Raw genomic sequence first — 114,387 nt, forward strand, 5'->3', positions numbered from 1 at the left:
CCGCGGGCCCGGCACCATCCGCCACGCGTGGAACGCTTTGTGCGCGGCATCGATGGTCTTGGCCGCGTCGGCCGGCGAGATCGTCTTCAGCGCCGCGATCTGCTCACCCGTCACCGGACTGCGCACGATCAGGTCGCCGCCGACAAGCGCGTCCTTGGCCACACCCAGTTTCGCCAGAAGCTCGATCGTTTCCTTCGCAATGGTCATTTTTTGTCCCTTTCAGATCCCGTCGCCATCATATGGCGCCGGATTAAGCCTTGCGCCATGTCGCCTGCGTGCCGAAAAGGCACCTCAGGCACTGTCATGGCGTGGCATTACTCGTTTCAGGGGAAAATCACCACCCCGGCATGGTCCAAGCCGAGCGCAGACCCGTTGAACCAGACCGCAAGCCAATCATTTGGCCGAGCGGGCTGATCCCCGTACCGCACCGTCTTTCATCAGCCGGTCGATATGCAGGCGGATATGGGCCGCTTCCGCGGCCGTGTTGGCGAGCGCGATGGCGCGGTCGAAGGCGACACGCGCCTCTTCGCCCCGGTCAAGCTGCATCAAAAGGCCACCCTTGAGGCCGAAGAAGTGGAAATATCCGGAAAGCCTCTGTTCGAGCGGCTCGATCATGGCGAGCGCCTCCGCCGGTCCGCGCACCTTTGAGACCGCGACCGCGCGGTTGAGCGTGATCACCGGCGACGGCTGCATCTGTTCGAGCAGGCCATAGAGCAGGTCGATCTCCACCCAGTCGGTGTCCTCGGCCTTGTCGGCTCGCGCATGCAGCGCGGCAATCGCGGCTTGCACCTGGTAGGGGCCGGGTTGGCGATGGCGCAGCGCCTTGTCGACCAGCGCCAGCCCCTCGTCGATCATCTTGCGGCTCCACAGGCTGCGATCCTGATCCTCGAGCAGCACGATCTCACCGTCTTCATCGAAACGGGCCGGCGCACGGGCATGCTGCAGCAGCAACAGCGCCGTCAGTCCCATGATCTCCGGCTCGGTCTGGAACAGCCTGAGCAAAAGCCGCGCCAGCCGGATCGCCTCCTCGCACAGCGGCGCGCGGGCCGGCGCCTCACCGCTGTTGGTCGAGTAGCCCTCGTTGAAGATCAGGTAGACCATGGCGGCGACAGCGGCGAGCCGTTCCGAGCGCTCGACAGCGCCCGGCGTCTCGAACGGCACGCCGGCGTCGGCAATGCGCGCCTTGGCGCGGGTGATGCGCTGTTCCATGGCGCTTTCGCCGACCAGGAAGGCGCGCGCGATCTGCTTGACGGTGATGCCCGAGACGATGCGCAGCGCCACCGCGATCTGCTGCGTCGGCGACAGATCGGGATGACAGCAAATGAACAGCAGCCGCAAGATGTCATCGCGGTAATGCGCGCCGTCCAGCCGCTCGGCCATATCGCTCTCGGCATCTTCCAGGTCGGAGATCTGGTCTTCCTCCGGCATCGGCGCCTGCTTGGCGCGCTTGCGCACGGCATCGATGCCGCTGTTGCGGCCGACAAAGATCAGCCAGGCCGCCGGATCACGCGGCGGCCCGTTCTGCGGCCAGTTCTTCAGGGCTCTGAGACACGCATCCTGGAAAGCTTCCTCCGCCGTATCGAGATCGCGGAAATAACGCAGCAGCGCGCCCATCGCCTGCGGACGGGCGGTGTTGATTGTCGAGCTTATCCAGGCGAGTTCGGTCATGCGGGAATCTTGTTGGCTTGAAACATCTGAACCGGCCGGATCTCGTAGGAGCCGCCGCTCGGGTTGACGTTGGACAGTTCGCGAGCGAACTCGACAGCCTCGTCGAGATCGGCGCATTCGAGCGTGTAGAAGCCGAGGAATTGCTCCTTGGTCTCTGCGAAAGGCCCGTCGATGACGACAGCTTCACCCTTGACCTTTCTCAGCGTCGTTGCCGCCGTGGTCGGCAACAGCCGCGCCACCGGGCCAAGTCGTCCGGCCTGGACGTACTTTTCCTGAACGTTGAGAAGCTTGCCTATGACTTCATCGTCCTGCGCCTTGCTCCACGAGCTGACGACGTCTTCGGAGGCATAGCAGAGGATTGCGTAGAGCATGGTTGGTCCTTTTCTCTGTCAAAGGACGAAACACTAGGACCGATCCCGACACGACGTCGATAAAAAAATCTGGGTGCCGCGCATTTGGTAACCGCCCTTGCCGCCGGTCGGCTTTCGCGCACCTTCAGCCATCTCAGCACGAGAGCTTCCTCGCCATCGAGGCCCTCTATCGAGCGCTTATGCTTGTTGGCTTGCGCCATTTCATCGAGCAATCGCCCCTTCGACCAGGCCTCGAACACCTGCGGATGGATATAGCATTTGCGGCAGACGGCGCGCGTGTTGCCCAGCCGCTCGGCGACCTTGTCGATGACGCTGTTCATCACCCGTTTTTGCTGCGCCTGGCTTTCCGGCAATTCCGCCTGCGCAAACAGTGACGCGGCGTGGATGGTGCCACCCCAGGTGCGGAAGTGCTTGGAGCTGAACGCATCGCCAACGGCCTCCCTGATATAACAGTTGACGTCTTCTGAACGGACCGGCCGCCTGTTGCCGTCTTCGTCGAGATACTGGAACAGTTTTTGGCCCGGCAGGTCCTGCGCGCCGCGCACGATCCTGGCGATGCGGCGATCCACCAGCTTCAGCTTCCACTCCTTGCCGGACTTTCCCTTGAAGGCGAAGCGCAGGCTTGATCCGACGATGTCGACGTGGCGGTCGCGCAATGTGGTCAGCCCGAAACTCTTGTTGTCGCGGGCGTAGGAGGCGTTGCCGACGCGGATCATCGTGTTGTCGAGCAGCCAGACGACGGCGGCGACGACACGCTCGAGCGGCAGGCCGCGACGGCGCAGATCGCTGTCGATCCGGCGCCGCAGGGCCGGCAGGCTTTCGGCAAAGGCGACAAGGCTCGAGTATTTAGCGCCGTCGCGTTCTTCGGCCCAATGCGGATGGTAGCGGTACTGCTTGCGTCCGCGCAGGTCCCTGCCGGTCGCCTGGATATGGCCGTCGGCGTCTGGCGAAATCCACACATCCGTCCAGGCCGGTGGAATGACGATCGCCTCGATGCGCGCCCGCGTGACGTCGGAAACTGGCCGTCCGTCCGGTCCTTTGTAGGAAAACCCCTTGCCTGTCTTAAGCCGCCTTATACCGGGCTCGGCATCGCTGACATAGGTAAGCGATGCATGATCGGCCGAGGATTGCGCCCCGTTCTTCGGCACAGCATCTTCGTCAGCCGGCCGGCCGTGCGACAATCCGGATTTTTGCAGCATGTCTGCTCCACGCAAATATCAGTAGATAAGCTGCGGGCCGATTGCTGGTTCCAAAGGTCGTGCGAAAAGCCGGCGACAGCACTGGCGCCGAGGCTGCTTTCAGGCCTTTTCGAGCACGACCGGAATGACGTCGACAGCCTGTTCGCCGACCTGTCCGCCGGTGGTCCTGAGCACGCCGACGATCGGCGCCACGTCCGAATAGTCGCGACCGTAGCCGACGGTGATGTGGTCGTTGCTGGCCCGCATGCCGTTGGTCGGATCGAATTCCTGCCAGCCGGCGTCGCGCCCGCACCAGACCTTGACCCAGGCATGCATGGCATCGGCGCCTTCCAGCCGAGGCTTGCCCTTCGGCGGGATGGTGCGCAGGAAGCCGCTGACATAGCCGGCCGGAATACCGAGCCCGCGCAGGCCGGCGATCATGATGTGCGAAAAATCCTGGCAGACGCCGCGCTTCAGCCTGAAGGCGTCGCTGGCCCGAGTCCGCACCGTCGTCGCCTCGCCGTCATAGGTGAAATCGCGATGGATGCGATTGCACAGGTCCATCGCCGTGCCGGCGGCGGAGCCGCCGACGCTGCCTTGCGCATAGAGGGTGATCGCACCATCGATGCCGGCATGGGTGCTGCCCGTCAGGAAATGATGCGGTGCATCAGACGCCAGCGACCGCACCGCGGCGAGCTCCTGCCTGAGCCGGCCGATATCGGGCGACACGTCGAGCCCGGGCTCGGGCCGCGACACCGATACGCGTGCGCTCATCCGGATGTCGAGCGCGTCATGCGCGTCGCGAAAGGCGATCGAGGTGACGTTGTTGCCGAAGAAGTCCAAAAAATCCGAACGCTCGTTGGGCGCCGGCGCAAAGGACAATGACGCGGCGATGACGCGCTGCACCCCGGAAATCGTCGATGGCAGCACGCGGATCTGGTGGCGGCCGCCGCCGGCCGCCGCGGCATAGTCGTAATGGAGATGGAGCCGGATGTCGTAAAGCATGCGCTACTTTTCTTGTCTTGGCGCAGGTTCTTGTCGCAAAACCGTGTGACGCTTTTGCGGAACCTGCTCAGCCGAAATAGGCTTTGGCGAGGCTGTTGTAGAGGCCGCCGATTTCATAGGCGAGATCGTCCAGCGCCTTTGCCGTCATGTCGGAAGGCTCCTTGATGGCGATCTGGGTGTTGAGCTGCAGGATCTCCTTGGCCGCCGGCGACATGTGCCCCTCGCCGCCGAGCGACGGCAACAGGCCGATCTCTGCCTTGAGCCTTTCGAGCTGGAACAGGATGGAGCGCGGATTGAGCGGGTCGAGCGCTAGGAGATCGACCACCGTGCGCCGGCCGGCCTGCACCGGATATTGCCGGCGGTGGGTCATCACGCTGTCGCCGATCTCCAGCATCATGTCGAGCGCGCCGTCCGGCGCCTTGGCGCCGGTCAACCGGGACAGTGTGCGGGCGATCTGGATGCCGCGCTCCAGCCGCCGGCCGATCTCGAGGAAACGCCAGCCGGCGAAGCGGTACATGTTCTCGTGCAGCAGGCCGGAGAAGCCGGCGAGCTTGCGCAGGATCACCGTCATGGCCCGTGTCGCGTCGTCGCCGGGCGCCACCGTCGTGGCGAACTGATGGATGGTCTTCGACAGATCCTTAAGCGCCAGCCAGCCATCGGGTGAGAACCGGTCTCGGATCTGCCCGGCGCTGTAGACGGCGCTATCCAGCGTGCCGATCAGTCCCGACGGGATCGCCGTCTCGACGTCGATGCCGAAAGGCTCGAGATAATCCCTGATGTCGGCGAGCAGCGGCATGTCGGGGTCGGAGGTCTCGGCGAGCCGCACATGATAGGCGCGCAGGATGCGCACCGTGTCTTCCGATCGTTCGATGTAGCGGCCGAGCCAGGTCAGGTTTTCCGCTGCCCGGCTGGGCAGGCTGCCCGGTCTGGTGCGGATGAAGCTGTCACCCTCTTGCGGCAGCAGCGTCTCGCGCTCCACCGGTCTGTCGCTGACCACCCAGACGTCCGCCGCCTGGCCGCCACGCTGCATGGCAATCGCCGTCGGATCGAGCGACAGGCCGACGCGGGCAAAACCGCCCGGCATCACCGTCCAGCCCTCGGGCGTGCGCGCCAGATAGACGCGCAGGCTCGCCGGCCGTGGCTCCAGCCAGCCGCCGACAAAGACCGGTGTCGTCGAAAGTGTCACCGCTTCTTGGCCGACGAAGGCGCCGCCTTCGCCTTCGATGCGAGCCACCAACTCCGCCCGCTCCCCGGCGGACAGCGCCGAGCCGAGCTTCGTCTGGTTGTCATCCTCGAAGGCAAGCCGTGTCGACAGCGCCGGACCGATCACCAGGCGGTCGATATTGGCCAGCACATGCGCGCGTTCCGTCGCCTGCCCGCACCACCACGTCGCGACACTCGGCAGCAGCAATTCCTCGCCCCGCAGGGCGCGCGATATCTTGGGCAGGAAGGCGAGCAGCGCGCGTGTTTCCATCAGGCCGGAGCCAAGCGCGTTGACGGTCGCTACCGCGCCATGGCGAATCGCCTCGACCAGGCCCGGCGTGCCGATCTGCGAATCCGGGCGCAGTTCGAGCGGATCGGCGAAGGCAGCGTCGAGCCGCCGCCACAGCACGCTGATTGGCATCAGGCCGGAGACCGTGCGCACCATCAGCCTGCCGCCGGAGACGGTCAGGTCCTCGCCTTCGAGCAGCATGATGCCGAGATAGCGGGCGATATAGGCGTGTTCGTAGTAGGTTTCGTTGAGCGGCCCCGGCGTCAGGATGGCAACACGGCCGTCGGTCTCCTTGGCCATACCGATCAGCGCATCGCGAAAACGGCGGAAGAACCCGGCAAGGCGGTGCACATGCATCTCGCCGTAGATATCGGACAGCGCGCGTGTGGTGGCGACGCGGTTCTCCAGCGCAAAGCCGGCGCCGGATGGCGCCTGGGTGCGGTCGCCCAGCACCCACCATTGGCCATCGGGCCCGCGGCCGAGCTCGAACGCGCAGAAATGCAGGAAATGGCCGCCAGCCGGCCTGGTGCCGACCACTGGCCGCAAATATTCAGGGCTGGCGGCGATCAGCCCCGCCGGCAGGATGCCCTTTTCGACCAGCCGGTTCGGCCCGTAGATGTCCGCAATCGTCTCTTCGAACAGTTCGGCGCGCTGCACCAGGCCGGCGCTGATCGCGGCCCACTCGCTGTCCTCGATAAGCAGGGGAATATGCGCCAGCGGCCATTCGCGCTCATTGGCGCCGGCCTTGTCATAGACGCGGTAATAGACGCCGGCGTCGCGCAGATACTGGTCGGCGCGCGCGAAGCGCTGGCCAAGCTTTTCAGCCCCAAGTTCGTCGAGCGCCTCGATGAAGTGCTTCCAGACCGGACGGGGAGTGCCTGACGCATCGACCATCTCGTCGACGACGCCGTCGATCGGCTGGTAGTGCTCCAGCAGGCTGTGGATCTGCGGCTTGCCGCGTACCCTTTTGTGATTCCCCTTTGCCATCGTTGATCAGAATCTTGCCGGCCGCCGAAGGTCAAGGGTCATCGGGAAATCTTCCGCCGGTTGTTCCTCACGCAGCACATAGAAGGACGGCGTATGGCCGCGCGGTTCGAAGCGGGCGAGCCGCCGTGCCTCCGCCTCGTTGCCGTTGACCGGGAAGGTATCGTAGTTGCGCCCGCCAGGATGCGCGACATGGTAGACACAGCCGCCGACCGCCCGGCCCGACCAGCGGTCATAGATGTCGAACACCAGCGGCGTGTTGACCGGCAGCGCCGGATGCAGGCCCGAAGCCGGCTGCCACGCCTTGAAGCGGACGCCCGCCACCGCCACCTCGCGGTTGTCGGTGACCTTCATCGGCACGATGCGGCCGTTGCAGACCACAGCATGACGCTCGGGGTTCAGCCCCTCGGTCTTGACCTGCAGCCGTTCGACAGAGGAATCGACGAAGCGCACGGTGCCGCCGATAGCCCCTTGCTCGCCCATCACATGCCAAGGCTCGAGCGCCTGTCGCAGCTCCAGCTTGATGCCGGCATGCTGGACCTCGCCGCAAAACGGGAAGCGGAATTCGAGCTGGGCATCGAACCATTCCGGACGGAACTCGAAGCCGCTGAGCTTGAGATCGTCGAGCACGTCGAGAAAATCCGCCCAGACATGGTGCGGCAGCATGAAACGATCATGCAGCGAGGTGCCCCAGCGCACGAAGCGGCCATCGAGCGGGTTCTTCCACGCGCGGGCAATGATCGCCCTGACAAGCAACTGCTGCGCCAGCGACATGCGTGCATTGGGCGGCATCTCGAAGCCACGGAACTCGACCAGGCCGAGCCGGCCGGTTGGTCCATCTGGCGAAAACAGCTTGTCGATGCAGATTTCCGAGCGGTGCGTATTACCCGTGACATCGGTCAACAGGTTGCGGAACAACCGGTCGACCAGCCACGGCAAAGGTGCCGCGCCCTGGTCGGGATGCGGCACCTGCGCCATCGCGATCTCGAGTTCGTAGAGCGAGTCGTGACGCGCCTCGTCGAAGCGCGGCGCCTGGCTGGTCGGGCCGATGAACAGGCCGGAGAACAGGTAGGACAGCGACGGATGCCGCTGCCATTGCAGCACCAGGCTCTTCAACAAATCGGGTCGACGCAGGAACGGGCTGTCGTTGGGCGTCGCACCGCCGACGACGACATGATTGCCGCCGCCGGTGCCGGTGTGGCGTCCGTCGATCATGAACTTGTCGGCGCCAAGCCGGGTCTGCCGCGCCTCCTCATAGATCGCCGTCGTCGTCGCCACGCAATCCTGCCAGTTGGCGGCAGGATGGATGTTGACCTCGATGACGCCGGGATCGGGTGCGACGCGGATGACGTTGAGGCGCGGATCGTGCGGCGGGCCATAACCTTCGATATGCACCGGCAGACCGATGGTCCGCGCTGCATTCTCGGCAGCCGCCACCAGTTCAAGATAGTCTTCGAGCGCCTCGACCGGCGGCATGAACACGCAGAGCCGCCCGTCGCGCGGCTCGACCGAGAGTGCGGTGCGCACCGCGCCGCCGATCTCGGTGATTTCCTGTTCGACCCGGTCCTGTTGGCCGCTTGCCGCGGTGAACGACACCGCCTGCTGGCGGCGCGCCATTTCATCGGCGCCTTCAAGCTCGGCCGGAGCCGCTATGGGCAGGATCGCCTCGCGCGCCGGCAACGGCCCGCGCGGCAGCGACGGATCGACCGGCACGATATAGGGGAACTGCGCCGGCGGCACATAGGGAAGCGTGCCGAGCGGCAAGCGATAGCCGACCGGGGAATCGCCCGGCACCAGGAACAGCCGGCCGCGCCGCGTCTTCCACTTTTCCGAACGCCAGCGCGGTCCCGACGCCTGGCTGTTCCAGCGCTGCACCGGCAGTACATAGCCGGACGGCTTGGTCAGCCCGCGTTCGAAGACTTTCGCCATGCGGCTGCGCTCTTCCGGATCCTCGAGCTTGGAGTTGGAGGGATCGACATTGTCCGGCAGCTTGCCTTCCTTGAGCAGCCACTCGGCCGGATCCTCATAGGCTTCGCTTACCATGGATCTTTCGATGCCGAGTTCCCCGGCAATCGCCGTCAGCAGGCTTTCGGCCTGTTTCGGCCCGACATCGGCCGCGCTCTTTTCGCGCGCGATCAGCGACGGGTCGCTCCACACCGGTTCACCATCGGCGCGCCAGTACAGTGAGAAGGTCCAGCGCGGCAGGCTCTCGCCCGGATACCATTTGCCCTGGCCGTAGTGGAGAAAGCCGCCCGGCGCGAAGCGCTCGCGCAACCGCCGGATCAGCGCATCGGCCTTCTCACGCTTGGTCGGCCCGACGGCAGCGGTGTTCCACTCCGCGGATTCGAAATCGTCGATCGAGACGAAGGTCGGCTCGCCGCCCATCGTCAGCCGCACGTCCCCTTCCGCAAGTGCTGCATCGACCTTGTCGCCGAGTGCGTCGAGCGCCTGCCAGCTTTCATCCGAGAACGGCTTGGTGATGCGCGGATGTTCGGCGATGCGGTCGACCCGCATCTCGAAGCCGAAATCGACATTGGCAAAGCTCGCCATGCCGGAAATCGGCGCTGCATTGCGGAAATGCGGCGTGGCGGCGAGCGGCACATGGCTCTCGCCGGTGAGCAGGCCGGAGGTCGGATCGAAGCCGATCCAGCCGGCGCCGGGAAGATAGACCTCGCACCAGGCATGCAGATCAGTGAAGTCTATCGCTGTTCCCGGCGGTCCGTCCAATGCGACGAGATCCGGCTTGAGCTGGATCAGATAGCCGGAGACGAAGCGCGCGGCGATGCCGAGGTTGCGCAGAATCTGCACCAGCAGCCAGCTTGAATCGCGGCACGAGCCTTTTTTCGCGGCCAGCGTCTCTTCCGGCGAGAACACACCGGTCTCCATGCGCACGATATAGGCGATTTCGCGCTGCAGCCGGGCATTGAGATCAACGAGAAAATTGAGGGTATTCTTTGCGCTGCGGTCGATGGTCCCAAGCAAGGCCGAAAGCAGCGGACCGGCCGGCTCCGCCGTGCGGTAAATGGCGAGATCGTCGCGGATCTCTTCCGGATACTCGAACGGAAACGCCTCGGCCGACGGCTCGACGAAGAAATCGAACGGATTGTAGACCGTCATGTCGGCGACGAGATCGACCTCGATCTTCAGTTCCGTCACCGGCTCGGGAAAGACGAAACGGGCGAGGAAGTTGCCGTAGGGGTCCTGCTGCAGATTGACGAAGTGGTTCGCCGGTTCGACCTTCAGCGAATGGCTCAACACCTTGGTGCGGGAATGCGGCGCCGGCTGCAGCCTGATGATCTGCGGCCCGAGAACAACCGGCCGGTCATATTTGTAATGGGTCAGATGGTAGACAGCTGCCAGAATTGCCATGGGGCCCCGGAGGTCGGCGTTGCATCAGCCGAACCCTGACACATCTGGCCGCCATTCTCCAAGCGGATGTTGCGGTGCACCTAATTTAAGCGGCTACCAAACGTTCAAAAGAACGCCTGGATACCTGTCTGTGCCCGTCCCAGGATCAGCGCATGCACGTCATGCGTGCCCTCATAGGTGTTGACCGTCTCCAGGTTCTGCGCGTGGCGCATGACGTGGTAGCCGATCTGGATGCCGTTGCCGCCATGCATGTCGCGGGCCTGGCGGGCGATGTCGAGCGCCTTGCCGCAATTGTTGCGCTTGACCATCGAGATCATTTCCGGAGCCATCTTGCCTTCATCGAGCAAGCGCCCGACGCGCAGGCTAGCCTGCAATCCGAGTGCGATCTCGGTCTGCATGTCGGCGAGCTTCTTCTGGTAAAGCTGCGTGCCGGCCAGCGGCTTGCCGAACTGCTTGCGGTCGAGACCGTACTGGCGGGCGCGATGCCAGCAATCTTCCGCCGCACCCATCGAGCCCCAGGAAATGCCGAAGCGGGCTCGGTTGAGGCAGCCGAACGGACCGCCAAGGCCCTTGGCGTTCGGCAACAACGCGTCCTCGCCGACCTCGACGCCTTCCATCACCACCTCGCCGGTGATTGAAGCCCGCAGCGACAGCTTGCCGCCGATCTTCGGCGCTGAAAGCCCCTTCATGCCCTTTTCCAGCACGAAGCCGCGGATCTGGTTGTCATGCGCCGAAGATTTCGCCCAGACGACGAACACATCGGCGACCGGCGAGTTGGAAATCCACATCTTCGAGCCGGAGAGCTTGTAGCCGTTTGCGGTCTTCTCGGCGCGCGTCTTCATGCCGCCCGGGTCCGACCCGGCATCCGGCTCGGTCAGGCCGAAACAGCCGATCCATTCGCCGCTGGCGAGCTTGGGCAGGTACTTCTTACGCTGCTCTTCGGAGCCATAGGCGTAGATCGGATACATCACCAGCGACGACTGCACGCTCATCATCGAGCGATAGCCGGAATCGACGCGCTCAACTTCCCGCGCCACCAGCCCGTAGGTCACATAGTTGGCGCCAAGCCCGCCAAACTCCTCGGGAATGGTGATGCCGAGCAGGCCGGCGTCGCCCATTTCCCGAAAGATCGCCGTGTCGAACGTCTCGTTGAGATAGGCGTCCTCGATCCGCGGCGCGAGCTTGTCGGCGGCGAAGGCCGCGGCACCATCGCGCACCATGCGCTCGTCTTCCGAAAGCTGGTCCTCGATCAGGAACGGGTCTTCCCAGACGAATGCATTCTTGTCGGCGGCCATGGCTCTCTCCCAACTGATGCAGGTCGCCCAAAAGTGTGCAGCGGTTTTGGGATGACGACATGCATGAAGCAAAATCTGGCCCGGCTTATCGACCCGCGGCCCGAAAAAATCAAACGAAATTGCTTCGCCGATCAATGAGCGTTAGTAATGGATCATGAGTGTCCAGCGCCGCCTTTTGCCCAACATCAGCGCCCTTGCCGCCTTCGAGGCGGTGGCCCGCCTCGGCAGTTTCACCGCTGCCGCCCAGGAACTCGACCTGACCCAGGGCGCGGTCAGTCGGCAGATCAGACTGTTGGAGGATCAGTTCGGCCGCCGGCTGTTCGAGCGCGACAGCCGCAACGTCAGGCTGTCGACGGCAGGCGAAATCTATGCCGACGCGGTGCGGTCGGCGCTTGGCCAATTGCGTGACGCCGCCCTTGGATTGATGAGCAATCGGCATAGTGGCATCTTGAACCTCGCCATCTTGCCGACCTTCGGCACGCGCTGGCTGATGCCGATGATCCCCGATTTCGTCGAAAAAAATCCTGATATCACCATCAACTTCGTCACCCGCGTCGGCCGCTTCGATTTCGCCCGCGAGCGGTTGGATGCCGCCATCCACTACGGCCTGCCGGACTGGCCGGAGGCCGACTCGACGCTCTTGGTGCGCGAAACGGTGGCGCCGGTCGTGTCGCCCGAATTCCTCGCCGGCCGCGCCATCGCCGCACCGGCGGATATCGGTCGCTTGCCGCTGCTGCACATGGCGACGCGCCCTGGCGCCTGGACCGAATGGTTCGAGCACCAGGGCCTGAGCGCGCCGACCGGACCGGGCATGCAGTTCGAACAGTTCGGCACCGCCGCCCAGGCTTGTATGGCAGGGCTCGGCGTGGCGCTTCTGCCGCTGATCCTGATCGCCGGTGAATTGCAGCGCGGCCAGCTGGTGCCCGCGCCCGGCCAACCCATGCAAAGCCGCAGCGCCTACTACCTCGTCGTCCCGCACGACAAGCGCGGCCACCCGCCGGTCGCCAGCTTTCGCGACTGGCTGCTCAATCACCTGGCCGAATAGCTACTTCCGCTTCAGCGCATCGGCCAACGCTGCGCCGAACGCACCTTGCTGCGCGGGCCGTTCCGGCTGACGCTGCGGCGCCGGCGAACGAGGCGCCGGCCTGCCGCCTCCGCTCTCGCGCGGTCCACCTCTCGATGCACCGCCCTCTCCGCCATCCCTGCGCATGGTAAGGGCGATGCGCTTGCGCTTGATGTCGACATCGACGACGCGCACCTTGACCACATCACCCGCCTTGACCACCTCATGCGCGTCCTTGATGAAACGGTCGGCCAGTTGCGAGACATGCACCAGTCCGTCCTGATGCACGCCGATATCGACGAAGGCGCCGAAGGCGGCGACATTGGTGACGGTGCCTTCGAGCAGCATGCCGGGCTTCAAATCCTTGATGTCGTCGATGCCGTCGGCGAAGGTCGCGGTCTTGAAGCCGGGGCGTGGATCGCGGCCGGGCTTTTCCAGCTCCGCCAGGATGTCGCGCACAGTCGGCAAGCCGAAACGCTCATCGACGAAGATGTGTGGATCGAGTGCCTTCAGCGCGGCGCTGTCGCCCATCAGCGAGCGCACGTCGCGGCCGCAGGCGGCGACGATCTTCTTCGCCACGCCATAGGCTTCCGGATGCACTGACGAGGCATCGAGCGGCTCGCTGCCATTGGCGATGCGCAGGAAGCCGGCGGATTGTTCGAATGCGCGAGGTCCGAGGCGGGGCACCTTGAGCAGATCCTTGCGGCTGGCAAAGGGGCCGGTCGCATCGCGATGCGCGACGATGGCGTCGGCCAGCGATGCGCCAAGGCCCGAAACGCGGGCCAGCAGCGGCGCCGAGGCGGTGTTGAGATCGACGCCGACGGCGTTGACCGCATCCTCGACCACCGCCTCCAGCGAGCGGCCAAGCCGGTACTGGTCGACATCGTGCTGGTACTGGCCGACGCCGATCGACTTCGGCTCGATCTTGACCAGTTCGGCCAGCGGATCCTGCAGCCGTCGGGCGATAGACACCGCGCCACGCAGCGACACGTCGAGGCCGGGGAATTCCGCCGCCGCCGTCGCTGAAGCCGAATAGACCGAGGCGCCGGCCTCGCTGACGATCACCTTGAGCGGCTTCGGCCCACCATCCGCCGGCATGTCGGACAGCATGTCCGCCACAAGCTTTTCGGTCTCGCGGCTGCCGGTGCCATTGCCGATCGAGATCAGCTCGACCTTGTGCAGGCGAATGAGTTTTGCGAGCTCCGCCTGTGTGGCGCGCACATCGTTCCTGGGCGGAAACGGATAGACCGTCGTCGTCGTAAGCACCTTGCCGGTGCCGTCGACCACCGCCACCTTGACGCCGGTGCGGATGCCGGGATCGAGCCCCATCGTGGCGCGCGAGCCGGCGGGCGCGGCAAGCAGCAAATCCTTCAGGTTGCGGGCAAAGACATGGATCGCTTCCTCTTCCGCCCGCTCGCGCAGATCCCGCATCAGATCGAGCGTCAGGTGCAGCGACAGTTTTATCCGCCAGGTCCAGCCCGCCACCTCCATCAGCCAGCGGTCGCCGGGCAGGCTGCCGCCGATGGCATAGGCATTAGCGATCATCCGCTCGACCGGCTTCACCGGCGACGTGTCATCGGCATCGACCTCGATGTCGAGCGACAGCACTTCCTCGTTGCGGCCGCGCAGCATCGCCAGCGCGCGATGGCTCGGCACGGTCGCCCAGCGCTCGACATGGTCGAAATAATCGGAGAATTTCGCGCCGGCCTCCTGCTTGCCGTCGACCACCCTGGCGCGCATGAACGCGCGCTCCTTCATGTAGGTGCGCAATTTGCCGACGAGGTCGGCATTCTCGGCGAATTGTTCCGACAGGATGTCGCGCGCCCCCTCGAGCGCCGCCTTGGCGTCGGCCACCTCGTCGGTCACATAGGTCAGCGCCAGGTCGGACGGCACCAGCGAGCGGTCGGCAAGGATGGCTTCGGCCAGCGGTCCCAGCCCGCGCTCCCTGGCGATTTCGGCCTTGGTCCGGCGCTTGGGCTTGTAGGGAAGGTAGATGTCCTCCAGCTCCGCCTTGGTGGTGGCGGCGATGATCTTGCCTTCAAGCTCGTCGGTCAGCTTGCCCTGCTCGCGGATGGAACCGAGGATGGTGTCGCGGCGTGCATCGAGCTCGCGCAGATAGGCGAGACGCTCCGAAAGCAGCCGCAGCTGCGTATCGTCCAGCCCGCCCGTCACCTCCTTGCGGTAGCGTGCCACGAACGGCACCGTCGCGCCCTCGTCGAGCAGTTCGATCGCCGCCGCCGCCTGTTCGGGCCGCGCCGCGATCTCGGCCGCGATGATGGCTGCGATGCGCTTGATGTCCGATGCCATGTCGTTCCTGCTCTCGTCGAAAAGAGCGGCGACCATAGGCGCAGACGTTCCGTCCGCCAACCGCCGCGTTTTCGTCAGCCCGGCGGGTCCACAGGAAAGCGCGCGCCAATTTGGCGGCGTAGGGAGATCAGACCATCCGGCTCAGCGCCTCGAAAAAGGCGACGATCTCGATATCCAGCGGATCATCGACCGGCTCCGGCTGCGACGACATCTTGGCGATCACCACTTCGGTCCTGGGATCGACATAGAGCCACTGGCCGTGGATGCCGATGCCGCAATAGGCGCCGCCCGGCAGGCCCGTCTGGTACCATTTGTTGCGATAGCGGCCCTTGGGGAACAGCGGCAGCATCGCGCCACGCTGCCAGGCTTCCGAACTGCCGCCGCTGGCAATCGTATCGCGCACCCAGGCTTCGGGCACGACGCGGCGGCCATTGGCCGTGCCACCTTGCCGCATCATCTCGCCGACACGCGCCAGGTCGCGCGGCGTCACCGAAATGCCGCCGGCGGTGCGCGCCGTGCCTTCCATGTCGACGCCGATCGAGGCTTCACTGACGGCGCCGAGCGGCAGCCATAGTTTCTCGCGCATCAGGTCGGTGAAGCGCTGGCCCGAGGCGCGCTCGAGTAGGATGCCGAGCAGGTCGGAATTGGGCGAGCGGTAGCGGAAGGTCTGGCCATGCGGCTCGGCAAGCCGCTGCAAGGTCAGGATGAATTCGCGCAGGCTTTCCGTGCCGCCGCCCGGATTCCACAGCGTCGCCCGGCGATAGCGGGCAAAGGCGCTTTCCGGATCGAGATAGGCCTCCTCGAAGTCGAGGCTGACGCTCATATCGAGCACATGCCGAACGCTCGCGTCGGCGTAGGCTGATCCGGCGGCTTCCGGAATGTAATGCGTCACCGGCGCTTCCGGATCGAACAAGCCCTCGCCTTCCAATATGCCGGCGACAATCGCGGTCAGCGACTTGCTGATCGAAAAGATGATGTGGCGGGCGCCGAAATCCATATGCGGCGCGAACCAGTCGCCGATGACCGTGCCGCCCTTCATCACCGTCAGCGCGTCGGTGTTCGAGCGTACAAGAAAATCAGCCACCGTCTCCGGCGCGCCGGCGACCGTGACCTTGTTGCCCAGCAGGCCGCTGATATCCCGCACCGGCGCCTCGACACCACCCGGGGCGGCGGCCACGGGCGCCGTCGGCACCAGCTCGCCGAGATTCTGGAACGACCACCGGTTGAACGGGTTTTCACGCCAGTTGGCGAGCAGCACCTCATTGCGGCGAAAGCCGTATCGGGTTTCGAACGCGGTCTTGCCGGTCATGGCGTTTCCTTCCGGATTTCTTTGGGTTTCTTAGAGGCTGTTTCGAAAGTCGCTCCGGCGAGTCATATGGCGGTGGTTTCGAGAACCGGAGCGGAGCGGGTCCGGAAGCGCAGAAAACGCCGCCAGATGGCCGCCGGAGTGGGTTTCCAAGCAGCCCCTCAGTTCAGTGCCGTGGCGATCGCATGCACGGCCTTCACGGTCGCCACCGAATAGGCGACATTGCTGAAATCCGGATAGGTCGAAAGCTTCACCACGACCATACTTGTGTTCCAGTCGATGTGGATCATCTGTCCGAACACGCCCCGGCACATCAGCGCGCGCGAGCGCGGATCCTCGATCCAGAACTGGTTGCGGTAGCTGCCTTCGGGCAGGCTGGGATTGAAGTCCGGCCCGTGCCTGCCGCTGCGCGTCGCCTCGATCCAGTCGGCCGGCACCACACCGCCGCCATTGTCGAGGATCAGCTGGCCGAAGCGGCCGTAGTCGCGCAGCGTCGCGTTGAAGCCGCCGTCGGCCACCGCGTAGCCAGCACTGTCGACGGTGAAACAGGCGCTTTCATCAGCGCCGAGCTTTTGCCAGAGTTCTTCCGAGACCAGCTGCGGCAGACGCTTGCCCGTCACCCGCTCCATGATGAAGGCGAGCACATCGGTCTCGATCGAGCGATATTCGAAGGCCGCGCCATGCGGGCGGATCGTTTCCGTGAGGCCGAGAATCAGCTCGAACATGTGCGAAGGCCAGCGAAAGGCCGGATCGCTGTCCGGTGGCACCGGTTTCCAGCCGGTTGCGACATCGACCTGACCGATGTCCGAATAGCGGTCGGTATACTCCTCGGAAAAACGCACCCCGCTGGTCATGTCGAGTACATGCTGGACACTGGCTCCCGCCCAGCCGGTGACGCTCAGTTCCGGCAGGTAGTCCGTCACCGGCCTGGCCGGATCGATCAGGCCGCGCCCGACCAGTATGCCGAAAACCGAGCCGGTGACCGACTTGGCCATCGACTGCGACAGGTGCAGCGACCGCTCGCCCATGCTGTTGAAATAGCGCTCATAGGCTATCCTGCCGTCCTTGAGCACTAGGAAGCCGTCCGTGTAGGTTTCGTCAAGCAATCCGGCGAGCGTCGTCGGCTGGCCCGTGCTGTCCTCGACCGCCAGTCCGTCGAGATCGACTTCGGCGCGTTCGAAGCGATGGCGATGGCCATTGCCGCGCCAGACTTCGGCGGTCGGCAGGAACTCTCTGACATGCTGGAACGCCCAGCGATTCCATGGCGGCCGGTCCCAGTCGAGCTTGGGCAGCACCATGGCAGGCGGCGAGCCCTGCATGATCGGCGGCCGCGGATCGGAATTGCGATAGGAGTCCATGAAAGCCAAGCCTCGGTGAACATCAAAACGGACCCGGCGGCGTGTGCCGCCGGGTCCGTCGAAAGGCAGTTACTTCTGCAGTTCGGTCCAGATCTTGGTGTAGAGGTCCTGGATCTCAGGAGCGCACATCTGCTGCAACTCCGCATGCGGCTTGTCGGCCGCCGGAATGACAACTTCCGGTGCGTCCTTCATGTCGGCAGGCATGTACTTGTCCGAGCCGACGATGGCATTGGCGTAGCGGTGGAAAGCCGAGAGACCTGCCGCGTTTTCCGGATCCATGATGAAGTTCTGGAACAGCTTGGCGTTCTCGACATTTTTGGCCTCCTTCAGAACGACCACATTGTCGCTCCACAGGCCAAAGCCTTCTTTCGGATAGTTGTAGTGGATGGCCGGATTGGCCAGCCGTTGGCGCAGCGCCGACCCGTTCCAGTCGCTGGTCGCCTTGAAATCGCCGGCGCCCATCTTTTCGATGGTGTTGTACTCCATCGCGATCCAGTTCGGCTTGGCGGCGACAAGCGTGTCGCGCACCTTCTTCAGCACTTCCTTGTCAGTGGTGCACTGCTGGCCGCCGACATACTTGATCGCGGCGAAAATGACGTCGTTCATTTCGGGAACGACATTGACCTTGCCCTTCAGCTCGTCGGGTGTGTTGAAGATGATGCCCCAGCTGTCGGCCGGTCCCTTGTAGGCGTCGGTGTTGACGACCACGCCGACAGTGCCCAGGGCCCACGGCACCGAATATTTGCGGCCCGGGTCGAAATCGGGATTGGCCCATTCCGGCGCGACGTTCTTGAAGTTCTCCATCTTGCCTGGATCGGTCTCCAGAACGAGGCCTTCCTTGATCCAGATCGGCACATAGGTCTGCGACGGAACCGCGATGTCGAAACCGGTGCCGCCCTGGCGAACCTTGGCAAGCGCGGTGTCGTTCGAATCGTAGTCGGTGATGGTCACCTTGATGTTGTATTTCGCTTCGAACTTCTTGATCACGTCGGGGCTGGTGTAGTTGCCCCAATTGTAGATGTTCAGTTCGCCATCGGCGCGAGCCAGGCTCGTCGATGCGAGCAGCGCCAACCCCATGGCGGTCGCTGTTTTCTTCCAGTTCATGGTGTTAACTCCCATTTTTAGATTTAGTCGTGTTTCCTGCTGATGAAGAAGAACAACGTCACGATAGCGACCGACAAGAGCAGGAACACGGTCGATATCGCGTTTATCTCAGGTGTTATGCCGCGGCGGATCTGGCCGAGCATGTAGGTGGGCAGCGTGTCCTGGCCGCCCGATTTGACGAATTCCGTGATGACAACATCGTCGAGCGAGATGACGAAGGCCAGCATCAGGCCGGCCAGAATGCCGGGCCACAGCAGCGGCAGCGTGATGCTCCTGAAGGTTCGCCACGGCGTCGCATAAAGATCAGCGGCGGCACGCTCCAGCGTCAGGTCCATGTTCTCAAGCCGCGCCCGGATCGGCAGGTAGGCGAACGGAATGCAGAACGCCGTGTGCGCGGCAATCAGGTAACCTAGGCCGGAATAGCCGGTGAAGATCTTGACGCGCGAGAAGAAGATCAGCAGCGCCACGCCGGTGACGATCTCGGGGACCATCAGCGGCTGGTTGATCGCCGCGTATTTGAACGTCAGACCCGGATAGGGCGCCGTGCGCGTCGTGGCGAGCGCGGCCATGGTGGCGAAGATGGTCGAGAACACCGCGGCGGTGGCGCCGATCTGGAACGAGCGCAGGGTCGCATCGATGACCTGGGTGTTCTGCCACGCCGACTGGAACCATTTGAGTGAGAAACCACCCCATTCGGAGGTCGATGTCGCGGCATTGAAGGCGTAGATGACCAGCACGACGATCGGCAGATAGAGCACGATGAAGCAGGTCGCGGCGATCGCCGTGAATCCCGGCTGATGCTTGATGGAAAAGCGATTAGCCATGACGCACCCCCGACTTGCCGGCATTGCGCACATAGGCAAGCAGCGCCACCATGACGATGATCATCACCGCGATCGACAGCGCCGAGCCAAGTGGCCAGTTGCGGCCTTGTCCGAACTGCAATTCGATCAGGTTGGACAGCATCATGTTCTTGCCGCCGCCAAGCACGCTTGGCGTCACATAGGCGCCGAGTGCTGGAATGAAGACCAGGATGGAGCCGGCGATGACGCCGGGTTTGACCAGCGGGAAAATGATCTTCCGCAGCACCTTGAAGCGTGTCGCATAGAGATCATAGCCTGCCTCGACCAGGCGAAAATCAAGCTTTTCCATGCTGGCATAGATCGGCAGCACCATCAGCGGCAGGTAGACATAGGCCATGCCGATCAGGATCGCGGTATCGGTGTAGAGGATCTGGATCGGCGACGAGATGATGCCGAGCTTGAGCAGGATCGTGTTGACGATGCCTTCGTTGCGGATGATCTGCAGCACCGCGAAGGTGCGGATCAGAAGGTTGGTCCAGAACGGTATGGTGATCAGGAACAGCCATAGATCGCGGGTCTTTTCGCTGCGCGTCGCCATGAAATAGGCGGTCGGGAAGCCAAGCACCAAAGTGGCGATGGTCGTCACCACCGAAAGCTTGATCGAGCGCAGGAAGATGGTGACGTGGGCTGCGGCGACGGAAAGCGTATCGTCGAAGATATCGCGCTCCAGAAATACCGCTATCCAGGCTTCCGGCGAGAATTGCCACTTCACGTCGCCATAGGAACCCGGCGTCAGGAACGAATAGACCAGCACGATCAGCAACGGGCCGGTCGCGGCGAGAAAAATGACCAGCAGTGCTGGGGCTGACAAAAGCCAGCGATCGCGGATATCGCGCCGCTCTGCTGCCTTGGCGACTTCCTCTGCGGTCGCCATCGTCAGTCCTTCAAGACCTGGGCGGCGTCGCCGCCAATCACGATGCCGACCTTGCCGCCCTGGACGATACCGTCGCCGGTGCCGCGGCTGTTCTGGCGCCGCACGATGAAGGGCTCACCATCGGCGAGGCGCAGATGGAAATGCGTGTCGGTACCGAGATAGACGATGTTCTCGACCGTGCCCGACAGCGAAGCACTGGGGCTTGCGGCGCTCAACTGCGCATGTTCGGGGCGCACGACGATGGTAACCTTGCCCTTGGGAACCAGGCCCTCCGGCAGCGAGGCCGGGATTTCCGTGCCCGACGACAGTTTTACCGTCGCGCGACCTGCCGAGACACCAACCACCTCGGCCTTGAGGAAGTTCGACTCGCCGATGAAATCGGCGACGAAGCGTTCCGACGGCCGGTCGTAGATGTCGCGCGGCGAGCCGACCTGCAGGATCTTGCCTGACGACATCACCGCGATGCGGTCCGACATCGTCAGCGCTTCCTCCTGGTCATGGGTGACGAAAATGAAGGTGATGCCGGTCTCGTGCTGCAGCCGCTTCAGCTCGATCTGCATTTCCTTGCGCAGCTTGTAGTCGAGCGCCGACAACGGCTCATCGAGCAGCAGCACTTTCGGCTGTGGAGCGAGCGCCCTTGCCAGCGCCACACGCTGCTGCTGGCCGCCGGAGATCTGGCTGGTGCGGCGCGCGCTGAGCGCTTCCATCTTGACCAGCTTCAACATCGCGTCGACACGCGCCTTGATCTCGGCCTTCGGCTTGCCCAGCATCTCCAGGCCAAAGCCGATATTCTCGGCCACCGTCATGTGCGGAAACAGCGCATAGGACTGGAAGACGGTGTTGACCGGCCGCTTGAAGGGCGGCAGCGGCGCGATGTCCTGACCATAGAGCAGGATTTCGCCGGCGGTTGGAAAGTCGAAGCCGGCAATCAACCGCAGCAACGTCGTCTTTCCGCAGCCGGACGGGCCGAGCAGCGTAAAGAACTCATTCTCACGGATGGATACTGAGACCGTGTCGAGGGCAGCGACTTGCCCCTCTCCTGATCCGAAAATTTTGCTTACTTTGACAACTTCAATCGCATTCCGATCCGGTTTGTCCGGCACGATTACGCCTCACTGTTGACCCCGCTCTTGCTGGCGGAATTTTCCCCTGTTCGATGTGAACACAAGGCCGGTATGTTGGCAAGCCCGGCACTGAATCACAGTTCAATTCGTAATTTGGCTAGCAAGCCTCATGCCACAGTCAGGCCTGATAGGTGATCTTGCCACCACAGATCGTCGTTACCGGATGCACCTTGTGCAACGCCTCCGGCGCGGTCGCCTCGATATCGGCCGAGAGCACCACCAGATCCGCCATATAGCCAGACTTCAGCATGCCCTTGTGGTGCTCGGCGAATTCGGCATAGGCGCCTTCGACGGTGTAGCCGGCGAGGGATTCATGCAGCGAGAAACTCTGGTCCGGGTCGCCTTCTGCCCACGGTTTGCGCAACACTGCCGCCTGGATGCCCAGGATCGGATCGATCGGCGACACCGGCCAGTCCGACGCAAAGACGACACGCGCGCCGGCATCCTTCAAGGTCCGCCAGGCATAGCTCAGCGGCCAACGGGCCGGCCCGATGCGCGATACGGTCGGCTCCAGCGGAAAATCCATGGCGCCAGGCGGGTGCGGCGGTTGCATGGAGGCGATGACGCCGAGTTCGGCGAAACGCGGAACATCCGATGTGGTGGTGACCTCGATGTGCTCGATCCGGTGGCGGCTGTCGCGCTTGCCATTGGCTTTCTGCGCCGCCTCGTAACCGTCGAGCACCGCGCGCACCGCGCCGTCGCCGATCGAATGCACGGCGATCTGCAGCCCGCGTTTGTCGACGGCGACAGCCAGGTCGATGAATTGTTGCGGCGTGAACAGCGGCTCGCCGACCCAGTCCGGACGGTCGGCATAGGGCTCGACCATGACCGCTGTCCAGGAATCCAGCACGCCGTCGTAGAACACCTTGACCATGCCCGACGACAGCCACTCACTGATGTAGCGCTTGGCCATGTCGGATGCCTTGTCGAGCATGTCGAGCGTCATGAAATTCTTGTAGTGGAACGGTATCTGCACGCGGCAGGGCAGCCCTTCCTCGGCTTCGATCTCGGCCAGCAGCTCGAGCTGATAGAGATTGCCGTCCATGTTCTGGATCGAGGTGATGCCATGGCGCGCGCACCAGGCAAGCCCGCGCCGCATGATATCGCGGTCGGCGGCCCGCTCGGCCGCGGTCGGCATCGGGTCCGGCTCGCCGCCGGTGGCCAGGCCCAGCCGCACCCGGCTCTCGCCGGCAAGGTCAAGCACCGGACCGAACGCTTCGCCCTCGCGCAATTCGCCGCCGGCCAGGCCATCATCGCCCATGACGATCTCGTTGCCCGGGCCGAGCGTGCGCCCATGCAGGATGCCGGCCATTTCCAGCGCCCTGGTGTTGGCCCACATTGTGTGATGATCGGGCGCGGCCATGCAGAAGGGGCGATCGGCCAAAATGGCGTCGAGATGGTGGCGTGTCACCCGCTCGCTGCCGAGCACCGTGTAGTCGACGCCCTGCCCGACCAGCATTTTCGCATCCGGCCGGGTTGGCGCATAGTCGCGGATCGCCTTTTGCAGCGCCTCGAACCCGTGAATACCCGTGAGCTGGAGGTGGGCAAGTTCAGCCCCGCCTGAAAACAGATGCATATGGGCTTCGATGAAGCCCGGGATCACCGAACCGCCCTTGGCGTCGATGACCTTGGTGGCCGGTCCCTTGAGCTGTTCGATGGAGGCGCGGCTGCCGATGGCGATGATGGCGCCGTCCTTGACGGCAACAGCCTCTGTGGCGGGATTGTCATCGTCCATGGTCAGCACGCGACCGTTGATGACGATCAGATCAGCATTATGACCCGCACCCGTGACAGACATCGCGACTCCGCGCTTTTGACGACTGACTGAGACCGACAACCCTGTGCCCACGAGCGGCCACTCCACTGGAGCGGCGCAACGGACAAAAAACGATGCCAGCGTGCTGTCTTCGAAATTCCCCTTGTTATCCCTGAAGACAGCGTGGATAAAGAATGCGACTGTTTATTCGCGTTTGTCAACATGCGGAATTTGGAATGTATTGTGGACAGCACCCTCCCCGTGTGTTGGGACCGGGCGGGGAACGGGGACATCAAGCAGTGAAGCGCAGTCTCGACCGCAAAACCAGGATAGCGCTCGAACCGCGCAAGCAGCCGCGCCAACAACGGTCGAGCCAGGTGGTCGACAGGATTCTCGACGCGGCGCTGATCCTGACGCGGGAGCAAGGAACCAAGACGCCGACGACGCTCGCCATTGCGCAGCGCGCAGGCCTGTCGGTCGGTTCGGTCTACCAATACTTCCCCAACAAGGAAGCCATCCTTCTAGACCTCGCCCGGCGCTGGCTGTCCTCTTTTCCCGAAGTGATCGAGAAGCGCATCAAGGTCCCCCGGCCCACCAACCGCGAAGAATTCCGGCGCGAAGTGCGCAAGCTCTTTATCGACACGTCCAGTATCTATCTCGAGAACGCGACCCTGATGCCGGTGATCGAGGCCATTTCAGGCAATGCCGATCTCAGGCCTATCCAGGACGAATATGACGAGCAGATCATCGCGCTTTACGCCGCCTGGCTGCGGCATGTGAATCCTGTTCTCGAAGACAAGATCGCCAAACGGCTCGGCCTTGTGATGATGGAGGTCGGGCACGCCTGCCGGCTGGTCGGACTGAAGAGGGATCGCAGGACATACAACCTCATCGAGGACGATGTGGAAGCCATGTGGCTCGCTCTGGTGAGCCCCTATCTCAACCTTGACTGATTTCGCACTTCGAGAGGAATTTCATGAAGACTGTCTATTCGCCGCTTCATGCTGGCCATGCCGGCCAGATGGAACTGGTCACCGCCGCGATCGTGCCGGGTTTCGAAATGCCCTCGCGGGCCGAATTCATCAAGGCGCGGGTCGAAAGCGAGAAACTGGGTCCGATCGTCCTTCCGCTCGAGCACGATCTTGCCGCCGCCAAGCGTATCCACAAGGCCGACTACATCGACTTCCTGCCGACGGTCTGGCCGCAATGGGTGGAAGCCGGTTTCAAGGGCTCGGCGATGCCCTTCACATGGCCGACCCGCGGCCTGCGCGGCGACGTGCCGCCAAAGCGTATCGACGCCCTGCTCGGTTACTATTCCTTCGATGCCGGGGCTACCTTCGTCGAAGGCACATGGGCCGCGATCAAGTCTTCCTATGACGTGGCGCTGACCGCCGCCGGCCTGGTCAAGGGCGGCGAGGCATCCGCCTTCGCACTCTGCCGCCCGCCCGGCCATCATGCGGGAGCCGGATTCATGGGCGGCTATTGCTTCATCAACAACGCCGCCGTCGCCACGCAATGGTTCCTCGACCAAGGCGCCAGCCGTGTATCCATCCTCGATGTCGACTACCACCATGGCAACGGCACGCAAGAGATCTTCTATGACCGCGCCGACGTGCAGGTCCTCAATCTTCACGGCGATCCGATGGTCGAATATCCTTTTTTCCTCGGCCATGCCGATGAACGTGGTTCGGGCGCCGGCGAAGGCTTCAACATCAACTATCCGATGCCGTTCGGCACCGACTGGGACGCCTGGAATGCCTCGCTTGAAGATGCCTGCGCCAGGCTTGCCGCTTACGCGCCGGACGTCGTCGTCGTCTCGCTCGGCGTCGACACTTTCGAGAAGGACCCGATCAGCCAGTTCAAGCTGAAGACGTCGGACTATCCCAAGATCGGCCGCCGCATCGCCAGGCTCGGCCTGCCGACGCTGTTCGTCATGGAAGGCGGCTATGCCGTCGAGGAGATCGGCGTCAACGCCGTCGGCGTGCTGACCGGCTTCGAAGGCAAATAAATTCCTGTCGCCCAAAAAGTGTCAGCGGTTTGGGGCGGCGACGGGCAGAAGCAAAACGAGGACCGGACAGCGTTGCAGCCCGGTTCTCGCGATCAGGTCGCGGTGCCGGTGTTCGGCACGACCGCTGGTGCGGCTGCCTTGCGCGAACGGCCGAGAGTGTAGACCGCCGCCGCCGCGATGACGCCGGCGGCTAGGATGCCCGCCGCCAGAACCGGCCGATACCAGAACCAGGCGATGGCGATCGTCGTCGTGCCGACCAGGATCGCCAGGAAGAAGGCGATGATGCCGGTGCCCATCCGCGCCATGCTGCCAAGGAACGGAATGACGTCGAGGATTACGCCGATCGGGCTGAGGAACAGGGCAAAGCCGATCGTCAGCAGCAGCAGGCCGGCAGCGCGCAGCAGCCAGGTGATCAGCGTGTTTGCGCTGACCGCTTCGGCAAACATCTTGTCGGCCGGGACAGTGCCGGTGTCGACCATCAGCAATTCGTCGCCGGCCACCGTCTGGTAGGGTTCGAACCGGCTGCCGGCCTGGCGCGCCACGATGCTGACCACGCCGAGCGGCGCCAGTTCGTAGCCGATGCGGTAGTCGCCCAGCGCCGGCGTCGTCGTGTCGGCACCGAGATAGATCTTGCCGTCGACGATGCTGAGCGGCCTGGCGCCGGTATAGGCGGCCTTGATCGCGGCTGACTGATTGGCCAACAGCGAATAGTCCTTGTCACCCTCGATACGATCGAGCACCGGCTGATCGAGCGTGAAAGCACTGAGCTTGCCTTCCGGAATCTGAAAGGTCCGGCTGTGGATCGCCATCGGCGGATTCTGGTGGCCATCCGGCTTCTTGAAATCCGACGAGTCGATCTGGCTGTCGTCCCATGCCTTCGAATAGCTGTAGGTGGTGACCGTCTCTTCGCCGCCGCCAAGTTTCTTGGTGGTCTCGGATTTGGACTCTTCCTTCCACTGATACATCTCGACGTCGCGCGACAGACGCAGCCCTTGCGCCGCGATACCGAAGTCCGGATCGGACAAGCCGCTGTCCGCCGTCACCGGCCCGCTGACATGCACCAGCCTGCCGTCATTGGCTGCTTCGACGCTGTCGGCGCTGACAGAGACCACGGCGCCAGCCCCTTCGGCGAGCGAGCGTGCCGTCTGCACCGCGCGGCCCTCGTTCCAGAACAGGCCGATCACCATCAGCACGATCAAAAGCAGGCCGAAGATGACACCACCGACCGCGCGCTTGATCCGCCCGAACCACGAGACGGATGTAACTTCCCGAAATGAATCGCTCATCGTTTCCCCCGAAACCAACAGTGCCAAGATTTGCGCGCGGCCGGCGGCCGCGCATGTAACCGATCAATCGGCGTGGATTTGCGCGCCGCAATCCTTGGCCGAAGCACAGGAATGCACCGCCCGCGTCGTGCCGCCGTCGCCGACCCGCCATGGTGAGGCGGACAGCGGCGCTTGCTGCTTGCCGCCGAAAAGGTCAAGCGCCCGCATCGCCGTCTGCTCGCCTTCCTCGTCGCGCTTGACGATCTCGACATTCCTAAGGCCGATCGCGGCAAGCTGCGGCATCACCACATCCGAGTCGCCCGCCACCACGATCAGCGACGGATCGAGCGAAGACAGTGCCAGCGCCTGTTTCTGCACCGCGTCGAGCGTCAGCTGGGTGCGCGCCGTCATCCGGCTCTGCTGGTCCTCCAGCGTCGAACCGGAGCCGACGGCACCGATCAGCGAACCGAACAGCCCTGCCGAAGTCTCCGCCGATCCGGCCAACGCCCGGCGATAGACCGTCACCGTGCGGTCGACCTCGTCCTGCGCCACCGGTAAGGTGGTCAGGCCGGCAAAGCCTTTCAGGATCTCGGTGATCGCCGGACCGGTGTTGGCCCGCTCGACGGTGGTTGCCACGACCAGTCCGGAACCGGCTTTCATCGGGCTCAGCAGATAGCTCGACACGCCATAGGAATAGCCCTTCTCCTCGCGGATCACCGAGTTCAGCCGGCTGGAGAAATCGTCGCCGAGCAGATTGGCGACCGCGGTCGATTCCGCGCGCTCGCCCTCGTCGGTGCCTGGCGCCGGCCGCGCCACGAACAGCGCCGACTGGCTGGCGCCGGGTTCGGGCACCAGCAGCACTTTCTGGCCGCCATTGAAATGCGCCGCCGGCGATGGCTCGACCGCATAGCCGGCGGCGTTATCCGCCCACGTGCCGAACGCCTTTTCAAGGCTTGCCGCCACCGTCGCGACCGGCATCGGACCGACGCTGTAGAACGTCACTGCCTTCGGCGTGAACTCCGTGTTGAAGGCGGACCTGGCATCGTCGAGCGAGATCGAGGCCAGCGCCTTGGCCGACCAGTCGATCGCGGCCTTGTCAGGCACCTGTGGAATCAGCGCCGCCTTGGCCGCGCGGCCGGCAACGCCCGGCAGGTCCGCCTCGCGGCCATTGAGCCAGTCGACGGTCTGCGCCATCAGCACGCTCCAGTCGGCCTTGTCGAAACGCGGCTTCAGCACCGCATCGGCAAGCAGACCGACACCTTGGTCCAATTTATCCGGCGGCACTCCGAGCGTCATCGCTGTGGTCAGGTATCCGGCCTGATAGCCGACGCTGGCGCCGATATCGCTGGTCGCTTTGGCGAAGTCAGCCGAGCCGCGCTCGCCGGCGCCGCGCGCCGCCATACTTGCGGCAAGCTCGAGCAGCCCTTCCTTGCCTTCCGGCACACTGTTCCAGCCGCCGTCGGCACTGGCCGCCACATAGACCATCGGCGCTTCCGGCATGGTGTAGTGGACGAGCTTGATGCCGTTCGACAGCGTTGCCGTTTCCATGGCAGGCAACACCGCCGAAGGCGCCTCGCCGGCCTGGTGCTTCGGAATATCGATCGCTGCCCGCTCCGGCGCTGTGAATGGCTGCGGCGTGCCGGACGATCCGATCAGCGCGTCGGGGTAGCCGCCGCGCGGACCCGGTTTCAACACCAGCACGCTGGCATATTCCGGCCTCAGCAGCCGCTTCATCGTTGCTTCGACATCAGCGACGCTCGCGTTCTTGACACGCGGATCGTCGACCAGCGCGCTCTGCGCGTCGCCGAGTATGTCGGCGTTGTAGGAAACCGTGCCGGCGCGATCCTTCAGCGCTTCGCTGCCGAGCCGAGTGGCCAGCAATATCCCGTTGCGCGCGCGTTCGACATCGGCCGGATCGAGCGGCGTTTTCTGGAAATCCGCGAATGCAGCTTTCATCGCGCTTTCGAGCGCTTCGGGCGTCACGCCTGCCGCCGCACCCGCCTCGAAGGTGAAGCGGCCGCCAAGCAATCCGCCGGTCCAGCTCGCGCTGGCATAGGTGGCGACGCCCTGTTCCGAGACGAGGCGATTGCGCAGGAAGCCATACTCGCCATTGCCGAGCACTTCGGCGGCGATGCTGAGCGCACCATTGTCGGGCGATTGCACTGCCGGGCCGCTGAACCCGACCACGACGACGGGGCTCGGCACACGGTCCTCGAGCACCAGCTTGAGCCGCGCCTGCGTCGGCTCGGGCACTGCTGGCCGCGCCACATCGGCACCGCGCGGCACCCGGCCGAACGTGTTGGCAATCAGCGCCTTGGTGTCATCGACCTTGAGGTCGCCTACCAGCACCAGCACCGCATTGTTGGGCAAATAATAGGTGTTGAAGAAACCGCGCACGTCGTCCAGCGTCGCGGCATCGAGGTCGGCTACCGAGCCGATGACCATGCGGCTGTAGGGATGCGGCTTCGGGAACAGCCCTGACCAGAAGGCCTCCCAGCCGGATGCGCCGGCCTTGTCCAGCACGTTCTGGCGCATCTCGTTCTTGACCACCGAGCGCTGCAGGTCGAGCTTGGCCTGCGTTACCGAGCGGCCGAGATTGGCCATGCGGTCGGCTTCCAGCGACAGGATCATCGGCAGCGACGACGACAGCCCGTCGACATAGAACACGGTGCCGTCCTCGGTGGTCCAGGCATTGATTTCGTTGCCGAGCGCGGCATGCGCGCCGAACACGTTCGGCCAGGCCGGCGTGCCGGAAAACATCAGGTGCTCGAACAGATGCGCGAAACCCGAGCGGCCGGCGGGTTCATTCATCGAACCGACGCGGTAGCGCAGGTTCATCACCACCTTCGGCGCCCGATGGTCAGGCACCAGCACCACCTGCAGCCCGTTGTCGAGCGCATAGGTGACAACAGGCTCGGCCTGTGCGGGGGCTACCGCCCACGCACCGATCAAGATCGCAAGCATCACCGTGAACGCCAGGAAAACCCGCTTCATGATCACCCCCCATGCCGATGGCCGCGAACAAGCGCTGCCCATCTCGCCCAGTCCGACCGAAGGGACGCCCATCCCTGCCGGTCAGCGGAAACCTATCGGAATCGATCGGCCCTCGATATGCCAACTTAACAACAACGTCTGGCTTTTTCGTGTCGGCGTTTCCATGACCAAAGGGCGGCGAAAGGGCTTGGGAGCCCGCCTCTGAGTCGCATGCGAGTCCACCGGATTCGATTTTGTCAAATCGCGTTTGATGTCAGATTCAACTGCGGGTAGATTAGACCCGAATCAGCCGGTCCTAGGGGGGCGCGGCAACCACCCAAAGTCTCTTGTTCCGGAGTTTTCCGGCACCAGACGCGGACGGCTTCGCGTTCCCTGAATGGATTCGGGTCTGGTTGGCGCAGCCCTGCGCCAAGCGTGTGTCTTCGTCAAAGTAATGCGTATTCAGGTTCGGCGGCTGGCACCCAGCATCCGGACAGCAGAAACGATTCCGGCCAAAAGCAACAAGAATGAGCAGTCCCGCCGCGCTTCTTCAATCCGATACATTGGGCTCGCGCCTGACGTCGCGCGGTGATCTCACAAGCTTTTTCATGCAGCTGACCGCCGAGATCGGCGCCGACAGCTACATGCTGGTTGCCATTGTCCACGACCAGGACCGCAACGATGCGCGCATCGTTTCGTCCAACTGGATTTTCGACGCCATCGAGCTGATCGGCAAGCGGCTGATCGCCGGGCTTGCACAAGGCGCGCTCACCGTTGCGCCCGGCATCCGCCCGAGACCGCTGGTGGCATCGCAGGCGCCCGAGACGGATGGGTTGATCACCGGCGAGGAGGCCCGCCTTCTCGATGTGCTCGGTCATGCCGAGGTCTATTCGCTCAAGCTGAATGTCGGCCGCCAGCGCTTGTTCGCTTTGTTCTCGGCAGCGACCGCCGGCAGCATCGACCAGCCGGCACTGATGAGGGCGCAGCTGAAATGCTGCTATGCGCTCTCGCACATCCCGCAGCTGATTGCCGCCGCCGCCATGCAGGATCCGCTGTCGGACCGCGAGCGCGAATGCCTGTTCTGGGTCTCCGAAGGCAAGACCACCGACGAGGTCGCCGTCATCCTTGGCGTCTCCTCCAACACCGTCAACAGCTACATCACCCACGCCATCCAGAAATTCGCGGCCAGCAACCGCGCGATGGCCATCGCCACGGCGATCAGGAGCGGCATCATTTGAAACCGGCCGATATCAAGGAGGCTGCCGAAGCCCTTTTCAACGAGCAGCGCAACCCGTTCGGCGCCTTCTCGCTCGGCTCCGAGACCCATCACGCCGTCACCATTCCAGACGCCGTGCGCCGCTGCCGCTGGATCGCCGTCGACATCAACGCCTCGGCCTTCGGCCTGTTCTTCGTCAGCCCGTCGGCCGAACGGGCACGGCTCGTGCCTTGCCTCGATTCCGACTATCCCGGCATTTCGGTGGCGACCAAGTTCATTTCAGGCGCCAATGGCGAGGAGATCGTGCGCCACACCCGCAACTCGACGGAACCGCGCTGGTGGACCGACGACGGCATCGCCGCCATGGCGGAGACGTTCGGCAATCTCGCCTGGACCGAGCAGATGGCACCGCTGGCGCCTGGCACGAGCGGCATCGCCTTCCCCGTCCATGCCGAGCGTGGGCAATGCGGCCTTGTCGTCTTCCTGGGGTCCGAGATCGTCCTGCCCCAGGACGCGCTCTACGAGATCCATGCCCGCTGCTTTTCACTGTTCGCCGCCGTCGCCCTCATGCGCCCAAGCGATACCGGCCGCATGCGCGCGATTTCCAAGCGCGAGCTCGAATGCCTGAAGCTGACCGCCAATGGCAACACCAGCGAGGAGATCGCACGGCTGCTGAAGCTTTCGGTACACACCGCCAACCAGTACCTGACGCAATCCACCCAGAAGCTCAACGCGGTCAACCGCAACCAGGCGGTGGCCAAGGCATTGCGGCTGGGGCTTATCGAATAGGGCAATTCGAGGATCTTGCGGCTGATGCATGTCGCTCAAAAGTGGCCCGGTTTTGGAAAACGACATGCATAGAAGCAAAGGCTTAAAGCGCCTCGCATGAGTCCGTTTGGACGAGATGCGCTTTAAGGCTCGGAAGCGGCCGATGTTCAGCGAAAGGCCAGCGGCTCGACCCTGCGGATGCGCGCCTGTTCGATCACCGCCTCGAGCAGGGCCGTGTTGTGCTCAGGGTCTTCGCCCGGCTTCTCGAACGAGACATAGTTGACCACCACGGAAGCACCGTGCTCGCTCAGCGTCAGCTGGAAATAGACGGTGACACCCGGCGGCCTCAGCTCCAGATCGAGCACGATGCGCGGGCTGCCGCTCCAGTCGACATGCGCCTCGCCGCCATGGCCGAGCCGCAGCGTACCCGGCATGAAGAACAGCTCCACCGCCGAATCGACCAGATCCGACAGGCAGGCGAAATGCTCCAGCCGGATGAAGGCGATGTAGTCGGCGACATCGATCAGCCGGAGTTCCCCCACCACCTGCTCGATGGCGCTGGCGACGATGATCTCGCGGGAGTTTGCGTGCGGTTGCCGGTTCATGAAATCTGTCTGCGCTCAGCCTTTTTCGAGTAGACGACCCGCACCAGTTCGGCGACGGCCTGATAGAATTGCGACGGGATCACATTATCGACCGAAACTTGCTTGTACATGGAGCGGGCGAGCGCCACGTCCTCGAAGATCGGGATGTTGTGTTCCCGCGCGATCTCGCGGATTTTCAGCGCCACCAGATCCTGCCCCTTGGCCAGCACGATCGGCGCCGAATCCTCGTCGCGCACATATTTCAGCGCAATCGAGAAGTGGGTCGGGTTGGCGATGATCAGCGTCGCGCGCGGCACTGCCGTCATCATCCGTTTGCGCGCCCGGTCGCGCGCCAGCGAGCGCAGCCGCGACTTGACGATCGGGTCGCCCTCGGACTGCTTGAACTCGTCCTTGACCTCCTGCTTGCTCATGCGCAGGTCCTGCTTCCAGTGGAAGCGCGACCAGACGATGTCGACCGCCGCGATCAGCCCCATGACGAAGACGATCGCCACCAGGATGTCGACGGCGATGCCACGGATGACGAGGCCGAAGGCGACCGGGTTGGTGATCATGCCGGCGAGCAGTTTGCGGTGGTCTTCCGACAGCGTGAAGCTCAGCACGACGATGGCGAAACCGACCTTGCCGAGAGCCTTCAGGAACTCGACCCAACCCTGAATGCCGAACAGCCTGTTCCAGCCCTTGGCAATCGAGATGCGCGAGAGTTGCGGCCGGATCCGCTCGCCGACGAATTGCGGCATGTTCTGGAACACCGAGGCGCCGACACCGGCAACGCTCAACAGCACCAGCAGGCTGACGATGGCTCGGCCCACCTCCAGGAGGACGATCTTGTAGAGCGCGATGACGTCGGTCTCGGTGTCCATCGGCCAGGCTTCCGGCTTCTCCAGGAACATCGACAGAAACATGCCGAGATCGATGATGGCGTCCTTGGCGTAGAAGACGGTAAACACCAGTATGGCGACGAAGGATGCCAGCAGCGCCGTTTCCCGCGAATGGGGCAGCTTGCCCTGTTCGATGGTGTCGCGGATCTTCTTTTCCGTCGCCTCTTCGGTTTTCGAATCCTTGTCGACCGCGTCAGGCATGTCGCGGTCTTAGGCGGCGTTCTGGGTCGAGGGAAGTTCGAAGGCGCCTTCGCGCGACAGCCGGATCGTCGTCGTCACGATCGACTTGCGCGCTGCCATGATGTCGGCAAGGGCAACGCCCTCCGACCCTTGTCCGAGCTCGGCTTCGATCATGCGACGCGACCGCGCGCCGATCGCCGACAGCGCCGCCTCGGCAAGCGCGGCCGAAGTGCCGCGCAAGGCCAGCGTGACCAGTTCGGTCGACAGCCCGTCGAACAGCAGCACCCGCGCTTTCTGGGTCAGCAGCGGCAAATCGTCGAAGGCGAACAGGCGAGCCCGGACGCCGTCGAGATCGGGCGTGCCGGCGGCCTCCAGGTCCTGCATGACCTCCTCGAGCAGCGGCTTGTCCAGTTCGTTGAGAACGCTGGCGACGCGCGCCTGCCCGGCCGAAGTGTCCTTGGTCGAGGTTTCCGTCAGCACGCTGCTGCGCAGCCGGTTTTCGACGATCCTGGTGGCGGCGTCCGGAACATTGGCCATCGTCACCATGCGCTTGATGATCTCGCCGCGCGTCGGCTTGGTCAGCGTCAGGAGCACGCTCGCCGCCGCTTGCGGCGCCAGCTTCGACAGCACCATGGCGGCAGTCTGCGGATGCTCGCCGGCCAGGAAGGCGCCAAGCCGCGCCGGTTCGAGCTTTTCGAGCTCGGGCCAAATCGGCAGCGGGGCTTCCGGCGCGACCTCGAATTTCTTGTCGCCCATGATCGCGCTCATCTCTTCGGGCGAGAGCGATTCATTGAGGATGGTGTCCATCCTGTCTGCCGAATCGAGCAGTCCCGCCCCTTCGGTGAACTCGGCCTCGAACTCGGCGACGATGCGCTCGAGATCGCTTTGCGGAATGGTCCGCAGCAGCCGGGCGCCCTCGATCAGCGCCTTCAATTCTTCCTGCTTGAAGAATTTCAAGAGACGGCTGGCCGACGGTTTGCCCATCGCCACCAATATGGCGGCCGCCTTCTGCGCGCGGGTCAAGGTCACCGGCGTCGTCATGCCTCTCGCCTCCGCTGCCACCGGCAAGCCCCGCAATCCATGTCTAGGCGCCCTTCGTGCCGGCGATGATTTCGGTCAGCCTGATGCCGAAGCGCGACGGATCGCTTTCCAGCACGGTGATCTCGCCGCGTGCGATCTTGCGGCCGTTGACCACGACGTCGACAGGTTCGCCGATGCGCCGGTTGAGCGCCACCGTCGAACCTTTCTGCAGCGCCATCAGGTCGGAGACCGGCATCTCGGTGCTGCCGAGGATGATCTGGACATCAACGGGGATGTTCATGATGACGCTCGAATTGGCACCGGAAGCGGCCCGGAACGCCGCATCCGGGCGCTGCTCCTCTTCATGCAGGACCCCGCGCAATTCTTCGATGGCGCGGTCGAGCTGCTCGTCGGGCTGGTCGAGGTCGGCTTCCGCCTTGGTCTGGGCCATGAATCGTCTCCAAATGCTCAGGCGCGTCCGGCGGCAGCCGGCATCAGCCCGTCGATAAAATCTTGCCCGGCATCGTAGGGATGCCTGATTCGGACGGTGTAATTCTGACCCAGTTTGCCGAACTCGCATACGAACAGGGTCTTGCCGCGCGCGCTGAGACGCGCCTGCGACTGTGCCGTTTCCTCGAATTCGATGACCTGGCCGATTTCGAAATCGGCAAGGTCGCCGAGTGTCAGTCGTGCAAGCGGCATGGTGGCCTCTAGTGCCACCGTCGATCGCATCACTTCTTCCGAAAAGCGCGCGCGCCAGCTGGCGCTGTGATCGTCCTGGCTGACACCGGCGGCGCTATCGCGGCTGGCCAGCACGATACGCTGCGGCATCGTCACCGTGACGGTGCCGCTATCGGCCGGCGTCGAGATGCCAAAGACGATGCGGACTGCAGCGCCGTCGCGCAGCACGTGCCGTTTTGCTTCGGTGCCCGACATCGCCCGCGACACGGGCAGGCGCAGATCGAGCGAGCGCCGTCCGGATCCGTTCAGGGCCTGTGCGACCTGCTGGAACACCATGGTCGAGACATCGACCTCGATCTGCGACAGATCGCGCTCGATAGGCGATGCCGGCATCTCCGGGTCGCCGCCGAACAGTGTGCAGACCGTGATCGCGATCGCCGGCGCATCGATCACCACGGTCATGGCATCGGACGACGTGGCTGATGCGACGATGGTCATGGCAAACGTATCGCCGGCATGCGAGCGCGCCTCCGCGACGCGGCTGATCTCGACGGCCCTGAGATCGACGGTTACCGGAACGCCAAGCTCACTGGTCAGGCTCTTCTGCAGCAGCGGCGCGGCGCGCTCGGCCATGCCCCGGCCGGTGCCGATGACCTGGGCGGCCTCGCCGCTGTCGCCGACCAGGCGCTCGATGATCAGCGAACGCGCTTCCGAGGGGCTTCCCGGGCTTGTCATGACAATGCTGGGACCGATCTCTGGCGCATCGTTCAGGCAGCCTTCTTCTCGGCGGTGCCGGTGTTCATCGTGCTCTGCTCGACGGCGTCGATCGTTGGCCGCTCATAGGACGAGATGGTCTTGCGGCCAAACTCGATCGCCACCTGCGGCAGTGCGCCGTTCATGTAGGCCAGCAGCGTCTGCTTGACGATGATGTAGAGGCGGTTGTTCTTCTCGCGCACGGTCTTGATCTTGGTGGCGACCGGCCCGACCACCGCATAGGACAGGAAGATGCCGAGGAAGGTGCCGACCAGGGCCGCGCCAATCAGGCCGCCGAGGATTTCCGGCGACTGGTCGAGCGCGCCCATCGCCTTGACCACGCCAAGCACGGCGGCGACGATGCCGAGCGCGGGCAGGCCGTCGCCGACCGCCACCATCGCGTGATAAGCCTTCATCTTGTCGGACTTGATGGTCTGGATTTCCTCGTCCATCAGCGCCTCGATCTCGTGCGAGCGGGCATTGCCGATGATGATGATGCGGCAGTAATCGCAGATGAAATTCATCAAATCGTGGTTCTTGAGCACGGTCGGAAAGGCCTGGAAGATCGCCGATTCCTCCGGATTGTCGATATGCGCCTCGACCTCGCTGCGCGATTTTGAGCGCAGCTCGCGCATCAGGCTGTGCAGCACGCCGAGCGTTTCGAGGTAGTTCTGCTCCTTCGGCACCGCCTGCTTGAACGCCTCGAGGATGGCCTTGCCGGTATCCTTGACCGTCTTCATCGGATTGGCGACCAGAAACGTGCCGAACGCAGCGCCGCAGATGACCACGGCTTCCCACGGCTGGACCAGCACATGAAGATGGCCGCCCATGGCCATGAAGCCGCCAAGCACGCAGCCGAGCGTTACCACCAGTCCAATCAGAATGCCCACAACAGGTCCTTCCGCATTTCACGTCGGAAGCAAGGGATAGCCCCCGTGCCTTGTGTGAGGCTTGAATCCAAGCCGCTGGATCCGATTCAGTTTCGCGCAAGGAAGTGGAGGTATTGTGCCGGCATAGCTTCGGCCGGAGGCACGTCTTTGCTTAATACCTTTACCAGCTACCAGCTCATCACCAAGGACATCTCGAAGTCGCTCGACAGGATCGAGCAACAGCCCGTGGTCGACCGCGATACCAAATATTATCTCGCCAACATCACCAAGGTGAAATCGATCGACGATTTCGTCAACAATGACCGGTTGTTCAAATATGCCATGAAGGCCTACGGCCTCGAGGACATGGACTACGCCAAGGCCTTCATGGTCAAGGCGTTGAAGGAAGGCGTCTCCGATCCCAACAGCTTTGCCAACAAGTTGACCGACAAGCGCTACGCCGAGTTCGTCAGCGCCTTCAACTTCGCCGCCAACGGCGCCGATGCGACCATCTACAACAAGACGCAGCAGATGGTGACCAAGAACTACGCCACGCAGGCGGCAATCGCAGGCCTCGATCCGAACTCCGACTATGTGAAGGGCGAGACGACATATTATCTCGCCAACATCACCAAGGTGAAGTCGATCGACGACCTGATGTCGAACAACCGGCTCTACACCTACGCGCTCGCGTCATTCGGCCTCGACGCGGCGACGCAGGACAAGGATCTCATCAAGCGGGTTCTGCAGGGCGGCGTCCGCGACCCCGACAGCGTCGCCAACAAGATGACGGACAAGACCTACGTAGCACTCGCCTCGGCCTTCAATTTCGAAGCCAATGGCGAGAACGCCACCACCATCGTTTCGGCGCAGCAGCCGACCGTCGACAAGTACATGCGCCAAACGCTCGAAGAGGATGCCGGCAACACCAACCAGGGTGTGCGGCTGGCGCTTTATTTCGATCGCAAGGCGCCCACCATCACCAGTTGGTACGACGTGCTGGCCGACACCGCCCTTGCCAGCGTAGTGCGCACCGCGCTCGGGCTGCCCGATTCCTTCGCCACCGCCAACATCGACAAGCAGGCGCAGCTGTTCGAGCAGAAACTCGACATCTCGGATTTCTCCGACCCCGAGAAACTCGGCAAGTTCCTGACCCGCTTCACCAGCATGTACGAGATAAACAACCCGACCTCATCGGCGGTCAGTTCGGTCAGCGTGCTGTTTTCCCAGCCGATCACGGTCGGCATCTCCACCGACCTGATGATGGCCATGCAGAAATTGAGGTTCTGAGACCATCATGAGGGACAGCCTGTACGTCGCCCTTTCCTCGCAGATCGCGCTCGAGCGCCGCCTCGACACGATCGCCGACAACGTCGCCAACGCCTCGACGATCGGCTTTCGCGCCACCGGCGTGAAATTCGAGGATGTCGTCTCCGGCACCGGGCCGAAGTCGGTATCCTTCGCGTCTTCGGGCAAGACCTATCTTTCCGGCGCGCACGGCGCCTTGACCGAGACCGGAAATCCGTTCGATTTCGCCGTCCAGGGCGATGCCTGGTTCGCCATCGATACGCCGGTCGGCACGGTCATGACCCGCGACGGGCGCTTTTCGATGAACGAAAATGGCGAGCTGATGTCGATCGAGGGCCACCCGGTGCTCGACGCAGGCGGTGCGCCGATCCAGCTCGACCCCCGCAACGGTCCGCCCAAGGCCGGGGCCGACGGTTCGCTGCGCCAGAACGATCAGCTAGTCGGCTCCATCGGCCTCTACAATTTCGATCCCGGCGAGAATTTCGTCCGCTACGGCAATTCCGGCATCATTCCGGCGCGCACGCCGGAGCCGGTCACCGATCGCTCCGATACCGGCATCGCCCAGGGTTTTCTCGAAGAATCCAACGTCAATCCGGTGCTGGAGATCACCCGGCTTATCCAGGTGCAGCGCGCTTTCGAAAACACCGCGGCCCTGATGCGGCAGACCGACTCCTCCACCGACGAGGCGATCAAGACGCTCGGCTCGAAATAGTCCATGTCGCTCGACCAGCCATCCCTGCGCGCACCCGAAAGACAGCTACAGCCGGCTCCGGAAGACCGGCTTGCCGCGCTGGAACGGGTATGGCGACGATTCGCCGGCACCGAAGCGCTGCTCAAGCGCGGCGGCCGCGTCGTCGAAGTCACGTCCACGCACTACAAGGTGCGCGGCCTTTCCGACTTCGCCAGGCTGGGCGACATCGTCGAACAGCGCGGCCATGCCGGCGCGCGCCGTGGCGAGATCGTCAAGATCACCCGTGACGAGGTCGTCGTGGCACCCTTCGAGCGCAGCGCCGATGCCGGCATCGGGGATGCCGTGTTCCGCCGCGGTCCGCTCGCGGTGGCGCCGCACGCCTCATGGCGCGGCCGCACCATCGACGCGCTCACCAGGGCGATCGATGCCGGCCCCTCCCTCGTCAGGGGTGACGACACGCCGAGCGGCACACGGACCACGCCCGGCGCCATGGCGCGGCAGCGTGTCGGCACCGCCTTCATAACCGGCGTCAAGGTCATCGACATCTTCACGCCGCTTTGTTTCGGCCAGCGCCTCGGTGTCTTTGCCGGCTCCGGCGTCGGCAAATCGACGCTGCTCGCCATGCTTGCCGGCGCCGACGCCTTCGACACCGTGGTCGTGGCGCTGATCGGCGAACGCGGCCGTGAAGTCCGTGAATTCCTCGAGGACACGATCGGCGACAGCATGGCCAAGACCGTCGCCGTCGTCGCCACCAGCGACGAGAGCGCCATGATGCGCCGGCGTGCACCGGACACCGCCATGCGCGTCGCCGAGCATTTTCGCGACCAGGGCCACCGCGTGCTTCTGGTGCTGGATTCAATCACCCGCTTCGCCCATGCCTTGCGCGAGGTGGCGACGGGAACCGGCGAGCCGCCGGTCGCCCGCGGCTATCCCGCTTCGGTGTTCACCGAACTGCCCAAGCTGCTCGAGCGCGCCGGACCGGGCGCCGAAGGCCCCGGGGTTGAAGGCAGGGGATCGATCACCGCCATCATTTCCGTGCTGGTCGACGGCGACGACCACAACGACCCGGTCGCCGACTCCGTGCGCGGCATCCTTGACGGCCATGTCGTGCTCGACCGTGCGATCGCCGAACAGGGCCGCTATCCGCCGGTCAATCCGCTGTCGTCCATATCGCGTCTTGCCGGCAAGGCCTGGAGCGCCGAGCAGCGCGCGCTGGTGACGAGGCTGAAGTCGATGATCGCCCGCTTCGAGGACACGCGCGACATCCGTTTGCTGGGCGCCTATCAGGGCGGCGTCGACGCCGAGCTCGATATTGCCGTGCGCCAGGTGCCGCTGATCTACGAGGCGCTGACCCAATCGCCCAAGGATCGTCCGTCCGCCGAACCGTTCTCCGATCTCGCCCGTCACCTCAAGGGTAAGCTGAATGCCGATGCAGGAGACTGAACGCCAGTACACCGAGCGTATCCTGCGCGAGATGATCGCGGAGGCCAACGCTGCGGAACAAGCCAGGGCTGACGAAGCCAGATTTGCCAAGGCAAAGGCTGCCCGCGCCATAGCTGCGAAAGCCGAGGCTGTTCTAGCCCGGGCCGCCAAGCCAATCCTGCCCAGGGCTGCCAAGCCAATCCTGCCGAGGGCTGCCAAAGCCGAGCCTGTTCGGTCCAAGGCTGCTGAGCTCGCCCTGCCCAGGGATCCCCAGGCGGAGGCTGGCGAGATGACCCAAGCCAGCCGCGAGTCGCTGATCGACGGCCTGTTCCCCCGCACCGAATGGCCACAGCCGCCAAAGGCACAGTTTCCCAGGCTAAAAAAACAGTCCGACCGCCGCAGCGATTTCGTCGTTGCCGCGCTCGGCCTCACACTAGGGCTGATCTGCGCCCTGTTTCCCTGGTACATCTTCTTCAACCAGGAACAGTTTGGCGTCCAGGCGATCAAGTTCGGCGGCACCGGCACCAATTCGGGACGGGCGGGCGGCGGCGTGGTCGCCGAACGCAGCGCGCCGCTGACGGTAAAGGACGTTCCGGCGGCCAATCTCGATCTGTTTGCCACGGGAACGGTGCAGGATGACGCCAATCCCGCGCCCGCGCCCGACGAGCAACCCTTCCCGGCCGACGCCGCGAAATTCCGCATGGTTCATGTCGCCAACGGCCGCGCCATGATCGAGGACGATGCCGGACTATGGATCGTCCAGCGGGGCTCGATATTGCCCGACTCCAGCCAAGTGTCTTCCATCGAGCAGCGCAACGGCAAATGGGTTATAGTCACCAGCACCGACCAGGTGATCGAACTCTCCAGGTAACGCCCCCGTCTCGGGCGTCCGGCCATCCGCAAGGTCCGCGCAAGACTGGCGGCCTAGTCTTCGGGAACCCGCCCGGAGATTCCCATGGAGCCCGTTTCCCTTTTCGATCTCGCCGCCAAGCAAGCGCAATGGCTTGCCGTGCGCCAGTCCGCTATTGCCGGCAACATCGCCAACGCCAACACGCCGGGCTACACGGCAAACGATGTCGAGCCGTTCGAAAAAGTGCTCGACCGCACCGCGGTGTCGCTGCAGGCCACGCAGGCCGGCCATCTCGGCAACGCCGCGACCAATGCCGGCTTCACCGTCAAGCCGCAGGAAGATGACGGCGTTGTCATGCCGTCCAAGAACTCGGTCGTGCTGGAAGATCAGCTGATGAAGGCCGGCGAAGTGCGCCGCTCCTTCGAGCTCAACACGGCGATCGTCAAGGCGTTCCATTCGATGATGATGATGGCGGTGAAGAGCTGACCATGGACGCGCTGATCTCAGCTCTCAAAGTCGCAGCATCCGGCCTCGGCGCCCAATCGGAGCGCTTGCGTGTGGTTTCGGAAAACCTGGCCAACGCCCAGTCCACCGGCACAACGCCAGGGTCCGATCCCTATCGCCGCAAGACCATCAGCTTCGTCTCCGAGCTCGACCGGACCTCCGGCAGCTCGACGGTCGAAGTGAACTCGATCGATCGCGATCCAAGCGACTTTCCCGTCGAGTTCCAACCCGGCAACGAGGCCGCCGACGACAAGGGCTATGTCAAGATGCCCAACGTCAACGTGCTGATCGAAATGGCCGACATGACCGAGGCCAACCGTTCCTACGAAGCCAATCTCCAGGTCGTCAAGCAGGCGCGCGACCTGATTTCCATGACCATAGACCTGATGAGGAACCAGTAATGATCAGCGGCATCGGAGCCCTTCAGTTCAAATCCTCGGTCGGCGGCGACGACACGGTGACAAGCCTGCTCCAGGGCGGCGCGACACCCTCGGCCGGCGGCAATATCGGCACCTCCTTCGCCGAGGCGCTGAGCCAGGCGGCCTCCAAGACCGTCAGCACGATGGAGAATGCCGAGCAGGTATCGGTGCAGGCGCTCAAGGGCGACGCCGACACCCGTCAGGTGGTCGACGCCGTGATGAGCGCGCAGCAGGCGCTTCAGACCGCCGTCGCCATCCGCGACAAGGTGGTTTCCGCCTATCTCGAAGTCAGTCGAATGGGCATCTGAGGAACTCCGCCATGAAAGCACTCGCCATCGCCGCCACTGGCATGAATGCCCAGCAGACAAACCTGGAAGTCATCGCCAACAACATCGCCAACATCAACACCACCGGCTACAAGCGCGCACGCGCCGAATTCTCCGACCTGCTGTACCAGGTCGACCGCACGCAGGGCGTGCCCAACCGCTCCAATACCTCGCTGGTGCCGGAGGGCGTCTCGATCGGCCTCGGCGTCAAGACGACGGCCGTGCGCAACGTCCACACCCAGGGCGAACTGACCAGCACCGGCAACAGTTTCGACCTGGCGCTGACCGGCAGGGGCTGGTTCCAGATCGAAGGCGCCGACGGCGGCACGCTCTACAGCCGCGCCGGCGCCCTCAACACCAACGCCACCGGACAGCTGGTGACGGTGGACGGTGCCAGTGTCATTCCGGCAATCACCGTTCCCACCGACGCCGTTGAGGTTATCGTCAACAAGACCGGACAGGTCTTCGCCCGCATCGATGGCCAGGCTGACCTGCAGAACCTCGGCCAGATCCAGATCGCCAATTTCGCCAACGAGGCGGGTCTCGCCCCGCTCGGCGACAATCTGTTCCAGGAAACCACGGCTTCCGGGCCGGCGAATGTCGGCGTGCCGGGCGATCCCGGCTTTGCCACCATCCAGCAGGGCTATCTCGAGGCCTCCAACGTCGACCCGGTCAAGGAAATCACCGAGCTGATCTCGGCGCAGCGCGCCTATGAAATGAACTCCAAGGTCATCCAGGCCGCCGACGACATGGCCTCGGTCGTTTCCAAGAACATCAGGTAGGGATGATGGCCATGCCGATCTCCTGCTCCGCATTCCGCCGCACCGCGCTTGTCCTTGCGCTGGTGGCCGGCTGCATGCCGGCTTTCGCCCAGGAATCGGCAGATAAATCGGCCACTCAGATCGCCAGCAACCAACCTGCCGGCGAGGTTGTGTTGATCCCCAACCGGGTTATCTATCCCGGCGAGACCATCGAGCTTGGCGCGCTCAAGCGCGTGACCCTGATCGGCGGCAAGCACAAGCCGGACGCGGTCGCCACCCGGGCCGAGGAACTCGACGGCAAGGTCGCCAAGCGCACGCTTCTTCCGGGCCGCTACATCCCCTCCGCCGCCGTCCGTGAGGCCTGGCTGGTCGAACAGGGTGCGTCCGTGCAGGTCTTCTTCATCGCCGGCGGATTGACGATCTCGGCCACCGCGGTGACGTTGCAGCCGGGTTCCGCCGGCGACCTTGTCAAGGTCCGCAACGTCGACAGCGGCAAGATCCTGTCCGGCACGGTGATGGCGGATGGGACCATCCAGGTCAGCGCTTCATGACGCGCGGACTTGCTCTGATCCTGGCAGCCGTGCTCGGCCTGCAGCCGGCGCTGGCCGACGGCCTGACGCCCAAGGCCAAGCGCGAGCTCGCCGCCAAGAATGGCGGCGTCTACGACGATCCCGAATACAATCCGGCCACCACCAGCCGCATGTTCCGGGTTTCGTCGGGGCCGAGTTCGCTGCCGCCGGGCCAGGTCGCCTCGCGCATCAAGGACATCGCCCAGCTGCAGAGTTCGCGCGACAACCAACTGGTCGGCTACGGCCTGGTCATCGGGCTTGCCGGGTCGGGCGACAGCCTGCGCAACTCTCCGTTCACCGAACAATCGATCCGCGCCATGCTCGAAAATCTCGGCATCGCCACCGAGGGCGGCAGCGCACGCGCCAAGAATGTCGCCGCCGTCATCGTCACCGCCAACATGCCGCCCTACGTGCAGTCGGGCGCCCGCATCGACATCGACGTCTCCTCGATGGGCGACGCCACCTCGCTCGCCGGCGGCACGCTGATCATGACGCCTTTGAAGGCGGCTGACGGCGAGATCTATGCCGTCGGCCAGGGCTCGGTCATCGTTTCCGGCTTCACCGCCAAGGGACAGGCGGAGCAGCTGACGCAAGGCGTGCCGACTTCCGGCCGTGTGCCGAACGGCGCCATCGTCGAGCGCGCGGTCCAGGCCGAGTTCGACGATCAGGCGACGCTGACCCTGCAATTGCGCAACCCCGATTTCTCGACCGCCATTCGCATCGCCGACGCCATCAACGACTACACCAGCCAGCGCTTCGGCGCGCGGGTTGCGGCCGAGCGCGATTCCCGCACCGTGCAGATCAGGAGGCCGAAGGGTGTTTCGGCGGCCCGCTTCTATGCCGAGATCGAAAACCTGGTGGTCGAATCCGACACGCCGGCCCGCGTCGTCATCGACGAGCGCACCGGCACCATCGTCATCGGCAACGACGTCAAGATCTCGCGGGTCGCCATCAGCCACGGTACGCTCACCGTGCGCATCACCGAAGCGCCGCGCATCGTCCAGCCCGAGCCTTTCTCCAGGGGCGAGACGGCCGTTGAGCCGTTCACCGCCATCGACGCCAGCCGGCCCGATGCCCGCGTCGCCGTACTTGACGGACCCGATCTCGAAACGCTCGTTTCCGGCCTCAACCGTCTCGGCGTCAAGCCGGACGGAATCATTGCCATTCTGCAGGGCATCAAGTCGGCCGGCGCCCTGCAGGCCGACCTGGTTCTGCAATAGGCGATGCCGATGACGCGCTCCCTCTCACGCCACGAAAGACGCCGCGCCGCCGCAATCCTTTTCGCGGCCAGTGTTGTCGCCATGTCCTTTGCCGCCAGCACGGCGCGCGGCGAGGAAACGGTTCGCCAGGTCTTGCCGGGCGCGCCGGCGGCCGAGCCACCGCAGCAATTGACATGGGAAAAGGCGCCGGATCAAAGCGAGATCGAGCGCTTCTGCTCCAACATCGCCGACGCTGCACGCGACCGCCGCTATGCCTTGCAGGCGGAAGAGATGAAGCAGCTGCAGGCCGGCATCGACCAGCGCATGAAGGCGCTGGAGGAGAAGCGGGCCGAATACGAGACCTGGCTGAAGCGGCGCGAGGTTTTCCTGGCCAGGGCCGAAGACGGCGTCGTCCAGATCTATGCCGGCATGAAGCCTGACGCCGCCGCCGAGCGGCTGGCCATCGTCAACGCCGACCTGGCGGCGGCCATACTGATGAAGCTCGATTCACGCAAGGCGAGCGTCATCCTCAACGAAATGGACCAGAAGGCGGCGGCAACGCTCACCGGCATCATGGCCAGCGCAGCCCGAAGGGTAGATCCGTCATGATCCGCAAGATGCTCGTCGTGTGCGCGGTCGCCGGGCTGTCCGGTTGCGGAACCAACCTGAAGGAGGTCGGCAAGGAGCCGGCTTTGTCCCCGGTCGGCTCCGGCATCGATGGCGGCAACACCTCGTCCCTCTATCGCTATCCGCAAACGCCGCCGGCGCCGGTCAGGAAATTCTCGTTGTGGGATGACCGCCAGAGCCGGCTGTTCACCGACCCGCGGGCGCTGTCGCAGGGCGACATCCTGACCGTCAAGATCAAGATCAACGACAGGGCCAACTTCAAGAACCAGAACGACAGGAGCCGCACCGCCAACCGCAAGCTCGGCTACGACCTCAGCGCGCAATGGGACAAGTGGAGCACCGCCGGCAAGGGCGCCGGCGCTCTCAGCTCCACCACGGACACGACGGCCGACGGTGAGATCAAGCGCTCGGAAACGCTTGAACTCAATGTCGCGGCCATCGTCACCGATGTCCTGCCGAACGGCAATTTGATGATCACGGGGTCCCAGGAAGTGCGCGTCAACGCCGAGCTCAGGGTGCTGACCCTCGCCGGTATCGTGCGGCCGGCCGATATCGGCGCCGAGAACACCATTCCCTACGAACGCATCGCCGAAGCGCGCATCTCCTACGGCGGGCGCGGCCGCATCACCGAGGTCCAGCAACCTGCCTACGGCCAGCAGATTCTCGACCAGGTTCTTCCGTTCTAGGATTGGGGAACGCGGCACCGTGGCAAACGTCGAACAGATCCAGCCGCGCAAGGGTCCCTCCCTTGCCATCCAGGCCATCATGCTGCTGGTTGTGACCGCCGCCGCCATCGGCATGGGCTGGATGTCCGGCGGCTATCTCAAGGGCGTCGGGGCACCGGCCTCGGTGCCGGTCGCGCCCGAGAACGAAGGCAAGACCGCACAGCCCGCCGCGGCCGGTGAGCCGGGCGTGGGGCCGACGCTTGTCGTGCTCGCGCCGATCACCACCAACATCGCCTCGCCTGCCGATACCTGGATCAGAATGGAAGCGTCCGTCGTCTATGACGGGCCGCAGCCCCAGTCCATGTCGGATGACATCCACCAGGACCTTCTGGCCCTGGTGCGCACCTTGAAGATGCATCAGATCGAGGGCGCCAGCGGCTACCAGCACCTGAAGGCCGATATCGAGGAACGCGCCTCGATCCGCAGCCAGGGTCACGCCAAGCAGATTCTTATCAGGACATTGCTGCTCGAATGAGAAAGTTCCTTCTCGCCACGGCGATGATCGCCGCCGCCACCTCCATCGCGGCGGCCCAGCAACTCGATCTCGGCGGCATCGGCAAGGCCGATGGCACCACCGTCGGCTACATCATCCAGATGTTCGGCCTGCTGACGGTGCTGTCGGTGGCGCCGGGCTTGCTGATCATGGTGACGAGCTTCACCCGTTTCGTCATCGCCTTCTCGATCCTGCGCGCCGGCATCGGCCTGCAGTCGACGCCCGCCAACCTCATTCTCATTTCACTGTCGCTGTTCATGACCTTCTATGTCATGGCGCCGACCTTCGATCAGGCCTGGAACACCGGCGTCAAGCCGCTGATGGACAACCAGATCACCCAGACCGTAGCCTTCGACAAGATTTCGGATCCATTCCGCACCTTCATGCTGCGCAATGTGCGCGACAAGGATTTCGACCTCTTCGCCGATCTCGCCCGCGAGCGCGGCCAGACCGTTTCGCGCGACACCGTCGACCTGCGCATCCTGGTGCCCGCCTTCATGATCTCGGAAATCCGGCGCGGCTTCGAGATCGGCTTCCTGATCGTGCTGCCATTCCTGGTCATCGACCTGATCGTCGCCACCATCACCATGGCGATGGGCATGATGATGCTGCCGCCGACGGTGGTGTCGCTCCCGTTCAAGATCCTGTTCTTCGTCCTGATCGACGGCTGGAATCTTCTTGTCGGCAGCCTTGTGCGCTCCTTCAACTGAGCGCTGGCAGCTGACCCCTGGCGGCTGGTCGCTATCGCGCTTCTCCAGCGCAAAATTCAAGCAATATATTTTCGATTAACCGTCCGGTTTAGCCCTTTGGTAGGGACTTGCCCGCATATTCGCTCGCAGATGGCGGGTGATCGATTTCGAGATCATTGGCATGATGCCGCACCGTCATACCGGGAGACCCGGTATGTCAAAAAAACACCTGTAAAATCAAGGTACGCGTACCCATGTCCAGCATCATGACGAACTCCGCCGCGTTGACGGCGCTGCAGAGCCTCAACGCCACCAGCAAGAACCTCGAAGCCACCCAGGCCCGCATCTCGACCGGTTATCGCGTCTCCCAGGCTTCGGACAACGCCGCCTACTGGTCGATCGCCACCACGATGCGCTCCGACAACCAGGCAATGTCCACCGTTTCGGACGCGCTCGGCCTCGGCGCATCGAAGGTCGACACCGCCTACACCGGCATGAACAGCGCGATCTCTACCATCAACCAGATCAAGGCCAAGCTGCTGGCATCCTACGGCCAGACGGATGCCTCGAAGGAAAAGACCCAGACCGAAATCACCGCTCTCCAGGCGCAGATGAAGTCCTACGCCGACGGCGCCACCTTCTCCGGCACCAATATGCTGTCCGTAAACAGCGGCACGACGGCCACGACGGCGGCCGATGTGAAGATCCTTTCGGCGTTCAACCGTGACGCGGCCGGCGCGGCCTCGATCTCGACCATCGACGTCAAGGTGGAAAATATCAAGCTGTATGAAGCTGGCACCACCGTGGGTCTCGCGAAGGGCATCCTCGACACGCAGCGCCTCGGCACCACCGGTGTGGCCACCGCCACGGCCTCGGCCCCGACCCTGGGCGCTGCTGCAGCGGCCACGGACACCTATTCGGCCGCCTCGCTTTCCATCTTCACAGGTGGCACGGCTGCCAGCGATAGTCAGATCCAGCAGATGTTGACCGTCATTGACTCCGCGCTCGCCGACATGACCAACTCCGCCTCGACGCTCGGCGCCGCCAAGAGCAGTATCGACCTGCAGAAGACCTTCACCTCCGACCTGATGGACTCCATCGATCGCGGTGTCGGCCAGCTCGTCGATGCCGACATGAACAAGGAATCGACCCGTCTGCAGGCCCTGCAGGTCCAGCAGCAGCTCGGCGTCCAGGCGCTGTCGATCGCCAACGGATCGTCGCAGTCGATCCTGTCGCTCTTCCGCGGCTAATCGTCTACGCCTGATCACAGTTCGCACTAAACATCGGGCCGCGCCAAAAGCGCGGCCCGATTTGCGTTTGCTCGACTTGCCTTTGCAAGCCTCGCACAATGCTCGTTCCTTAACTCTCAAAGGCCAGCTTTTAACAGGCTGTTAACCATGCCGCGCTAGTTATGGTTAACCAATAGCTTACGACCGTTGGCGAATCGGTCCGACTGGCACGATGCCACCCGTTGAACAGGCCTGTCCGGCATGTCTGAGCATGTCGGTTTTTGAGAAGGAGCGACTTTCTTGGCGAGCATCATGACAAACGCTGCGGCGTTAACCGCACTTCAAAGCCTCAGCGCCACCAACAAGTCGCTCGAACAGACGCAGGCTCGCATCTCGACGGGCTACCGTGTCTCGCAGGCCTCGGACAACGCCGCCTACTGGTCGATCGCCACCACGATGCGCTCGGACAACTCGGCCCTGTCGACGGTGCAGGATGCACTCGGCCTCGGCGCCTCGAAAGTCGACACCGCCTACACCGGCATGAACAATGTGCTGACCACGATCGGCCAGATCAAGACCAAGCTGCTTTCGACCGTCGGCCAGACGGATGCCGCCAAGGCAAAAACCCAGACCGAGATCAATGCGCTTCAGGCGCAGATGAAGTCCTTTGCCGATGCGGCGACCTTCTCCGGCTCGAATTTCCTTGCGGTGACCTCCAAGCAGACTGCCGCCCCCAATGACGGCGTCCAGGCCGACTCCCAGATCGTGTCCTCGTTCAATCGCTCCTCGTCGGGCGCCGTCTCGATCGGAACGATCGACATCGATGTCGAGGGCACCAAGCTTTTCGACTACGGCCTTGCCACCGAGGTCAAGAATCGCGGCACCCTCGATCGCCAGACTTCGATTTATGCCACGGGAGCCGCCCAGACCCTGTATGACAACGCCTATGCGACCGCGCTCGCTGGCGGAGCAACGGACATCGCGGCAAACACTGCTGGCCAGGCGGCGGCGGGAGCGGTCGTCCCCAAGGTCGACAACATCTCCGCCTACAACCTCGACATCACCGCGGCCGGCGTAACCGACGACATCATCACCCAGATGGTGACCAGGATCGACAAGGTCATGGCGCAGTTGACCGATTCCGCAACCATCCTCGGTTCGGCCAAGAGCAGCATCGACCTGCAGAAGACCTTCACCCAGAGCCTGATGGACTCCATCGACCGTGGTGTCGGCCAGCTCGTCGATGCCGACATGAACAAGGAATCGACCCGGCTCCAGGCGCTGCAGGTTCAGCAGCAACTCGGCATCCAGTCGCTGTCGATCGCCAACAGCGCTTCGCAGAGCATCCTGTCGCTGTTCAAGAACTAGTCGCGGGCGCCACCGGCACCGTCCTTTTCGCACTCCGATTAACGGGCCGCGCCGCAAGCGCGGCCCGATTTCATTTTCGCACAAGCTTCGAAGACTACTGTTCCGGCGGACAGTCATGCTGGGAGTCGTCGAACCGTGCCGGAACAGATCCAGAGCATCATCTCGAATCTTCGCGGCTTTGGCGTCAAGCGCCTTGCCATGCTGGCTGGCATCGCCGTTCTGGTGATGGGCGTCATCGGCATCGCCTCGGTCTATCTCAACCGTCCCGCCTACGACACGCTCTATGTCGGGCTCGACCGCGCCGACGTGAACCAGATCGGCCTGGTGCTGGGCGAAGCCGGCATCGGCTTCGATGTGGGCGCCGACGGAACCTCGGTGTTGGTTCCGGCCGGCACCACCGCGCAGGCGCGCATGCTGCTTGCCGAAAAGGGCCTGCCGACCAGCGCCAATGCCGGCTACGAACTGTTCGACAATGTCGGCTCGCTCGGCCTCACCTCCTTCATGCAGCAGATCACCCGCGTGCGCGCGCTGGAAGGCGAGATCGCCCGCACCATCCAGTCGATTTCAGGCATCAAGGCGGCGCGCGTCCACATCGTCATGTCCGAACGCGCCAATTTCCGCCGCGACGAACAGCAGCCGTCGGCATCGGTGGTCATCCGCTACGCCGGCATCGACGCCGAGAAGAGCGCCATGTCGATCCGCCATCTCGTCGCCGCCGCTGTCCCTGGCCTGTCGGCCGACAAGGTGACCGTGCTCGATTCCAGCGGCAATCTGCTGGCAGCGGGCGATGATCCTTCCAACACCAGCGCCGCCCGCACGCTCGGTGTCGAGCAGACCGTCGAGGCGCAGATCGGCGACAACATCCGCCGTGCGCTGACGGCCTATCTCGGCCCCGACAACTTCCGCGCCAGCGTCAAGGCCGAGGTCAACACCGACACCCGCCAGACGGAAGAAACCATTTTCGATCCGAATTCACGCGTCGAGCGCTCGGTGCAGTCGGTGCGCGCCAACGAAAACAACAACCAGAAGCAGGCCTCGACCCCAGCCAGCGTCGAGCAGAACCTGCCCGAGACCCAGGCAACCGCCACCGACGGTCCGCAATCCTCCTCGCAGAACGACCGCAAGGAAGAGATCACCAACTACGAGATCAACTCGAAGAAGATCGCCACCGTCTCCAACGGCTACACCGTCACCAAGATGTCGATCGCCGTCGTCGTCAACCAGCAACGCCTGGTGACCATCCTCGGCAAGGACGCCACGCCGGAGCAGATTGCCAAGCGCGTCGCCGAGATCCAGAAGATGGTGACCTCGGCCACCGGCTTCGACGACAAGCGCGGCGACGTCATCGACGTCTCGGCGGTCGAGTTCATCGACGGGCTGGACGGCGAGGCGATCCCGCAGGCTGGGATGCTCGATTCCATCGGCCAGCATGCCGGCACGCTGATCAACGCCGGCGCCTTCATCGTCGTGGTGTTCCTGGTCGCTTTCTTCGGCCTGAGGCCGATGGCGGCGGCGCTGACGGCAAAGGCGACGCCGGCCCTGGCAGGCCCCAGCTACGAAGACGTCCAGCGCTCGCTACCGACACCCGAAGCAAGCGCAAACGCCGAAAGCGCTGGCGTCGGCGCCTTGCCCGGTGCGCGCCCCGGTCCGACACCGCTCGACGATCTTCGCCAGAAGATCAGGCCGGCGCCGCAGGAGCGGCTTGCCCGAATGGTCGACCTCAACGAGGAGCGCACCGCGCAGATCCTGCGCAAATGGGCCGCTCAGGAAGTCGCGGCCTAAACCATGCCCTCCGTAGCCCTTTTCGACCTTCTGCCTGATTTCGGTACCCGCACGCAACGTGTCGGTCAGCCCCGGGCCGCGGCGGATCCCGAACACAAGCTAGACGCGCCGGCACCGCAAGCCGATATCGGCACGCTGATCGCGGAAGCGGTTGCCCAGGCCGAGGCGGCACTCGATGCACGCCTGTCGATTGCCCATGAAGCCGCGCTCGAAGCCGAACGCCAGGCCAATGCCGAGGAAGCAAGGGTATTTCTCGAAAGCCTCGGCGACGATGTCGGCAAGGCGGTCTCGTTGCGCATCGATGCCATGGAGGCGCGCGTGACCGGGCTGGTCGCCGCCACCGTCGCCCGCATGATCGGCGGCATCGTCAGCGACGATCTGCAGAAACGCTCGATCGAGGCGCTTGCCGGCGCGATACGCGAAGCGGTCGGCGATGCCGAAGCCGTGCGCATCGCCGTGCGCGGCCCGCTCTCGCTGTTCGAAACGCTGAAGGCATCGCTCGGGCCCCGCGCCGCCAATCTCGACTTCACCGAGACACCAGGCTTCGATCTCACGGTCGCCATCGACGAGGCGGTGTTCGAGACGCGCATGGCCGAATGGTCGACGACCCTTTCCGAGGTCCTGGCATGAGCGTCGCCGATGCCGGACAGGTTCACCAGGAGATCATCATCGTCCGTCGTGGTCACGACGACCACGATGAGGGTCACCATGGCGGCGTCTGGAAGATCGCCTTCGCCGACTTCATGACGGCGATGATGTGCTTCTTCCTGGTCATGTGGCTGATCAATGCCGCCAACGAGCAGACCAAGGCAGCCGTCGCCAGTTATTTCAACCCGGTCAAGCTGGTCGACCGCAATTCGAGCCGCAAGGGTCTGGAGGATCTCGGCGACGGTCCGCGCGCGATGGGAACGACGGCCGACAACCCGCAGAAGGCGACCAACAAGGCCGGCCAGGACGGCGATGGCTCCGCGGACCGCAAACAGGAGAAGCAGGAACTGCCGCAGGCGGAACACTCCGACGAGCATCTGTTCGCCGACCCCTACGCGGTGCTTTCGGAAATCGCCACCGATACCGGCGTCATGCAGAATGTCAGCCAGAAGGGCGATGGCGGCGCCCAGGCTGCCGGCCCGGCGACCGGCGCTTCCGGCGGCGCCTCCTATCGCGATCCGTTCGAGCCTGATTTCTGGTCGCAGCAGGTGGCGGCGCCCGGCGCCGAAGCCAGTGCCCAGCGAGCCAAAATCGAGGGCGATGCTGCCAAGCCCGCTGACAAGGTTGCCGAGACGCAAGTGCCCAAGGTCAAGGCCGTGCCACCCGTCGCGGCCGCACCTGTCGAACCGCCGGCAAGGGACACGACCGGCAAGCAAGCCGCGAGCCCCGACGCGGCAACGACGAAGGCCGGCGACACCAAACCAACAGACACGAAGCCAAGCGACGCGAAGCCGGGCGAGAACAAACCAGACGACACCAAAGCCACGGACGCGGCCAAGGCCGAGGCCAAGGCGCAAGAGGATGCCAAGCCCGACACCGGAGAGAAGGCGCCGACCGCCGCCGCCGTCAAGGCTGCCGCCGACGTCAAGCGGCAGTTGGCCGATGCCTTCAAGCCCGGCGACAAGCTGCATGACGGCGTCTCGGTGGAAGCCACCGACAAGGGCGTCGTCATCTCGATCACCGACCAGCTCGACTTCGGCATGTTCGAGGTCGGCTCGGCGCTGCCGCGCCGCGAACTGGTGCTGGCGATGGAAAAGATCGGCCGCATCGTCAACAGCCAGAAGGGCACCATCAGCATCAACGGCCACACCGACGCACGGCCATTCCGCAGCGACAGCTACGACAATTGGCGGCTGTCGACGGCGCGCGCGCATTCCGCCTACTACATGCTCGTGCGCGGTGGCGTCGATGAACGCCGCATCACAGAGGTCGCCGGTTTCGCCGACCGCCAGCCGAAGGACCCGGCGAATCCATTGGCGGCTGTGAACCGTCGCATCGAAATCCTGATGGCGGCCGGCGGATGAGGCGGGCGGCCGTCACCAGCCGGTTGATTGGCCTGTTGCTGCTGGCCTGCGGATATCCGTCAGCCGGCTTCGCCCAGGACGCGTTGCAGCCGTATCAGCTGGTGCGCTCGCTGCAGCTCATCCAGGACCGCATCGCCGCTGGCGATCATGCCGCCCTGCCGATGCAGGCCAAGCTCCTCGAGATGGTGGATGCGCGCCTGCGCACGGCGGACGCCGAGGATTTCAAGGATCCCAAGAATTTTCGCGCCCTGCTTGTCTACGGCATGAGCGGCGGCAACCCGGTGACTGTCGAGGCGGCCACGTCGCGCGCCACGACGGACCCGCAAAGCCTTGCCGTGGCCAAAGGGATTATCGACTATCTCAATGGCCGGCCCGGCGAGGCGATCGAAGCGTTGAAGCCGATCGATCCGATGACGCTGCCTCCCGATCTCGGCGCTTTCCTTGCCCTGGTCAAAGGCTCGCTGCTTGCCGGCGACCAGCCGGCTGCGGCGCTCGGTTTGCTCGACGAGGCAAGATTGCTCAGCCCCGGCACGCTGGTCGAGGAAGCAGCACTGCGCCGTTCGGTCGGCATTGCGGGTGCGCAGGGTGACGCGGCACGCTTCGCACTCGCGTCGACACAGTATGTCGAGCGCTACCTCTATTCGCCCTATGCCAGCCAGTTCGCCGACTCCTTCGTCTCCGGCGTCATTGCGCTGCACATGTCGATCAGCCAGGACAAGCTGGCCGACATTACCTCGATGATGGATCCCGAGCGCGAGAAGGTGATCTACCTGCGCATCGCCCGCCGTGCCGCGATCGACGGTCTGAACGACCTGTCGACCTTCGCTTCGGCGCGGGCCGAGCAGGGTCGCGACGGCAACACCAACCAGGACGATCCGCGCGCCCTGCTTTACGCCAGTCTTTCCACCGTCACCTCGGGCACCATCGAAGACGTGCGCGCCAAGCTCGGCAAGATCGACCGCAGCAAGCTGTCCGAAGGCGACCGCGCCTTGCTCGACGCCGCCCAGGCCATTGCCGGCGAAGTCGTCGCACCGCCCGCCCCCCTCCCCGAGGAAATGCCAGTTCCTGTCGCGACCGAGCGGCCGCCAGCGCCCGAAACCGTCGCGGCGCAGGGCGCCGACGCCAGCGGGCTGCCACCCGTCGAAGGCGCCATCGCCGAGCAACCCGCCGTCGCTGCCGCCTCCGGCGGACCGGCCGCCAGTGCTCCGGTAACGCCGACGGTTGTGTCTGCACCAGCCGATGCGGCGACCGTCGTGCAGGCGTCGGCGCCATCGCCCGCGGCCAGTCCCGAGCCCACCGACCCGACCGATGCCGCCATGACCAGAACACGTCGACAGCTCGACCTGATCGACCAGATGCTTGGAGCCGCCCCCAAATGACCACCAGCCTCGGCTCGGCCTTGCCAGGATTTGCCACCGCGCGCGCGACGCCGGAGCAACCGGCCGCGAACGGCAAGAAGGACAACGCGGGCTTTGGCAAAATCCTGCATGGCGAGGCCAGTCCGGCCCGCCCGGAACGGCATCCGACGACCGAGGCGGGATCGCGCGAGCAGCGCTGGGGCAAGCTCGCCGCCAGTCTTGCCGGGCATGGCGGCAAGGCCGAGCCGACATCGGCCGACACCGGAAAGATCGTCTCGGCCAAGGTGCCGACCGTGAAGAGCGGCAAGGCCGATTTGGAAGCCAAGGACGATTTGGAAGCAAAGGCGCACAAGGACGATGCCGACGCCGAAGAGTCGGCGCCGGACCCGGATGCCGTGCCGCTTCAGGACCATCTGCCGCTGCTGATCGCGTTCCATGACCTGCGCCATTTCTCGACATCGACCAAGGCAAGCGGGCGCGACGCGGCTAACGGCGAGAGCCCGCCGGACCCGGCGCTCAACGCGCAGGCTCCGCTCCCAAAAACCTATCGGTCGAAGTCCACGGCCGGAAACGAAATCGTCGAAACCAAGTCGAAGCCGGAGCAGGTGTCGATCGTCGACGGGCCTTTGACGGAGCTTGACGGCCAGCCGCCGAGCGCTGCCGGAATTGCCTCCAGCACGCCTAAGCGCGACACCGTCGTAACGGCCCAGAAGCTGCCGGACGCCACAACCGCCGATGTGCCCGGCGTGAAATCGAAACACACCGCGCCGGTGATGAAAAGCATCGAGGATGTCCAGTCCTCGTTACGGCCCGAAGCCGGAAAACAATCCCTGTCCGCCACACGCATCGACGTCGTGTCGCAACAGAGCTTCCCGGCGCCACCGCAAAGTCCCATCAGCCAGGCAGCCCTCAATGTGGTCAACGCCATAGCCGCCGATGGCGGCCCGCAAAAGGCCCTTCCAGCCTCATCCGCGGCCACCCAGCTGGCCAGCCCTGTTGCCGTTCCGACACATGTGTTGAAGATCGAACTTCACCCCGCCGAACTCGGCATGGTGACGGCCAACCTTCGCCTCTCGGGGGAACAACTTTCGATTGAACTGAAGCCCGCAACACACGACGCTTATCGTCGTTTGTCCGCCGACAGCGAGGCCATCGTCAAATCGCTGCGCGGGCTCGGTTTCGAGGTTGACAAGGTCACGATCTTGCAACCCTCGATAGCAGTTGCTGCTGCAACCCGCACCGATGCGACCGCCCCCTTGCCGACCGCATCGGGCCGCGATCCGTCATCCTTCCAACCCGGAAACCCGGGCGGGGGCAATGGTGGAGCGGGTGGTCAGCAACCGGGTCAGCAATCCGCAGGAAACCGCAATGATGACGCGCAGGACTACGGCCGCGGCACTTCACCTTCTCGCGAGCGCGCTGGCGGCGATATGTTTATCTAGCGCGGCAGGCGCTGCCGCTGCCGCCACCAACCCTTGCGAGCCGGAGATCCTGCGTGCCGCCGACCGCTATGGCGTGCCCGCCGGCATCCTCTATGCCGTCGGCCTCACGGAAACCGGAAACAAGGGCAGCCTTCAGCCCAACGCCTTGAATATAGAGGGAAAAGCAGTCTTCCCAAGAAGCCGGGCAGAGGCCCTTGCCGCATTCGCCAATGCTCGGCGCGAAGGCAAGACGCTCATCGATCTGGGCTGCATGCAGATCAACCATCACTACCACGCGTCGCATTTCCGCAGCGTCGAGGACATGCTCGATCCGCGTCAGAACGTCGACTATGCGGCGCGCTTCCTGGCCAGCCTCCATGCCCGTCACGAGACCTGGTCGATGGCCGTCGCCCGCTATCATGCCGGTCCCGACAACGATCCGGCGCAGAAGATCTATGTCTGCCGCGTCATTGCCAATATGGTCGCCACCGGCTTTGGAAAATGGACCGCGAACGCCCGCGGCTTCTGCAACCCGTAGGCGTATCTTCGGCATCCAATACGCCGTTCGCGCGGTCCTGCATTGTCGTTTTGACTTGGCCAGAACTTGCCGCCGAAAGCATATCTGGTTGCAGGCTAATGCAACCGGCGCGATTCCAGACTCCCAAGAAACTAGCTACAAGAAATGACGGTTGTTCAGGATTCTCGCCAGCGGATACGCCTTTTCTCACGGGGCAAATGATTTGATTCGGAGGCGGGCCGATGATTGTAATCGTTGACGAGCGCGAGCTCGTAACAGAGGGATACAATTCACTTTTCGACCGTGAGGGTGTCGCCTGCGCAGGCTTCGCGCCGGGCGAGTTCGGCGAGTGGGTAAGCTCGGCGGCCGACACCGACCTGAGGTCGGTCCGGGCCTTCCTGATCGGCGACTGCCGCGAAGGCTCGATCTCTCCCCGTCAGATCCGCGACCGCACCGGCGCACCCGTCATCGCCTTGAGCGAACAGCACTCGCTGGAAAACACGCTGCGGTTGTTCGAGAGCGGCGTCGACGACGTCATTCGCAAGCCCGTCCACATCCGCGAGATCCTCGCCCGCATCACCGCCATCCGCCGCCGCGCCCAGGAAGATGTCGCCTACACCGAGATTGGCGCCATGCGCATCTTCATGGATGGCCGCGACCCCGAGATCGACGGCCAGCCTTTGCCCTTGCCGCGCCGCGAGCGCCGCATCCTCGAATATCTGGCCAGCAATCGCGGCCGCCGCGTCACCAAGACCCAGGTTTTCAATGCCATCTACGGCATCTTCGACGAAGAGGTCGAGGAGAACGTGGTCGAAAGCCACATCAGCAAATTGCGCAAGAAGCTGCGCGAGAAGCTGGGCACCGACCCGATCGATTCCAAGCGCTTCCTTGGCTACCGGCTCGTCTTCTGATGCAGCCCCGCGCCAGCCTCGCGCAAGACAGGATGCGTAGCCTCGTAGCCAGTGGCATCCGCATTGGAGCCAGCGGCATCCACATTGGGGAGACGTTTCGATGAGCCTCTACGGAATGATGCGGACCGGCGTTTCCGGCATGAATGCACAGGCAAACCGGCTGTCCACCACGGCCGACAACATCGCCAATTCCGACACCACCGGCTACAAGCGATCCTCCGCCGAATTTTCGTCGCTGGTCATGCCGAGCACGGGCGGCGCCTACAATTCCGGCGGCGTCACCACGACGATCCGGCAGGCGGTCAGCGATCCGGGCGTGCTTCAATACACGACGTCGGTCTCCGACCTTGCCGTCAACGGCGACGGTTTCTTCGTCGTTCAAGATCCGAGCGGAACACCCTTCCTGACCCGGGCCGGCGCCTTCGTTCCCGATGCTGAGGGCAGGCTGGTCAACGCGGCCGGCTTCCAGCTGATGGCCTACAGCTACGCCAACGGCGTGCCGGCGGCGACAGTGAACGGCTTCGAGGGCCTGACCCCGGTGCTCATCTCCGACCAGGGGATGACGGCAACGCCGAGCACCCAGGGTACCTACAGCGGCAACCTGCCGGCAGGCGCGACGCCGGTCGCCGCCGGCAATCTGCCCACCACCAACGCCGCGGGCGCGCAGTACACGTCGAAATCCTCGATGGTCGCCTACGACAATCTCGGCAACAAGAAGCTGCTCGACGTCTATTTCACCAACACCGGCGCCGGCACCTGGCAGGTGGCGGTCTTCGATCAGTCGAAGGCCACCGCCGGGACGTCGTTCCCTTACACCGGCGGCGCATTGGGCTCGGCCAACCTGACCTTCGACACCACCACCGGCAAGCTCACCGGCGCCGTCAACAGCGTCGGCCTGACGGTGCCCGGCGGCGCCGCCTTTTCGCTGGACCTGTCGGCATTGACCCAGCTCGGCGCCGGATTCACCGTTTCCGATGCCCAGGTGAACGGCAACGCACCGAGCACCATCGACAAGATCCAGATCAGCAAGGACGGCACCATCTCGGCGCAGTACAAGGACGGCTCCACCAAGGCGCTCTACAAGATCCCGCTGGCCGACGTGCAGAGCCCGGACCAGCTCAACGCGCTGCCCGGCAACGTCTACGCACAGGGCACCGAATCCGGCGCGGTCCGTATCGGCTTTGCCAATGAGGGCAAGGCCGGCTCCATCATCTCCGGCGCACTCGAGAATTCCAACGTCGATATCGCCGAAGAACTGACCAACATGATCGCGGCACAGCGCAGCTACACCGCCAATTCGAAAGTCTTCCAGACCGGTTCCGATCTGATGGACGTCCTTGTCAACCTGAAGAGATAAAACGGGCACCGCCCGTGAAAGACCCGCATGTCGTTGTCCACTGCACTGAGCATCGCCCAATCGGCGCTTATGAACACCGCGCGGCAGACCAGCGTCGTCTCGCGCAATGTCGCCGACGCCGACAATCCGGACTATTCGCGCCGCCAGGCCGTCGTCACAAGCACGGCGCCGGGCGCGCGTTCGGTTGATATCCGGCGCGCCGCCAACGACCTGCTGTTCCGCCAGAACCTCAGCGCGCTGTCGGCCTGGAGCGGTCAGAACGCGCTCTACAGCGGCATGGATCAGCTGGGGGTATCGGTCAATGGCGTCGACAATGCGTCCTCGCCCTCGACCGCGATCGGCAATCTGCAGCAAGCGCTGCAGCTCTATGCCACCTCGCCGTCCAACCAGAACCTCGGCGCCAGCGTCGTCGACGCCGCCAAGCAGGTCGTGCGATCCCTGAACGAGGGCTCCACGGCGATCCAGGATTTCCGCACCCAGACCGACGGCCAGATCGCGACGGCGGTCGACGACCTCAACTCGCTGCTCAGCCAGTTCCAGGATGCCAACACCGCGGTCATATCCGGAACCCGTTCCGGCACCGATGTCTCCGACGCGCTCGACCAGCGCGACGCGCTTTTGAAGAAGATCTCGGACTATATCCCGGTCTCGACCTTCACGCGCGGCGACAATGACATGGTCGTCACCACTGGCGACGGCACGACGCTGTTCGAAACCATTCCTCGCACGGTCAGCTTCGCGCCGTCGGCCGGCTACACCGCCGGTGCCGCAGGCAACGCGGTCTATATCGACAATGTGCCGATCTCGGCGGGAGCCGGCGGCAACACCAGCGCCAGCGGCAAGCTCGCCGGTCTGCTGCAATTGCGCGACAGTGTCGCCTCGACCATGCAGAGCCAGCTCGACGAAACCGCGCGCGGCCTGATCACGGCTTTTGCCGAAACCGCGCCTGCGCTGCCCAATGCAGCCGGCCTGTTCACCTGGTCCGGTGCGCCGGCGGTGCCGGCAGCCGGCACGTTGGTCAACGGCCTTGCCGGATCGATCAGCGTCAATGCGGCGATGGACCCAAGCGCCGGCGGCAATCCGACGCTGCTGCGCGATGGCGGTGCCAATGGTGCCGCCTATGTCGCCAACACCGGCGGCGGCGCCTCCTATTCCGACCTTCTGGTTGCCTATGGCGACCGGCTCGACAAGCCGATGGCCTTCGACCCGGCCGCCGGGGTTTCGGCAACGTCCAGCGTTTCCGACTACGCGGCCAATTCGATCGGCTGGTTCGAGGGCGTGCGCCAGCAGGCATCGACCGCCTCCGACGCCAAGGAAGCGCTGGCATCGCGCAGCGCCGAGGCGCTGTCCAACGCGACCGGCGTCAATGTCGACCAGGAAATGTCGCTGCTGCTCGACCTCGAACACACCTATCAGGCATCGGCCCGGATGATGAAAACCGTCGACGACATGATGACGGCCTTGCTCAACGCGGTGGGATAATCCATGACTTCAGTCTCGTCAGCCGCCATATCGAACGCCATGCGCTCCCAGCAGATGCGCATGCAGGCCGAGCTTGTCAAAGCCACGAAAGAGTCCTCGACCGGCAGGGTCGCCGATGTCGGCCTGGCACTCGGCGCGCGCACCGCGCAGTCCGTCACCTTCTCGCGCGATCTCGACCGCCTCAACGTCATCATCGACTCCAACGGCCTGGTCGGCTCCCGCTTGTCTTCGACGCAGACCTCGCTTAGCCAGCTCTCGACCGCGGCGCAGTCCTTTCTGTCCGCCCTGACCACCGCGTCATCGAGCGATTCTTCCAACAGTCTCACCCAAGCCTCGGGCAAGGCGACCATCCAGCAGCTGACCTCGATCCTCAACACCAGCGTCAACGGCGAGTACCTGTTTGCCGGCACCAACACCGACGTCAAGCCGATCAACGACTTCACCGCAGCCGACTCGCCAGCCAAAGCGGCCTTCGATGCCGCCTTCGTCGCCAATTTCGGCTTCACCCAGGATGACCCGGCGGCGGCCAACATCACCGCCACCCAGATGGACGACTTCATCACCAACGACGTCGTGCCGCAGTTCATGGGCCCGGGCTGGCAAGGCAACTGGTCGAACGCCACCGACCAGCAGATCGTCAGCCGCATCGCCCTGAACGAAACCACCCCGACCTCGACCAGCGCCAACAGCGACGGCATCCAGAAGCTCGCCATGGCGGCGGCCATGGTCTCCAGCCTGATGTCCAGCAACATCAGCCAGGCCGCGAAAAACAAAGTTGTCAGCCGCTCCACCGCACTGGTCGGCGAAGCGCTGAGCGGCATTGGCCAGATTCAGTCCGAGACCGGCATCGTCCAGAAGCGGGTTTCCGATGCGAACGACCGCATGAAAACGCAGGTCGACCTTTTCGAACGGCACATTCTCGATCTGGAAGGCGTCGATCCGGCCGAGGCCGCAACCCGGGTTGCCGACCTGACACAACACATCGAAACGTCCTTCGCGCTGACCGCGCGCCTGCAGCAGCTCAGCCTGTTGAATTACCTGACCTGACAACGCTTAACGGAACGGTAGAGCCCCACCGATGTATCAATTCTCCTACGCCGACATCCAGAGCACCTCCGTCGCCGACGCCAAGGACCGCGAGCGGGAGCTCCTGACACGCTCGATCGACATGCTGTCGGCGGCGGCGGCCGCCGGCCACGGCTCGATGGAAGCGGTCGAGGCACTGCATTTCACCAACCGCGTCTGGACCGCCTTCGTCGAGGATCTCGGCTCCAGCGACAACGCCCTGCCCAAGGAACTGCGCGCCAACCTCATTTCCATCGGCTTGTGGCTGCTGCGCGAGGCAGAGGACATTCGCCAGGGCCGCACCAACAATTTCGAAGGGCTGATCGAGGTGTCCCAGATCATCAGGGACGGCATTCAATGACCAACACGCTGAAGATATCGCTGAAGCCGAACGAGAAGATCTACATCAACGGCGCCGTCATCCGCGTCGACCGCAAGGTCACCGTCGAATTGATGAACGACGTGCAGTTCCTGCTCGAAAGCCATGTGATCCAGGCCGAAGACGCCTCGACGCCGCTGAAGCAGCTGTATTTCATCCTGCAGGTCATGCTGATGAATCCGGCCGGCGCGGCCGAGGCGCGCGACATGTTCCGGCGTTCGCTGCCGCTGCTGCTGGCAAGCTTCGAGGACGCCCAGATCTGCGCTGGACTGAAACAGATCGACCGCATGGTCGGCGAGGATCATATCTACGAGGCGCTGAAGGCCATCCGCGCGCTCTATCCGCTCGAACGCCGCGCGCTTGGCGACAATGACTATGTTCCGGGTGCCGCGCGCCCGTTGGCTGTGGGAGCACGATACTGATGAACGTGGACATGACGACGACGATACCGACTGGCGCCAACCAGGCCAGCCAGCAGACCTCGAAGACAGCAGTCGACTACCAGTCGTTCCTGAAGCTTCTGATCGCCGAGATGAAGAACCAGGATCCGACCAAGCCGATGGATTCGACGCAGTATGTCGCCCAGCTCGCCACCTTCTCGCAGGTCGAACAATCGGTGCAGACCAACACCAAGCTCGACCAGATCATGTCGTCCTCGGCGCTGTCGCAGGCCGATGCGCTGATCGGGCGCTCGATAACCTCCGCCGACGGCAAGACGACCGGCACGGTGGCGTCGGTGCGCCTCGCCAGCAGCGGCCTCATCGCCGTGCTGCAGAACGGCACCGAGGTCGCTGTCGGCCCCGGAGTCTCGATCAAGGCCGCGAGCTGACGCTTCCGGCAGGGCCAGTCCCATGAATGAGGCCGACGCTCTCGACATCGTCCAATACGCGGTGTGGACGGTGCTCACTGCGTCCGCCCCGGTGGTGCTGGTCGCGATGGCGGTCGGCATCGGCATCGCCCTCATCCAGGCGCTGACGCAGGTTCAGGAGATCACCTTGACCTTCGTGCCGAAAATCGTCGCCATCATGCTGGTGGTGGCGCTGACCGGCCCCTTCATCGGCAGCCAGATATCGGCCTTCACCAACGTCATCTTCGAGCGCATCCAGAACGGATTCTGAGCAATTCCAGGAAAAGTGTGAAACGGTTTTCCGTCCGGAATTGCGTCAAAACAAGAGATAGAGCGGTTCGGCGTTTCCGTGAAACGATGAACCGCTCTGAACAAGTCGACGGAAGCCGTGCCGCGGCTTGTTGGCGGCCTCACCACCAGCTCCTCACCCAAGCACCGCATGCGCAGGTCCGTGCCGAACCATCCGGATCCTCGACCGCTGCGGAATGAAGACGTGGACCGCCTCTATCCCATTGTTGGACCATGACCTTTTTCGAAAGGTGTTCGCCCTTTCAACCGCCATGCCCTACTTTCGGCAAATGATCTGAGCAAACGGATCGTCTGACGAGCAGGCACGACATGGCAGGGACCCACCGATGATTGACGAAAAGCCGGAAAGCGAGAGCGTTTCGGCGCTGGCGCCCTTCCGGCACGGCATTTTCCGCGCCGTATGGGCCGCAAGTCTCGTCTCGAATTTCGGCGGCCTGATCCAGGGCGTCGGCGCCGCGTGGATGATGACCACGATCGCCACCTCGCCCTATCAGGTGGCGCTGGTCCAGGCTTCGACCACCTTGCCGATCATGCTGTTTGCGCTCGTCGCCGGCGCCATCGCCGACAGTTTCGACCGGCGCAAGGTGATGCTGGTCGCCCAGACCTTCATGCTGGTCGTCTCGGTGCTTCTGACCCTGTTCACCTATTCCGGCCTGATGACGCCGTGGACGTTGCTGGCCTTCACCTTCCTGATCGACAGCGGCACGGCGCTCAACAGCCCGTCCTGGCAGGCCTCCGTCGGCGACATCGTGCCCCGCAACAAGGTGCCGGCCGCCGTCGCGCTCAACTCGATGGGCTTCAACCTGACCCGCAGCGTCGGCCCGGCGATCGGCGGCATCATCGTTGCCGCCGCCGGCGCGGCGGCGGCCTTCGCGGCCAATGCGGTGAGCTATATCGGCCTCATCGTCGTACTGGCGCGCTGGAAGCCCGACCTGCCGGTCTCGACCTTGCCGCGCGAGTCGCTGGGCGCGGCCATGGGCGCCGGCCTGCGCTACGTCGCCATGTCGCCCAACATCGGCAAGGTGCTGGTCAGGGGCGCGGCTTTCGGCTTCAGCGCCGGCGCGGTGCTGGCGCTCTTGCCGCTGGTGGCGCGCGATGTCGTCAAGGGTGATGCCCTGACCTACGGCATCATGCTCGGCGCTTTCGGCATCGGCGCGGTCGGAGGCGCGCTGATCAGCGTGCGGCTACGGCAGCTGCTATCCAGCGAGACGATGGTGCGCTCAGCCTTCGCCGGCTTTGCCGCCTGCGCCTTCAATGCCGCCGTCAGCCATCACGCCTGGCAGACGTCGCTCGGCCTGCTGGTCGGCGGTGCCTGCTGGGTGATCGCCCTTTCGCATTTCAACGTCACCGTGCAGATGGCGACACCGCGCTGGGTGGTCGGCCGGGTGCTGTCGGTCTATCAGACCGCGACCTTCGGCGGCATCGCGCTCGGCAGCTGGATCTGGGGCGTCGTCGCCGATGCGCATGGCGCCGAAACCGCGCTGATCGCGGCCAGCATCGCCATGCTGGCCGGCGGCGCCATCGGCTTCTTGCTGCCGCTGCCGCAGCAGCAAGTGCTCAACCTCGATCCGCTCAACCGCTTCAAGGAGCCGCACCTTGCGCTCGACCTCAAGCCGCGCAGCGGCCCGATCGCCATCATGATCGAATACATCATCCGCGACGAGGACGTGCCGGAGTTCCTCGCCACCATGGCCGAACGCGGCCGCATCCGCCGCCGTGACGGCGCCCGCAACTGGACGCTGGCACGCGACCTCGAAAATCCAGCGATCTGGATCGAGCATTATCATACGCCGACCTGGCTCGAATATGTGCGCCACAATGGACGCATCACCCATGCCGACGCCATCATCGGCGACCGCTTGCGGGCGCTGCACAGCGGCGACGAACTGCCCCGCGTGCGCCGCATGATCGAGCGCCCGACGACCGCGGGCACGGCGCTCGTGATGGCCAAGGGGCCGATCGAGCACTAACCGGGGCCACCTTTGGGCGACGTGCACTAACCTTCGCCCGACAGGTCCCTGCGCGCCTTGTCGAGTTCCTCGGCATAGCGCCGCATCAGATGGCCTTCGGTCAACAGCCCCAGCACGATACGGTCGGCGAAATCCTCGACCACGGCGAGCTCTTCAGCGCCGGCGCGCTGGAAGGTCTCGGCGGCCGACTGCACGTTCATGCTCGGCACCAGCACCGCGTCCTGGTACTTGGCAAGATCGCGCACCGCCACCGCGCCATCGGAGGGATCGCTGTGCAGTTCGGCCACGATCAGCACGCCGACATAGTGATCGCCCGGGTCGACGGCGATGACGCGCTGGGCTGAGCCGAGCGGCACTTCCTTGCGGAAGGCCGCCAGCGTCGTCGAGGCATGGATGGTCCTGATATCCTTGCGCATCATCGAGCCGACGGTGAGGCTGCGCATCCAGCCGACATCGTGAGCGCTGCGGATGGTCTCGCCGCGCAGATGGAAGCGCCAGGTCGAGAACGAGTAGCCGAAGGTCTCGCGCACAAGGATGGCCGACATGATCGAGGCCGCCAGGACAACGCCGGTCAGCGTCAGGTCGCGGGTCGATTCCAGCGCCAGGAAGGTCATCGTCAGCGGGCCGCCGACGACACCGACGGCGAGCGACGTCATGCCGACGACGGCGGCAACGGCGGGGTCGATACCGGTTGCCGGCGAGACGAGCGCCATCACGCCCGCGAACGCCTTGCCCAGCAGCGCACCGAGGAACAGCGAGGCGAAGAACAGCCCGCCGCGAAAGCCCGAGCCCAGGGAGATGGCGGACGCCGCCAGTTTCAACACGAAGACGCTGGCCACCACGGCCAGCCCGTAGTTCATCGAGAATTCGCGATGCAGCGCGCCATGGCCGCTGGACAGGACCTGCGGCGTGATCAGGCCCAGCAGCCCGACGATGACGCCGCCGATGACGGGGCGCAACGACGCATCGACCGACAGCCTGTTGAAACCGCGTTCGATCAGCGTCACCAGATGCATGATGGCGATCGAGGCCGCCCCGCCGAGCAGGCCGAGCAGCAGGAACGGCACGTACTGGCTGGCGGTCAGCGCCGGCAGGCCCGAAAGCTCGAGCGGAAACGGCACCCCGCCAAACACTTCCGCCGTCAGCGAGGCTGAGATCGCCGCGGTCATGACAGGCGCGACATTGGCGACCGAGTAGATGCCGATGACCAGTTCGAAACCATAGAACGCGCCCGTCAGTGGCGCATCGAAGGCGGCTGCTATGGCGCCGGCGGCACCACAGCCGACCAGGATGCGGACATCGTTGCGGCGCAGCCGGAAGATGCCCGCCAGTCGCGACGCCAGGCCGGATCCGACCTGCGTGTAGCCGGCTTCCAGCCCGACCGAGGCGCCGAAGCCGCTGGAGATCATCGTCTGGCCGGCGATGATGAAGGTGTCGGTGAGCGACATGCGCCCGCCATAGAGCGCGTTGGCTTCGATCGGGTCGATCGGCGTGCGGAATTTGCGCAGTCTGAGCCAGATCACCGTCAGTCCAAGCAGGATGCCGCCGATCGCCGGTATCAGCGCCTGCATCGGGTTGGCGAGCGAGAACATGCCGGAAAGCCGGCCACCGGGCTGAACGCCGAACAGCAGCCCGTGCAGGTCCTGCACGATCTGGCTCATCGCCGTGACAAGAATGCCTGCCATCACCCCGACCACACCGGCCAGGATGACCACGGCGATGCCGCGCGCCTCGAGCAGCGGCACCGATCTGATCAGCACCGAGCGCAGCCGGCGGGCGTAGACTTCGTTGTGGTTTCTGGAAAGCACCGGGGCGGCTCGCCGATATCGGGAAGAGGCAGTGGAAAGTCCGCCTGATACGCCCGGCGACACGGCATGGCAACCACATTGGCGACAGACAAGGCGCCATTGTGGCATGGGGCGACCGGTTGCGGCCGCGCCTGGCTCTGTTGGAACGCGAACGGCTACCGTCGGCTGGCGGACCGATCAGGTCGGCTTGGGATCGCCGGCCTCATAGAGCACGAGATTGCGCTCGCCGATGCCAAGTGCCGGCCAGCTCGCGCGCCAGTCCGCAAGGTGCGGCGAGCGGAAATGCGCATCGAGCGCCTTCCTGTCGCTCCAGACCTCCGTCACCCGGATGAGCCCGGCATCGAACACGTCCTGCGCATAGGAATATTCGAGGCAACCGGGCTCGGCGCGGCTGACCGAGACCATGCGCTCCATCGCGGGCTTCGCCTCCCCGAGCTTTTCCGGCGGCAAGCGGATGGTGCCGATGATCAGGAGCATGAGATTTCCTCTTGGAAGCGGTGGTCGAAAGCCCAGTAGCCAGTCTCCCACCCTCGCGCAAGCTTGGCCGGTTAGGCTCACAAGGCTGCCGCGCGGGCAGGCTTGGCATTTTGGGGACGACATGGCGATCAGCGAAAGCATCCAGCCCGGCGCAGTGGCCAAGAACGGCCGCGACGTCTTCTTCGCCATCGGCATCGTCATCATCCTGGCCGTGCTGTTCCTGCCGATCCCGGCCTTTCTCATCGACATCGGCCTCGCCTTCTCGATCGCGCTGTCGGTGCTGATCCTGATGGTTGCGCTGTGGATCCAGCGACCGCTCGATTTCTCGTCATTCCCGACCGTGCTGCTCATTGCCACCATGCTGCGGCTGTCGCTCAACATCGCCACCACGCGCATGATCCTGTCACATGGCAATGAGGGCACGCACGCCGCCGGCTATGTCATCGCCGGCTTCTCCAAGCTGGTGATGGCCAGTGATTTCGTGATCGGCCTGATCGTCTTCATGATCCTGATCGTGGTGAACTTCATCGTCATCACCAAGGGTGCGACCCGTATCGCCGAAGTCGGCGCCCGCTTCACCCTCGACGCCATCCCCGGCAAGCAGATGTCGATCGACGCCGACCTCTCCGCCGGCATGATCGACGACAAGACGGCGCAGCTGCGCCGCCGCGAGCTGGAAGAGGAATCCTCCTTCTTCGGCTCGATGGACGGCGCCTCGAAATTCGTCCGCGGCGACGCCATCGCCGGCCTCATCATCACCGCCATCAACATCGTCGGCGGCATCGCCATCGGTTATATCAGGCACGGCATGGGCATGGGCGAAGCCGCCGACGTGTTCATCAAGCTGTCGGTCGGCGACGGCCTCGTCACCCAGATCCCAGCGCTGATCGTCTCATTGGCCGCGGGCCTGCTGGTATCCAAGGGCGGCACGCGCGGTTCGACCAACCAAGCGGTGTTCGGCCAGCTCGGCGCCCATCCGCGCGCGCTCTATGTGGCGGCATCGCTGCTGGTGCTGCTCGGCCTGATGCCCGGCCTGCCGCTGTTTCCGTTCTTTGCGCTGGCCGCCGGCATGGCCGGCCTCGGCTACATCATCCCGATGCGCCACAACCGCGCCGTCGCCGCCGCCGAAGCGATCAAGGACCAGGAGAAGGCGACCAAGGTCGAAGAGGAAAAGAACTCGGTCAAGGCGTCGCTCGCCACCGCCGAGATCGAGCTACTGATCGGCAAGCAGCTGTCGACGCGGCTTCTGGTGTCGCATCAGGAACTGGTTTTCCGCATGTCCAAGATGCGCAAGAAATTCGCCACACAATACGGCTTCGTCGTGCCGGAAGTGCGGGTTGCCGACGATTTCGCCATCCCGCCGAAGAGCTACCAGATCAAGGTGCACGGCACTGTAGTGGCTGAATACCAGATGCGCGTCGGCGAGATCATGGTGCTGCTTGGCAACCGCGACATTCCCGAAATACCGGGCGAGGAAATCCGCGAGCCGGCCTTCGGCATGCGGGCCTATTCCGTGGTCGAAACCTTCGCCGAAGACCTGAAGCGCGAGAACTACACCTTCGCCGACAACATGTCGGTTCTGCTTACCCATCTCTCCGAGGTCATCCGCAACAACCTGCCGCAGCTTCTGTCCTACAAGGACATGAAGGCGCTGCTCGAGCGGCAGGACCAGGAGTACCGCAAGCTCGCCGACGAGATATGCACCACGCACATCTCCTATCCCGGCCTGCAGGCGGTGCTGAAGCTGCTGCTCGCCGAGCGGGTCTCGATCCGCAATCTGCATCTGATTATCGAGGCTATCGCCGAGATCGCGCCGCATGTGCGTCGCACCGAGCAGATCGTCGAGCATGTCCGCATCCGCATGGCGCAGCAGATCTGTGGCGACCTCTCCGAAGGCGGCGTGCTGAAGGTGCTGCGCCTCGGCAATCGCTGGGACCTCGCCTTTCACCAGAGCCTCAAGCGCGACGCCAAGGGCGAGGTGCGCGAGTTCGACATCGATCCGCGCCAGCTGGAAGAATTCGGCCAGGACGCGACCAAGGCGATCAAGAAACATCTGGAAGCCGGCGAGCGTTTCGTGCTGGTCACCGCGCCCGACGCCCGCCCCTATGTGCGCATGATCATCGAGCGGCTGTTCACCACGCTGCCGGTGCTCAGCCACGTCGAAATCGCCAAGGGCGTCGAGATCAGGGTGCTCGGGACCATATCGTGAGCGTTCTCTCGCAAGGCGTCGTCATCGCGGCGTTCCTCGCCTTCTGCCGCATCGGCGCGTGCTTCATGCTGATGCCCGGCCTGTCCAGCGCCCGCGTCCCGGTCCAGGTTAGGCTGTTCGTAGCGGTCGCCGCCACTGGCGGCCTGCTCGCCTTCCTGTGGGACCGCATCTTTCCCTTCGTCGATCCGCGACCGCAGATCCTGGTGCCGATGATCATCTCGGAACTCCTGGTCGGCGGGCTGATCGGCGCCATGACCAGGCTTTACATGGAAGCCCTGCGCTTCATGGGCTCGGCCATCGCCATGCTGATCGGCTATGGCGGCACCGGCGGACCGGCGATCGAGGAGCCGGAACCGCAGGCAGCGCTTGCCGCCATCATCTCGTTCTCGGCTCTGTTGATGCTGTTCGTCTTCGATTTCGACCACGAGATCGTGCGCGCGCTGGTGACCTCCTACACGGTCGCGCCGGTCAACATCTTCTTCAACCCGCAGGCCGCACTCGTCGATGTCACCGACACGGTATCGGACACGTTCTTCCTGGTCATCCGCCTCGGCAGCCCGTTTGTCGCTTATGCCATTCTGGTCAATCTGACGATCGGCTTCGTCAACAAGCTGACCCCGCAGATCCCGATCTATTTCATCTCGCAGCCCTTCATCATCGCCGGCGGCATGATCATCTTCTACTTTGCCGTCGGCACCATGCTGTCGCTGTTCGTCGCCGGCTTTGTCGACCTGACGTTGGCACGATAGCCATGAGCACGCGCAGGGACCGCCTGAAGAAACTGGTCAAGGTGCAGGAGCAGCTGAAGGCGCTGCACGAAACCCGTCACGCCACCTTCCTTGCCGCGGCCGGCGCCGCCGAGACCGAAGCCCGGGATCTGGTCGGGCATTTCGACCGTGCCGATTCCCTCTCCGGCGTGTTTCCCGATCTCTACCATCGCCGCATTGCCAGCGCGGTCGGGCGCCAGGAGGCGAGCCTCGAAAGCGCCAGGCAGGAAGCCAGCCTCATCGCCGCGGCAACCGCACGCACCAACATGGTTGAGCGCGCCTACAAGGACGTACGCAACCGCGACGAGCGCGAACGCTCCGACCGCGAGCGCCTCGACCTGATCGCGCAGAAGCGGAGCGCAGAGTAGTGCCTGGGTGCTGATAGTTGGCCCAAATCTGTCAGACTAATCCTCTCAATGTCCGGAATTACGGTTGCGAAGAGCGCCCATCCGCCTGCTGCGGGAATTGCCGGTCGACGTTCATGCTAACTTCAGTGACCAGCTTGCGGCGAAGAGCCATAGTGTAGTCGTTTGGCCCCTTCGGCGTTATGACAAAAGCTTGGGATCCGCCAATGACGAATTTGGCAAAATAGGATGCCAATGGTTGGTCGGGATTCTCATCTTCCGTTGGAATGGCGATCGCGTTGATCGTGTATCCCTTGGCAATGGCGTTCAGCCTGCTCGGCTGAACAGGAAGTCCGTCGTTGTTCTCACCATTGGAAGAGATGTCGATCACTTTCTTGGCCGCCTTTCCAGGAAACTGGTCGAGCAGAAGACTTCCGACGTCGATGGCCGAGGAAACGGATGTTCCGCTTCGCCCTCTGCGAATATTGCCGGTATCGCCTCTCTTGTTGATCACCGACGCAGCCGCCTTGGCATCTTCCAGCCCGCAGATGCTTGTCCATGGCAGCACCATGCGTGTGTGCCCGGGACTCGACCATTCAAAGTAGGCCACGCCGATGCAGCCAACATAATTTCGGGTGATGGCCGCGATGATCTCGGGCGAAGTGAGCGCTGCGGCATGTCCCTCCCGCTGCAGGTCAGCAATCTCCGGATCAATCGAAGACGAGAAATCGACTGCGAATACGATAGCAACATCAACATTGGCCGCGTGTGCCTGCAGTGCCCAAAACACCGAAGCGGCAAGCGTTCCCGCCAGTCTCAAATATGAGCTGGCCCGCTTTGCCAGCGCTCTGACCGTCGGCATCAGAATGCCCCTGCGTATCGCCCGCTTGCGAAAGGAGACCGCTGCGGACAAGGCACCTGCGTCCTCATGCACACTTTCGAACATGTCATTCTCCATCTCGACAACCGCCCGTTTTCAACATGTGGAAATTTGGCGAGGGGCCTTGGTCCCCACGCCGAAAAGCAGCAGATCGGCCTTGGTCCACAAAAGGTAACAGCCGAGCAAGGTCAGTGGCATGGCGAGCGCCCCGAAGGACCCGCCCGACCAAACCTCGGGCAAAGCCGTGACGAGTGGCGGTCGGGTTGGGAATAGGTTCGCATCACCGCCTAGGTTCATCACATTCCTTCACTGGATCTGAATTGGCGGCGGGACGATGGCCCGCCCAGGCTGCCGGCGCCGCGGCAAAGGCAGGGGCCGCGTCGAAGGGCTGAACCGGAGCGGTCAGCAGGGGCGCGCGCGCCCGCGGCGTTCGGTTCGACATTGCGACGGACAGGATCGCACCGAGAATGATCGCGGCACCCAGTGCGCCTGCGGGTGAGTTCCGCTCGCCGAGCAAGATCGCCGCGCCTAGAGCCCCGAAGACGCTTTCGGCACTGACGATCACGGCGGCATGGCTAGCGGGGGTAAAGCGCTGTGCGGCAATCTGTATGCCGAAAGCGATCGCGGTGGAGAACACGCCGAGGACCGCCAGTTCCGGGCCGGCTGCAAATGCCGCGGCCAGTGAAAGGTTGCCTTGCATTGCCCCGAGCGGCAGGGCGAAGGCGGCGGCGCCGAGGAACTGTGTCGCCGCCGCGGTGAACGGCCGCGCATGGGTCTGCATGTGCCGGCCGAGTTCGACCATCCACAGCGCATAGCAGGCAGCCGACAGGATGGCGGTGAGATCGCCGCTGCTGAGACTGGCGAACCCGCCGGACAAAAGCAGGGCACCGACCATGGTCAGCCCGGCGGCGGCGGCAAGACTCGCTGTCGGACGTTCGCCGATGAGCAGCCAAGCGGCCAGTGGTGTCATCACGGTTGCGGTGCTCACCAGGAAGCTTGCATTTGTGACAGTGGCGCCGAGATAGCAAAGCTGCTGAAGCGTGATGGAGATGGCAAACAGCGCACCCACCCTGGCCAGGCTGGAGAAATGGCCCGGCCCGGCAGGCAGTCGCCTTTCGGTCAAGACAAAGGGCAGCACAAGCAGCCCACCGATCAGGCAGCGCAGGCCGACGGCACTCAGCGCGTCGAGATGAACAAGCACTGTCTTTTGCGCAACATTGCCCAAGCCCCATAGGGCAGCGGCAAACAGCAGCAGCAAATTGGCCTTAAGCTTGGACATACACCGCATCCCTCGGACTAAAGCCCGTCGCGGGTTTGCGATGGCTCCAACCACTTCAGGGCGCCCGGTTCGGTCCGCTACGACCGGTGTTTCGTTCAGGTGCCCCTACTTTAGCGATGCCTTAATTGATCTACCGTCACAGGAGCGCTTGAACGCGTGGTTCTACCGGTTGCGAAGCGTTAGTTTTGAGTTAGGATTTCGTCAGGCTGGGAAGCTGTTAAGAAAATGCAAAGTGAGGACAGCGTCGCCGCAAGCAAAATCTCACTCTTCGGCGGCTTCCGGATTGAAAAGGAAACTGTCGGTCCGCTCTGGTTGACCGGGAAGCGGGGCCCCGCGATCATTGCCTATCTGGCCCGCTGCCCGGGCATGGCGGCGACAAGGGAAAGGCTGGCTGATCTGCTATGGGGCGATAGCGACAGCGAACACTCGCGCAACAGCCTGCGGCAAACCCTCAGCGTTCTACGCCGTGATCTATCACGGGCGGGTGTGGATATCGTCCATTCCCGGAGGGAGTTGATCGGCCTCAGGCCGGATGCGGTTCGAGTTGACGTCGAGGAGTTTGAATCCGGGCTCTCCGCGCGTTCCGCGCCGGAACTCGAGACGGCTCTGGCGCACTACACCGGACCGTTTCTTGATGGGGTTTATCTGGGGAGCAACGCTTTCGACGACTGGGCGGCGGCTGAACGCGACAGGCTGCTGGGCCGCGCGCTTGAGTCCTTCGAAAAACTCGCCCGCCTCGTGGACACAGAGGCCGGACTCGCCCTGGCGGATCGAGTTCTGGCCATGGAACCGACGCGGGAGGAGTCCTATCGGCTCAAGATGGAATTGCTTGCCGCATGTGGCCAGCGCGACAGGGCGATAAGGACATACGAGGCTTGCAGGAGCATGCTGAAGAAGGAGTTCGGCGTTGAAACCAGCCCTGAGACGCGAGCGCTTTGGCAATCCCTGCTGTCTGCCGCCGACACGACGTCAAATCTGCAACCGGCAAATGGTGCTCCGGCCGGCCAGCGCCCCGGGCGCCCTTCCATCGGCGTTGCCGACTTCGTCAACCTGACCGGAAAGCGAGGCGACGACTTTTTCGCCAGGGGGCTCGTCCAGGACATAACCACGGCCCTCTCCGAGGTGGCCGACTATGTCGTGCTCTCCGCGCTTCCGTCCATGGACAAGAGCGGCGATGAATCCAAAACGCCGGGAATGCTCCGGGCGCGATACATGCTCAGCGGCAGCATCCAGCGATCCGGCAACGGGCTGAGGGTGAACGTCCAGCTTACCGATGCTGGCAGCGGCCATAATGTCTGGGCCCAGAAGTTCGACGGCCACTCCGAGAACGCGCTCGAATTCCAAGACAGGATCGCACGGTCGGTTGTGCTGGCTGTGACCCTCGAACTTCAACTGACCAACTGGAAGGTTCGCGACAAGAGCCCGCCGGGCGCCCCTGAAGTGCGCAGGTTGGTGAACGAAGCTCTCATGAAGTATTTTGAGATGACCCGGGACTCACTGTTGGTCGGTATAGAGCTTGCCGAGAAGGCCGTTTCGGTGGGCCCCGACAACGCCCGTGCACAGCGGACGCTTTCGATTGTAATTTCCATGGGCGTGGCGTTTGGCGCGCTGCCTCGCGAGCCAGGGCAGATCGAGCGTGCGGTTGAGCTTGCGGAAGCAGCGGTGCGGGCAGTGCCCGACGACGAAATTGCCCGCTGCATCCTGTCATTCGCTCTCGAAAGTTCCGGCCGAATCGACGAGGCCATCGCCGAATGCCAACATGCGATCAGCCTCAACCCAAGCTATCCGAGTGGCCACGGCGATATTTCGATGCTCTTTGCGTTGCGCGGACAGGTTAGTGAAGCAGTGCGTGAGGCCAACGAGGCAATCCGGCTCGGCACGTATGACGTCATCGACTTCTGGCGTCACCATGGCCTGGTTGTGGCACTGTTCGCCGGCGGAGACGACCGGCGGGCGCTCGAAGTCGCTCGCAAAGTGGTCAGGACAAAGCCGGGCTTCGTTCGTGGCGCCCTTTATTGGGCCGCGGCCGCTTCGGCAACCGGAACAAACGAAGAAGCGACACGGGCCATCCATCATTGCCTGTCACAGCTTCCTCATCTCAACCTCGGTAATGTCTGCCCCGGCTTTGTGCCACGCTATGTGAAGGATCATCATCACGCGAGATTCCTTGAAATGCTGTCGAGGGCTGGCCTTCCTGCTTCCTAGTGGAACCTGGCTACGCGACCGGGATCGTGGCGGCCTTCTCGCAAACGGAGTCCGCGGGCTTGGAACAAATGACGGGCCAGACTGTTCACATATGAGTTTGATACGACGCTGACGTGCCCGGCAGGCTGGGTAGGCGGCGACCTTAAGGAGCTATCATCATGAAGATTTCGTCGACATTTCGTTCAGTCGCGTTTGCCGCTATCGCCACTGCGGGAGTAGGCCTCGCCAGCGCCGCGCATGCCGACAGCGGCACGATCCGCTTCTCCGTCTATAAGGCTGCATTCTTTGTGGGTGGCTCTGGAGGCGAAGGCACGCTGACCTTCCATGGCCGCCGCTATCCCGTCTCTGTCGGCGGCATCTCGGGCGGCCTCGCCTTCGGGGTTTCCAAGACCTACTTCCAAGGTACCGTTCGCCACATTCGCCGCGTCCGGGATGTAACGGGGGTCTATGGGGCGGCGGGCGGTGGCGGTGCGCTCGGCAAAGGGGCCCAGGTGATCGTCATGACCAACGACAAGGGCGCCCAACTCGAGCTCACCGGCAAGCAGGTAGGCATGCAGGTCAACGCCGATCTCAGCGGTATGGCCATTACGGTGAAGTAGGACGTCGCTCCGTTCGGCGTCCCTGCGGTCGGTCGACTACGCGCATACAACGGTCGGCTTTCTAGCCATGCCATTTAGGAAACCGACGTTCCGCTTTCGGCCAAAACCGCGACGTCCGAATGGTGGCTTGGCGAAGTCCGCAGTTGGCGGCGGGACCAACACACATGCCTGCGTTCCCCCCCTGCCCGCCGCGCAAGCCTGCCACAAGCTTGTTGAGGCATGGTCTGGCTAAGGAAAACCGATAAAGGGCGGACTTTCTTGGCGATTTCTCCACCCAGCGACATCGTTATGGATGTGGCCCGAGCCGTCGACCCGACGGACATCGAGGCCGCTCGTGCCGCGCTGACCAAGCGCGCGGGCGGTGCTGCCGGGACGTTTTCGGTCGACACCGCCGCTTCGGTCGATGCCGGCTCGATTCTGTCGCGGGCCACCGCCGACAAGGCCGCGACGACCGACCCGGCCAAGAAGTTCAAGAAGTTCGAGGCGATGGTGCTGCAGACCTTCATCCAGAATATGCTGCCCAAGGACACCGAAGGCGTCTACGGCAAGGGCCTCGCCGGCGACATGTGGAAATCGCAGCTTGCCGAGCGGGTGGCCGACGTGATGGCCGAACGCGGCGGCATCGGCATCGCCAAGTCGATGCTCGCCGACCACTATCTCGAAGGCAAACGCGTCGTGCCGGTCGGTCCGGTTTCGGGCGGGCCGGAAAAGACCGAGATCGATCAACAGAACAGCCTGTCGACCTCGCTGGTCCACGAATTGCAACGCAAGGCGGCCCGGTCGATCACCGGTGACGACATCGCCATCAAGACAGACATCAAGATCTAGGAATGCCCCCGAAACCGGCAGCCGGTTTTGGGAAGGATCATGCCAAAACACTGAGACAGTGCGTATCCGAGTTCAATCTAACCAGACCGGGATTCTCATGGCCGACTTTTCGGAATTCACCGCCAACCTGCCAGCACGCACGACCGCGTCGGAAGCGCCGATCCCGTTCGCGCGCCCGGGCAACCTCGCCGCCATCATCGGCCGCATCGAGGAAGTGGTCGAGGAAGAGACGGCCGGCATCCGCAACGCCACCAACTATGATCTCAAGGCGTCGAACGCCCGCAAGAGCCGCTATCTCTATGAACTGACGCGCGCCATGCGGGGCGGCAGCGAAGCCGAATTCCTCGAACAGCACCGCGAGGGCCTGACCCGGCTGCGCCTGAAGCTTGCGAAGAACGAGGCGGCCATCCTGGCTCACCTCAGCGCGGTCAACGAGGTCGCCAGCCTGCTGCGGCACGCCATCCAGCGCGCGGAAACCGACGGCACCTATTCCGCCGGCGAGTTCGGCTGGATGAAGGCATGATGTCGAACACAATGCCCAGGCAAAAAGATAGTGCCGCTTTCCCATCGCCAGGAAATGACAAGGCCTGATGTTCAAGGTCATCGCCATCGCTGTCTGGATCTGCGCCGCCACGCTCGGCGCCGTGTTCTATTCGTTCCAGGCAGCCGGCGAGCGTGGTGTCGGCGAGACACCGAAGCCGATGCTGGGTGGCCTGGACTACGTCAAGACCGACATCATTTCGGTACCGCTGATCCGCGATTCCCAGATCGGCGGCTATTTCCTGACCAAGCTTGTCTATACGGTCGAGCCTGAGCAGATAAAGAAGCTGTCCATTCCGGCGGAAGCGCTCATCACCGACCAGGTCTATACCTACCTCTATTCCAATCCGCAGATCGACTTCACCAATAAGGCGACGATCGACCTCGATGCCTTCCGCGCCGCGATCCGCGATACCGTCAACACCCGTGTCGGCGCCACTTTGGTGCATGAGGTTCTGATCGATCAGGTCAATTTCCTGAGCAAGGACGAAATCCGCGACAACTGGCTGCGCCGCAAGAAAAGCGAGACGGCAGCGGAAATGACCAAGGCATTCAAGGAACATTGAGCAGCCCGGCTTGCCGCTGCGCCTAAGCCCCCGGGTCACGCCGGGACGTCATCTGCTGAGGCGATGGGAACCAGCCACCGGATTCCGCGTTGACGTAAACGTCAACCCAAAGCTATATGCGACCGTGATCGCGAAAGCGCGGCATGGAGCTTCGAGCGCCGCTGCGTGACAGATGCAACAGACAAGGAGAACAGCGTGAGCGTTCAGGAGATTGCAGAGAAGATCAAGTCGCGCGTGGCGAGCAGCGGATTCGATCGTTCGGTGAAATTCGACACCGGCGCCGACGGCGTCATCGTCATCGATGGCACAACCATTTCAACCACTGACGGACCCGCCGATTGCACCATCAAGCTCTCGCTCGACGATCTGGATTCGCTGATATCGGGCGACCTGAACCCGACCATGGCGTTCATGACCGGCAAGATAAAGGTCGAAGGCGACATGACCGTCGCCATGGCGCTCAGCCAGCTGATCGGCTGACCGCTCGTGAGACGCACAAAACGCCGCCCGATGGGCGGCGTTTTTGTTTTGAGCCTACGCCGGGTGGCCGCTTCGGGCAGCCCTTGCAGCTCAGGCCGCCGACGTCAGCTGCTGCGCCTTCAGCTTGCGTCCCGCCGCCTTCAGCGTGCCGTGTACGCCGTCAAGCGCGCCGTCGACCAGTTCCAGCGCCAAAAGGCGGTGCCGCTCATAGGGGCCGGGCATGGCGAGCGAACCGGTCCTGGCGGCCGAGAATCCGAAGCGTCCGTAATAGGGCGCGTCGCCGACCAGCAGGATCGCCGCATGGCCAAGCCGCGCCGCCTCGGCGATGGCATGACGCATCAGCGCCGAGCCGATGCCGGCACTCTTGAGCGACGGTTCGACGGCGAGCGGACCAAGCAACAGCGCTGCCGGACCGCCCTCGCCCAGCCTGACATCCCACAGCCGCACGGTGCCGGCGACGGCGCCCGATGCATCGCGGGCGACGAAGGCCAGGCCTTCCGAGGGCCGGCGGCCGCGCCGCAGCTTCTCCGAAGACTTCTTCCTGCGCATCGGACCCATGGCGTCGTCGAGCAGCGCTTCGCGCGCTGCAACGTCGGCTGAGGTTTCGGCGACGATGGCAATGGCGCCGGCACTCTCCCCCACAAGGGGGGAGATCGGCCAGACGCCCTCATCGATGAAATTTGCAATGTCCATTTCCGCAATCCCTAGCGAGCGGAGATCTGTTCCACAGGCGAGCCCGGGTGGACGCCAGACGCCCACCTGGGATGATCTGAGCGGCTCTTGCGAACCGTCAGATCACGTAGGATCGGAGAGGCTCGAAGCCGTTGAAGGCAACCGCCGAGTAGGTGGTCGTGTAGGCGCCGGTGCCTTCGATCAGCACCTCGTCGCCGATGGTCAGCGACAAGGGCAGCGGATAAGGCGTCTTCTCGTACATCACGTCGGCCGAATCGCATGTCGGGCCGGCGAGCACGCAAGGCGCGGTCTCCGTGCCGTCATGCGCGGTGACGATCGGGTAGCGGATCGCCTCGTCCATCGTCTCGGCCAGACCGCCGAACTTGCCGATGTCGAGGAACACCCAGCGCACATTGTCGTTGGCGGCCTTCTTCGAGATCAGCACGACTTCCGACTTGATGACGCCGGCATTGCCGACCATGCCGCGGCCCGGCTCGATGATGGTTTCCGGAATGGCATTGCCGAAATGCTTGCGCAGCGCCGAGAAGATCGCCTGGCCATAGGCCTTGGCCGCCGGCACGTCACGCAGGTAGCGCGTCGGGAAGCCGCCGCCCATATTGACCATCTTGAGCACGATGCCTTCGTCGGCCAGCGTCGCGAACACCGTCTTGGCGTCGCCCAGCGCACGGTCCCAGGCGGTCAGGTCGGTCTGCTGCGAGCCGACATGGAACGACACGCCATAGGCGTCGAGGCCGAGCCCCTTGGCATGGCGCAGCACGTCGACCGCCATCGCCGGCACGCAGCCGAACTTGCGCGACAGCGGCCACTCGGCGCCCTCGCCATCGGTCAGCACGCGGCAGAACACGCGCGCGCCGGGAGCGACGCGGGCGATCTTTTCGACCTCTTCGACGCAATCGACCGCGAACAGGCGGATGCCGAGTTGGTAGGCGCGTGCGATGTCACGCTCCTTCTTGATGGTGTTGCCGAAGGAGATGCGGTCCGCCGGCGCACCGGCGTCCATCGCCATCTCGACTTCGGCAACGGAAGCGGTGTCGAAGGACGAGCCCATCGCAGCAAGGAGGCGCAGGATTTCCGGCGCCGGATTTGCTTTCACCGCATAGTAGATCTTGGAATCGGGCAGCGCCTTCTCGAACGCGCGGAAATTGTCGCGCACGACATCGAGGTCGACGACGAGGCAGGGGCCGGTTGGACGTCGGGTGGCGAGGAAGTCAAGGATACGCTGGGTAGCCATCGGGGTCTCTCCATCAGCGCCTTTCGGCGCGCAATAAGGCTGCGGGACGCGGGCTTTCGGCCTCGCGAACACGCGGTGGACAAAGGCGGGACGGAAATCCATGGAACCAGCCGGTGGAGACCCCGGAACCATGAAACGCCGTCTCGCGGCGGTGAACCTTGGCCTTGCCCGGCCTCGGTTCGCTTTGTCTGCCTTGGCTTGGATGGGAGACCCGTCCGCACTGCCGGCAATGAGGGTGTGCCTCTTCAGTAACCCCGGTCTTTGGACAACCGGCAGAACACCAGAAAGGCCCGCACCGTCGTTGCTTCAAGGTGTCCTCGGTCTGGCGGTTGGCCGCTAAACCGACTGGAGGGGTTGGCTCCAGTTACCTTACCGATTTCCCTCACCATTCGAGGATCGGCGGACACCCACAGGCACGTGCGACTTTGGGCAAGCGCGATATAAGAGCGTCGGCTTTCACAATCAATAAAAATCGCATCCAAGGTTGTAAAATTTCTGGCATCGAACAATGTTGGTGCAATCGTATCCGGATATCGAACGATGCCAGGCACGCACGGCCCCCTCAACGCATTTCTCGACGTTCGCCAGATGCCGGTGGCACATGCGGAACTCGGACCGCTGGCTGGCTTGCGGCTGGCCGTCAAGGACATCTACGACGTCGCCGGCTACCGCACAGGTTGCGGCAATTTGCAGAAATTCTCCGAAAGCGACGCCGCCTCGCGCACCGCGCCGGCCGTGCAGATGATTCTCGATGCCGGCGCGCGCTTCGTCGGCAAGACCCAGACCGACGAGCTTGCCTTCGCGCTGTTCGGTCAGAATGCGCATTTTTCGTTTCCGGTGAACCCGGCAGCGCCCGACCGCGTCACCGGCGGCTCGTCATCGGGGTCGGCGGCAGCGGTGGCGGGCAGGCTGGCGGATATCGCCACCGGCTCCGACACCGGCGGCTCGATCCGCGCACCGGCGAGCTTTTGCGGGTTGATTGGGCTACGCACCACGCATGGCCGCATTTCGCTCGACGGCGCGATGAAGCTGGCGCCGAGCTTCGACACGTTCGGCTGGTTCGCCGACGATATCGAGACCTACGAGACAGTGGGCAAGCTGCTGCTGGGCCGCGACCCGCACCAGCAAGCGTTGGAGCGCCCGCTGGCGCTGGACTGGCTGGATGGACTGGTCGCCCGCCCGGCACTTGCCGAATATGCTGGGATGAAGGCGCTGGCGAGCAAGGTTTTCGGCACGCCTGCGACCCCGGCGGCGCCCTTCGCCTCGTCTCCGGATGAACTCTACTGGTGCTTTCGCCGGCTCCAAGCCAGGGAAGCCTGGGCGGTGCATGGCGCATGGATCACCAGTGGCGAGCGCGACCTCGGCCCCGGCGTCGATGAACGTTTCGGCTTTGGTCGCGCCGTCGACGACCGCACGGCACAGGCCGAGACGGTGCGACGGCTGACCTTCAGCGCCGAACTGAGTGCCCTGCTCGGCAAGGACGGCTTCCTTGTCCTGCCGACGGTGCCTGGCCCGGCGCCCTACGTGGACAGCACGCCAGAGCAGTTCCAGGCCTATCGCGAGCAGGCGCTGCGGCTTCTGTGCCTGGCCGGCCTATCGGGTTTTCCGCAAATCACCTTGCCCATCGGCTCGGTCGCCGGCGCGCCGTTCGGCCTGTCGCTGCTTGGCCCTTCCGGCAGCGACATTGCCCTGATACGGCTCGGCCGGAAACTTCTCGACGCCGCACGAAAGGCCTGACCATGGACACACTGACCCGCATGCGTGCCTTCATCGATGTGGTCGAGGCCGAGGGCTTTTCGGCGGCGGCACGCAAGATCGGCCGTTCCAAGGCACTGCTGTCGAAATATGTGCGCGAGCTGGAGGACGAACTCGGCGCGCTGCTGCTCAACCGAACCACAAGGCAGTTCTCGATGACGGAGGCCGGCCACACCTATTACCGGCGCGCCTCCGAGATCGTGCGCGAGGTCGACAGCCTGGCCGATGCGGTGCGCGAATCCTCAGGCGACGTGCGCGGCCGGATCAAGCTGTCGGCGCCACGCACCTTCGCCGATGCGCCGATCGGCCAGTCGCTGATCGACTTCGCCAAGCAATATCCCGACATCGTGCTCGACATCCAGCTCGACGACCGTTTCGTCGACCTTGTCGAGGAAGGCTTCGATCTCGCAGTGCGCATCTCGCGGCTGGAGAACTCGTCGCTGATCGCCAGGCGGCTGGCGCCGTTTTCGATAAGGCTGTGCGCCTCTCCCGAACTGATCGCCAAGCACGGCATGCCGATGCGGCCGCAGGATCTCGGCCGCATGCCCTGCATCGTCGACACCAATGGCCGCGGTCTGAACAACTGGCCGTTCAAGGGCGAGAATGGCGATCCGGTGAGCGTCGCGGTGTCGGGTCCTATCGAGGTCAACAGCCCGATGACGGCGCGGGCGGCGGCCCTGGCGGGGCTCGGATTTTCCGTCCTACCGGATTTCATCGCCGCGCCCGATCTCGAAAGCGGGCGGCTGGTCACGGTGCTCGATGACCGCATCCTGTCGGGCGGCGGCATTTTTGCCGTCTACCCGCACCGCCGCTACCTGCCGGCCAAGGTCCGCGTTTTCGTCGACTTTTTGGTGCAGTGGTTCAGGACGCGTGAGGCTGCCTGACCGTTCCAAGCCGCTGCCCGCTTTTGGGCGACGCACACCAGCGGTCCCAATTTCGCCCCCTTTCTGGTAACTCTCGACATCTCTCCGAGGCCGGTGGAATCGCGACCGAGAATGCACCTGAAACGGCACGCAATCATGCTGGCTTCGGCCTTGGCGGCGACCTTTGCCGCCACGGGACCGGCTTACGTGCATCCCCATGTCTTCGCCGAGGCTCGCCTCGACGTGATCCTCTCCCCGGATCACCAAAGTGTGAAGGCGCTGCGTCATCTCTGGCGCTTCGACGATCTGTTTTCCTCGACGGTGATGATGGAGTTCGACAAGAACTCCGACCTGAAGCTCGACGACAAGGAACTGAAGGAGGTTGCCGACACCGTCCACGCCTCGCTGGCCGAGTTCAACTACTTCCAGCTCGTCACTGTCGACGGCAAGGACGTGGCGATGACGCCGCCGCCGCATCTGATGGCCAATTTCGACAATGACCAGCTGATCATCCTGTTCGAGTCCGAGCCGAAGGAGCCGATCAAGCTCAACGGCAAGATCGACATCGGCGTCTACGATCCGACCTTCTACACGGCGATCGATTTCACCGAGGACCGCAACATCACGGTTGAAGGCCTGCCGTCGAATTGCACCAGCAAGGTTATCCGTCCCGATCCGGACGAGGCGATCGCCGAAAACCAGAAAACCCTGACCGATGCCTTCTTCAACGATCCGACAGGCACCGACATGAGCAAGATCTTCGCCACCAAGCTCGAACTGAACTGTCAGCCAGAAGGATGAAGCCGGTGACGAAACCGTCCCTGCGTTTGGCATTCGGCCTGTTGGCCATCACCTTTGTCATGATGCATTTCGCCAGTTCCGCCCATGCCCAGAGTTCGCTCGGCATCGGCGTCAATGACGGCATGGCGCCCACCACCGGCCCATTCGCCCACATCCTGATGTGGATCAATCTGAGGCAGCAGGAATTTTACCGCGCACTGGCGACGGCGATGAAGGCGATGCGTCAGGACGGCAGCAAGCTGTGGGTGCTCATCGGCCTGTCCTTCGCCTACGGCATTTTCCACGCCGCCGGCCCCGGTCACGGCAAGGCGGTGATCTCGTCCTACATGGTGGCCAATGAAGTGGCGCTGCGGCGCGGCATCCTGTTGTCCTTCGTCTCGGCACTGCTGCAGGGCCTGACCGCGGTCGCAGTGATGGCGGTCGCCTATTTCGTCCTGCGCGGCACCGCCGTCTCGATGACCGATGCGGCCTGGTTCATGGAAATCATGAGCTTTGTTTTCGTCACCCTGTTCGGTGCCTGGCTGCTTTGGCGCAAGCTCGGCCCCTCCGTCCTGCGCCTGTTTGGCAGAAGCCCCGCCTACAGCCTGTCGGCGGCTCACGCCGGTCATTCCCATGCGGGTCATTCGCACGCCGGCCATTCGCATGCCGGCCACTCGCATGGTGGTCATTCGCATGCAGTGCATTCGCATGCTGACCATGACCATTCGGCGCATGCCCATTCGCACGCCCTGCACGTGCATGACGATCACGACCATGCGCATTCGCACGATCATCACGAGCACGGTGCGCATGATCATGGCGCACACGACCATGCTCATCATGATCATGCGGCCGGCGAGGTCTGCGACACCTGCGGCCATTCGCATGCGCCTGATCCGGCGCTGCTGTCTGGCGACCGCTTCGACTGGCGCACGGCCTGGTCGGCAGTGGCGGCTGTCGGCATCCGCCCCTGTTCCGGTGCGCTGATCGTCCTGAGCTTTGCACTTCTCAACGGGCTCTGGCTCGGTGGCCTGCTGTCAGTGCTGGCCATGTCGCTGGGTACCGCCATCACCGTCTCGGCGCTGGCCACCCTTGCGGTGACCGCCAAGAACTGGGCGGTGTATTTCGCCGGTGACGGCCGTATGGGCAACCGCATCCACTCGATCGTCGAGATCGGTGGCGCGGCGTTCGTCTTCCTGTTTGGGCTGTTGCTGCTGTCGGCGAGCCTGGCGACGGGTGGATGATGTTGCGGTTGGCGACGCTCCGGGTTTAACCCGCGATCTTGCCGCCCAGCTCATCCTCGATATGCGCGCGGATAATCTCGTCAAAGCTCTTCTCGGCGCTGAAGCCGAGCTCCCTTGACCGCCGCGCCTCGAACCGCGTCGGCCAGCCCTTGACGATCGCCCAGATCGTCTCGTCCGGCTCCTCGCGGATCAGCTTCACCACCTTCGATCCGGCGATGCGGTCCAGTGCCTCGATCTGCTCGCCGACTGTGACCGCGACGCCGGGCATGGTCAAATTGCGGCGCGGCCCGACAGCGTTGCCGTCGATCTCCGCCGCATGGATCAGGAAATTGACCGCCGAGCGCGGGCTGGCATGGGTGTGCACGACCGAACGCGGCACTGGCAGGATTGCCTCATGGCCGCTCAACGGTTCGCGGATGATGCCGGAGAAGAAGCTGGAGGCTGCCTTGTTCGGCTTGCCTGGCCGCACGCATATGGTTGGCAGCCGGATGCCGATGCCGTCGAAGAAGCCACGCCTGGAATAATCGGCGAGCAGCGCTTCGCTCATCTGCTTCTGGGTCCCGTAGGAGGTCAGCGGCGTCGGATGGAATTCATCCGGGATGACATCCGGAAACGGCGCGCCGAACACCGCGATCGACGAGGTGAAAACGACGCGCGGTGCGAACCCTGCAACGCGAATGGCATCGAACAGCGCCCGCGTGCCGTCGAGATTGACGCGGTAGCCGAGATCGAAATTCGCCTCCGCCTCGCCGGACACGATGCCGGCGAGATGAAAGACGACATCGGGGCGCGACGCGACTAGGCGCTCAGTGGCGCCCGTCTCAGCGAGATCGCCGGTGTGGGTGGTGAAGCTGACGCCGTCCATGGCTGGGGCCTGCGGCGGCACGATGTCGTGCAGGTCGAGTGCTGCGATCTTGCGGCCGCGCAGCGTGCCGTCCTTGGCCAGCCGGGCAATGAGCTTGCGGCCGACCATGCCCGCGGCGCCAGTGATCAGAATACGCATGTCGAAATCCCTTATTTGCCCTGGTTTTTGCGCTGGTTGCGGGCCCGCAGCCAGAACACCGAGAAAAACGCCAGCACGAACACGATGCCAAAGGCACCGGCCAGCACGGTCGAGAAACTGCCAAGTGCCAGCATCACGGTCGGCAGGTAGAAGGCGGCGATACCGAACAGAAGCATGATCCACGCTGCCGCGATGGCCGCATTCCTGGTGTCGCGGTCCATCATGCTGCACCGGGGCAGCGGATCTTCATCAAGCTGGTTTTCAAGGCTTTGGGACTCCTGGGGCAGGACCAATCGATATCAATCGATCAGGCCTGGTGATGATGGTCGTGATGCGCGGCCGCACCATGCTCGTGATCATGATCGTGGTCGTCACTATCGTCGGCGCACTGTCCGAATTCCGGTTCCACGGTGGCATGGCTGATGCCGTGCTTGCTGGCAAGCCGCTTCTTGATGGTGGTCACCGCCTGATAGGCATCGACGCCTTCGGTAAGGCAGGCATGCAGCGTCGCCATGTTGCTCGTTCCGTCGAGCGACCAGACGTGCATGTGGTGCACTTCACGCACTCCCTGGACCGTCGCCTCGATATCCCTGGCGATCAGATCGCGGTCGAGGCTCGGCGGCACGCCCTCGAGCAGGACATGGGCGGCAGCGCGCATCAGCGACCATGCCGTTGACAGGATCAGCAGCGAGACCAGGACCGACAGGATCGGATCGATCGGTGTCCAGCCGGTCGCCAGGATTACCAGCGCGGCAACGATCGCCGCTGCCGAGCCGAGCAGGTCGCCGAGCACATGCAGGATGGCGCCCCGCATGTTCAGGCTTTCGCGGTCGCCGCCATGCAGCACGAGGAAGGAACCGATATTGACCAGCAGGCCGAGCACCGCCACCACCAGCATCGGTCCGCCGAGCACCGGCGACGGCACCAGCAGGCGCCCCCACGCCTCGTAGACGATCCACAGCGCGATGACGAAGATGGCGATGCCGTTGGTGTAGGCCACCAGAGTCTTGACCCGGCCGAAGCCATAGGTGAGACGGCCGGTCGCCGGCCGGCCGGCAAGATGAAATGCATACCAGGCAAGGCCGAGCGCGATCGCATCGGCGAGCATGTGGCCGGCGTCCGCCAGCAGTGCCAGCGACCCGGTAAGAAGGCCGCCGAGCGCCTCGGCGACCATGAAGCCGCCGGTCAGGCAGGCGGCGATCAGGACGCGTTTCTTGTCCGTCGAGCCGTGCACATGGCCGGCGCCGTGATCGTGTCCGCTCTGGTCGTCGGAATGGGTATGTGCCAATGGCAACTCCCGTTACGCGCCGAATTCAGAGTTCACGCGCCAAACTCGGCGCGAAAATCCTCAAGTCGTCGCTTCTGCTGACCGTCGCCATCGAAATTGGCCGGGTCGAGCCACGCTTCATAGGCTTGGCGTAGAGCCGGCCACTCCTTGTCGATGATCGAATACCATGCCGTATCGCGGTTTTCACCCTTGACGATGAGATGCTGGCGGAAAATGCCCTCGAACTTGAAGCCGAACCGCTCGGCCGCCCGCTTCGATGGCTCGTTGCGGTTGTTGCACTTCCATTCGTAACGGCGATAGCCGAGCTCATCGAAGATGTATTTCATGAACAGGAACTGCGCTTCGGTCGCACCGGGCTTGCGCGAGATGAGCGGGCCCCAATAGATGTTGCCGATCTCGATGACGCCATAGGCAGGATCGATGCGCATCAGCGTCTGGCGTCCGGCGACCTTGCCGCTGGCCTTGTCGATGACGGTGAAGAACAGCGGATCTTCGCTTGCCTCGACCTTGTCCAGCCATGGCTGGAAGGCGGCACGTGTCTCCGGCGGATAGTCGGGCAGCCAGGCGAAGCGGCCATCGACGTCGGACACGGAAGACACTTCATACAGACCGTCGCCATGTTTTGCGGCGCTCAGCGGTTCGAGCCGGGCGGTGCGGCCGTCGATGGCCTTGCGCTCAGGCCGCGGACGCGGTTGCCAATCTTTGAGATTTTCCGACACCGAATGCTCCAATCCGTTTGACTTTTGCCGGCCAAGGCTCACAAAAACGCACGCCAACAGTAAGAACCACACGGACGGGAAAAATGCTCCACACGATTTCGGCCTTCGACCGTCTGGGCGAGGAAAACGCCTTCGCCGTGCTCGCGCGGGCGACAGCACTCGCGAGCCAAGGCCGCGACATCGTCAACCTCGGCATCGGCCAGCCCGACTTCAAGACGCCGCAGCACATCGTCGAGGCGGCGATCAAGGCGCTGCGTGACGGCCACCACGGCTACACGCCGGCCAACGGCCTGCTGGCGACGCGCGAGGCGGTGGTGCGGCGCACGCTGACCACCACCGGTGTCGAGATATCGCCTGAAACGGTGATGATCCTGCCCGGCGGCAAGCCGACCATGTTCGCCGCGATCCTGATGTTCGGCGAGCCTGGCGCCGAGATCCTGTATCCCGATCCGGGCTTTCCCATCTACCGCTCGATGATCGAATTCACCGGCGCAGCGCCGATCCCGGTGCCGATGCGCGAGGAGAACGGCTTTGCCTTCTCCGCCGAGGAGACGCTGGCGCTGATCACCTCGAAGACCAGGCTCTTGATCCTCAACTCGCCGGCCAATCCGACCGGCGGTGTCACGCCGCGCGCCGAGATCGAGAAGCTGGTCGAGGGGCTGGAGAAACATCCGCAGGTCGCCATCCTCTCCGACGAGATCTACGACGTCATGACCTATGACGGCGAGACGCATTGCTCGCTACTTGGCTTTCCCGAGATCCGCGACCGGCTGATCGTCCTCAACGGCTGGTCGAAGACCTGGGCGATGACCGGCTGGCGCATGGGCTGGTCGATCTGGCCGAATGGCGACGAGGGCGCCCATCTCTACGACAAGGTGCGCAAGCTGGCGGTCAATTGCTGGTCCTGCGTCAACGCGCCGAGCCAGTTCGCCGGCATTGCCGCCATCGACGGCCCGCAGGACGATGTCGACAAGATGATGCGCGCCTTCGATCGTCGCCGGAAGATCGTGGTCGAGGGGCTGAATGGCTTGCCCAACATCTCCTGCATCACGCCCAAGGGTGCCTTCTATGCCTTCCCCAACGTGTCGAAGACCGGCTGGAAGGCAAAAAAGCTCGCCTCGGCGCTGCTCGACGAGGCCGGCGTGGCGCTGATCGGCGGTCCCGATTTCGGCATTCTCGGCGAGGGCTACATCAGGCTCTCCTACGCCAACTCCGAGGAGAACATTTTGCGAGCGCTGGAGCGGATCGGAACGTTCCTGGCGAAGTGAGGCTCAGCCTGCGCTGTCTATGGATATTCACGACCGGAGAAAGTGACATCGGATGTTCTACGCAATCCTCGCCTATCACGTGGAAGATGCGATCAAGGCGTTGACGCCGCGGGAAGATGCGGCGCTGATGGCCGACCTGCTGAAGATCAACACCCGGCTTCATGAGGAAGGCACGCTAGGTCCGTCCGCGCGTCTGGGAGCGACGCAGGATGCCTTCACCCTGCGCGGCCCGGGTGACGGCGTGGTCATCGACGGCCCTTTCGCCGAGACCAAGGAACAATTGCTCGGCCTCTATGTCGTCGACTGCGCCACGCGGGACGAGGCCATCGCGATCGCCCGCGACCTTCGCAGTGTCAATCCGACCGCCGTCTACGAGATCAGGCCCATTCTGCTTTTCAAGCCCGGCGCGCCGCTGGCGGGCAAATGAGCCAGCGGCGGAGGCCCTGCCAGCGTCCGCTGCTCACCCACGCCCGACGAACGGCATCTTGGTGGCCATCACCGTCATGAACAGCACATTGGCGTCCAGCGGCAGGCTGGCCATGTGGACGACGGCGTCGGCGACACGCTGGACGTCCATCACCGCTTCGGCAGCGATCGAGCCGTTGGCCTGCGGCACGCCGACAGTCATCGGCTGCGCCATGTCGGTCAGCGCATTGCCGATGTCGATCTGGCCGCAGGCGATGTCATAGGGGCGGCCGTCGAGCGCCAGTGTCTTGGTCAGGCCGGTGATGGCATGCTTGGTCGCCGTGTAAGGCACCGAGCCCGGGCGCGGCGCGTAGGCCGACACCGAGCCGTTGTTGATGATGCGGCCACCCATCGGCCGTTGCTTGCGCATGGCGCCGAAGGCGGCACGGGCGCACAGGAACGAACCGGTGAGATTGACGCCGACGATATCGTTCCACACCTCGACCGGGATCTCGTCGATCGGCGTCGATTTGTAGCCCATGCCGGCATTGTTGAAGAGCAGGTCGACGCGGCCGAAGGCCTCCGCCACCGTCTCGAACAGATCATCGACCTCGCCGGCCTTGCTGATGTCGCAGGCAACCGCCAATGCCTTGGCCTCGGTCGGCCCGGCCGCGGCGACAGCGGCATCCAGCACGGATTTGCGGCGTCCGCAGAACACAGTGTTCCAGCCGGCCTTGAGCAGCGCCGTGGCGACGCTCTTGCCGATGCCCGTGCCGGCGCCGGTGACGATGGCGGTTCTTTGCTCGGTCATGGCTGTTGTCCTCAAGCGGCGCTGCGTGTGCTCGACTGATTTTCGGGGTTTGTCCTCAGGAGAGAAGGCATCGCAAATGACGGCAGCGATGGCAAGCCGGACCACCATAGCTGGTCTCGAAAAATGGAATCCGGTTTTCGGAAAAGATCCTGCTCAAACGAACAGGCAGGGCCCGACAAAAAGGGCGGTCATTGGCGACCGCCCTGATCTGAACCGGGCTTGGGAGGAGGAAAAAACCGGTCCGACTGAGTAGAATCATGCGCTTCCTGAGTTAATGGAGGGTTAACCCCGGAAAGGCGATCTGTGCCGATTTGGGCTACCAGCGCGGGTTGGGTGATGTCCCAGCCTTGGCCGGCACCTTGGCTGCCGAAACCGTCGCCTCGACGTGATCGACCAGCGCATCCGGCAGGCCAAGCCGGCCGGCAAGCAGATTGAGATAGCCGCGCTCGGCGCGGGTGTCGGGATCGATGGTAAGGCGCGACGCGGTGTAGAGTTCGAGCTTCTGCGCATCGGTCTTGGCGCCGGCTACCAGCATGTCGAGGTCGAGCGGGCTCTCCAGCTCCTTCATCAGGAATTTCTCGGCATCGGAGCCTATACCGGCAAGGCTGAGCTTGCCGGCGATCTTCTGACGCTCGTCGTCGTCGATATGACCGTCGGCCTTGGCCGCCGAGATCATCGCCCGAACCAGGGTCAGCGTGAATTCGTCCTCGCCTTGCGGCGCCTGCGACGGGTGGAAAGCGGTGTCCTTGGGCGGCGGCAACAATTCCGGTTCGCCGGTCGCGGGCGCTTCCGCCGGCGCGTTGCCGGCCTTGTAGTTCTGGTAGGCCTTGTAGGCGAGGCCGCCGATCGCGGCCAGTCCGCCAAGCTTCACCGCGGCGCCTGTCACCTCGCGGCCGGCACCGGTCCCGAGCAGCACGGCAGCGAGCGCGCCAGCGGCCAGCGGGTTGTCCTTGGCCATCTGCACGGCCTGGCCCGCCTTGTCCCGGACGGTGCCGCTGGTGCCGGGAATTTGCGAGCCGAGCAGATCGTCGAGAAGCTTCTTGGGATCGAACATTCAATGCCTCCAGGATTTGCCCGGCCGAACGGGCAGGTTTCGAACGCCGAAGAGGTAGGCCCCGCACTTTGACATTACAATGACGGATCCTTCGGGACAGATCCCTCGCGGCGAGTGGCCGAAGCCCGGATCAGGATCCGATATGCCGGCCCCTGCCCCGCACTTGCGCAAGTTCGACCTGGCGCTGACGCTCGGCGTAGCGCTGGCGGTCCTCGTCGGAACGCGCATCGAAACAATGCGGACATGATACGCCGGTGGCGAATTTCGGTGACGCCAGGTCGCCCGGCGTCAGCGGATGGCGGCAGGCGCGGCAGAGTTCGGCGTCGCCCTCGGCAAGGCCGTGCGACACCGAAACGCGTTCGTCGAACACGAAGCACTCGCCTTGCCACAGGCTCTGTTCGGCCGGAACCTCCTCCAGGTATTTGAGGATGCCGCCCTTGAGGTGGAAGACATCGTCGAAACCGAGCGACTTGACGTAGGCCGTCGCCTTTTCGCAGCGTATGCCGCCGGTGCAGAACATCGCCACCTTGCGGCCCTCAAGTTCCGCCCTGTTTGCTTCCACCCAGGCCGGGAACTCGCGAAAGCTTGCCGTTGCCGGATCGACCGCGCCCTTGAACGTGCCGATCGACACCTCATAGGCGTTGCGCGTGTCGATGACGATTGTATCGGGCTCGGATATCAGCGCGTTCCAGTCGGCCGGCGCGACATAGGTGCCGGCGCTCGTCGCCGGGTCGATGTCGCCGACGCCCATGGTGACGATCTCGCGCTTCAACCGCACCTTCATCCGGTGGAACGGCGTTTCTGCTGCGCTGCTGTATTTGACCTCGAGGCCGGCGAGCCCTTCGATGGCTTCGAGATAATCGATCAGTTCGGCGATCGCCGCCTCGCTGCCCGCGACGGTGCCGTTGATGCCCTCGCGCGCAAGAAGCAAGGTGCCCTTGATGCCACACCCGCAACAGAAAGCGGCGAGCGGCGCGCGCAATTCGTCGAAGGCGTCGAGCCGGGCAAACCGGTAGAGCGCGGCGACACGGATGGGGCCTGTCAGCGTGGACAATGTCATTGTCAAGCCAACTAGACGCTCATGGCAGCCGATTCAAGGCGCACCGGCTTCATCAGCCCGTCATCGCTTTGATGGCAATGGCCGGTATCATCGCCCCACGGCGCGTGACATCGCGACACGCTTCGTTTCATGGACAGAAAAACACCCGTCTGCTAATCGGTTGAATTGTCCCACGATACGGAGAGACAGATGCCCAGCAAGACCGAAAAACTCCTGTCGCTCCTCAACGGCCAGCCGGTCATCCCGGTGCTGAAGATCGCCAATGTCGATGATGCCGTGCCGCTGGCCCGCGCTCTGGCGCGCGGCGGCCTGCCGGCGATCGAGATCACGCTCAGGACCGCCGATGCACTCGAAGCGATCCGGCGGGTCGCGGCTGAAGTCGAGGACGCCATCGTCGGCGCCGGCACCATTCTCGATGCGCGTCAATTCGAAGAGGCGGCGGCAGCGGGCTCGCGCTTCATCGTCAGCCCCGGCATCACCCGCGAGCTTCTGGCGGCAGCGGCCGACAGCGACGTTCCGCTGCTGCCCGGCGCCATCACGCCTGGCGAGATCATGGCCGCTCGGGAAGCCGGCCTGCGTTTCCTCAAATTCTTCCCGGCCGAGCAGTCGGGCGGCATCGCATCGCTGAAGGCCTTCGCCTCGCCGCTCGCCGATGTGAAATTCTGCCCGACCGGCGGCATCACCGGCAAGAACGCGGCCGAGTATCTCAGCCTGCCCAACGTCGTCTGCGTCGGCGGCTCCTGGGTGGCTCCGGACGACATGGTCAAGGCCGGCAAATGGGATGAGATCGAGGCTCTCGCACGCGCGGCGAGCAAGCTGGCAAAATAAGGCTTTCGGCGCGGCATGAAAAAACCGGCCGACTTGCGTCGACCGGGTTCTGCCGATTGAGTTTCGTGCCGATCAGTTGCAGATCCTGATCTTTTCCACGACCTTGCGGTGGTGAGCCCAATGCGTGACCACCTTGGTCCGGCAGTGCTTCCTCATCATGTGCATATGGTCGTGGGTCTTGACGACAACGGTCGCTGCCTGCGTGGGAGCGATGGCCGCTGAAGCAGTTGCCAAAGCAATGACCGATGCCAGTAGAATGTTCTTCATGGATATCCCCGGGTTTGAACGAACAGGGGAGAAACCCTTGAAGGACTGAGCAAGTTCCAAGCTCACGGCAATGTCAGACCGGCGTGATCGCGGCCAATGGCGGCGGCGCCATTGGCCCCGCCTGCGCAACAAAAAAGCCGCGCAGGTTGCCCGACGCGGCTTTGTCGATCGACTGGTCTCTTACTTGGTCTGGAAGCGGGCGACCGACAGGAACTTGACGGCGTTGCCAGTGAAGCGGTTGGCATCGGCCATCTGGTCGCCAGACTGGAAGCCAGCCGTGTAGACCTCGCTCGGCGGCGTATGCACGATGCTGTAGGCGTAGCCCGGTGCTGTCGTGGCGCTTGAAACGGTGGCGACATGTTCGCCGCTGGTCAGCGCCCAGCGGGCGGCCTGCGGCGCCGCGGCAACCACCATGGCCTTGGGACCAGGCTTCAAGTCGCGGGCGGTGGCTCTCGATTCCTTGCGGGTCGTCTTGACGCCAGCGCCGATCGCGGCGGCCGGATCGGTGCCGGCCGGGCGGGCAACGACAGCCTCACGCGGCGATGCGGCATCGGCGCCCGACGGATCGTTGAAGGCCGAACGCGCCTCGGACAAGGACAAGGAAGCGACCTGGTACGCGTCGGCCGCAGCACCGGCCCGGGCATTGGCCTCGTCGAGCACGGCCTTCACCTCGTCCGGCCTGGCTATGTCGGGCCGCGCGCTGGGCAGCGCCGAGAGGGCGTCGGTCGCGGCGCTGCCGCGCTCAGCCGTATCCGCCAGCGCCATCAGCACGTCCTTGCTGGGCGGCGGAGCCAGAGCGGCCGGCAGCGAATTCTCGGGGCGCCATGTCGGCAACGGTACGTTGTTGACGGCGACCTGTGCAGGGGCCGGAGCGGCCGACGGATCTGCCATGCCGAAAGGCACGTTCGCCGGCGCATGTGCTGTCGCCACGGCCTCCTCGGTGGTGGTTGCCGCATCCGCGGTCGCTGTCGCATCCGCGGTCGCTGTCGCATCCGCCATGGCGAAAGGAACGTTCTCAGGCGACTGGGCACCGACATCGGCCTTCGGCCGCGGTGCAAAATCAGGCAGCGGAATGCTGCGGGCAGGCAGCGCCGCGATGATCGTCTCCGGCGTATCCTTTTCCGGCTCCGGAGCCTGCTCCTCGGCAATTTGCGGAATCTCCGCGCGCTTTGCATTCTCCGGCGCCACGATGGCGATGCCCGGGAGGTTGCTGGTCTTGGCTGTCGCGGCCGGCTGCAGGTTTCTAGCCTTGGGCGGAGGTGCCGCCGAAGCGGTCTCGACATCGGCACTGTCGTCGGCCTCGTCGTCGCCGCCGCCGCCAAAGAAAGCCGACAGGAACCCACCTGATTTCTTGCTGCTGCCGCCGGCGCTGGCCAGTTCGATGGCCGGAGCGCCCGAACCCTTGCGCGCCTTGTAGGAGGCAAGCGCCTGTTCAAAGCCGGGCAGCGGCCTGCCGTCGCTCGGCACATGCAGCGTCTTGCCATTGGGGAACAGGCTGACCAGTTCCTGGCGGCTGATGCCGGGCCAATGGCGCACATTGCCGACATCCATATGGACGAACGGCGAACCGGATGTTGGGTAATAGCCGACGCCGCCACCCTGCATCTTGAGACCGATGTTGCGCAGCTTCTTCAGCGGCACGCCGGGAATGTAGAAGTCCATCGCCTTGCCGAGCATGTGCTGGCTCTTCTCGGCGACGCCCCTGCTGCGGCTGCGCAGCATGGAGTTCGTCGACGGCGAGCGGTAGCCGCAGACGACCTGGATGTAGTCCGTGGCACCACTTTCCCGATAGGCTTCCCAGACCAGATCCAGCAGGCGCGGATCCATCTTGGTCGGTTCGTTGCGACGCCAGTCGCGCAGAATGATGTTGATCTTCCTCAGACCCTCCGGAACGTACCGGCCATTGCGCTTGTAGACGATCTCGGCCTTCTCGTGCGTATGGAGGTGATAGAGCTTCAGCGAGCGCGTTTCGGCGCTGGCGCCGGTTGCAGCCGCGGCAACAAAACCAAATGCGACAATCAACGCCGCCAGCCATTTCGGCCAGACGCTCACGTGATGGTGCCGCCCGTTTGTGTGTCGTTCGATTCTGTTCAAATCAAAAGGCCCTGCAGGCTGCCGTTTGTCCCCGGATTTGTCCAAACGGATGTGTCGTTATCACATCCGAATATCGATCCTAATGGTTAATCATCGCTTATTGAAGCCAAAATGCGGTAACACCGTGGCGATATCCCGTCAAAAATTGTTCACCGGTTTTCTTGGTAAACCGCTGGTTTAGATCATGTTTCTGCCTTTGTTCGAAACACGATCTGTTACCGCTAGCCTTAATGCGTGAACAGGCCTGTCCATAGGCCTGCCACATTCCCGCCGAAACCCGATATAGGGCGGATTCTGGCATTGCAAGCTGGCTCCGGCCTTGCGTCCGAAGCACGAATCCCGAACCGAAGCTCGGCAAAGCGATGGTGGAAACTGGTTTTCGGGAGAGATTATGCGCTCCAGGGTGTGTCGAGATTGAGGTCAGGCTGGCATCACCTGATTCTCAACACACCTAGGAAGCGAGCCGGTCGACGCGGCCGGTCTCCGGGTCGATGCCGTATTCCTTGAGCTTCCGGTAAAGCGTCGAGCGGCCGATGCCGAGGCGGCGGGCGACTTCGCTCATCTGGCCGTTATAGTGGTCGATGGCGAGCTTGATCATCTCGAGTTCGACATCAGCCAGCGCGCGCACATTGCCGCGTTCGTCGAGCGCCCGCAACGTGCCGAAGCGAGGCTGCAGCCTGGCCAGCGGATCAGGCTCGATCGCCAGGACAGCCTCGCCTGACGAGGCTTCCTCGTCGCCCGGCTCCGTGTCCAGCGGCAAGGACGCAGACGGCGAAACGCCGTCGGCGTCGAGATTGACCGTGCCTTCCACCTGCGCCCGGATCTGCGGGAAGTCCTCGGTGGTCAGCACATCGCCTTCGCAAAGCACCGAGGCCCGGAAGACGGCATTTTCGAGCTGCCGGATGTTTCCCGGCCAGTCATAGGCCTGCAGCACGGCAAGGGCCGCAGCAGAAATCCCTTGCAGGCGATGACGCGGGTCGGCTGGCGCCACCTTCTCCATGAAATGCTTGACCAGATAGGGGATGTCGTCGCGGCGGTCGCGCAGCGGCGGCACGAAGATCGGGTAGACGTTCAGCCGATAGAACAGATCCTCCCGAAACTTGCCGTCCTTGACCTGCTGCAGGAGGTTGCGGTGCGTCGCCGAAATCAGCCTGATGTCGACCCTGACGGTCGAGCGTCCGCCGACCGGGTCGACCTCGCCGTCCTGCACGGCGCGCAGCAGCTTGACCTGCACGTCGAGCGGCAGGTCGCCGATCTCGTCGAGAAACAGCGTTCCCGAATGCGCCTCGACGAACTTGCCGGTGTGCTTCTCGGTGGCGCCGGTGAACGAGCCCTTCTCATGGCCGAACAGGATCGATTCGACCAGATTGTCGGGAATGGCGCCGCAATTGACGGTGACGAAGGGTTTTGAGCGGCGGTCGCCGCTGCCCTGGATGGCGCGCGCCACCAGTTCCTTGCCGACGCCGGACTCGCCCTCGATCAGGATCGGGATGTTGGATGCCGCCGCCTTCTGGCCGAGGCGGATCACCCTGTCCATGGCCGGGCTGTGCGTGACCATGTCTTTGAAGGTCAAAAGCCCGCCACGCCGGCGCGACGTACGCTTGACCTCGCCCTCGACCGCCTCGACCTTGAGCGCATTGGCGATCGACGCCTGCAGCCTGTCGGGAGAGGCCGGCTTGACGACGAAATCGAAGGCGCCGTGACGCATAGCCGAAACCACGGTCTCGATGCCGCCCTGGGCGGTCTGCACGATGGTCGGGACATTTATGTCGCGCTCGCGCATCGCCTTCAGCACGCCGATGCCGTCGAGACCGGGCATGACCAGATCGAGGATGACCACCGAAACGTCGCGGGCGCCGGGCCCGTCGAGGACATCGAGTGCGGCCGCGCCGCCGTCGACGACGGTTGCCGCATGGCCGAACCGCGTCACGGCTGCTTCGAGCAGCCGGCGCTGCACGGGATCGTCATCGACTATGAGTATGGAACCTGTCATGACTGGTACGACTATGCCCGCCCGAGGAATTCTGCCCTGTGGACCATCTTGGCACAGGGTTCTAAATAAGGTTTCAAAAAACCCGGTGAATGAATTCCTTAGGATTTGACCGGCTTCTCTTTTCCCCTTTGAACCTCGGCCACGGAAGGTATCGGCGATGCACATGGTTTCTGGGCACATGGATTCTGCTCGGCGGCTGACGGCGCCAGCCTCCGGTCAGGGCGCGGCCGAGCTTGGCGACCTGCCGGAATGGAACCTTGCCGATCTCTATGCAGGCATGGAGGCGCCGGAACTGAAGCGGGACATCGCCAAGGCCGCAGCCGACGCGATCAGCTTCGAGAGCCGCTGGAAGGGTACGCTGGCCGCCGAGGCCGAGCGTGGCAGCGCCGGCAGGCTGGGCGAGGCGCTTGTCGCCTACGAGGCCCTGGAGGAACTGATTGGCCGCATCGTCTCCTATGCCGGGCTGGTCTATGCCGGAAACACCGCCGACCCTCAGCGCGCCAAGCTCTATGGCGACATCCAGGAGAAGATGACCGACGCCAGCGCGCACCTTCTGTTCTTCGCGCTCGAACTCAACCTGATCGATGACGGCGCGATCGAAGGCGCGCTTGCCGGCGATCCCGCGTTCGGCCACTACCGGCCCTGGGTTCTCGATCTGCGCAAGGACAAGCCCTACCAGCTCGAAGACCGCGTCGAGCAGCTTTTCCATGAGAAATCGATCACCGGACGCGGTGCCTGGAACCGGTTGTTCGATGAGACGATGACCGACCTTCGCTTCGATATAGACGGCGAGGAATTGACGCTCGAGCCGGCGCTGAACCGCTTGCAGGATGCCGACGGCGACGTGCGCCGGCAGGCGTCCGAGGCGCTGGCAGCGACCTTCCGCAAGAATCTGCGCACCTTCACGCTGATCACCAACACGCTGACCAAGGACAAGGAGATTTCCGACCGCTGGCGCGGCTTCGAGGACATCGCCGATTCACGCCACCTCGCCAACCGCGTCGAGCGCGGTGTGGTCGACGCCCTGGCATCCGCCGTTCGCGACGCCTATCCGCGCCTGTCGCACCGCTATTACCAGATGAAGGCGCGCTGGCTGGGCATGGAGGTGATGAACCACTGGGACCGCAACGCACCGTTGCCGGATACGCCGCAGGCGATCATCGGCTGGGATGAGGCCAGGAACACCGTGCTCTCCGCCTATCAGCGCTTTTCGCCCGACATGGCGGAAATCGCGCGAACCTTCTTCGACCGCAACTGGATCGACGCGCCGGTGCGTCCGGGCAAGTCGCCCGGCGCCTTCGCGCATCCGACCGTGCCGTCGGCGCATCCCTATGTCCTGCTCAACTACATGGGCAAGCCGCGCGATGTGATGACTCTGGCGCATGAGCTCGGCCACGGCGTACATCAGGTGCTGGCCAGCGGCCAGGGCGCGCTGATGGCCTCGACGCCACTGACGCTAGCCGAGACGGCATCCGTCTTCGGCGAGATGCTGACCTTCCGCTCGCTGCTCGACCAGACGACCGACAGGCGAGAGCGCAAGGCCATGCTCGCCCAGAAGGTCGAGGACATGATCAACACGGTCGTGCGCCAGATTGCTTTCTACGAATTCGAGCGCAAGGTGCATGCCGAGCGCAGGAATGGCGAACTGACCTCCGACAGGCTCGGCCAGTTCTGGCTGGAAGTGCAGGCCGAAAGCCTCGGGCCCGCGATCAAGTTGCGCGAAGGCTACGAGGTGTTCTGGACCTACATCCCACACTTCATCCATTCGCCCTTCTACGTCTATGCCTATGCTTTCGGCGACTGCCTGGTGAACTCGCTCTACGCGGTCTACCAGAATGCCGAGCGCGGCTTCCAGGACAAGTATTTCGAAATGCTGCGCGCCGGCGGTACCAAGCATCATTCCGAGCTCCTGGCGCCCTTCGGCCTTGATGCCACCGACCCCGCCTTCTGGCAGATCGGGCTAGGCGTCATCAGCGGCCTGATCGACGAGCTGGAAACACTCGACGCTTGAACGCGCCCGTAGATCTCATCTGCTCGCAAAACAGTCTAGCCGGGATGCATATTGGGACGGCTTATTCTTGGTCCAAATATCCGTTCTTGAAGTACTCTCCATGGAAGTTTTCCGATAGCTTTCCACAAGCCCTATGATAGCCTTCCTTCCAAGCTCAGCCGGAGCGCATGCGGATCGGCGAGGGAAAGTCTCAGCTGGCCGCAGCGCCTCGGCGAACGCGACAACGGCCGTTGGCCATGGCAGGCAAAGCCGATCGCCGACAGCTCCAACCGAAGCCGGCTGTTCTGCGAACCAGCGGAACCACCATCGACTAGTCATTCGCCGAAGGTCATGAACCCATGCCACGGCAGACGGATCTGATTGGAGAGAGAGACAATGGGCACTTTTTTCTACATGCTCCTGGCGTTCCTGGTAGGCGTGTTGGTGGGCTGGTTCCTCTGGGGACGCCTGCGCGGTGAACTCGACAGCTTGCGCGGCGACCTCGACCGCACGCGCAGCGAGCGCGACAGGCTGCGCGCCGACAACGACCGCTTGACCGGTGAGCTCGATGCATGCGGCAAGACCCGCACCGACCTTGAGCGCCGGCTGCGCGAAGCGCAGGCAACGCCAGCTGCAGGAACTGGCGCCGCAAAGGCCGCGAGCCCGGCGCCAGCTGCCCTGATGTCGACGCCAGCCGCGGCCAAATCGGTGCCGGCAGCGGCCAAACCGGTGCCAAAGAAGCCGGCGGCGGCCAAGGCAGCGCCCGGTGCCGCCAAGTCCAGCCCACCGAAGTCCGGCGCCCCCAAGGCCAGCGCTCCAAAGGCGAGCGCCGCACCAAAAGCGGCAGCACCGGCGAAAGCCACGGCGGCCCAGCCAGCAGCAGCCAAGCCAGCAGCGGGCAAGCCCGACAATCTGCGCCGGCTGATCGGTATCGGCCCGGTCAACGAGAAGCTGCTCAAGGCACAAGGTGTCACCAGCTTCGCCCAGATCGCCGCCTGGACAGCCGCCGATATCAAGCGGATCGAGGATGTCATGAACTTCGACGGCCGCATCGCGCGCGAACGCTGGATCGAGCAGGCCAAGCTGCTTGCCGCCGGCGACGAGGCGGAATTCGCCAAGCAGTTTCCGACAGCGGGTACCGCCAGCAACACCTGATCGGCGGAAGCAAGATTTATGACAAACGGCGGTGCCCAAGGCGCCGCCGTTTGCTTTTGGCCGCAATGTCGACCCGGAGTTGGCCCAGGGATTGGCCCACAGGTCGGCCCAGGAGGTCGGCTTTGAGGGCCAGCGTGCCGTTCCCTCGATTGCGCGCGAGCGGCCCCCCATATAGAGCGGTCGACGGCTTCATTGAGCGCAGCATTCGAGTCCCATGTCCCTGCCCGCCGCAATTTTCCGCAATGACGAAAGCGCGCGCCAGCTCGTCTTCGACCGGCCGGCCGACATCATCGTGGCGCATGAGGCAGAGGCCTTCCTGCCGGCGCTGGCGGCGGCCCAGGCGGCGCACGACGCCGGCAAATGGTTGGCCGGCTATTTTTCCTATGAAGCGGGTTATCTGCTCGAACCGAAGCTTGTTCCCTTGCTGCCGAAAGGGCGCCGCGCTCCACTCGTTTGCCTTGGGGTTTTCGATGCGCCGGTCGAAGAGGCGGTGCCGCCCCGCAACGCAGCGGCGACCAATGGCCCGATCTTCGACGCGCGGGCGACATGGTCGCTCGATGATTACGAGAAGCGGTTCTCGCGGCTGCACCAGCACATCAGGCAAGGCGACTGCTATCAGGGCAACCTGACCTTTCCCATTCATGCCCAATGGTCGGGCGACCCGCTCGCCGCCTTCGATGCGCTGACCGAACGCCAGCCGGTGAAATATGGCGCGCTGGTCTCGCTCGGTGATCCCATCGTGCTGTCGCGTTCGCCCGAACTGTTCTTCGAGATCGACGCCGCAGGCACGATCGAGACGCATCCCATGAAGGGCACCGCACCGCGCGGCGCCACCAAGGCCGAGGACGAGCGGCAGAAGATCTTCCTGCGCAACGACGAGAAGAACCAGGCCGAAAACCGGATGATCGTCGATCTCCTGCGCAACGATATTTCGCTGATCAGCGAGGTCGGCACGCTGGACGTGCCAGCATTGTTCCGCATCGAGACCTATCCGACAGTCCACCAGATGGTGAGCGACGTCAGGGCAAAACTGCTGCCGGGTCTCAGCATCCGCCAGGTGTTCGCGGCGCTGTTTCCGTGCGGCTCGATCACCGGCGCGCCAAAAATCCGTGCCATGGAAATCCTGCACGATCTGGAAGGCACGCCGCGCGACGCCTATTGCGGCGCCATCGGCTGGATCGCACCCGGCGGCACGATGCGCTTTTCCGTGGCGATCCGCACCATCTCGCTCTTTTCCGGCGGCGAGGCCGTCTACAATGTCGGCGGCGGCGTCGTCTTCGATTCGACGGCTGAGGAGGAGTATCAGGAGTGTCTGCTGAAAGCGCGCTTCGCGACGGGAACACCGCCGACTTCCAGCTGATCGAGACCATGCGCTGGGAACCCGGCTCGGGCTTCCTGCGCTTCGATCGCCACCTTGCCCGCCTCTACGGCTCGGCAGCGGAACTCGGCTTTGCCTGCGACCCGCAGAGGATCGGCGAGGTGCTGGGCAATGCGGTTAGCGGATCCGGCATCGCGTTGCGCACCCGCCTGGCTTTGTCGCGCGACGGCGAAGCGACCGCCTCGGCACAGCCCTATGAACCGCTCGCCGCCTGCAAGGTGTGGACGCTGCGGCTGGCGCGCACAAGGCTCGATTCGCACGACACGCTGCTGCGCCACAAGACCAGCCGGCGGCAGCTCTACACGCATGCCCGCTCGGAATATCTCATCAACCAGGCCGACGAGGTGCTGCTGGCCAATGAGCGCGGCGAGATCTGCGAAGGCACCATCGCCAACCTATTCGCCGATCTTGGCGATGGCATGCTGGCGACGCCGCGGCTCGACTGCGGCTTGCTGCCTGGCGTACTGCGCGCCGAGCTTCTGGATGAAGGCCGCGCCCGCGAAGCGATCTACAGCTATAGCGATCTGCAGTCGGCCAAGGCGATCTTTGTCGGCAATTCGCTGCGCGGCTTGATTCCCGCAAAGCTGGCATGACCGGGAGAATGCTATGTTCGTCGTTTCGCTGAACTACAAGGTGCCGCTGACCGAGATCGACCGCTTGCAGGCGGCCCATATCGAACGGCTGAAGGCCTGCTATGCGGAGGGCATCTTCGTCGCCTCCGGACCAAAGAAACCGAGAACCGGCGGCATCATCATCGCGCAATGCCCGCGCGAAGTGCTCGACGCCAGGCTGGCAGCGGATCCCTTCGCCATGGCAAACGCAGCCGACTATGAGGTCACCGAATTCCTGGCGAGGATGACCACCGCCGGCCTGGACGATTTCAGGGAAGCATGAGCTTTGGCCGAGGCGCTGCCCACCCATACGCCCTATGACGGCTCGTCGAAACTCTTCAGCATCGGCCTGAAGCCGCTCGATCCGGCAGACTGGATCGAGGTCGACGACCTTCTGCTGCCGTATCTCGCCGAGAAGCGCCGGCTCTATGCCGAGATCCCCGAGCGGGTTTTCGTCGAGGAGGACGGCACGCGGGACGCCCAGCAGGAAGTGCTGGAATTGCTCGGCACGCATCTGCCGGAGAGATTTCCCGACACCTATCGGCGCACCGACGCAGGCGTCGAAATCGTGGGCACGGAGAGCCATTTCACCATCCCTTCCGGCCTCGATGGCGCACCGCTCGTCGCCGCCTCGCTGTTGGTCCAGGAAGACCTGATCCTGATGCGCCGCAACGACAGCGGCTGGCGGCTCGTCGCCGGCTCTTTGTGCTTCCCCTCATCCTGGCTGCTGGTCGAGAAGTTCGGCCGGCCGCTGCAGGATATCCACGCGCCGGTGCCGGGCTTCGGTCCGGGTACCCGCCCAGCCGAGCTGATCAACCGCATGTTCGACGGCCTCCAGGGCCAGGCGGTCGAGCGCTTCAACTGGTCGATCCAGGCCGACAATGCGCTCTATCATCCGCTGTCCAATGTCGAGCGCATCGACCGCGCCTCCAGCCGGCCGACACGCTTCCCCGATGGTGACGTCAGGGCGCACGCCTTCATCCGCGTCGAGCGTCAGACGTTGCGCAAGCTGCCGTCCTCGCGCGACATCCTGTTCACCATCCGCATCCACCTCGACCCGCTCGCCGTGCTGGATCGGCACCCGGACCGGGCGACGCTCGCACTGTCCTTTGCTGCCCAGCTCGAAGCGCTCGATCTCGACCAGCTCGACTACAAGGGCCTGACATCGGACCGCGACCGGCTGATCGAACGATTGAAGACAATGGCCGGCTGAAGCCGGCTACAGGCTGCCCGCCAGAAAATCAACGAACGCCCTTGCCCTAACGCTGGCCTTGCGTCCGGCCGGAAACAGCGCCCACAATTCAACGGGCGGCAGCGCCCAGTCGACCAGGATCGGCCGAACCGCACCGCTGCGCAGTTCCGCGTCGAACATCCATTCGGAGCCGACCGTGAAGCCGATGCCGGCGAGTACTGCCTCACGTATCCCTTCGGCGGAAGTCACGCGCAGCCGCCCTTGGCCGGCAAGCGAAACCTCTTCGGCGCCTCGCCGGAATGTCCAGCGATTGGAAGTGCCTGCGCGGACGAAAAGGATCGCCTCGTGCCGCGACAGCTCATCCGGCGCGATGGGTTCGCCCTCGCGTGCCAGGTAGGAGGGTGCCGCCACCACGAGACGACGACAGGTGGCGATCTTGCGCCCGATTTGAGCCGGGGCGAAGCTTTCACCCAGACGGAGCATGACATCCACCCCTTCCTCGACGAGGTCGACGTTCCTGTCGTCCATCGCCACCTCGACGTCGAGCCTCGGGTGAGCGTCGAGGAAGGCTTTCAGCCTCGGAACGACATGCAGGCGGCCGAAGGTTACCGACGTACCGATGCGCAGCAATCCGGTAAGCGCCGCCGCAGTGCCACGCGCCGCGTTCTCTGCTTCGTCGGCCTCGTCGACCGCGCGCTTGGCGCCTTCATAGAAGCTGAGGCCGGCATCGGTCGGCGAGAGACCTCGGGTGGTGCGCGACAGCAGGCGAACGCCGAGCCGTTCCTCGAGCTGCGCGATGGCCTTCGAGACGGCAGGCTGCCCGACGCGCAAATGCCGCGCGGCCGCCGAGAACGAGCCGGTTTCGATGACCCTTATGAAGGTGTTCATCACCATGAGCCTGTCCATCTATTCCACCTTGGAATTAGTAATATGGCATTACTCACTCTACCTGACCCATCCAGGAATGGCCAATTGGGCGATTGTCAAAACCATCCATCCATTCGGAGAACCAAAATGGGCAAGCTCAACAACAAGGTCGCCATCGTCACCGGCGCCGCGCGCGGCATCGGTGCGGGCATCGCCAAACGGCTGGCGGCGGAAGGCGCCGCTGTCGTGGTTAACTACGCCTCCAGCCGTGAGGCTGCAGAACGCACGGTCAAGGAGATCGTCGCCGCCGGTGGCAAGGCGACTGCGGTTCGGGGTGACGTGGCCGAGGCCGCCGAAGTCGAGAAGATGTTCGAGGCCGCCGAGATCGCATTCGGCAAGCCAAGCATTCTGATCAACAACGCCGCGACCGCCAGCTTCGGCACTTTCGAGGAAGCCAGTGAGGCGGATTATCGGCGGCTCTTCGACACCAACGTCCTGGGCACGATCCTGACCACAAAGGCTGCCATGCGCCACTTCCCCGAGACCGGCGGCAGCATCGTCAACATCGGCACGATCTCGAGCTGGAACCCGGTGCCAAACACCAGCCTCTATTCGGCCAGCAAAGCGGCGATCGATACGCTGACGCTTAGCCTGTCGAGAGAACTCGGAGCCCGCAACATCCGTGTCAACATCGTGGCGCCTGGCTATACCCATACCGAAATGACCGAAGGTATGGTTGGCACCGATTTCGGCAATATGCTGATCGCTGGCGTGCCCCTTGGCCAGCGCTTCGGCAAGCCGGACGACATCGCCCCGACCGTGGCCTTCCTCGCCTCGGACGAGGCGGCGTGGCTGACCGGCGAACGCATCAACGCGTCCGGCGGCGCTCGCTGATACGACGCCGGCTTAACATCCGCCATCGGGCGGCCATGGCCTCCCGGTGGCATCGTCGAGCACTTCCACAGCTGCGTTCCCGGGCGTTTCGCTGCTTTTCCCTTTATTGTGACAATGATCTATGGTTTGTCGCGCCGCGGCCAAGCGGCTGTTCCGGAGTGTTTTTTGAGGAGTGCTCGATAAAATGGCGAATGAAAACTGGCCCGTTTATGGTGAGATCACCGGCCCCGTGGTGATGATCGGCTTCGGCTCGATCGGACGGGGGACGCTGCCGCTCATCGAACGCCATTTCACGTTCGACAAGTCGCGCATGACGGTCCTCGACCCACGCGACACCGACCGAAAGCTGCTCGACGAGCGCGGCATCGCTTTCGTCCAGGACGCGGTGACCGAGAAGAACTACAAGAAGCTTTTGACGCCGCTCCTGACCAATGGCGGTGGCCAGGGCTTTTGCATCAACCTGTCGGTCGATACCGGCTCGGTGGACCTGATGCGGCTCTGCCGCAAGCTCGGCGTGCTCTACATCGACACCGTCGTCGAGCCATGGCTCGGCTTCTATTTCGATGCCCAGGCCGACAATGCCAGCCGCACCAACTATGCGCTGCGCGAAGCGATGATCAAGGAAAAGCACGACAAGCCCGGCGGCGCGACGGCGGTCTCCACCTGCGGCGCCAATCCCGGCATGGTCTCGTGGTTCGTCAAGCAGGCGCTGGTCAACCTCGCTACCGATCTTGGCCTCGAGTTTTCTGAGCCTACGCAGGATGACCGCGAGGGCTGGGCCAAGCTGATGAAGAAGGCCGGCGTCAAGGGCATCCACATCGCCGAGCGCGACACCCAGCGCGCCAAGAAGCCGAAGCCGATGGCTGTGTTCTGGAACACCTGGTCGGTCGAGGGCTTCATTTCCGAGGGCCTGCAGCCTGCCGAGCTCGGCTGGGGCACGCATGAGACGTGGATGCCGAAGAACGCCAAGAAGCACAAGCACGGTTCGAAGGCCGCCATCTACCTGGAGCAGCCCGGCGCCAACACGCGCGTGCGTTCATGGTGCCCGACGCCAGGGCCGCAATACGGCCTGCTTGTCACGCACAACGAGGCGATCTCGATCGCCGATTTCTTCACCGTGCGCTCCAAAAAGGGCAAGGTTCAATACCGCCCGACCTGCCACTATGCCTATCATCCCTGCAATGACGCGATGCTGTCGCTGGACGAGATGTTCGGCGCCGCCGGCAAGCCTCAGCCGGTGCACCACGTGCTCGACGAGAACGAATTGGTCGACGGTGTCGACGAACTCGGCGTGCTGCTCTACGGCCACGACAAGAATGCCTACTGGTACGGCTCACATCTTTCGCTGGCCGACGCGCGCAAGCTGGCGCCCTATCAGAACGCCACCGGTATGCAGGTCACCTCGGCGGTTCTGGCCGGCATGGTATGGGCCCTGGAAAACCCTGAAGCCGGCATCGTCGAGGCCGACGAGATGGACTACAAGCGCTGCCTGGAAGTGCAGTCGCAATATCTGGGACCGGTCGAAGGCCACTACACCGACTGGACGCCGCTCGATAACCGGCCCGGCCTGTTCCCGGAAGAGCTCGACCGCAGCGACCCGTGGCAATTCCGCAACATCCTCGTCCGATAGCAGCCCCGTCAGCATGCCTCGTTGCCTTGCAATCGCCCGGAAATCAGGCGATTGAAGGGATGCGGACTGAGGAGAGGATTTTTTAAAATGAACATTGCGCGCAAGATTGTTTGGATGAGCGTTGCGGCAGCCACTGTAGTGGGGCTTGCTGGCTGTGCGACCAGCGGCCCGGATGGACCGCCGATGGCGGCTTCGCCGAAAGGCGTCGAAGGCTCCTGGATCGACGCCAAGGGTACCGGCCTTTCGACCTTCGCCAGCGGCACCTTCACGACCGTCGCCACCGACACCGGCCAGAAGCTTGCCGATGGCAGCTACACCATGACCGGCGCCACGTCGGTGCAGATCAATGGCACGTCGCTGATCCGCCAGACCGCGGTCAGCTTCAACTGCCTGATGGTGTCGACAAGCCAGCTCAACTGCACCAGCTCCAGCGGCCAGAACTTCGTGCTGACACGGCGCACCTGAGCCAGCGAGTATTCGCTTCCCCAAGGGGACGGCGGCCATCGGCCGCCGTCCCTTTTTTATGCCGGCAAAAGTTCCCGGATTTCCGCTTGCGTCATCTGGAACGCGATGGGAACATGGTTCCAAACGCCGACTGTTATGTTCCAGTCAAGCAAGAGCGTTAAACGCCTCTGATCAGCCTTCCGGGAGACGAAGATGAAGAAATTTGCTGCCATTGCCGCCCTCTCCGCCTCGACGCTCGCTCTGTCGTCCGGCGCATCCTTTGCCGACTACACGTTGAACATCCTGCACATCAACGACTGGCACAGCCGCATCGAAGGCAACAACAAATATGAATCGACCTGCTCGGCCGATGAGGAGACCAAGGGCGAGTGCATTGGCGGCGCGGGCCGGCTGATCACCGCGATCGCCCAGGAACGCAAGAAGCTGGAAGGCCAGAACGTGCTGCTGCTCAGCGCCGGCGACAATTTCCAGGGATCGCTGTTCTACACGACCTACAAAGGCAAGGTCGAAGGCGAATTCCTCAACGAGATGAAGTTCGACGCCATGGCGCTCGGCAACCATGAATTCGACGATGGCGAGACGGCGTTGGCGCCGTTCCTCGACATGATCAAGTTCCCGGTGCTCGGCGCCAATGTGAAGGCCAACGCGCAATCCAAGCTCGGCGACCGCGTCAAGCCGTCTGTTGTCGTCGAGGTCGGTGGCCAGAAGATCGGCATCATCGGCGCGGTGACCAATGACACCCCGGAACTCGCTTCCCCCGGCCCCAACATCACCATCGAGGACGACGTCAAGTCGATCACCGCCGAGGTCGAGAAGCTGAAGGGCGAAGGCGTCAACAAGATCATCGCCGTGACCCATATCGGCTACAAGCGCGAGCGCGACGTCATCGCCAAGATCCCGGGCATCGACGTGGTCGTCGGCGGCCACAGCCACTCGCTGCTGTCGAACACCGACCCGAAGGCGGAGGGCCCCTACCCGACGATGGTCGACAATCCCGACGGCTACAAGGTGCCGGTCGTGCAGGCGGCGTCCTATTCCAAATATCTCGGCGAATTCAAGGTGGTGTTCGACGACAACGGCGTCGTCAAATCGGCCAGCGGCGACCCGATCTTTCTCGACAAGTCGATCACTCCCGACCCGGCTGTGCTCGCCCGCATCAAGGAGCTTGGCGCGCCGATCGAGGCGTTGAAGAACAAGGAAGTGGCCGAGACCACCGACGTCATCGACGGCAGCCGCGAGAACTGCCGCACCCGTGAGTGCGCGATGGGCAACCTCGTCTCCGACGCCATCCTCGACCGCGTCAAGGGACAGGGCGTCGAGATCGTCATCTCCAATGGCGGCGGCCTGCGTGCCTCGATCGACAAAGGCACCGTCACCATGGGCGAGGTGCTGACCGTGCTGCCGTTCCAGAACACGCTGGCAACCTTCCAGATTTCCGGCAAGGACCTGGTGGCCGGCCTCGAGAACGGCCTCAGCCAGATCGAGGACGGCGCCGGCCGCTTCCCGCAGGTCGCCGGCCTGAAATATTCCTTCGACAGGTCGGTTGCGCCCAATGCCGGTCGCGTCAAATCGGTGGAAGTCATGGAGGGCGGCGCCTGGACGCAGATCAATCCGGACAAGGACTATCTGGTCGCCACCAACAACTATGTCCGCCAGGGTGGCGACGGCTACAAGATCTTCGCCGACAAGGCCAAGAACGCCTATGACTACGGTCCGGGCCTCGAACAGGTGGTTGCCGATTATCTCGGCGCGCACCGGCCCTACACGCCAAAGCTCGATGGCCGCATCACGGAGATCGCTGCGACCGTCGCGGCGGCGCCGGCGGCCAAGCCTGCCGAAGCAGCAAAGCCCGCTGAGGCCGCACCGGCGGCGGAACCGGCCAAACCTGCGGAAGCGGCACCGGCGCCCGCCGAACCGGCAGAGGCCGCGCCGGCCGAAAGCAGCCATGTCATCGTTGCCGGCGACACCTATTGGGATCTGGCAAAGAAGGCCTATGGCGACGCGACCAAATGGAAGCTGATCTACGAGGCCAACAAGGGCCAAAGGCCTCACCGGCTTGCACTTGGCGCAACCCTGACCATCCCGCCAAAGTAAGGTCGCTTCGCCTCTTTCAACGACGCACCCGCCCGGGAAACCGGGCGGGTTTTTCGTTCTCTGCAGAGCAAATCCAGGAAAAGTGCGCAGCGGTTTTCCCGGGAAAGGCGCGTAGCGCATTCCCTCAGGGAATCGCGTCAAAAACAAATCCTTAGAGCGGCTCAGCGCTTCTATCTAAGCTGAACCGTTCTAAGGTGCGGCCAGACGCTGCATTGAAAACTGGCGTGGCATCGCTAGTTTCGCGCCGTGTCCGGAGACTAGGTATGACCCTATCCAACCCTGCCGATCCAAAAGCCGCGAAGGCCGGCGGCCCGTTGCCCGCGGGGCATCCGACGGTCAAGGCTGGCAAGGTCGGGGTCATGCTGGTCAATCTCGGCACGCCGGACGGCACCGATTTCAAGCCGATGTGGCGCTATCTGCGTGAATTCCTGTCCGATCCACGCGTCATCGAACTCAACAAGGCGATCTGGTACCCGATCCTCTACGGGCTGGTGCTCACCAGGCGGCCGAAGGCGTCGGGCGCCAACTACGCCCGGATCTGGAACCGGGAGAGGAACGAGTCGCCCTTGCGCACCTACACCCGCGCCCAGGGCGAAAAGCTGGCCGAGGCGTTGCGCGACCTGCCCGAGGTCGTCGTCGACTGGGCGATGCGCTACGGCAATCCTTCGACCGCGAGCATCGCCCAGGGGTTGGTCGAAAAGGGCTGCGACCGCATTCTTTCATTCCCGCTCTATCCGCAGTACTCGGCGACCACCACCGCCACCGCCAACGACCAGCTGTTTCGCGCCCTGATGAAGATGCGCCGCGCACCGGCCATCCGCAGCGTGCCGCCTTACTACGACGAACCGGTCTATATCGAAGCGCTGGCGCGTTCGATCGAGAGGCATCTGGCAACGCTGGATTTCGAACCGGAGGTTGTCATTGCTTCCTTTCACGGCATCCCGAAACCCTATTTCGAGAAGGGCGACCCTTATCATTGCCACTGCCAGAAAACGACGCGGCTGTTGCGCGAACGGCTTGGCTGGGATGACAACAAACTGATCATCACCTTCCAGTCGCGCTTCGGCGCGCAGGAATGGCTGCAGCCCTATACCGACAAGACCGTGGAGAAACTGGCCAGGGACGGGGTGAAGTCGATCGCCATCGTCAATCCGGGCTTTTCGGTCGACTGCATCGAGACACTGGACGAGATCGGCCGCGAGGCGGCCGAGACTTTCCATCATGCCGGCGGCAAGAACTTCGCCCACATCCCCTGCCTCAACGACAGCACCGAGGGCATGGCGGTGATCGAGGCAATGGTACGGCGCGAACTGTCCGGCTGGGTCTGACGCCGGAACAACACAAGCTCCGGGGCGTTGTGCAGCACCTCCGGAGACTTTGATGCCTCGCAAACTTGACCTCAGAAGCGGCCGGCCCGTCTGGTCCGCCTACCGGGCGCCTGCTGTCCCGACGGCCGCGCTGACCCGTGACGCCAAGGCTGACGTGCTGATCGTCGGCATGGGCATCAGCGGCGCCATGACGGCCGAGATGTTGACGGCGCACGGTCATGCGGTGATCTGCATCGACCGGCGCGGCCCGCTGAAAGGCTCGACGTCCGCGACCACGGCTCTCGTGCAGTTCGAAATCGACCAGCCACTTTCGACACTCTCGAAGATGATCGGCAAGACCTCGGCGGAGCAGGCCTGGCGGCGCTCGCGGCTCGCCGTTTCCAACCTCGCTGCCCGCATTGCCGAACTCGACATCAACTGCAGCCCGAGCCGCAACCCGTCGCTCTATCTGGCGGGCACTCTGCTCGGCCCGTCGGAACTCCGGGACGAGGCCGAGGCACGAAGACAGGCAGGCATCGCCGCGACCTATCTCACCGCGGCACCGCTGGCGGAGAAATTCGGCATCGACCGCGAAGCCGCCATCCTCAGTCACGGCAACATCGCGCTTGATCCGCGCAAGCTGACGGCCGGGCTGCTGCTGAAGGCCGCGGAGCACAAGGCACGCTTCTATGCTCCCGTTGAAGCGACGGCAATCGAGGACAGTGCCGACGAGGTGGTCGTGGCAACCAGGGATGGCCCCACCATCACGGCACGGCATGTTGTTTTGGCCACTGGCTACGAACTGGTCGACATCGTGCCGGCGGCCGCCCACCGGATCATCTCGACATGGGCGATCGCGACACGCCCGCAACCGCGAAAGATCTGGCGGCGGGCAGCGTTCATCTGGGAGGCGTCGGACCCATATCTTTACATGCGCGCGACGGCCGATGGCAGGGTCGTCTGTGGTGGCGAGGACGAGGATTTTGTCGACGAGGCGCGACGCGACGAGTTGATCGCCGACAAGACTGCACGCATCGCCGAAAAACTTGGGCGGCTGTTCCCGCATCTCGACGTCAGGCCCGAATTCGCCTGGACCGGTTCGTTCGGCACCACGACCACCGGCCTGCCCTATATCGGCGCCATTCCCAGGCACCCGCGCATCCATGCCGTGATGGGTTACGGCGGCAACGGCATCACGTTCTCGCAGATCGCTTCCGAGATTGTCTCGGCCTCAGTCAACGGGCAGAGCGACACGGATGCAGAGTTGTTTGCCTTCAACCGTCGATAGCAGACCCACAAACAATCCATCATCACCTGATTGTAACGTTCCTGAAACACACTTAAGTCTTTGGTGAAGCCGGCTGCGCGAGAATGGCTTTCGCGGCCTGCCTCTGAGGGAGAGCCAAATGGATTTCAGTGGTTTCGATATTGCGGTCATTGTTTTGGTCGCGCTTGTCGTGCTGGTGCTGTTCAAAGGCATCAAGACAATTCCGCAAGGCTATAACTATACGGTCGAACGTTTTGGCCGTTACACCAAGACACTGAGTCCTGGCCTCAATCTCATCACGCCGTTCGTCGACCGCATCGGTGCCAAGATGAACATGATGGAGCAGGTGCTCGACGTTCCGAGCCAGGAAATCATTACCCGCGACAACGCCATCGTCGGTGTCGACGGCATCGCCTTCTACCAGATCCTCAATGCGGCACAGGCCGCCTATCAGGTTGCTGGCTTGCAGAACGCCATCCTCAACCTGACGATGACCAACATCCGTACCGTCATGGGCTCGATGGACCTGGACGAGCTGTTGTCGAACCGCGACGCCATCAACGAACGGCTGCTGCGCGTCGTCGACGAAGCAGCGCATCCGTGGGGCATCAAGATCACCCGCGTCGAGATCAAGGACATCAACCCGCCGGCCAATCTCATCGAATCGATGGGCCGGCAGATGACGGCCGAGCGCAACAAGCGCGCGCAGATCCTCGCCGCCGAGGGCCTCAAGCAGTCACAGATCCTCGAAGCCGAAGGCCGCAAGGAAGCCGCCTTCCGCGACGCCGAGGCGCGCGAGCGCTCGGCTGAAGCCGAAGCGCGCGCCACGCAGGTGGTGTCGGAAGCGATCTCGAAAGGCGACGTGCAGGCGCTGAACTACTTCGTGGCGCTGAAATACACCGAAGCGCTCGGCAAGATCGGCACGGCCATCAACAGCAAGATCGTGCTGATGCCGATGGAAGCCTCGTCGCTGATCGGCACGCTTGGCGGTATTGGCGAAATCGCCAAGGAAGTCTTCCGCAGCGAAGGCACGGCCGGCGCTGCCCGGCAGGCCGCACGCCCGCCGGTGGTTCGCCCAAGCGAGAACTGAGGGGCATACTCCCATGTTGGACCGCATCATTTCCGAACTCGGCCCGTGGAACTGGATGGTTCTGGGCTTCGTCCTGCTGGTGATGGAAATCATCGCACCAGGCATCTTCATGCTGTGGATCGGCATCGCCGCCCTGATCATCGGCGCGGTGTCGCTGTTGATCTGGGATGCCGGTTTCTGGACCTGGCAGGTCCAGGTTCTCGCCTTCCTGGCGCTGTCACTGGTCTCGGCCTATGTCGGCAAGAAACTGGTCGGTGGTCACGATGATCCGACCGACCAGCCGCTGCTCAACCGGCGCGGCTCGCAGATGGTCGGCAAGATGGCGACGCTAGCCGAACCGATCCGGGACGGGCGTGGCCGCATCAAGCTGGGCGATACGCTGTGGCGTGTCTCCGGCCCGGACCTGCCGGCAGGCACGCAGGTGCGGGTGACGGCTGCGGCCGACACGGATCTGGAACTGACCGTGGAGCGGGTCTGACGCTTAGGCTGCGCCTATACGCAGGAGATCGTGCAGGTGGATGAGGCCCACCGGCAGTCTGCCTTCCACCACCATCAGACTGGTGATGGAAGAATTGTTGATCGTCTGCAGCGCCGTTGCCACCAACGTGTCCGGCGACGCCGTCTTCGGTCCTTTTGTCATCACCTCATCCACCGTCATCGCCAGCAGATTGCTGCCGATGTGACGCCTTATGTCACCGTCGGTGATGATGCCGACCAGCGCGCCGTCGGCGTCGGTGATCGCCACGCAACCAAATCCCTTGCGCGACAGTTCAAGGATAGCATCCTGCATGCCGGTGCCCGTGGCCACCAGCGGCAGCCTGTCGCCGACATGCATGATCTCGTGGATCTGCGTCAGGTTGGCGCCGAGCTGACCACCGGGGTGAAAGGTGCGGAAATGGTCCGGCGTGAAGCCGCGCGCTTCGAGCAGGGCGATCGCCAGCGCATCGCCCATCACCAGTTGCAGCAGCGTCGAGGTCGTCGGCGCCAGGCCGTGTGGACAGGCCTCAGGCGCGCGGGGCAGCAGCAGCACGACGTCCGCGGCCCGCGCCAGCGCCGATGTCTCTCCGGCAGTGATGGCTATAAGCGGAATGGAGAAGCGCCTCGAATAGGCGACAATGCCCATCAGTTCCTTGCTCTCACCCGACCACGACATGGCGATGATGGCATCGTCCCTGGCAATCATACC

At 63.9% G+C, this 114,387-nt stretch carries 107 protein-coding genes and 1 pseudogene (1 of these 108 only partly in view); 66 read left to right on the forward strand and 42 right to left on the reverse strand.

Annotated features, from left to right (window positions below):
* The 8 genes and pseudogenes from AC07FD_RS21000 to AC07FD_RS21035 all read right to left on the reverse strand — a co-directional run.
* On the reverse strand, nt 1–207 hold a 207-nt coding region (locus AC07FD_RS21000), incomplete at its 3' end, for an aldehyde dehydrogenase family protein (RefSeq protein WP_478351390.1).
* Nucleotides 208–393: 186 nt separating this feature from the next.
* Nucleotides 394–1,668: an RNA polymerase sigma factor gene (locus tag AC07FD_RS21005; protein WP_478351391.1), complete on the reverse strand. Its 1,275-nt coding sequence runs from the start codon at nt 1,666–1,668 to the stop codon at nt 394–396.
* Nucleotides 1,665–2,039 carry a YciI family protein gene (locus AC07FD_RS21010; protein WP_478351392.1) on the reverse strand — a complete coding sequence of 125 codons (375 nt, stop codon included), beginning with the start codon at nt 2,037–2,039 and terminating at the stop codon, nt 1,665–1,667. Before AC07FD_RS21010 ends, AC07FD_RS21005 begins: the two co-directional genes overlap by 4 nt.
* 110 nt (nt 2,040–2,149) lie before the next feature.
* Nucleotides 2,150–3,238, reverse strand: a pseudogene (locus AC07FD_RS21015) (DNA topoisomerase IB); the annotation flags it as partial.
* A 99-nt stretch (nt 3,239–3,337) separates the two neighbouring features.
* Entirely contained in the window at nt 3,338–4,222 is an 885-nt protein-coding gene (locus AC07FD_RS21020; protein WP_478351393.1) for a transglutaminase family protein, read from the reverse strand.
* Nucleotides 4,223–4,289: 67 nt separating this feature from the next.
* Nucleotides 4,290–6,701, reverse strand: coding sequence for a circularly permuted type 2 ATP-grasp protein (locus tag AC07FD_RS21025; protein WP_478351394.1), 2,412 nt, complete (start codon nt 6,699–6,701; stop codon nt 4,290–4,292).
* A gap of 6 nt (nt 6,702–6,707) precedes the next feature.
* Nucleotides 6,708–10,067: a transglutaminase family protein gene (locus AC07FD_RS21030; protein WP_478351395.1), complete on the reverse strand. Its 3,360-nt coding sequence runs from the start codon at nt 10,065–10,067 to the stop codon at nt 6,708–6,710.
* A 104-nt stretch (nt 10,068–10,171) separates the two neighbouring features.
* The gene (locus AC07FD_RS21035; RefSeq protein WP_478351396.1) at nt 10,172–11,362 is read right to left on the reverse strand and encodes an acyl-CoA dehydrogenase; all 1,191 of its coding nucleotides are present in this window, start codon (nt 11,360–11,362) and stop codon (nt 10,172–10,174) included.
* A 154-nt stretch (nt 11,363–11,516) separates the two neighbouring features.
* Between AC07FD_RS21035 and AC07FD_RS21040 the strand changes: the two genes are divergently transcribed.
* Complete coding sequence (locus AC07FD_RS21040; RefSeq protein ID WP_478351397.1) at nt 11,517–12,407, forward strand: LysR family transcriptional regulator; 891 nt, start codon at nt 11,517–11,519, stop codon at nt 12,405–12,407.
* Here the strand turns inward: AC07FD_RS21040 and AC07FD_RS21045 are convergent, their stop codons facing one another.
* The 8 genes from AC07FD_RS21045 to AC07FD_RS21080 all read right to left on the reverse strand — a co-directional run bounded on the left by AC07FD_RS21045 (nt 12,408) and on the right by AC07FD_RS21080 (nt 23,159).
* The gene (locus AC07FD_RS21045; protein ID WP_478351547.1) at nt 12,408–14,732 is read right to left on the reverse strand and encodes a Tex family protein; all 2,325 of its coding nucleotides are present in this window, start codon (nt 14,730–14,732) and stop codon (nt 12,408–12,410) included. It lies immediately after the preceding gene.
* Nucleotides 14,733–14,859: 127 nt separating this feature from the next.
* Nucleotides 14,860–16,041, reverse strand: a complete 1,182-nt coding sequence (locus tag AC07FD_RS21050) for a serine hydrolase domain-containing protein (protein WP_478351398.1) — start codon at nt 16,039–16,041, stop codon at nt 14,860–14,862.
* 158 nt (nt 16,042–16,199) lie between these two features.
* Entirely contained in the window at nt 16,200–17,396 is a 1,197-nt protein-coding gene (locus AC07FD_RS21055; RefSeq protein WP_478351399.1) for a serine hydrolase domain-containing protein, read from the reverse strand.
* A 69-nt stretch (nt 17,397–17,465) separates the two neighbouring features.
* Nucleotides 17,466–18,500: an extracellular solute-binding protein gene (locus AC07FD_RS21060; RefSeq protein ID WP_478351400.1), complete on the reverse strand. Its 1,035-nt coding sequence runs from the start codon at nt 18,498–18,500 to the stop codon at nt 17,466–17,468.
* 23 nt (nt 18,501–18,523) lie between these two features.
* Entirely contained in the window at nt 18,524–19,324 is an 801-nt protein-coding gene (locus AC07FD_RS21065) for an ABC transporter permease (RefSeq protein WP_478351401.1), read from the reverse strand.
* A complete protein-coding gene (locus tag AC07FD_RS21070) occupies nt 19,317–20,237 on the reverse strand; it encodes an ABC transporter permease (protein ID WP_095084488.1) in 921 nt (306 codons plus the stop codon). Before AC07FD_RS21070 ends, AC07FD_RS21065 begins: the two co-directional genes overlap by 8 nt.
* Before the next feature lie 2 nt (nt 20,238–20,239).
* A complete protein-coding gene (locus AC07FD_RS21075; RefSeq protein ID WP_095084489.1) occupies nt 20,240–21,340 on the reverse strand; it encodes an ABC transporter ATP-binding protein in 1,101 nt (366 codons plus the stop codon).
* A gap of 139 nt (nt 21,341–21,479) precedes the next feature.
* A complete protein-coding gene (locus tag AC07FD_RS21080; protein WP_478351402.1) occupies nt 21,480–23,159 on the reverse strand; it encodes an amidohydrolase in 1,680 nt (559 codons plus the stop codon).
* Nucleotides 23,160–23,416: 257 nt separating this feature from the next.
* Here AC07FD_RS21080 and AC07FD_RS21085 point away from each other — a divergent pair, with 257 nt between their 5' ends.
* The gene (locus AC07FD_RS21085) at nt 23,417–24,070 is read left to right on the forward strand and encodes a TetR/AcrR family transcriptional regulator (RefSeq protein WP_478351403.1); all 654 of its coding nucleotides are present in this window, start codon (nt 23,417–23,419) and stop codon (nt 24,068–24,070) included.
* Nucleotides 24,071–24,093: 23 nt separating this feature from the next.
* Nucleotides 24,094–25,125: a histone deacetylase family protein gene (locus AC07FD_RS21090; protein ID WP_478351404.1), complete on the forward strand. Its 1,032-nt coding sequence runs from the start codon at nt 24,094–24,096 to the stop codon at nt 25,123–25,125.
* Between the two features lie 92 nt (nt 25,126–25,217).
* Here AC07FD_RS21090 and AC07FD_RS21095 read toward each other — a convergent pair whose 3' ends face one another.
* Both AC07FD_RS21095 and AC07FD_RS21100 read right to left on the reverse strand, forming a co-directional pair.
* Nucleotides 25,218–26,411, reverse strand: a complete 1,194-nt coding sequence (locus AC07FD_RS21095; protein ID WP_478351405.1) for a TMEM43 family protein — start codon at nt 26,409–26,411, stop codon at nt 25,218–25,220.
* Nucleotides 26,412–26,474: 63 nt separating this feature from the next.
* Nucleotides 26,475–29,384 (reverse strand): M16 family metallopeptidase, encoded by a 2,910-nt coding sequence (locus tag AC07FD_RS21100; RefSeq protein ID WP_478351406.1) that lies wholly within the window; start codon nt 29,382–29,384, stop codon nt 26,475–26,477.
* A gap of 506 nt (nt 29,385–29,890) precedes the next feature.
* Here AC07FD_RS21100 and AC07FD_RS21105 point away from each other — a divergent pair.
* Both AC07FD_RS21105 and AC07FD_RS21110 read left to right on the forward strand, forming a co-directional pair.
* On the forward strand, nt 29,891–30,601 hold the full coding sequence (locus AC07FD_RS21105) for a helix-turn-helix transcriptional regulator (RefSeq protein WP_477228060.1): 711 nt from the start codon (nt 29,891–29,893) through the stop codon (nt 30,599–30,601).
* Nucleotides 30,598–31,368, forward strand: coding sequence for a helix-turn-helix transcriptional regulator (locus AC07FD_RS21110; protein WP_478351407.1), 771 nt, complete (start codon nt 30,598–30,600; stop codon nt 31,366–31,368). Before AC07FD_RS21105 ends, AC07FD_RS21110 begins: the two co-directional genes overlap by 4 nt.
* Before the next feature lie 146 nt (nt 31,369–31,514).
* Here AC07FD_RS21110 and AC07FD_RS21115 read toward each other — a convergent pair whose 3' ends face one another.
* Genes AC07FD_RS21115 through motA form a run of 6 tightly spaced genes read right to left on the reverse strand, consistent with a single transcriptional unit; the run spans nt 31,515 to nt 36,354 of the window.
* Complete coding sequence (locus AC07FD_RS21115) at nt 31,515–31,952, reverse strand: hypothetical protein (RefSeq protein ID WP_457151606.1); 438 nt, start codon at nt 31,950–31,952, stop codon at nt 31,515–31,517.
* Nucleotides 31,949–33,031, reverse strand: coding sequence for a flagellar biosynthesis protein FlhB (flhB, locus tag AC07FD_RS21120; RefSeq protein ID WP_478351408.1), 1,083 nt, complete (start codon nt 33,029–33,031; stop codon nt 31,949–31,951). The genes AC07FD_RS21115 and flhB overlap by 4 nt, the downstream gene beginning before the upstream one ends.
* 9 nt (nt 33,032–33,040) lie before the next feature.
* Nucleotides 33,041–34,051: a flagellar motor switch protein FliG gene (locus AC07FD_RS21125; RefSeq protein ID WP_478351409.1), complete on the reverse strand. Its 1,011-nt coding sequence runs from the start codon at nt 34,049–34,051 to the stop codon at nt 33,041–33,043.
* A gap of 43 nt (nt 34,052–34,094) precedes the next feature.
* On the reverse strand, nt 34,095–34,481 hold the full coding sequence (gene fliN, locus AC07FD_RS21130) for a flagellar motor switch protein FliN (protein ID WP_184876493.1): 387 nt from the start codon (nt 34,479–34,481) through the stop codon (nt 34,095–34,097).
* A gap of 17 nt (nt 34,482–34,498) precedes the next feature.
* The gene (locus AC07FD_RS21135; RefSeq protein ID WP_477306662.1) at nt 34,499–35,446 is read right to left on the reverse strand and encodes a FliM/FliN family flagellar motor switch protein; all 948 of its coding nucleotides are present in this window, start codon (nt 35,444–35,446) and stop codon (nt 34,499–34,501) included.
* A gap of 32 nt (nt 35,447–35,478) precedes the next feature.
* Nucleotides 35,479–36,354 (reverse strand): flagellar motor stator protein MotA, encoded by an 876-nt coding sequence (gene motA / locus AC07FD_RS21140; protein ID WP_095084502.1) that lies wholly within the window; start codon nt 36,352–36,354, stop codon nt 35,479–35,481.
* Nucleotides 36,355–36,501: 147 nt separating this feature from the next.
* Here motA and AC07FD_RS21145 point away from each other — a divergent pair, with 147 nt between their 5' ends.
* The 31 genes from AC07FD_RS21145 (at nt 36,502) to AC07FD_RS21295 (ending at nt 64,923) form a co-directional block, all read left to right on the forward strand.
* Nucleotides 36,502–37,623 (forward strand): DUF1217 domain-containing protein, encoded by a 1,122-nt coding sequence (locus AC07FD_RS21145; RefSeq protein WP_478351410.1) that lies wholly within the window; start codon nt 36,502–36,504, stop codon nt 37,621–37,623.
* Between the two features lie 7 nt (nt 37,624–37,630).
* Entirely contained in the window at nt 37,631–38,353 is a 723-nt protein-coding gene (flgF, locus tag AC07FD_RS21150; protein WP_477395422.1) for a flagellar basal-body rod protein FlgF, read from the forward strand.
* A gap of 3 nt (nt 38,354–38,356) precedes the next feature.
* Complete coding sequence (fliI, locus tag AC07FD_RS21155; RefSeq protein ID WP_478351411.1) at nt 38,357–39,775, forward strand: flagellar protein export ATPase FliI; 1,419 nt, start codon at nt 38,357–38,359, stop codon at nt 39,773–39,775.
* On the forward strand, nt 39,756–40,625 hold the full coding sequence (locus tag AC07FD_RS21160; protein ID WP_478351412.1) for a hypothetical protein: 870 nt from the start codon (nt 39,756–39,758) through the stop codon (nt 40,623–40,625). Before fliI ends, AC07FD_RS21160 begins: the two co-directional genes overlap by 20 nt.
* 84 nt (nt 40,626–40,709) lie before the next feature.
* Nucleotides 40,710–41,090, forward strand: a complete 381-nt coding sequence (gene flgB / locus AC07FD_RS21165) for a flagellar basal body rod protein FlgB (RefSeq protein ID WP_095084506.1) — start codon at nt 40,710–40,712, stop codon at nt 41,088–41,090.
* A gap of 2 nt (nt 41,091–41,092) precedes the next feature.
* Nucleotides 41,093–41,509, forward strand: a complete 417-nt coding sequence (gene flgC, locus AC07FD_RS21170; RefSeq protein ID WP_095084507.1) for a flagellar basal body rod protein FlgC — start codon at nt 41,093–41,095, stop codon at nt 41,507–41,509.
* Nucleotides 41,509–41,835, forward strand: a complete 327-nt coding sequence (gene fliE, locus AC07FD_RS21175) for a flagellar hook-basal body complex protein FliE (RefSeq protein WP_477414211.1) — start codon at nt 41,509–41,511, stop codon at nt 41,833–41,835. The genes flgC and fliE overlap by 1 nt, the downstream gene beginning before the upstream one ends.
* A gap of 11 nt (nt 41,836–41,846) precedes the next feature.
* Nucleotides 41,847–42,635 (forward strand): flagellar basal-body rod protein FlgG, encoded by a 789-nt coding sequence (gene flgG, locus AC07FD_RS21180; RefSeq protein WP_095084509.1) that lies wholly within the window; start codon nt 41,847–41,849, stop codon nt 42,633–42,635.
* 5 nt (nt 42,636–42,640) lie between these two features.
* Entirely contained in the window at nt 42,641–43,165 is a 525-nt protein-coding gene (flgA, locus tag AC07FD_RS21185; RefSeq protein ID WP_478351413.1) for a flagellar basal body P-ring formation chaperone FlgA, read from the forward strand.
* Nucleotides 43,162–44,403 (forward strand): flagellar basal body P-ring protein FlgI, encoded by a 1,242-nt coding sequence (locus tag AC07FD_RS21190; protein ID WP_457151594.1) that lies wholly within the window; start codon nt 43,162–43,164, stop codon nt 44,401–44,403. Before flgA ends, AC07FD_RS21190 begins: the two co-directional genes overlap by 4 nt.
* A 3-nt stretch (nt 44,404–44,406) precedes the next feature.
* Nucleotides 44,407–44,991 (forward strand): MotE family protein, encoded by a 585-nt coding sequence (locus tag AC07FD_RS21195; RefSeq protein ID WP_478351414.1) that lies wholly within the window; start codon nt 44,407–44,409, stop codon nt 44,989–44,991.
* Nucleotides 44,988–45,695 (forward strand): flagellar basal body L-ring protein FlgH, encoded by a 708-nt coding sequence (gene flgH / locus AC07FD_RS21200; RefSeq protein WP_478351415.1) that lies wholly within the window; start codon nt 44,988–44,990, stop codon nt 45,693–45,695. Before AC07FD_RS21195 ends, flgH begins: the two co-directional genes overlap by 4 nt.
* 19 nt (nt 45,696–45,714) lie before the next feature.
* Nucleotides 45,715–46,209, forward strand: coding sequence for a flagellar basal body-associated FliL family protein (locus tag AC07FD_RS21205; RefSeq protein ID WP_478351416.1), 495 nt, complete (start codon nt 45,715–45,717; stop codon nt 46,207–46,209).
* Complete coding sequence (gene fliP / locus AC07FD_RS21210) at nt 46,206–46,937, forward strand: flagellar type III secretion system pore protein FliP (protein WP_478351417.1); 732 nt, start codon at nt 46,206–46,208, stop codon at nt 46,935–46,937. Before AC07FD_RS21205 ends, fliP begins: the two co-directional genes overlap by 4 nt.
* Before the next feature lie 233 nt (nt 46,938–47,170).
* A complete protein-coding gene (locus tag AC07FD_RS21215; RefSeq protein WP_478351418.1) occupies nt 47,171–48,166 on the forward strand; it encodes a flagellin N-terminal helical domain-containing protein in 996 nt (331 codons plus the stop codon).
* Nucleotides 48,167–48,445: 279 nt separating this feature from the next.
* Complete coding sequence (locus AC07FD_RS21220) at nt 48,446–49,513, forward strand: flagellin N-terminal helical domain-containing protein (RefSeq protein ID WP_095084516.1); 1,068 nt, start codon at nt 48,446–48,448, stop codon at nt 49,511–49,513.
* A gap of 135 nt (nt 49,514–49,648) precedes the next feature.
* Nucleotides 49,649–51,295, forward strand: a complete 1,647-nt coding sequence (gene fliF / locus AC07FD_RS21225; RefSeq protein WP_477395404.1) for a flagellar basal-body MS-ring/collar protein FliF — start codon at nt 49,649–49,651, stop codon at nt 51,293–51,295.
* 3 nt (nt 51,296–51,298) lie between these two features.
* Nucleotides 51,299–51,925, forward strand: coding sequence for a hypothetical protein (locus tag AC07FD_RS21230; RefSeq protein WP_478351419.1), 627 nt, complete (start codon nt 51,299–51,301; stop codon nt 51,923–51,925).
* On the forward strand, nt 51,922–53,307 hold the full coding sequence (locus tag AC07FD_RS21235; protein ID WP_478351420.1) for a MotB family protein: 1,386 nt from the start codon (nt 51,922–51,924) through the stop codon (nt 53,305–53,307). The genes AC07FD_RS21230 and AC07FD_RS21235 overlap by 4 nt, the downstream gene beginning before the upstream one ends.
* On the forward strand, nt 53,304–54,686 hold the full coding sequence (locus AC07FD_RS21240) for a chemotaxis protein MotC (protein WP_478351421.1): 1,383 nt from the start codon (nt 53,304–53,306) through the stop codon (nt 54,684–54,686). The genes AC07FD_RS21235 and AC07FD_RS21240 overlap by 4 nt, the downstream gene beginning before the upstream one ends.
* A 272-nt stretch (nt 54,687–54,958) precedes the next feature.
* Nucleotides 54,959–56,107 (forward strand): flagellar hook-length control protein FliK, encoded by a 1,149-nt coding sequence (gene fliK, locus AC07FD_RS21245; RefSeq protein WP_478351422.1) that lies wholly within the window; start codon nt 54,959–54,961, stop codon nt 56,105–56,107.
* Nucleotides 56,037–56,624, forward strand: coding sequence for a transglycosylase SLT domain-containing protein (locus AC07FD_RS21250; protein ID WP_477414577.1), 588 nt, complete (start codon nt 56,037–56,039; stop codon nt 56,622–56,624). The genes fliK and AC07FD_RS21250 overlap by 71 nt, the downstream gene beginning before the upstream one ends.
* Nucleotides 56,625–56,845: 221 nt before the next feature.
* The gene (locus AC07FD_RS21255) at nt 56,846–57,514 is read left to right on the forward strand and encodes a response regulator transcription factor (RefSeq protein ID WP_111547800.1); all 669 of its coding nucleotides are present in this window, start codon (nt 56,846–56,848) and stop codon (nt 57,512–57,514) included.
* 100 nt (nt 57,515–57,614) lie between these two features.
* Complete coding sequence (locus AC07FD_RS21260; RefSeq protein WP_477395394.1) at nt 57,615–58,871, forward strand: flagellar hook protein FlgE; 1,257 nt, start codon at nt 57,615–57,617, stop codon at nt 58,869–58,871.
* A gap of 27 nt (nt 58,872–58,898) precedes the next feature.
* On the forward strand, nt 58,899–60,353 hold the full coding sequence (gene flgK, locus AC07FD_RS21265; protein WP_478351423.1) for a flagellar hook-associated protein FlgK: 1,455 nt from the start codon (nt 58,899–58,901) through the stop codon (nt 60,351–60,353).
* 3 nt (nt 60,354–60,356) lie between these two features.
* On the forward strand, nt 60,357–61,400 hold the full coding sequence (locus AC07FD_RS21270; protein WP_478351424.1) for a flagellar hook-associated family protein: 1,044 nt from the start codon (nt 60,357–60,359) through the stop codon (nt 61,398–61,400).
* A gap of 31 nt (nt 61,401–61,431) precedes the next feature.
* The gene (gene flaF, locus AC07FD_RS21275) at nt 61,432–61,779 is read left to right on the forward strand and encodes a flagellar biosynthesis regulator FlaF (protein WP_095084526.1); all 348 of its coding nucleotides are present in this window, start codon (nt 61,432–61,434) and stop codon (nt 61,777–61,779) included.
* The gene (flbT, locus tag AC07FD_RS21280; protein ID WP_457150816.1) at nt 61,776–62,219 is read left to right on the forward strand and encodes a flagellar biosynthesis repressor FlbT; all 444 of its coding nucleotides are present in this window, start codon (nt 61,776–61,778) and stop codon (nt 62,217–62,219) included. Before flaF ends, flbT begins: the two co-directional genes overlap by 4 nt.
* Entirely contained in the window at nt 62,219–62,626 is a 408-nt protein-coding gene (gene flgD / locus AC07FD_RS21285; protein ID WP_095084528.1) for a flagellar hook assembly protein FlgD, read from the forward strand. The genes flbT and flgD overlap by 1 nt, the downstream gene beginning before the upstream one ends.
* Nucleotides 62,627–62,648: 22 nt before the next feature.
* Entirely contained in the window at nt 62,649–62,915 is a 267-nt protein-coding gene (gene fliQ / locus AC07FD_RS21290; protein WP_095084529.1) for a flagellar biosynthesis protein FliQ, read from the forward strand.
* Between the two features lie 364 nt (nt 62,916–63,279).
* On the forward strand, nt 63,280–64,923 hold the full coding sequence (locus tag AC07FD_RS21295; protein ID WP_478351425.1) for an MFS transporter: 1,644 nt from the start codon (nt 63,280–63,282) through the stop codon (nt 64,921–64,923).
* A gap of 26 nt (nt 64,924–64,949) precedes the next feature.
* Here the strand turns inward: AC07FD_RS21295 and AC07FD_RS21300 are convergent, their stop codons facing one another.
* Both AC07FD_RS21300 and AC07FD_RS21305 read right to left on the reverse strand, forming a co-directional pair.
* Nucleotides 64,950–66,731, reverse strand: coding sequence for a chloride channel protein (locus AC07FD_RS21300; RefSeq protein ID WP_478351426.1), 1,782 nt, complete (start codon nt 66,729–66,731; stop codon nt 64,950–64,952).
* 177 nt (nt 66,732–66,908) lie between these two features.
* Nucleotides 66,909–67,208: a putative quinol monooxygenase gene (locus AC07FD_RS21305; protein WP_478351427.1), complete on the reverse strand. Its 300-nt coding sequence runs from the start codon at nt 67,206–67,208 to the stop codon at nt 66,909–66,911.
* Between the two features lie 121 nt (nt 67,209–67,329).
* On the opposite strand from AC07FD_RS21305, the gene flhA reads away from it, so the two are divergent.
* From flhA to AC07FD_RS21320, 3 genes are read left to right on the forward strand one after another with little or no spacing between them, the layout of a single operon-like run.
* Nucleotides 67,330–69,417 (forward strand): flagellar biosynthesis protein FlhA, encoded by a 2,088-nt coding sequence (gene flhA, locus AC07FD_RS21310; RefSeq protein WP_184876557.1) that lies wholly within the window; start codon nt 67,330–67,332, stop codon nt 69,415–69,417.
* Entirely contained in the window at nt 69,414–70,166 is a 753-nt protein-coding gene (fliR, locus tag AC07FD_RS21315; protein WP_477228041.1) for a flagellar biosynthetic protein FliR, read from the forward strand. Before flhA ends, fliR begins: the two co-directional genes overlap by 4 nt.
* Nucleotides 70,167–70,168: 2 nt before the next feature.
* Nucleotides 70,169–70,552 (forward strand): hypothetical protein, encoded by a 384-nt coding sequence (locus AC07FD_RS21320; RefSeq protein ID WP_095084534.1) that lies wholly within the window; start codon nt 70,169–70,171, stop codon nt 70,550–70,552.
* A gap of 58 nt (nt 70,553–70,610) precedes the next feature.
* On the opposite strand, the gene AC07FD_RS21325 is transcribed toward AC07FD_RS21320, so the two are convergent.
* Both AC07FD_RS21325 and AC07FD_RS21330 read right to left on the reverse strand, forming a co-directional pair.
* Nucleotides 70,611–71,474, reverse strand: coding sequence for a DUF1194 domain-containing protein (locus AC07FD_RS21325; RefSeq protein ID WP_478351428.1), 864 nt, complete (start codon nt 71,472–71,474; stop codon nt 70,611–70,613).
* Nucleotides 71,475–71,688: 214 nt separating this feature from the next.
* Nucleotides 71,689–72,687, reverse strand: a complete 999-nt coding sequence (locus tag AC07FD_RS21330; protein ID WP_478351429.1) for a DMT family transporter — start codon at nt 72,685–72,687, stop codon at nt 71,689–71,691.
* 225 nt (nt 72,688–72,912) lie between these two features.
* On the opposite strand from AC07FD_RS21330, the gene AC07FD_RS21335 reads away from it, so the two are divergent.
* From AC07FD_RS21335 to AC07FD_RS21360, 6 genes are all read left to right on the forward strand, one after another.
* A complete protein-coding gene (locus tag AC07FD_RS21335) occupies nt 72,913–74,892 on the forward strand; it encodes a BTAD domain-containing putative transcriptional regulator (RefSeq protein ID WP_478351430.1) in 1,980 nt (659 codons plus the stop codon).
* A gap of 158 nt (nt 74,893–75,050) precedes the next feature.
* Nucleotides 75,051–75,491, forward strand: a complete 441-nt coding sequence (locus AC07FD_RS21340) for a hypothetical protein (RefSeq protein ID WP_478351431.1) — start codon at nt 75,051–75,053, stop codon at nt 75,489–75,491.
* A gap of 219 nt (nt 75,492–75,710) precedes the next feature.
* Nucleotides 75,711–76,319 carry a rod-binding protein gene (locus tag AC07FD_RS21345; RefSeq protein WP_478351432.1) on the forward strand — a complete coding sequence of 203 codons (609 nt, stop codon included), beginning with the start codon at nt 75,711–75,713 and terminating at the stop codon, nt 76,317–76,319.
* A gap of 97 nt (nt 76,320–76,416) precedes the next feature.
* Nucleotides 76,417–76,842: a hypothetical protein gene (locus AC07FD_RS21350; RefSeq protein ID WP_478351433.1), complete on the forward strand. Its 426-nt coding sequence runs from the start codon at nt 76,417–76,419 to the stop codon at nt 76,840–76,842.
* A 67-nt stretch (nt 76,843–76,909) separates the two neighbouring features.
* Entirely contained in the window at nt 76,910–77,425 is a 516-nt protein-coding gene (locus AC07FD_RS21355) for a hypothetical protein (RefSeq protein ID WP_477285952.1), read from the forward strand.
* Between the two features lie 195 nt (nt 77,426–77,620).
* Nucleotides 77,621–77,905: an SCP2 sterol-binding domain-containing protein gene (locus tag AC07FD_RS21360; protein ID WP_095084978.1), complete on the forward strand. Its 285-nt coding sequence runs from the start codon at nt 77,621–77,623 to the stop codon at nt 77,903–77,905.
* A 90-nt stretch (nt 77,906–77,995) separates the two neighbouring features.
* Here the strand turns inward: AC07FD_RS21360 and AC07FD_RS21365 are convergent, their stop codons facing one another.
* Nucleotides 77,996–78,598, reverse strand: a complete 603-nt coding sequence (locus AC07FD_RS21365; protein WP_478351434.1) for a GNAT family N-acetyltransferase — start codon at nt 78,596–78,598, stop codon at nt 77,996–77,998.
* A gap of 97 nt (nt 78,599–78,695) precedes the next feature.
* Nucleotides 78,696–79,829, reverse strand: a complete 1,134-nt coding sequence (gene odc2, locus AC07FD_RS21370; RefSeq protein ID WP_478351435.1) for an ornithine/lysine decarboxylase — start codon at nt 79,827–79,829, stop codon at nt 78,696–78,698.
* A gap of 540 nt (nt 79,830–80,369) precedes the next feature.
* Here odc2 and AC07FD_RS21375 point away from each other — a divergent pair.
* The 4 genes from AC07FD_RS21375 to AC07FD_RS21390 all read left to right on the forward strand — a co-directional run bounded on the left by AC07FD_RS21375 (nt 80,370) and on the right by AC07FD_RS21390 (nt 84,471).
* Nucleotides 80,370–81,566: an amidase gene (locus AC07FD_RS21375; RefSeq protein ID WP_478351436.1), complete on the forward strand. Its 1,197-nt coding sequence runs from the start codon at nt 80,370–80,372 to the stop codon at nt 81,564–81,566.
* A gap of 2 nt (nt 81,567–81,568) precedes the next feature.
* A complete protein-coding gene (locus AC07FD_RS21380; RefSeq protein WP_095084543.1) occupies nt 81,569–82,468 on the forward strand; it encodes a LysR family transcriptional regulator in 900 nt (299 codons plus the stop codon).
* Between the two features lie 111 nt (nt 82,469–82,579).
* A complete protein-coding gene (locus tag AC07FD_RS21385) occupies nt 82,580–83,248 on the forward strand; it encodes a DUF1007 family protein (protein ID WP_457154706.1) in 669 nt (222 codons plus the stop codon).
* Nucleotides 83,245–84,471, forward strand: a complete 1,227-nt coding sequence (locus tag AC07FD_RS21390) for a nickel/cobalt transporter (protein WP_478351437.1) — start codon at nt 83,245–83,247, stop codon at nt 84,469–84,471. The genes AC07FD_RS21385 and AC07FD_RS21390 overlap by 4 nt, the downstream gene beginning before the upstream one ends.
* A gap of 25 nt (nt 84,472–84,496) precedes the next feature.
* On the opposite strand, the gene denD is transcribed toward AC07FD_RS21390, so the two are convergent.
* The 4 genes from denD to AC07FD_RS21410 form a co-directional block, all read right to left on the reverse strand.
* Complete coding sequence (gene denD, locus AC07FD_RS21395) at nt 84,497–85,474, reverse strand: D-erythronate dehydrogenase (protein ID WP_478351438.1); 978 nt, start codon at nt 85,472–85,474, stop codon at nt 84,497–84,499.
* Nucleotides 85,475–85,485: 11 nt separating this feature from the next.
* Nucleotides 85,486–85,698, reverse strand: a complete 213-nt coding sequence (locus AC07FD_RS21400; RefSeq protein WP_111548644.1) for a hypothetical protein — start codon at nt 85,696–85,698, stop codon at nt 85,486–85,488.
* A gap of 83 nt (nt 85,699–85,781) precedes the next feature.
* Nucleotides 85,782–86,762: a cation diffusion facilitator family transporter gene (locus AC07FD_RS21405; protein WP_478351439.1), complete on the reverse strand. Its 981-nt coding sequence runs from the start codon at nt 86,760–86,762 to the stop codon at nt 85,782–85,784.
* A gap of 32 nt (nt 86,763–86,794) precedes the next feature.
* Entirely contained in the window at nt 86,795–87,481 is a 687-nt protein-coding gene (locus tag AC07FD_RS21410; protein ID WP_478351440.1) for a GNAT family N-acetyltransferase, read from the reverse strand.
* A gap of 83 nt (nt 87,482–87,564) precedes the next feature.
* On the opposite strand from AC07FD_RS21410, the gene AC07FD_RS21415 reads away from it, so the two are divergent.
* Nucleotides 87,565–88,749 (forward strand): pyridoxal phosphate-dependent aminotransferase, encoded by a 1,185-nt coding sequence (locus tag AC07FD_RS21415; protein WP_478351441.1) that lies wholly within the window; start codon nt 87,565–87,567, stop codon nt 88,747–88,749.
* A 52-nt stretch (nt 88,750–88,801) separates the two neighbouring features.
* Nucleotides 88,802–89,176, forward strand: coding sequence for a YciI family protein (locus AC07FD_RS21420; protein ID WP_478351442.1), 375 nt, complete (start codon nt 88,802–88,804; stop codon nt 89,174–89,176).
* 33 nt (nt 89,177–89,209) lie between these two features.
* Here the strand turns inward: AC07FD_RS21420 and AC07FD_RS21425 are convergent, their stop codons facing one another.
* The 3 genes from AC07FD_RS21425 to trhO all read right to left on the reverse strand — a co-directional run bounded on the left by AC07FD_RS21425 (nt 89,210) and on the right by trhO (nt 92,079).
* Nucleotides 89,210–89,965, reverse strand: a complete 756-nt coding sequence (locus tag AC07FD_RS21425; RefSeq protein WP_478351443.1) for an SDR family oxidoreductase — start codon at nt 89,963–89,965, stop codon at nt 89,210–89,212.
* Nucleotides 89,966–90,281: 316 nt separating this feature from the next.
* Complete coding sequence (locus AC07FD_RS21430; protein WP_478351444.1) at nt 90,282–91,019, reverse strand: tellurite resistance TerB family protein; 738 nt, start codon at nt 91,017–91,019, stop codon at nt 90,282–90,284.
* Nucleotides 91,020–91,149: 130 nt separating this feature from the next.
* Nucleotides 91,150–92,079 carry an oxygen-dependent tRNA uridine(34) hydroxylase TrhO gene (gene trhO, locus AC07FD_RS21435; protein ID WP_478351445.1) on the reverse strand — a complete coding sequence of 310 codons (930 nt, stop codon included), beginning with the start codon at nt 92,077–92,079 and terminating at the stop codon, nt 91,150–91,152.
* 189 nt (nt 92,080–92,268) lie between these two features.
* Here trhO and AC07FD_RS21440 point away from each other — a divergent pair, with 189 nt between their 5' ends.
* Entirely contained in the window at nt 92,269–92,907 is a 639-nt protein-coding gene (locus tag AC07FD_RS21440) for a 2-dehydro-3-deoxy-phosphogluconate aldolase (RefSeq protein ID WP_095084554.1), read from the forward strand.
* 72 nt (nt 92,908–92,979) lie between these two features.
* On the opposite strand, the gene AC07FD_RS21445 is transcribed toward AC07FD_RS21440, so the two are convergent.
* The 3 genes from AC07FD_RS21445 to AC07FD_RS21455 all read right to left on the reverse strand — a co-directional run bounded on the left by AC07FD_RS21445 (nt 92,980) and on the right by AC07FD_RS21455 (nt 97,261).
* Nucleotides 92,980–93,174 (reverse strand): hypothetical protein, encoded by a 195-nt coding sequence (locus tag AC07FD_RS21445; protein WP_478351446.1) that lies wholly within the window; start codon nt 93,172–93,174, stop codon nt 92,980–92,982.
* Nucleotides 93,175–93,354: 180 nt separating this feature from the next.
* Nucleotides 93,355–95,226: a peptidoglycan L,D-endopeptidase MepK gene (locus AC07FD_RS21450; RefSeq protein ID WP_478351447.1), complete on the reverse strand. Its 1,872-nt coding sequence runs from the start codon at nt 95,224–95,226 to the stop codon at nt 93,355–93,357.
* A 493-nt stretch (nt 95,227–95,719) separates the two neighbouring features.
* On the reverse strand, nt 95,720–97,261 hold the full coding sequence (locus AC07FD_RS21455) for a sigma-54-dependent transcriptional regulator (protein ID WP_478351448.1): 1,542 nt from the start codon (nt 97,259–97,261) through the stop codon (nt 95,720–95,722).
* 178 nt (nt 97,262–97,439) lie between these two features.
* Here AC07FD_RS21455 and AC07FD_RS21460 point away from each other — a divergent pair, with 178 nt between their 5' ends.
* The 6 genes from AC07FD_RS21460 (at nt 97,440) to AC07FD_RS21485 (ending at nt 103,608) form a co-directional block, all read left to right on the forward strand.
* On the forward strand, nt 97,440–99,272 hold the full coding sequence (locus AC07FD_RS21460) for a M3 family oligoendopeptidase (RefSeq protein WP_478351449.1): 1,833 nt from the start codon (nt 97,440–97,442) through the stop codon (nt 99,270–99,272).
* Between the two features lie 375 nt (nt 99,273–99,647).
* Nucleotides 99,648–100,406, forward strand: a complete 759-nt coding sequence (locus AC07FD_RS21465) for a proton-conducting membrane transporter (RefSeq protein ID WP_478351450.1) — start codon at nt 99,648–99,650, stop codon at nt 100,404–100,406.
* Nucleotides 100,407–100,620: 214 nt separating this feature from the next.
* Entirely contained in the window at nt 100,621–101,766 is a 1,146-nt protein-coding gene (locus AC07FD_RS21470; RefSeq protein ID WP_478351451.1) for an aminodeoxychorismate synthase component I, read from the forward strand.
* On the forward strand, nt 101,715–102,377 hold the full coding sequence (locus tag AC07FD_RS21475) for an aminotransferase class IV family protein (RefSeq protein ID WP_478351452.1): 663 nt from the start codon (nt 101,715–101,717) through the stop codon (nt 102,375–102,377). Before AC07FD_RS21470 ends, AC07FD_RS21475 begins: the two co-directional genes overlap by 52 nt.
* Nucleotides 102,378–102,390: 13 nt before the next feature.
* Nucleotides 102,391–102,678: a YciI family protein gene (locus tag AC07FD_RS21480; RefSeq protein WP_478351453.1), complete on the forward strand. Its 288-nt coding sequence runs from the start codon at nt 102,391–102,393 to the stop codon at nt 102,676–102,678.
* A 3-nt stretch (nt 102,679–102,681) separates the two neighbouring features.
* A complete protein-coding gene (locus tag AC07FD_RS21485; RefSeq protein ID WP_478351454.1) occupies nt 102,682–103,608 on the forward strand; it encodes a heme-dependent oxidative N-demethylase family protein in 927 nt (308 codons plus the stop codon).
* 6 nt (nt 103,609–103,614) lie between these two features.
* On the opposite strand, the gene AC07FD_RS21490 is transcribed toward AC07FD_RS21485, so the two are convergent.
* Complete coding sequence (locus AC07FD_RS21490) at nt 103,615–104,493, reverse strand: LysR family transcriptional regulator (protein WP_095084563.1); 879 nt, start codon at nt 104,491–104,493, stop codon at nt 103,615–103,617.
* Nucleotides 104,494–104,601: 108 nt separating this feature from the next.
* On the opposite strand from AC07FD_RS21490, the gene AC07FD_RS21495 reads away from it, so the two are divergent.
* From AC07FD_RS21495 to AC07FD_RS21530, 8 genes are all read left to right on the forward strand, one after another.
* Nucleotides 104,602–105,348, forward strand: coding sequence for an SDR family NAD(P)-dependent oxidoreductase (locus AC07FD_RS21495; protein WP_095084564.1), 747 nt, complete (start codon nt 104,602–104,604; stop codon nt 105,346–105,348).
* 184 nt (nt 105,349–105,532) lie between these two features.
* Nucleotides 105,533–106,978: a homospermidine synthase gene (locus tag AC07FD_RS21500; protein ID WP_478351455.1), complete on the forward strand. Its 1,446-nt coding sequence runs from the start codon at nt 105,533–105,535 to the stop codon at nt 106,976–106,978.
* 87 nt (nt 106,979–107,065) lie between these two features.
* Complete coding sequence (omp10, locus tag AC07FD_RS21505) at nt 107,066–107,443, forward strand: outer membrane lipoprotein Omp10 (RefSeq protein ID WP_095084566.1); 378 nt, start codon at nt 107,066–107,068, stop codon at nt 107,441–107,443.
* Nucleotides 107,444–107,635: 192 nt separating this feature from the next.
* The gene (locus AC07FD_RS21510) at nt 107,636–109,537 is read left to right on the forward strand and encodes a 5'-nucleotidase C-terminal domain-containing protein (RefSeq protein ID WP_478351456.1); all 1,902 of its coding nucleotides are present in this window, start codon (nt 107,636–107,638) and stop codon (nt 109,535–109,537) included.
* Between the two features lie 263 nt (nt 109,538–109,800).
* Nucleotides 109,801–110,865: a ferrochelatase gene (gene hemH, locus AC07FD_RS21515; protein WP_478351457.1), complete on the forward strand. Its 1,065-nt coding sequence runs from the start codon at nt 109,801–109,803 to the stop codon at nt 110,863–110,865.
* 52 nt (nt 110,866–110,917) lie between these two features.
* Nucleotides 110,918–112,132: an NAD(P)/FAD-dependent oxidoreductase gene (locus tag AC07FD_RS21520; protein WP_478351458.1), complete on the forward strand. Its 1,215-nt coding sequence runs from the start codon at nt 110,918–110,920 to the stop codon at nt 112,130–112,132.
* Nucleotides 112,133–112,250: 118 nt separating this feature from the next.
* A complete protein-coding gene (locus AC07FD_RS21525) occupies nt 112,251–113,201 on the forward strand; it encodes an SPFH domain-containing protein (RefSeq protein WP_478351459.1) in 951 nt (316 codons plus the stop codon).
* Between the two features lie 13 nt (nt 113,202–113,214).
* Complete coding sequence (locus tag AC07FD_RS21530; RefSeq protein ID WP_478351460.1) at nt 113,215–113,679, forward strand: NfeD family protein; 465 nt, start codon at nt 113,215–113,217, stop codon at nt 113,677–113,679.
* Between the two features lie 3 nt (nt 113,680–113,682).
* Here the strand turns inward: AC07FD_RS21530 and AC07FD_RS21535 are convergent, their stop codons facing one another.
* Nucleotides 113,683–114,387 carry the 3' portion of a KpsF/GutQ family sugar-phosphate isomerase gene (locus AC07FD_RS21535; RefSeq protein WP_478351461.1) on the reverse strand. Its footprint extends 297 nt past the window's final position, so the window shows 705 of its 1,002 coding nt (coding positions 298–1,002); its start codon lies off the right edge, out of view; its stop codon occupies nt 113,683–113,685.

Source organism: Mesorhizobium waitakense, from assembly GCF_056431085.1.

Excerpts from the sequence above, each read along its gene's own strand:
- AC07FD_RS21005 (WP_478351391.1), bottom strand. The coding sequence starts at position 1,668 with ATGACCGAACTCGCCTGGATAAGCTCGACAATCAACACCGCCCGTCCG.
- AC07FD_RS21010 (WP_478351392.1), bottom strand. The coding sequence starts at position 2,039 with ATGCTCTACGCAATCCTCTGCTATGCCTCCGAAGACGTCGTCAGCTCG.
- AC07FD_RS21020 (WP_478351393.1), bottom strand. The coding sequence starts at position 4,222 with ATGCTTTACGACATCCGGCTCCATCTCCATTACGACTATGCCGCGGCG.
- AC07FD_RS21025 (WP_478351394.1), bottom strand. The coding sequence starts at position 6,701 with ATGGCAAAGGGGAATCACAAAAGGGTACGCGGCAAGCCGCAGATCCAC.
- AC07FD_RS21030 (WP_478351395.1), bottom strand. The coding sequence starts at position 10,067 with ATGGCAATTCTGGCAGCTGTCTACCATCTGACCCATTACAAATATGAC.
- AC07FD_RS21035 (WP_478351396.1), bottom strand. The coding sequence starts at position 11,362 with ATGGCCGCCGACAAGAATGCATTCGTCTGGGAAGACCCGTTCCTGATC.
- AC07FD_RS21040 (WP_478351397.1), top strand. The coding sequence starts at position 11,517 with ATGAGTGTCCAGCGCCGCCTTTTGCCCAACATCAGCGCCCTTGCCGCC.
- AC07FD_RS21045 (WP_478351547.1), bottom strand. The coding sequence starts at position 14,732 with ATGGCATCGGACATCAAGCGCATCGCAGCCATCATCGCGGCCGAGATC.
- AC07FD_RS21050 (WP_478351398.1), bottom strand. The coding sequence starts at position 16,041 with ATGACCGGCAAGACCGCGTTCGAAACCCGATACGGCTTTCGCCGCAAT.
- AC07FD_RS21055 (WP_478351399.1), bottom strand. The coding sequence starts at position 17,396 with ATGGACTCCTATCGCAATTCCGATCCGCGGCCGCCGATCATGCAGGGC.
- AC07FD_RS21060 (WP_478351400.1), bottom strand. The coding sequence starts at position 18,500 with ATGAACTGGAAGAAAACAGCGACCGCCATGGGGTTGGCGCTGCTCGCA.
- AC07FD_RS21065 (WP_478351401.1), bottom strand. The coding sequence starts at position 19,324 with ATGGCTAATCGCTTTTCCATCAAGCATCAGCCGGGATTCACGGCGATC.
- AC07FD_RS21070 (WP_095084488.1), bottom strand. The coding sequence starts at position 20,237 with ATGGCGACCGCAGAGGAAGTCGCCAAGGCAGCAGAGCGGCGCGATATC.
- AC07FD_RS21080 (WP_478351402.1), bottom strand. The coding sequence starts at position 23,159 with ATGTCTGTCACGGGTGCGGGTCATAATGCTGATCTGATCGTCATCAAC.
- AC07FD_RS21090 (WP_478351404.1), top strand. The coding sequence starts at position 24,094 with ATGAAGACTGTCTATTCGCCGCTTCATGCTGGCCATGCCGGCCAGATG.
- AC07FD_RS21095 (WP_478351405.1), bottom strand. The coding sequence starts at position 26,411 with ATGAGCGATTCATTTCGGGAAGTTACATCCGTCTCGTGGTTCGGGCGG.
- AC07FD_RS21100 (WP_478351406.1), bottom strand. The coding sequence starts at position 29,384 with ATGAAGCGGGTTTTCCTGGCGTTCACGGTGATGCTTGCGATCTTGATC.
- AC07FD_RS21105 (WP_477228060.1), top strand. The coding sequence starts at position 29,891 with ATGAGCAGTCCCGCCGCGCTTCTTCAATCCGATACATTGGGCTCGCGC.
- AC07FD_RS21115 (WP_457151606.1), bottom strand. The coding sequence starts at position 31,952 with ATGAACCGGCAACCGCACGCAAACTCCCGCGAGATCATCGTCGCCAGC.
- flhB (WP_478351408.1), bottom strand. The coding sequence starts at position 33,031 with ATGCCTGACGCGGTCGACAAGGATTCGAAAACCGAAGAGGCGACGGAA.
- AC07FD_RS21125 (WP_478351409.1), bottom strand. The coding sequence starts at position 34,051 with ATGACGACGCCGGTGACCTTGACCCGCGCGCAGAAGGCGGCCGCCATA.
- fliN (WP_184876493.1), bottom strand. The coding sequence starts at position 34,481 with ATGGCCCAGACCAAGGCGGAAGCCGACCTCGACCAGCCCGACGAGCAG.
- AC07FD_RS21135 (WP_477306662.1), bottom strand. The coding sequence starts at position 35,446 with ATGACAAGCCCGGGAAGCCCCTCGGAAGCGCGTTCGCTGATCATCGAG.
- flgF (WP_477395422.1), top strand. The coding sequence starts at position 37,631 with ATGAGGGACAGCCTGTACGTCGCCCTTTCCTCGCAGATCGCGCTCGAG.
- fliI (WP_478351411.1), top strand. The coding sequence starts at position 38,357 with ATGTCGCTCGACCAGCCATCCCTGCGCGCACCCGAAAGACAGCTACAG.
- AC07FD_RS21160 (WP_478351412.1), top strand. The coding sequence starts at position 39,756 with ATGCCGATGCAGGAGACTGAACGCCAGTACACCGAGCGTATCCTGCGC.
- flgB (WP_095084506.1), top strand. The coding sequence starts at position 40,710 with ATGGAGCCCGTTTCCCTTTTCGATCTCGCCGCCAAGCAAGCGCAATGG.
- flgC (WP_095084507.1), top strand. The coding sequence starts at position 41,093 with ATGGACGCGCTGATCTCAGCTCTCAAAGTCGCAGCATCCGGCCTCGGC.
- fliE (WP_477414211.1), top strand. The coding sequence starts at position 41,509 with ATGATCAGCGGCATCGGAGCCCTTCAGTTCAAATCCTCGGTCGGCGGC.
- flgG (WP_095084509.1), top strand. The coding sequence starts at position 41,847 with ATGAAAGCACTCGCCATCGCCGCCACTGGCATGAATGCCCAGCAGACA.
- flgA (WP_478351413.1), top strand. The coding sequence starts at position 42,641 with ATGGCCATGCCGATCTCCTGCTCCGCATTCCGCCGCACCGCGCTTGTC.
- AC07FD_RS21190 (WP_457151594.1), top strand. The coding sequence starts at position 43,162 with ATGACGCGCGGACTTGCTCTGATCCTGGCAGCCGTGCTCGGCCTGCAG.
- AC07FD_RS21195 (WP_478351414.1), top strand. The coding sequence starts at position 44,407 with ATGCCGATGACGCGCTCCCTCTCACGCCACGAAAGACGCCGCGCCGCC.
- flgH (WP_478351415.1), top strand. The coding sequence starts at position 44,988 with ATGATCCGCAAGATGCTCGTCGTGTGCGCGGTCGCCGGGCTGTCCGGT.
- fliP (WP_478351417.1), top strand. The coding sequence starts at position 46,206 with ATGAGAAAGTTCCTTCTCGCCACGGCGATGATCGCCGCCGCCACCTCC.
- AC07FD_RS21215 (WP_478351418.1), top strand. The coding sequence starts at position 47,171 with ATGTCCAGCATCATGACGAACTCCGCCGCGTTGACGGCGCTGCAGAGC.
- AC07FD_RS21230 (WP_478351419.1), top strand. The coding sequence starts at position 51,299 with ATGCCCTCCGTAGCCCTTTTCGACCTTCTGCCTGATTTCGGTACCCGC.
- AC07FD_RS21235 (WP_478351420.1), top strand. The coding sequence starts at position 51,922 with ATGAGCGTCGCCGATGCCGGACAGGTTCACCAGGAGATCATCATCGTC.
- AC07FD_RS21240 (WP_478351421.1), top strand. The coding sequence starts at position 53,304 with ATGAGGCGGGCGGCCGTCACCAGCCGGTTGATTGGCCTGTTGCTGCTG.
- AC07FD_RS21250 (WP_477414577.1), top strand. The coding sequence starts at position 56,037 with ATGACGCGCAGGACTACGGCCGCGGCACTTCACCTTCTCGCGAGCGCG.
- AC07FD_RS21255 (WP_111547800.1), top strand. The coding sequence starts at position 56,846 with ATGATTGTAATCGTTGACGAGCGCGAGCTCGTAACAGAGGGATACAAT.
- AC07FD_RS21260 (WP_477395394.1), top strand. The coding sequence starts at position 57,615 with ATGAGCCTCTACGGAATGATGCGGACCGGCGTTTCCGGCATGAATGCA.
- flgK (WP_478351423.1), top strand. The coding sequence starts at position 58,899 with ATGTCGTTGTCCACTGCACTGAGCATCGCCCAATCGGCGCTTATGAAC.
- AC07FD_RS21270 (WP_478351424.1), top strand. The coding sequence starts at position 60,357 with ATGACTTCAGTCTCGTCAGCCGCCATATCGAACGCCATGCGCTCCCAG.
- flaF (WP_095084526.1), top strand. The coding sequence starts at position 61,432 with ATGTATCAATTCTCCTACGCCGACATCCAGAGCACCTCCGTCGCCGAC.
- flbT (WP_457150816.1), top strand. The coding sequence starts at position 61,776 with ATGACCAACACGCTGAAGATATCGCTGAAGCCGAACGAGAAGATCTAC.
- flgD (WP_095084528.1), top strand. The coding sequence starts at position 62,219 with ATGAACGTGGACATGACGACGACGATACCGACTGGCGCCAACCAGGCC.
- fliQ (WP_095084529.1), top strand. The coding sequence starts at position 62,649 with ATGAATGAGGCCGACGCTCTCGACATCGTCCAATACGCGGTGTGGACG.
- AC07FD_RS21295 (WP_478351425.1), top strand. The coding sequence starts at position 63,280 with ATGATTGACGAAAAGCCGGAAAGCGAGAGCGTTTCGGCGCTGGCGCCC.
- AC07FD_RS21305 (WP_478351427.1), bottom strand. The coding sequence starts at position 67,208 with ATGCTCCTGATCATCGGCACCATCCGCTTGCCGCCGGAAAAGCTCGGG.
- flhA (WP_184876557.1), top strand. The coding sequence starts at position 67,330 with ATGGCGATCAGCGAAAGCATCCAGCCCGGCGCAGTGGCCAAGAACGGC.
- AC07FD_RS21320 (WP_095084534.1), top strand. The coding sequence starts at position 70,169 with ATGAGCACGCGCAGGGACCGCCTGAAGAAACTGGTCAAGGTGCAGGAG.
- AC07FD_RS21325 (WP_478351428.1), bottom strand. The coding sequence starts at position 71,474 with ATGTTCGAAAGTGTGCATGAGGACGCAGGTGCCTTGTCCGCAGCGGTC.
- AC07FD_RS21330 (WP_478351429.1), bottom strand. The coding sequence starts at position 72,687 with ATGTCCAAGCTTAAGGCCAATTTGCTGCTGCTGTTTGCCGCTGCCCTA.
- AC07FD_RS21335 (WP_478351430.1), top strand. The coding sequence starts at position 72,913 with ATGCAAAGTGAGGACAGCGTCGCCGCAAGCAAAATCTCACTCTTCGGC.
- AC07FD_RS21340 (WP_478351431.1), top strand. The coding sequence starts at position 75,051 with ATGAAGATTTCGTCGACATTTCGTTCAGTCGCGTTTGCCGCTATCGCC.
- AC07FD_RS21345 (WP_478351432.1), top strand. The coding sequence starts at position 75,711 with ATGGTCTGGCTAAGGAAAACCGATAAAGGGCGGACTTTCTTGGCGATT.
- AC07FD_RS21350 (WP_478351433.1), top strand. The coding sequence starts at position 76,417 with ATGGCCGACTTTTCGGAATTCACCGCCAACCTGCCAGCACGCACGACC.
- AC07FD_RS21355 (WP_477285952.1), top strand. The coding sequence starts at position 76,910 with ATGTTCAAGGTCATCGCCATCGCTGTCTGGATCTGCGCCGCCACGCTC.
- AC07FD_RS21365 (WP_478351434.1), bottom strand. The coding sequence starts at position 78,598 with ATGGACATTGCAAATTTCATCGATGAGGGCGTCTGGCCGATCTCCCCC.
- odc2 (WP_478351435.1), bottom strand. The coding sequence starts at position 79,829 with ATGGCTACCCAGCGTATCCTTGACTTCCTCGCCACCCGACGTCCAACC.
- AC07FD_RS21375 (WP_478351436.1), top strand. The coding sequence starts at position 80,370 with ATGCCAGGCACGCACGGCCCCCTCAACGCATTTCTCGACGTTCGCCAG.
- AC07FD_RS21380 (WP_095084543.1), top strand. The coding sequence starts at position 81,569 with ATGGACACACTGACCCGCATGCGTGCCTTCATCGATGTGGTCGAGGCC.
- AC07FD_RS21385 (WP_457154706.1), top strand. The coding sequence starts at position 82,580 with ATGCACCTGAAACGGCACGCAATCATGCTGGCTTCGGCCTTGGCGGCG.
- AC07FD_RS21390 (WP_478351437.1), top strand. The coding sequence starts at position 83,245 with ATGAAGCCGGTGACGAAACCGTCCCTGCGTTTGGCATTCGGCCTGTTG.
- denD (WP_478351438.1), bottom strand. The coding sequence starts at position 85,474 with ATGCGTATTCTGATCACTGGCGCCGCGGGCATGGTCGGCCGCAAGCTC.
- AC07FD_RS21400 (WP_111548644.1), bottom strand. The coding sequence starts at position 85,698 with ATGATGGACCGCGACACCAGGAATGCGGCCATCGCGGCAGCGTGGATC.
- AC07FD_RS21415 (WP_478351441.1), top strand. The coding sequence starts at position 87,565 with ATGCTCCACACGATTTCGGCCTTCGACCGTCTGGGCGAGGAAAACGCC.
- AC07FD_RS21420 (WP_478351442.1), top strand. The coding sequence starts at position 88,802 with ATGTTCTACGCAATCCTCGCCTATCACGTGGAAGATGCGATCAAGGCG.
- AC07FD_RS21425 (WP_478351443.1), bottom strand. The coding sequence starts at position 89,965 with ATGACCGAGCAAAGAACCGCCATCGTCACCGGCGCCGGCACGGGCATC.
- AC07FD_RS21430 (WP_478351444.1), bottom strand. The coding sequence starts at position 91,019 with ATGTTCGATCCCAAGAAGCTTCTCGACGATCTGCTCGGCTCGCAAATT.
- trhO (WP_478351445.1), bottom strand. The coding sequence starts at position 92,079 with ATGACATTGTCCACGCTGACAGGCCCCATCCGTGTCGCCGCGCTCTAC.
- AC07FD_RS21440 (WP_095084554.1), top strand. The coding sequence starts at position 92,269 with ATGCCCAGCAAGACCGAAAAACTCCTGTCGCTCCTCAACGGCCAGCCG.
- AC07FD_RS21445 (WP_478351446.1), bottom strand. The coding sequence starts at position 93,174 with ATGAAGAACATTCTACTGGCATCGGTCATTGCTTTGGCAACTGCTTCA.
- AC07FD_RS21455 (WP_478351448.1), bottom strand. The coding sequence starts at position 97,261 with ATGACAGGTTCCATACTCATAGTCGATGACGATCCCGTGCAGCGCCGG.
- AC07FD_RS21460 (WP_478351449.1), top strand. The coding sequence starts at position 97,440 with ATGGATTCTGCTCGGCGGCTGACGGCGCCAGCCTCCGGTCAGGGCGCG.
- AC07FD_RS21465 (WP_478351450.1), top strand. The coding sequence starts at position 99,648 with ATGGGCACTTTTTTCTACATGCTCCTGGCGTTCCTGGTAGGCGTGTTG.
- AC07FD_RS21470 (WP_478351451.1), top strand. The coding sequence starts at position 100,621 with ATGTCCCTGCCCGCCGCAATTTTCCGCAATGACGAAAGCGCGCGCCAG.
- AC07FD_RS21480 (WP_478351453.1), top strand. The coding sequence starts at position 102,391 with ATGTTCGTCGTTTCGCTGAACTACAAGGTGCCGCTGACCGAGATCGAC.
- AC07FD_RS21490 (WP_095084563.1), bottom strand. The coding sequence starts at position 104,493 with ATGGACAGGCTCATGGTGATGAACACCTTCATAAGGGTCATCGAAACC.
- AC07FD_RS21495 (WP_095084564.1), top strand. The coding sequence starts at position 104,602 with ATGGGCAAGCTCAACAACAAGGTCGCCATCGTCACCGGCGCCGCGCGC.
- AC07FD_RS21500 (WP_478351455.1), top strand. The coding sequence starts at position 105,533 with ATGGCGAATGAAAACTGGCCCGTTTATGGTGAGATCACCGGCCCCGTG.
- omp10 (WP_095084566.1), top strand. The coding sequence starts at position 107,066 with ATGAACATTGCGCGCAAGATTGTTTGGATGAGCGTTGCGGCAGCCACT.
- AC07FD_RS21510 (WP_478351456.1), top strand. The coding sequence starts at position 107,636 with ATGAAGAAATTTGCTGCCATTGCCGCCCTCTCCGCCTCGACGCTCGCT.
- hemH (WP_478351457.1), top strand. The coding sequence starts at position 109,801 with ATGACCCTATCCAACCCTGCCGATCCAAAAGCCGCGAAGGCCGGCGGC.
- AC07FD_RS21520 (WP_478351458.1), top strand. The coding sequence starts at position 110,918 with ATGCCTCGCAAACTTGACCTCAGAAGCGGCCGGCCCGTCTGGTCCGCC.
- AC07FD_RS21525 (WP_478351459.1), top strand. The coding sequence starts at position 112,251 with ATGGATTTCAGTGGTTTCGATATTGCGGTCATTGTTTTGGTCGCGCTT.
- AC07FD_RS21530 (WP_478351460.1), top strand. The coding sequence starts at position 113,215 with ATGTTGGACCGCATCATTTCCGAACTCGGCCCGTGGAACTGGATGGTT.